Origin of the sequence: Mycolicibacterium neoaurum, from assembly GCF_036946495.1 — a bacterium.
Classification (GTDB): domain Bacteria; phylum Actinomycetota; class Actinomycetes; order Mycobacteriales; family Mycobacteriaceae; genus Mycobacterium; species Mycobacterium neoaurum_B.
In genome coordinates, this window is the sequence record NZ_JAQIIX010000002.1 from 2,294,000 (window position 1) to 2,409,342 (window position 115,343).

Genomic DNA, 115,343 nt, shown 5'->3' on the forward strand with positions numbered 1-115,343 from the left:
GGCTGTCGAACACCCGGTAACTCGACCCCGCGGAGTACGACATCCCCTCACCGAGGGGCTGATGGACCTTGCGATAGGTGCCGTACACCTGGTGGCCATCGAGAACGGCGGCCGTGTTGTATCGGGTCTCACCGTCGTCGGCCAGTTCGCAGAACCCGATGGCGATGGTGAGATCGCCGACGATCTGCTGGACTCGGGCGATCTCCGGCCCATCGATCCTAATGGCAGGTGGCAGATCCCGTTTCGTGGTCCGCACGGTATCGCCGTGGTTTCCCAGGGAGGACAGGTATCCGCCGATCGCGGCCTCGGGCAGCACCATGAGGTCCACGCCGGCCGCCCGGGCCTGGTCGGTGAGCGAGGAGATGAGCGCGTAGTTCTGTTCGAGATCGCGGGTGAAGTTCGCCGAAACGGCCGCCAGGGTGGTCACCGTCATCTCTAGACCATGTAGGTGGAGTTGATGATGGAGCCCTTGCGGGCATAGTGGATCAGGGCGTCCTGGACGTCGAGTGGGTGGGCCGGGATGACGCCGTCGATCAGATCTTCCTCGCGCCCACCGTGCAGGCCGAGCCCGAAGCGGCAGCAGAAGACTGTGCCGCCCTCCTTGATGAAGGTCGTCAGCGCGTCATTGATGTTCTGCTCGCCAGGGAATCCTGAATCACCGGTGTTCGGAAAGCCCCGGGTGGCAAGGCAGTTGATGGCGCCGGGGCCGTAGAAGTAGAGCGCCGACTCGAACCCCTTGCGCAGGGCCCGGGTGGCCTGTAGGACCGCCACGAAGGACACCGACGATTCGTGGGCGATGCCATGGACGAGGGTGAAGTAGCTTTCGCCTTCTTCGGCCTGGTAGTCCGGGAAGATCTTGGTCCCGCCGTAGATGGAGGTGCCCTTCGGGAGGGCGGGATGCGGAATCTCGGCCAGCGAGGTGGCGATGTTCGCGGTGATGGATTCGTCAAAGGACATAGTGTGCTCCGGGTTTCGTATCGCGGTTCGTCGGCGGTGTCGCCGGGCGGCGGCCGGTGATCGGCTGGCTCCATTAGATGCGCCGACCATTTCCGCGTGGTTAGGCCCGGAATACGGATACGTTGCCATCGGCTCACTGCGGAAACGTCCGTGAAACATGAATTACGTTGTGCCGCAACGTTAAATGGCCCGAGCGGAAATCCGCCGGGCCTGTAATATAGATAGTACACCATGAATTAGTGGGCTATCAATCTGAACGAGGCCGCGGTGGTATCGCCTTCGTTTAGCCTTGACGGGTGAAACTGGACGGCCAGCAGTTGGCGGCCTTCGCCGCCGTACTCGACCTGGGCAGTTTCGATGCTGCCGCCGAGCGGCTACACATCACCCCGTCGGCGGTGAGCCAACGGGTCAAAGCCCTTGAGCAACGGGTGGGGCAGGTTTTGGTGGTCCGCGAGAAGCCCTGCCGGGCGACACCCGCCGGAGTGCCGATCCTGCGACTGGCCGCCCAGATCGCCACGCTGGAATCGGAGGCACTGGCCGAAACCTCTGGGGGCTCCGCCGAACGCACCCGCATCGCGGTCGCTGTGAACGCCGACTCGATGGCCACCTGGTTCACCGCGGTATTCGGGCTGCTGCCCGAGGTACTGTTCGACGTCCGCATCGAAGACCAGGATCACTCGGCCCGGTTGCTTCGGGAGGGTGCGGTGATGGGCGCTGTCACCACCGAACGCGCCGCGGTCCCAGGGTGCCGGGTCCAGTCGCTGGGTGTCATGCGCTATGTCCCCGTCGCGTCGGAGGATTACGTGGCGCGGTATCTACCGGAGGGATTCACGGCCGCCGCTGCCGCACAGATGCCCTCGCTGGCGTGGAACCGCGATGACGCGTTACAGGACAAGCTGATTCGGAAAGCCTTCCGACGCGACGTGCAGCGTCCCGTGCACTATGTGCCGACGGCAGAGGGGTTCGGCGCGGCCGTGCGCGCCGGCCTGGGCTGGGGCATGTATCCCGAGCAACTGGTGACCGCGGACTTTGTGCACCTATCACCGATACATCTTGACGTGCCATTGTTCTGGCAGTCTTGGAAACTTGACAGCGCGCTGGTCGACTCGATCGGTCGCGCCGTATCGACTGCGGCCGGCATTCTCCGCTGAACCGCAGCTGAAAAGCAGGTGACCTACGGCCCGTCGGGGTCCGTAGGTCACCTGATGACTCGCACGGGTGTCAGCTGATGCCGACAATCTCCTGGGCGATGGCGCTGAGCCGCGCATGGGCGGCCGAGACGACACGCTGCCGGTTCTTGTGGAACTCCTCGTAGGCGATGACCACCCGAATATCGGCGGCATCGGAGAGATCCTTGACCGCGGCGATGGCGTCGTTGACATTGAGGTTGTCATAGCCGGCGATGGGCAACTCGTCGGCCTCCAGCACACCGGCCTCGCCACGGATCGTGTGCAGGACATCGGCGACATCTGCGGCGCCCTCTCGCCGACTGACCTTCTCGGCGGCGGACAGTGCGGCATCCCGTGATGCAGAGAGAGTCTTGACGGCGATCTCACCGGCCTGGCTGCCGCGGCTGAGTGCATCATCGAGGGTCGGGCGAGTCGCCCGAGCGGTGGCGTACACCCGCTCGAAGGCCCGCGTGGCCACGATGCCTGGCAGATTGGCCAACTTCACCGCAGCACCGGCCACAGCCTGAATCGGTGTGCGGCGCAATGCCGCTGGGCCGCCGAGGGCCTCCTCGGCCAGTACCGTGGTCAACCAGATCACGGTCGCGCTGTGGGCCTCGATCAGTGAGTCGGCGAGATCTTGCACCTGTCGATTGCCCGCGGCGACCGACAGTGACTTCAGGTAGCGGGCGCGGTCCACGAGCTGATGCTCGAGGGCTAGGTCGCCCAGCAGTGCCTCGGCGAAGGGCTCGGCCTGCTCGGTGAGCGCCTTCACGGCGGCGGCTGCGCGGCCGAGCAACGGTCCGAGAATATCGGGCGATCCGCCCAGCTCGCGGATGGCGGCCTCGATCAGCGCGGCACGGGTCCGCGCGTTCTCGGCGTTGGCCGACAGTTCTTCGCGCACCGCTTCGGTGCGCGCTTGGGCGGTCCGCACCTCGGCGATCTGGATCTCGGTGCTGGTCAATTCCAGGATGGTGCGCAAATTCGTGATGAGCGCGGTCTTGTCAGTCATGCGTATCCCCCTGCACGTAACTCGAAATGGATGGATCCGATCGGTCGATCGGACGGTGCGGATGGGCACCCTCGGCTATCGGCTACCCGGCGACGACGGAGTTGACACGAGACACGCCCGGATGTGGCCCAGATCTCGAAAAGTCTCTATGACGATCGTAATATGGCATGGTCGCGTCGGTTTATGACGAAAGTTATAGGAGTAACAGTGGGTGGCGATGCGCTCAACTCGCGGGACCGCCTGGTCGCCGGGGCAGCTGATCTGCTTGCGCGCCACGGTTTGGGGACGATGTCAGTGCGCGAACTGGCCCGGCATGCCGACGCCCCGCTCGGGTCGACGTATCACTACTTTCCTGGCGGAAAACCGGAACTGGCCGCAGAGGCGGTGCGCTGGGCCGACCACGAGACCGGAGCGGTGTTGCGGCAAGGGCTGGCCGACGGCCCCGTCGCCGGGCTGCGGGAGTTCGTACAGATGTGGCGCCGCACCTTGATCGAAAGCGATTTCGGGCGGGGATGCGCGGTGCTGGCGGTTGCGGTGCATGAGAGCCCCGGCGATGCAGCGCGCGATGCCGCGGTCTTCGCGTTCAGTGCGTGGACGGCCGAGCTCTCGGCCGCGCTGCGTCGATGCGGTGTAAGCCAGCGCGCTGCGGCCGATCTGGCCACCTTGGTGATCGCGGCGATCGAGGGCGCTGTGGCGATGTGTCGTGCCGAGCGCAGCCTGCAGCCGCTGGAAGCCGTGGCCGACCGGTTGGAGGCCCTGCTCAGATCCTGACGTGCAGCACCTCGCCGAGCGGACGCCGCGGTGTGGGCGGCGGCACTTCGTCGAGTTCGGAGGCCAACCCGATCCTGACCACGATCTGCGGATGGGCACGGTTGACCAACGTGCCGATGATGTCGCGGCTGGCCGGATGTTCGGTGAGGTGGCTGAGCGTGCACGAGGACAGACCTGCCATGGTCGCGTCCAGCAGTAAAGCCGAGAGCCTTTCCCCACATCGCAACATGTCCAGTCGGGTGTCCTCGGGGGCGGAGATGACCACCAGGTGTGCCTGGTCCTCGGTGATGTTCCTGCGCCGCTCTGCGTGCTGTGTCACCGGGAAGTTACGGCCGACATCGACCCGGTCGGCTTCGGCAGCCGAGACGAGCGCGCTGTGCGGAATGCCATCGGTGACTTCAAAAGGTGATGTCCACCAGTCAATTTCGTGATGGTATGCGCTGTCGTAGAGGCGCAGGGCCTCGGTGAGCTGGGCGGCATCGGCGACGGCGGGGCGATCGACCGGATCGATGACATCCACGGTTGCCGCGTCGGGGTCGTGCGCCGCGTTCAGCAGTAGGTCATACGTCGTGGAGTCGGCGGGCGCGGCCAAGGGCAGGCGGTCGGTTCGGCGGGCGAGGATGGCGTCCGCGTGGCGGCGCTGGTAGGCGGTAACGGTATCCGCCGGTGTCAGTGTGATGGTCGCCAAGTGCAGATGGTCGCCAGGGTCGGGGTAGCGGTGAACGGTGGCCTGCAGGCCGGCCGCTGCCGCGGCAACACGGAAGTGGTCGAGGGCTGCGCCGCAACTGATCACAGCCTGACGGCCGCTGGTGTCGGTGGCGACCAACCGGTCGGTGTCGACGAAAAGCTGTACCCCGTCTGTGGTCATCACCCACCGCCACGGCTGGCTGTTGTGATAGGAGGGTGCGCGGCACGCCAGGTGCACGACTTCTTCCACGATTCGTGCATCGGCCGCTGTCTGTGATGTTGCTGCCATGCTGTTCAGTGTGGCGGCGGGGTCAACGACGTCGGTAGGGCCGGAAGTCCCTAGCCTGCTGCGGCGATGGGGTCACATGCGAATCGGCCCCCGCCACACTGGTGGCGGGGGCCGATTCGTTGTCGGGATGGGCCCTAGTGGGCCGGCTTGCGATGCCGACCGATCAGGGCGGTCAACCAGCGTACGTCGAGCAACATGTCGTTCCGCCTTTCTATGCGGTCTTGCGAAGGAGGGGGAGCAGGCGACGCCGGGCCAGGGTGCCTTCGGCGAAATGATGCAGCGCCTCCGGTACGGAGACCGTGATGGGAAATGCGTCATCGATCGTGTGCAGTACGTCGAGGACGGGGGCGCCGGCAACCAACGCCCACTCGACACCTGCCATATCGCATTCGTCATCGAGTGCGTAGAGCAGTGCAACACCGCGTGCGGACAGGAAGGTCGCGTCGGTGAGGTCGAGGACGAAGGGCTTCTCGGCCAGAACCAGTCGACGCACCTGCTCGGTGAGGCTCTCGACGTTGTTGTCGTCGATCATGCCGGACACCGTCACCACCAAGGCCAGATGGCGGCACTGCGCCCGCAGTTCCGCGGCGCCGCACTGGACGGCGGGATTGCCATACCGAAATGCGATTGTCATGGACTGCCTCCCTTCGTGGATCTCAACTGCCATCGAAGTTATCGGGCGACTCTAAGGTACTTGGGAGTAGTGATTGAGACTTTGCTAAGAAGATTGTCTGAGAGTGGGGTAAGGTTTCGCTGAGCAAAATGTAAGCCGTTGTGTAACAACGCTTTTCGATGCAGCGTTTCGAGAGCGCGAACCGTGGGTACTGTCTATCGGCTAGTAGCCGACTGGCGCTTCAGCGCCGCCACTGCGACCCGTGGTACCCGTCCCACGGCGAATAATCGGCAATGAGTTCTTCTTGGGCCGGTCGCCGCGACTCCGGGATGTGCTGCAGATTGACCCGGACGCGGTACCAGATCGAGCTCGGTCCGCGCATCCCGTCGATCAGTACGTCGACGGGCTCGAGGAGTTCTGCCGCCTCGGGATGACGCTTCCTCCACACATCCAAGGCCGTCATCGCCTCATCGCGGGTCTTGGTCCTGGCCACCTCGATGAGCGGCATCGTCGAGGTCCGCCGACCGGTGCCCTTGGGCGGCTTCTCAGCCGGACCCAGCCGCTGCGCCAACTCCAGTAAGTCGTCCAGTGTGCCGGGGTGTTCGTCCATCGCCTTCCACGGATCGCCCATCTCGGCGAAGCGTGCCGGCACCGTCGCCACCGTGAACGCTTCCGGGCGGCATCCGGGCACCTCGTCCCAGTGCAACGGTGCCGATACCCGCGCATCTGGGGTGGCGCGCACCGAGTAGGCCGAGGCCACGGTGCGGTCCTTGGCGTTCTGATTGAAGTCAACGAAGACGCGCGCGCCCCGTTCCTCCTTCCACCAGCGCGCCGTGGCCAGGTCGGGCCTGCGGTTCTCGACTTCGCGGGCCAGCGCCTCGGCGGCCAGCCGGACCTGCTTGAACGGCCACTGGCGGTGGATACGCGCATAGATGTGGAAGCCGCGCGACCCCGATGTCTTCGGCCATGCCGTCAGGCCATGGTCTTCGAGCACCGATCGCGCGACAGCGGCGACCTCGAGGATCTGCGGCCACTCCACACCGGGCATCGGGTCGAGATCCACCCGCAGCTCGTCGGGATGCTCAAGGTCGTCGGCACGCACGGGGTGCGGATTGAGGTCCACGCAACCCAGGTTCACCGCCCAGATCAGACCCGCGGGTTCAGTGAACACCGCCTCCTTCGCCGACGTCCCGGAGGCGTACTTCAGTTCGGCGACATCGATGAAATCCGGCCGCTTCTCCGGGGCCCGCTTCTGGAAGACCGCCTCCACCGCGATGCCCTTGACGAATCGTTTGAGGATCATCGGTCGGTCGCGCACGCCGCGCAGTGCGCCGTCGGCGACCGCAGCGTAGTAATCAAAAAGGTCGGCCTTGGTCAGACCGAGATCGTCGAAGATCACCCTGTCCGGGTTGGTGACGGGCACCTGCCTACCCGCAATCTCCACCTGCGCGCGAGCGGCCATCTCCTCATCGTAGGTTCGACCCCGCGTAGCGACCGGCGTCACATAAGGTTGACAGATGTCGAAGCTGAGCCCGCTGTCAAAGATCCAGGAATCGGTAGGCAAGTACATCGATCGGGGCGCCGCGGAGCTGCACTATGCCCGCAAGATGTTCCAAGCGGGCGCGCTCAAGTTGGAGCCTCCGCGCGATATCGCCGCCTTCGTCAACGATATGAAGCAGTGGGGCGAGATCGGGATGATCCCCGCGCTCAACGCCCGTCGCTACCCGAACCGCAACGCGGTGATCGACGACTTCGGGACCATGACATTCAAGGAACTCGACGACGCGGTCAACGCCGTCGCCAACGCCTTGCTGGCCCGCGGGGTCGGTGGTGGCGACGGTGTCGGCATCCTGGCCCGCAACCATCGGTGGTTCCTGGTGTCGGTGTACGCCACGGCCAAGATCGGTGCCCGCATCATCCTGCTCAACAGCGAGTTCTCCGGCCCGCAGATCAAAGAGGTGTCCGAGCGCGAGGGCAGCCGGATCATCATCTACGACGATGAATACACCGCCGCGGTTTCGCAGGCCACGCCCGAGCTCGGCAAGCTGCGCGCCCTAGGCGTCAACCCCGACAAGGACGAGCCGTCGGGCAGCACCGACGAGACGCTGGAAGAACTCGTCACCAAGAACGGTTCGGCGCCGCCGCCTGCGGCCACCAAGAAGTCCTCGATCATCATCCTGACCAGCGGCACGACCGGTACCCCGAAGGGTGCGAATCGCAGTGCCCCACCATCGCTGGCGCCGATCGGCGGCGTGCTGTCCTCGGTGCCGTTCAAGTCGAACGAGGTCACCTCGTTGCCGGCGCCGATGTTCCACGCGCTGGGTTTCCTGCACTCGACGATCGCCATGATGCTGGGTACGACGTTGGTTTTGCGTCGTCGGTTCAAGCCTGCGACGGTGCTCGCCGATATCGAGAAGCACAAGGTCACCGCCATCGTCGTCGTCCCGGTGATGTTGTCCCGCATGCTCGATGAGCTGGAGAAGACCTCGCCCAAGCCGAATCTGTCATCGCTGCGCATAGTGTTCGTCTCGGGTTCGCAGCTCGGTGCCGAGCTAGCCACAAGGGCGATGAAGGACCTCGGCCCAGTCGTCTACAACCTGTACGGTTCCACAGAGGTGGCGTTCGCGACCATCGCTGGGCCGCAGCACCTTTCGAAGAATCCGTCGACCGTCGGCCCGGTGGTCAAGGGCATGAAGGTCCGGATTCTCGACGACAACGGCAACGACGTGCCCAAGGGTGAGGTGGGGCGCATCTTCGTCGGCAACTTCTTCCCGTTCCAGGGCTACACCGGCGGCGGTGGCAAGCAGATCATCGACGGACTGCTGTCCTCCGGTGATGTCGGGTACTTCGACGACGATGATCTGCTCTATGTCAGCGGGCGCGATGACGAGATGATCGTCTCCGGCGGTGAGAACGTGTTCCCGGCCGAGATCGAGGATCTGGTCAGCGGCCACCCCGAGGTGGTCGAGGCGACCGCGCTGGGTGTCGAGGACAAGGAGTGGGGCCACCGGCTGCGCTGCTTCGTCGTGCGGGTCGAGGGCTCTTCGGTAGACGAGGACACCATCAAGGCCTACGTGCGTGACAATCTCGCGCGCTACAAGGTTCCCCGTGAGGTCGTCTTCATCGAGGAGTTGCCGCGCAACCCCACCGGCAAGATCCTCAAGCGCGAATTGCGCGAGATGGAGATCGACTGACCTCACTTTCCCGGCGACCGCGTGTCCTCGCTGGCGAGGAATACCTCGGGGCGCGCGGTGGTAATACCTCTTCGTGAACATCGACCTCTCCGGTAAAACCGCACTCGTCACCGGCTCCACGCAGGGCATCGGCCTGGCCATCGCGCACGGACTGGCCGGCGCCGGGGCGCGCGTCATCGTCAACGGCCGCACCCAGGCCCGCGTCGACGAGGCCGTCGCCGCGGTCGGCGGTGATGCGGTTGGCTACGCCGGTGACGTGGCCGACGCCGACGGGGCCGCAGCGTTGGTGGCGGAGTTCCCCGATGTGGACGTGTTGGTCAACAACCTCGGCATCTTCGAGGCGGTTCCGGCCCGCGAGGTGACCGACGAGCAGTGGCGCACCTACTTCGACGTCAACGTGCTCGCGGCGGTCCGGCTGATCCGCGCCTACCTACCGAACATGATCGAAAAGGGTTGGGGCCGAGCGCTTCAGATCGCCAGCGACTCGGCCGTCGTGACACCGGCGGAGATGATCCACTATGGCGTGTCCAAGACGGCCCTGCTCGCGGTGACCCGTGGTTTCGCCAAGGACGCGGCGGGTACCGGTGTCACGGTGAACTCCGTGATCGCCGGGCCGACCCACACCGCTGGTGTGGAGGACTTCGTCTATCAACTGGTGGACAAGGAGCTGCCCTGGGAGCAGGCGCAGCGCGAGTTCATGCGGCTGCACCGGCCGCAATCGTTGATCCAGCGGCTCATCGAGCCCGAGGAGATCGCCAACATGGTGGTGTATCTGTCCTCGCCGCTGGCCTCGGCGACCACCGGCGGTGCGCTGCGCGTCGACGGCGGCTACGTCGACGCCATCCTGCCCTGACGGACCAGACGCGTGTACCCCCGGAAACGGCATTGTTTCAGGGGTACACGCGCCTGCTCGCGCAGGAAAGGTGACCGTTACGGGTCGCGGGGCAGGCCGAGCAGACGCTCGGCGATGATGTTGAGCTGCACCTCGGTGGTGCCGCCGTAGATCGTGGTCGCCCGGCTGAACAGCAGCCGCTCCGACCACTTGCCCGGCTCCTGCTCCTTGTCGCCGAGTGCTCCGTCGGTGCCGAACGACGAGACGCCGAACTCGGCGTAGCCCTGACCGGTCTTCATCGACAGCAGCTTCGAGATCGCGGCCGCCGGCATCGGATCGCCACCGGCCAGCGTCAGGAGCGTCGAACGCAGGTTGAGCACCTTGGCGGCATACCCCTCGGCGATCAACTTGCCGGCGTGGTTCTGCTCGATCTGGTCGAACTGACCGTCGCGGACGAACTCGACGAACTGGTCCAGGCTGGCCAGGAACGGCGGCTCGGCACTGCCAATCGAGACACGCTCGTTGGTCAGCGTGTTGCGACTGACCTCCCAACCACGGTCGACCTCACCGAGCACCATCGAATCCGGTACGAAGACATCATCGATGAAGACGGTGTTGAACATGGCGTCCCCGGTGAGCTCGCGCAGCGGCTTCACCTCGACCCCCGGCGACTTCATATCGATCAGGAAGTACGTGATGCCGTTGTGTTTCGGAGCATCCGGGTTGGTCCGCGCCAGCAGCGCGCCCCACTGGGAGAACTGCGCTCCGGTGGTCCAGATCTTCTGACCGGTGATGCGCCAGCCGCCGTCGACCTTGGTGGCCTTGGTGGTCAGGCTGGCCAGATCGGATCCGGCGCCGGGCTCGGAAAACAGCTGGCACCAGATCATCTCGCCGCGGAAGGTCGGCGGGAGGAACTGCTGCTGCTGTTCGTCGGTACCGTAGGCGACGATCGACGGGATGATCCAGGCCGCGATTCCCATCTGCGGGCGGGCCACCCGACCGGTCGAGAACTCCTGAGCGATGATGATCTGCTCGATGGGCTGGGCGTTGCGGCCCCACGGCTTGGGAAGATGCGGTTGCACCCAGCCGCCCTCGGCGATCGCGGTGTTGCGCTCCTCGCGCGGAATCTCCTTGAGCGCGGCGACCTCTGCGCGGATCTCCTCGCGCAGCTTTTCGGTGTCGGGATCCAGATCGATGTCCAGCTTGCGCAGACCGACGCCGGTGGCGGTGTCCACGACCTGCTGCGGGTAGTCCGCGGCCCGGCCGAAGCTGGCGGCCAGCACCAGCGCGCGGCGGTAGTAGACGCCTGCGTCGTGCTCCCAGGTGAAGCCGATGCCACCGTGCACCTGGATGCACTCCTGGGTGGTGTGCTGCACGGCGACCGGCGCGAGCGTTCCGGCGACGGCGGCGGCGAATTCGTACTTGGAATCCTCGTTACCGCTGTGGAATTCGTCGATGGCGCGGGCGGCATCCCACACCGCAGCGGTGGCCCGCTCGGTCTCGGCGATCATGCCCGCGCACTTGTGCTTGATGGCCTGGAACTGCCCGATCGGCCGACCGAACTGCTCACGGATCTTGGCGTACTCGGTGGCGGTGTCGGTTGCCCACCGCGCCACGCCGACACATTCGGCCGACAGCAGGGTCGAGATCAGCGCCCGAGCATGTGCACGGGTCAGGTTCGACAGGACCCGGTCGCCGGCAACCTCGACGGCGTTGACCCGGACATGGGCCACCGGACGCAACGGGTCAAGGCTCTTGACCTCTTCGACCTCCAGCGCGGCGGCGTCCAGCACGACCCATTCCTCGCTGCTGTCGATCGAGACGGGCAACACCAGCAGGGAGGCCTGGGCGGCGGCGGGGACGGCCCGCACCTCGCCGCGGATGACCAGCTGCTCACCCTGGCGGGTGGCGGTCAGGCCGGAGTCGATGGCGTAGGCGGCGATGGTGCCGCCGGTAGCCAGGCCGTTCAGCAGGGCGGACTCGGCGTCGTGGGCGGCGATGAGCGTACTGGCGATCGCGGACGGGACGAAGGGGCCGGGGACCGCGCCGTAGCCGAATTCGGCGAGGGTGATCGCCAGTTCGAGGATGCCGAAGCCCTGACCGTCGACCTTCTCGGACAGGTGAACTCCCTGTAAACCCTGCTCGGCGGCGGCCTTCCAGTAGGGCGGCGGGTTGGAGATCGGCGTCTCCAGCGCCTCGTGCAGGACGTCGGACGGGGCCACCTTGGCCACCAGTGACCGGACCGAATCGGCCAGGTCGTTGTGTTCAGAGTTGATCGCGATGGGCACGCTTAACCTCCATGGGGGCAACTTCCCTATTAACCGGTCGGTTGGTAACCGAGGGTACCCGCGGGGTGACGATGGTCACCGCCCGCCCCTAGTTCACCTGGTTCACTACGTTGGCGAGGGGCTGGCCGTCCCGGATCCGTCGGCAGTTGCCGAGGGCAAACTCCAGGTAGCGACGCATGGTGTCGGCGGTGTACCAGGTGACATGCGGGGTCAGCACCACGTTGTCGAGATCCAGCAGCGGGTTGTCGGCTTCGACGGGTTCGACTGCGAACACATCGAGCCCCGCGGCGGCCAAGCGTCCGGCGCGCAGTGCCTCGGCGAGCGCCTGCTCGTCGACGATCGGTCCGCGCGCGGTGTTGATCAGCACTGCCTCGGGTTTCATCAGTGCCAGGGCCTGCCGATCCAGCAGGTGATGGGTGGCGTCGGTTAGCGGCAGGTGCAGCGAGACGATGTCGCTGTCGGCCAGCAGTTCGGGCAGCGGGCGCCAGCCTGGGTGCCCGTCGTCGCGGGTGCTGGTGTGCAGCACCCTGTCCGCGGGTGTGCCCATCGCGATGACGACGCGTTCGACCTGCTTGGCGATGTTGCCGTACCCGACCAGTCCCACGGTGCAGCCACCGACGTCGCGGACCGTCTCACCCAGGCTGGGGTCCGACGGCCACCCCGTTCCGGCTCGGGTGGCACGATCCAGCGCGGGCAACCGGCGCAGCGCGGCCAGCATCAGCAACACGGTGCCCTCGGCCACCGATGGTGCATTCGCCCCGGGCATGTTGGCCACCGCGATACCGCGGGCGGTTGCCGTCTGCACGTCGATGGTGTTCACCCCGGCGCCGAGCTTGTGTACCAGCCTGCAGTTCTTCGCCTGCTCCAGATCTGCACCCGACAGCGGGCGCAGCACATGCCAGATCACCTCGGCGTGCGGGAGCTCGCGATAGAAGGCCTCGTCGTCATCTTCGGCGCACCACCGGATGTCCAGCCAATCATGTTCCGGTGCAACCATATCGAGAACACGTTGACCGGGTGTGAAGTGTGCGAGGACTCTCAACGCCACCGTGTCGCTATCCACCTGGAAATGGTATCGGCCTGTTCGCTGCGTGCACCCGGCGTGGTGAAATAGTGGTCGGTGTCGATCGAGACCATCCCCTTGTCGGTCGAGCCCAGCGCGTCATGAATTCGCTGCGCGTCAGACGGGAAGACGCCGGTGTCCTGGTGAGCGTTGATCACCAGTGCCGGGCAATCGATCAGCGCCAGGTGGGGTTCGGCCCGGGTTTGTGCATGCCGCAGGCTCCACATGCCGATCCAGTTACGCAGCGTGCAGGCCGCGGCGATCCCACGTGCGGATCGGTTGGCCTTTACCGGTGGTCCGGCGTAACAGAGATTGGGCCGCCGGTTGGTCGGTTCCAGTGTCGGGTCGATCATGCGTGGATCGGCCCAGGTGCGCATGACGGTGAACGGCCGGTCCGAGTAGCCGGCTTTCTGCACGCGCTTCAGCTCGGTTTCCGCCCAGTCGGTGATGGCCTCGTTGCGGGCCATTTGTGCGGCACGGTAGCGGGTGACGAAGTCCGGTGAGTAGGGCGGGCCATTTCGGCCGTCGAACAGATTCAGGTCGGGATTACTTGTTACGGCGTCGTTTTCGTCGATGACCGAGGCGTCCATCCATGCGGTCAGCACCTCGGGACGGCCGGGGTGTGCTGCGCTGGCAACGTACCCGTCGGCGGCGGGCAGATCCGTCAGACCGGCGGCCGGACGCATGCCCTCCAGCGGGGTGACATGCTGGTGCCGCGCCTGCGCCTGGTAGGCCGCCATCAACGACCCGCCACCGGAATTGCCCAGCAGCACCACGGTTTCGATGTTCTGGACCTCGCGCAACCAGCGCACGCCGACGCCGATGTCGACCAGTGCGTGATCGAGCAGGAAGCTGCTCTCGAAACCGCGGAAGCGGGTGTTCCACCCCAGGAATCCGATACCGCGCGTGGCCAGGTAATCGGCAAGGTAATGCTCGGAGAAGTCGATCTGATAGTGCGTGGCGATGACGGCTATCTTCGGTTTGCGGCCGACCCCACGGTGATACAAACCCTGGCACGGGTGCCCGCCTGCGCCGGCCCGCCGAGCCGTGGGGGAGTCCATCGCGACGAATTCGCGGATCACTCCAGGTGTCGCGCCCTTGGTTGTCATGGCACGGGTGTCCCCTCGTGATAAATGGTCCGGTGGAAGATCGCGGCAAGGGTGGCGATGCACTTGTCGTCATCCGCGGTCTGTGCGCCCATGCCCGACAGTTGGGTGTAGCAGAACTGGTTGAGCATGGACACCAGCGCTACCGCGATCAGATGGGCGTCGTCACCGACGCAGAATCCGCGTTGCTGCGCCTTCTCGACCATGGCGGTGATCAGCGTGATGGGCAGTTCGCAGATCTCGGACCAGTACTGCGCGAAATCATCACTGACCATCGCGAGCTGGGATACTGCGATGATCTCGGCGAGACGGTGCCGGTAGGTGTGCCAGTGTGCTGCCGCCGCGGCGCGGGCGCGGGCAGCATCATCCAGTCCCGGTTCGGCGGCCGCGCGGGCCCGCTCGCGCGCCTCGTCACGGAAGCGGACGGCCCACTCTCGGACCATGGCCTCCTTGGAGTCGTAGTAGTTGTAGAACGACGCCGTGGACCGGCCGGCCTCTGCAGTGATGTCGGCGATGGTGGTCGCCAGAATTCCCTTGCGTGCCACAACTGTTCGCGCGGCGGCATCGATTGCTGCTTGTGTCTGGCGGCCACGCACGGTGGGCAGCTCGACCCGAGCGGTCACGTCCTGACCTTCCTTGTTCGTTGATCAGATATGAATCTGATGTTAGATTCAGATCTGGATCTGCGCCAGACCTGGAGGTCGTGATGATCAAGCCGAACAACCCGAATTCCGAGTTCACCCTGGGTGGCATCAACCATGTCGCCCTTGTCTGTTCGGACATGCAGCGCACCGTGGACTTCTACTCCGGTGTCCTCGGCATGCCGCTGATCAAGTCGCTGGACCTGCCTGGCGGGATGGGGCAGCACTTCTTCTTCGACGCGGGCAACGGTGACTGTGTGGCGTTCTTCTGGTTCACCGATGCCCCCGACGGCGTTCCGGGCGTGTCCGCTCCCATCGCGCTCCCGGGACTCGGCGAGATCACCAGCGCGGTGTCCACCATGAACCACCTGGCATTTCACGTGCCTGCGGAAAAGTTCGACGAGTACCGGGAGAAGCTCAAGGCCAAAGGCGTCCGGGTTGGACCGGTGCTCAATCACGACGACAGTGAGTGGCAAGCCTCGAGAACCGTGCACCCGGGCGTCTACGTCCGATCATTCTATTTCCAGGATCCCGACGGCATTACCCTGGAGTTCGCTTGCTGGGTGAAGGAATTCACCGATGCCGATGCGACGACGGTGCCCAAGACCGCAGCGGACCGCCGACCGCGAGCGGTCGTATAGAACACCGACCGCGAGCGGTCGTATAGAACACCGACCGCGAGCGGTCGTATAGAACCGGTCTACTCCTGGCGCGGATCGGGGAAGCTGTTCAACATCCCGGTGAGCAGATCGATCAGTTCGGCGCGCGTGAGGTCGACGGCCCCGCTGAGCCAGCCGCTGATCGTCTGGCTGACGCCGCCGACGACGAAGTGCGCTATCGCATCGAGTTGTGCCGTGCCGGCGTTCGGGAGTACCTCTCCGGCGTGTTGGGCGGCCAGGACGGCGAAGAATCCGCCCAGCTCGGTGCGCTTGCGGATGAGAACCGGGTTTGACGACGAGGCATCGAAGAGCAGTCTGCCGACGCGGGCATCGGCCCCGATGGTCTCGACGAGATTGATGACACCGGCGCGGTTCTGCTCGCTGGGCGGGGCGGCGGCCACCGCAGCCTGTGTGGTTGCCGCGATGGTCGCGACCACGGAGTCGAATACCGCCGCGACGAACTGGTCCTTATCGGTGAAGGCCTCGTAGAAGTGCCGGGTGGTCACCCCGGCTCGGCTGCAGATGGCGCGGACGGTCAGTTCCTCGTCTCCGCTGCTCAGGAGATCGAGGCCGGCGTCGAGGAATCGTTGTCTGCGTTCGGCCAATCGCTGCGGTGCCGCGATGCCGCGGTACGGCCGGACCTGGGGCATTCGTCCATATTGACACCCGTCGAACGCGCGCGGCAAGATGGGCGGCGATATCAGGAAACACTCGTTCTCACTTTTGGGGGCAGTCAATGGCGATCGTCGAACGAGCTATCGGTGACACTTCACGTCAGCCGTCTGCGCCGCGCGGGCCACGCTGGGGTGCCTCGATCGGCGACGGGTTGATGGGTGTGGCCCTGTTGGCCGGCCCGGCCAACGTGATCATGCAACTGGGTCGCCCGGGCGTCGCGTATGGCGTGATGGAGAGCAAGGTGGAGAGCGGACGTATCGATCGCCATCCGATCAAGCGGGCTCGCACCACCTTCACCTACCTGGCGGTGGCCGGCCGCGGGACCGATGAGCAGAAGGCGGCATTTCGCCGGGCCGTCAACAAGGCGCATGCTCAGGTCCGCTCGACCGAGGGCAGCCCTGTCCAGTACAACGCCTTCGACAAGGACCTACAGCTCTGGGTTGCCGCGTGTCTGTACAAGGGATCCGTCGATGTGCGGCGCATCTTCGTCGGCGAGGTCGACGACGAGACAGCCGACCAGCACTACCGCGACGGTATGGCGTTGGGCACCACGCTGCAGGTGACACCCGAGATGTGGCCGCCCGACAGGGCGGCGTTCGACGAGTATTGGGAACAACAGCTCGAGCAGATCCACATCGACGACACCGCGCGTGAGTTCCTGTATCCGATTGCGGTCGCTCGCTTGCGCGGGCTGCGGTTGCCTGGCCCGCTGCAGCGGCATGCCGAGAGCCTGGCAGGGCTGATCACCACAGGATTTCTGCCCCAGCGGTTTCGTGACGAGATGCGGTTGCCATGGGACCCGCAGCGACAGCGCCGGTTCGATCGTCTGATGTCCGCCTTGCGCTTGGTGAACGACATGGCCCCCGGTCCCATCCGGCAATTTCCCTTCAACGTGTTGCTCAAGGACCTCGATTGGCGCATCCGAACGGGTCGACCCCTCGTCTGAGCACACGTCGCCAAAGTTTGCTGACCGGCTGATCGCACCAGTAAATCCGCTGTGCGGCTTCGCTGGCGTGCAGCGCCCATGGTGATGTTCCACACCGGTGGCACCCATGCCGGACGTCTCGACAGTTAGTTAATGCAATGCTAACTTCTGCGGAGTTAGCCTAGGCATACTTAAGGAGACGGCAGAGGGCGGACAGCCACTCTGCGACCACTACATGGATACCGTCAGTAACTCGCTTGCCCCGGTCGCCGGGGGAGCGCGCGTCGACCGCGACGTGGTGAGCAGGTTCGCGACGTGCTGTCGGTCGCTCGGACTGTCGGTCAACGACCGCCGACGACCGGCAGATCTTGCCGCGGCGCGTGCGGGTTTCACTGAGCTGACGCGTATCGCACGCGATCAGTGCGACGCCTGGATCGGGTTGGCCGCCGCCGGAGCGGGCATCGGGTCGGACGCCGGCCGCGCCATCACCGCAATCTGGCGCACTCTGGGCACCTTCGGTGTGCTGAGTCGCGAGGTCGATCTCGGATCGGGCGACCTCGCCTTCGTCTATGACACCGGGCTTTACCTCCGATTCCGCGCCACCGACCGGGACGACATCACCCTCGCCCATGCCACGACGTTGGCAGAGGCAAACGATCTTGCTGGCGCGGACCTACTCGTCGAGGAACTGATCAGCAGGCGTCCGGACTGGCTGCAGGCGCGTTGGGTGCGAGTCGCCCTCTACCACCGCAGCAGGCGCTGGTCGGATGTGGTGCGCATGCTGACGCCCGTGGTGAACAACCCGAACCTCGACGAGCACTATGCCCACGCGGCGCGGGTGACCCTCGGTATCGCGCTGGCCCACCTCGGCATGTACGCGCCTGCGTTGTCGCATCTGGAGAATCCCGCCGGTCCAGTGCCGGTGGCCGCCGTCGACGGCGGCCTGGTCAAGGGCTTGTGTCTGCGTGCCGAGGGTGAGGATGACGAGTCCGAGGATGTGCTCGCCGAGCTGTATGCGGCCAATCCTGAGCACAGTGGTGTTGAAGAAGCGTTGCTGGACAAGTCTTTCGGGCTGAACACCACCACCGCAGCCCGAATAGAGGCGCGCGCCGACCCGTGGGATCCGGACACCGAACCGGGTGAGGCCGACTTCGTCGATCCGGGAGCCAAGGAGCGCAAGGCCCATCTGCTGGTCGAGGCAGAGGCCGAACTCGCCGATTTCATCGGTCTGGAAGAGGTCAAGTATCAAGTGGCCCGGCTGAAAAGCTCGGTGGCCATGTCGATCCGTCGCCAGGAGCGCGGACTGGCCGTCGCCCAGCGCGCCAACCACCTGGTCTTCGCCGGCCCGCCAGGAACCGGCAAGACCACGATCGCGCGGGTGGTCGCCAAGATCTACTGTGGACTCGGCCTTTTGAAGAAGGAAACCGTGCGAGAGGTGCACCGGGCCGACCTCATCGGTCAGCACATCGGTGAGACCGAGGCGAAGACCAACGCCATCATCGACAGCGCGCTCGACGGTGTGCTGTTCCTCGACGAGGCCTATGCGTTGGTGTCCACCGGCGCCAAGAACGATTTCGGTCTGGTCGCCATCGACACCTTGCTGGCCCGGATGGAGAACGACCGCGACCGATTGGTCGTGATCGTCGCCGGCTACCGCGCCGACCTGGACCGCTTTTTGGATACCAACGAGGGTCTGCGGTCGCGTTTCACCCGGAGTATCGACTTCCCGTCCTACAACGCAGCCGAACTCGTCGAGATGGCAACACGGATGGCCGAGAAGCGCGACAGCATCTTCGAGCCTGCGGCCCACGACGAGATGGAGGCGCTATTCGCCCACCTCGCTGCCAGTTCCAACCCGGACGCCACCGGTACCGCCAGGCGAAGCCTGGACATCGCCGGTAACGGTCGATTCGTCCGAAACCTTGTCGAGCGCTCCGAAGAGGAACGCGAGTACCGATTGGATCACTCTGATTCCGATGACTTCACCGATGAAGAACTGATGGTCATCACCGCCGAAGACGTCAGCCGGTCCGCCGGGCCTCTGCTGCGTGGCCTGGGCCTCGCCTTGCCGCAGGCTGCCGGATGAGCGAGCAGGAGCGCCGCGAATTCGCCTCTCGCACACCGGTCAACGAAAACCCCGAGCGCGTCGCGTACCGCCGCGGCTTCGTCACCCGCCACCAGGTATCCGGCTGGCGATTCATGATGCGCCGTATCGCGTCTGGTGTGGCGCTACACGACACCCGGATGCTGGTGGACCCGCTGCGCACGCAGAACCGCGCGGTGCTCGTCGGAGCGCTGGTCTCGGTGACCGTCGTCGCCGGCTGCTTCGTCTTCTCCCTCATCCGTCCGGGTGGCGACGCCGGCAGCGCGACGATCCTTGCCGATCGGGAGACCTCGGCGCTCTATGTACGTATCGGCGACGTCGTGCATCCTGCGTTGAATCTGACCTCCGCACGGTTGATCGCCGGGCAAGCCGACAATCCGACGACCGTCAAGAGCAGCGAGATCGACCGGTTTGCCCGAGGCAACCTCATCGGCATCCCCGGCGCTCCGGAGCGCATGGTGCAGAACAGCTCTCGCGATGCGAACTGGACGGTCTGCGACTCGGTGTCCGACAGGGCGGCCGGTGTGACCCTGATCGCCGGCGTTCCCGACGAACAGGGTGAAAGGGCCGCGGCGATGCCGAGCGACCATGCGGTTCTGGTGCGCAATGTCGGTGCCGTCAACGCGGGAACCTGGTTGCTGTGGGGCGGCAAGCGCAGCCCCATCGACCTCAGCAACCGTGCGGTGACCGCTGCCCTCGGTCTCGGTGCGACCATCCCGGAGCCACGCAACATCGCCCCCGGATTGTTCAATGCGATCCCGGAATCGGGACCTCTGGTCGCGCCTGCGCTGCCCGGTGCAGGCGCTCCGCCGCAGTTCGACCTGCCCGTCCCTGCGCCGGTCGGCGCGGTGGTCGCGGGATTCGACTCCGACAACACCCTCCGGCACTACGTCGTGCAGATCGACGGCCTGCAGCCCGTGTCGCCTGTGCTGGCCTCCATCATGCGCAACTCCGATTCCTATGGCCTGCAGCAGCCACCGCGACTCGGGGCAGACGAGATCGCCAGACTGCCGGTGGCTGGTGGAATCGACACCGCTGCCTACCCGTCCGACGAACTGACACTGGTCGATGCCGGACCGGCCCCCGTCACCTGTGCCTATTGGTCCAAGCCCGCCGATGCGACCGCAGGAAGGCTGAGTCTGCTCTCCGGAGCCGCATTGCCGTTACCGCAGGGACTTCAGACCGTGGACCTGGTCGGTTCGGGAAGTGCGGCAACGGCCGAGCGGGTCGCGCTCACACCGGGCACTGGATACTTCGTTCAGTCCGTCGGATCCGATGCCGGTGCCCCGCCCGCCGGTTCGGCCTTCTGGGTCAGCGACACCGGTGTTCGCTACGGCGTGGACACCGTTACCGACGCCAAGACCGTCGAGGCACTGGGCCTGAACCCGCCCCCGCTGGCCATCCCGTGGTCGGTGCTCACCCAGTTTGCGCCGGGGCCCACCTTGTCGCGGGCCGACGCGCTGGTCGCACACGATGCCGTGGGAGCCATGGCCGCGGATGGAGAGAACCGATGAGTCGCTTGATCTTCGAGGCGCGCCGTCGCCTACCCGTTCCGGAGGTCCGCAAGGGTGCCATCACCATCGAGGCACCGCCGTCACTGCCACGCCTGGTCCCGCCATCGCTGTTGCGGCGGGTGTTGCCCTATCTCATCGTCATCCTGATCGTCGGCATGATCGTGGCGCTCTTTGCCACCGGTATGCGGATGATCTCACCGACCATGCTGTTCTTCCCGTTCGTGTTGCTGCTGGCGGCGAGCGCGCTGTACCGCGGTTCGGACAACAAGCTGCGCACCGAGGAGGTCGACGCCGAGCGCGCAGACTACCTGCGCTATCTGTCGGTGGTACGGGACAATGTCCGTGCCCAGGCCGCCGAGCAGCGTGCCGCGCTGGAATGGTCGCATCCCGAGCCTGATTCGTTGTCTGCGATTCCAGGGACCCGACGCCAGTGGGAGCGCGACCCGCACGACCCCGATTTCCTGGTGGTGCGTGCAGGTGTGGCCGATGTGCCGCTGAGTACCCCGCTGCGGGTCAAGGACACCGCCGACGAGATCGACCTGGAACCGGTGGCGCACACCACCCTGCGCGGGCTGCTCGATGTACACCGGACGGTGCGCAACGCCCCGGTCGGCATCGACCTGGCGAAGATATCCCGCATCACGGTCCTGGGAACATCGGACGAGGCGCGCGATGCGATGCGCGCCTGGGTCGCGCAGGCGGTCACCTGGCATGATCCGGCGGTGCTGGGTATAGCGCTGGCGACCCCCGATCTGGATGCCGCCGACTGGTCCTGGCTGAAGTGGCTTCCGCACACCGATATTCCCGGTGAGGTCGACGGAGTCGGACCTGCGCGCTACCTTGCGCCCAGTGCTGATGCTTTGCGGGCATTGCTCGCCCCCGCGCTCGATGACCGCGATGCGTTCGGTGGCAACGTGTTTGAGGCGGGAAGGCATCTGCTGGTGCTCATCGACGACGTCGACACCGACGTCGATGCGGTGTTGGGTCGGGCCGGTATCGCGGGTGTGACCGTGATCGTCCGATCGGAGACCGAGCCCCATCGCGAGCAGTACTCAGACCCGGAGCGACCGATCCTCAAGGTGGTCGGCGGGCGCATCGACCGGTGGCAGACCGGCGGCTGGCAGCCTTATATCGATAGTGCGGACGGCTTTTCGGCCGGACAGGCGTCCCACCTTGCCCGTCGGCTGGCGCGTTGGGACACCAACCCGGATCAGTCGCGGACCGCTGCCACCGGTTCATCGACGTTCACCACGCTCTTCGGTATCGACGATGCCTCGGCACTTGATGTCGCAAGTCTGTGGGCACCGCGACACCGTGACGAGGAACTGCGTGTACCCATCGGCGTGACGGCCACCGGCGAACCCCTGATCTTCGACCTGAAGGACGAGGCCGAGGGCGGAATGGGGCCGCACGGTCTGATGATCGGTATGACCGGGTCCGGTAAATCACAGACTCTGATGTCGATCCTGTTGTCACTGCTGACCACTCATTCGGCAGACCGGTTGATCGTCATCTATGCCGACTTCAAGGGTGAGGCGGGAGCCGACATCTTCCGCAACTTCCCCCAGGTCGTTGCCGTCATCTCCAATATGGCCGAGAAGCGCTCGCTGGCTGACCGTTTCGCGGACACCCTGCGTGGCGAGGTGGCTCGCCGGGAGCAGTTGCTCAAAGATGCCGGCCGCCGGGTCCAGAACAGTGCATTCAACTCGGTCACCGAATACGAGGGTGCGATCGCGGCCGGACACGATCTTCCGCCCATCCCGACGTTGTTCGTGGTGGCCGACGAGTTCACCCTGATGCTCGCCGATCATCCCGAGTACGCCGAACTCTTCGACTATGTGGCGCGCAAGGGGCGCTCTTTCCGCATCCATATCCTCTTCGCATCGCAGACCCTGGACGTCGGTCGGATCAAGGACATCGACAAGAACACCTCCTACCGAATCGGTTTGAAGGTCGCGAGCCCGTCGATCAGCCGACAGATCATCGGATCCGAAGATGCCTACCGGATCGAATCCGGCCGCGAACACAAGGGTGAGGGCTTCCTGGTGCCTGCACCGGGGGCCAACCCCATCAAGTTCCGCAGCACCTATGTCGACGGAATCTACGATCCGCCGCGCAGCAGCCACGCCGTGGTGGTGCACTCGGTGCCCGAACCGCAGTTGTTCACGGCGGGCTGGGTGGAGCCGGCGCCCGATACAGTCATCGTCAACGCCGAGGTCGACGATGTCCCGCCGCCGCGCAAGCTGATCGCCACGATCGGCGACCAGTTGGCCAACTACGGCCCCAAGGCGCCGCAGCTATGGTTGCCGCCCTTGGAAGAGGCCATTCCGCTGGCCGGTCTGCTGGCCCGCGCCGAGATCGCCGAAGGGCAGTGGCGGTGGCCGCTGGGCGAGATCGACAAGCCGTTCGAGATGCGCCGCGATCCGCTGGTCTTCGACGCGGCGGGCTCGGCGGGCAACCTGCTGATCCATGGTGGCCCGCGGTCGGGTAAATCGACGGCATTGCAGACATTCATGTTGTCTGCGGCAGCTCTGCACGCACCGGGTGACATCAGCTTCTACTGTCTGGACTACGGCGGCGGCCAACTCGCCCCGATGGCCGATCTGGCACATGTCGGTGCTGTCGCGACGGCGTTGCAGCCCGAGTTGATCCGGCGCACCTTCGCCGAGCTCGAGCAGCTGCTGCGGGTGCGCCAGGAACGCGGCGCCGCGACCGGCGCCGCGGGCCGGTACAGCGACGGCTATGGCGAAGTCTTCCTGGTGATCGACAATCTGTACGCGTTCAGCAGGGACAACACCGACACGTTCAACACCCGCAACCCCTTGCTGGCGCGGGTGACCGAACTGGCCAATGCGGGCCTTGCCTACGGGATCCACGTCGTGATCACCACACCCAACTGGCTTGAGGTTCCGCTGGCCATGCGTGACGGCCTGGGGATGCGGCTTGAGCTCAAGCTCAGCGATGCGCACGACAGCAATGTCCGGGTCGCCGGTGCCTTGCGCCGGCCCGCCGAGAGCGTGCCGGCCGATCAGCCCGGTCGCGGTCTGACGATGGCCGCCGAACACTTCCTTTTTGCCGCACCGGAATTGGGCGATATTGCGGCAGTCAACGCGCGGTACACCGGGCTACATGCCCCGACGGTCCGGTTACTGCCGACTCAGCTGACCCCGTCGGCGCTGGGCGCGGTGTATGTCGGTCCCGAGCAGGTCGTCATCGGTCAACGCGAAGAAGATCTGCGCCCCGTCGCGATCGACTTCGCCAGGCATCCACTGATGATGGTGTTCGGCGACTCCCGCTCGGGCAAGACGACGCTGCTACGCCACCTCATCCGCACCATCCGCGACAATTCCACCGAGCAGGACGTCGCCTTCACCGTCATCGACCGCCGGCTGCACCTGGTGGACGAACCGTTGTTCCCGGACAACGAGTACACCCCGAATATCGACCGCGTCACCCCGGCCATGCTCGGCCTGTCTGCACTGATCGAAAAGCGACGTCCGCCGGCCGGATTGAGCGCACAGGAGCTACGCAACTGGTCCTACCGCGCCAACGGCGGCGGACAGATCCACTACTTGATCATCGACGATGTCGACCAGATACCGGATGGTCCTGCAGTCAGCGGTCCCTATGCCGGACAGCGTCCCTGGAGCCCGCTATTGGGTCTGCTGGCGGAGGCAGGTGATCTGGGGTTGCGCGTCATCGTCACCGCCAGGGCGAGCGGATCCGCGCACGCGGTGATGACGGCACCTCTTTTGCGCAGGCTCAACGACCTCCAGGCGACAACCGTCATGTTGTCCGGAAGTCCCGCCGACGGTGGCAAGCTGCGCGGTATCCGATTCAGCAAGCTGCCGGCCGGGCGGGCGATGCTGCTCGGCGACAGTGAGATGGCGACCTATGTGCAACTGGTGAATCCGCTTGTACCCGAGCGGATCGCACCTGCCGGATCGAACGGAAAGGAATACATCTGATGACGCTTCGTGTGGTTCCCGAAGGACTGACGGCCGCCGGTTCGGCGGTGGAATCGCTGACCGCGCGACTGGCGGCCGCCCACGGCGCGGCCGCCCCACTGGTCAACACGGTGATCCCGCCTGCCGCCGACCCGGTGTCATTGCAGACCGCCGCCGGCTTGAGCGCACATGGCAACGCCCACAGCACAGTCGCTGCGCTGGCCCTCGAGGAGCTGGGCCGCGCCGGCTTGGGTGTCGCGCAGTCCGGTGCGAGCTATGCCGGTGGTGACGCTCAGGCGGCAGCGAGCTATCTGATAGCCCGCGGCGGCTGACATGACTGCTCCCATCTGGATGGCCCTGCCACCCGAGGTACATTCGGCGCTGCTCAGCAGCGGCCCGGGGCCCGGGTCGCTGCTGGCTGCTGCGGGAGCCTGGCAGTCGTTGAGCGCCGAATATGCCGCAGCGGCAGCTGAACTGACCACCACACTCGGCGCGGTGGCAGCCGGGGCCTGGGAAGGTCCGAGTTCGGAGCAGTACATCGCGGCTCACCAGCCCTACCTCGCGTGGCTGGCGCGGGCCAGCGTCACCAGCGCCGTCGCCGGCGCGCAGCACCAGACGGCCGCGGCGGCCTACACCACTGCGCTGGCCACCATGCCGACGCTGGCCGAACTGGCCGCCAACCACGCCATGCGCGGCGTTCTGATCGCTACGAACTTCTTCGGTATCAACACGATTCCGATCGCCGTCAACGAAGCCGACTACGCGCGGATGTGGATCCAGGCTGCCACCGTCATGAGCACCTACCAGGCGGTGTCCGCGGCGACCGTGGCAGCCACACCGGCACTGGAACCCGCTCCGCCGCTGGTGGTCCCAGGTATCGGCGAGGCCGGTGCCCTCACCGCGAGCGGAACCCAGCTGGCCGCGCAAGCGGATGCGGCCAACGCGGCTTCGGCGTTGAACAATTCGAATTTCATCGTCCAGTTCCTCGAGCAGTACATCAAATCGCTGCCCGGTGGCGACCTGATCTTGGAGTTCTTCTCCGACCCGGTCGGCATCCTGCGCCAGATGTTCATCGACTTTCTCACCAACCCGTCGGCGGCACTGGTCACCTGGGGGCCGATGCTGTTCGCGCTGGTCTATCAGGCCATCTTCCAGCCGGTCGGCTGGGGCACCTGGATCGGGGTGGCGTTGGCGCCGTTCTTGTTGCCGCTACTGTCCCTCGGCCTGGTCGCGCTCGCCTTCCTCGCGTTGATTCCCAAGTTCACCGACCTGCCACCATTGGTACTCAGTGATCCGGCCGCACCTGGGCCGCAAAGAGAATCGCCGCTGCCGTTGGCCAGCATCGCACCGGCAGGCACGCCCGCGGGCGCGGCGCCCGCACCGGCCAGCCCGGCCGCAGCACCGGCTGCTGCGCCGGCGGCGGCCCCCGCGGCAGCTGCTCCCGCGTTGGCCTACGCCGTTTACGGCGGACACCCAGGCGGTGGCTTCAGTCCCACGGTCCGGGACGGCACCCAGGCGAAGACACCCGCATCAGGGTCGTCTGCAGCCGTGGCCTCGGCCGCCGCGCTGTCGGCCGCCGAGCGTCGAAAGCGGCGGCGCAAGAAGGGCGGGGAGATCAAGGACCGTGCCTACGCCGACGAGTTCATGGACTACGAGGCTACCGAAGAGGACCCGCGACCGCCGCACTCCCGGCCCGAACCGACAGTCCGGGCTTCTGAGCGTGGAGCGGGCCCGATGGGCTTTACCGGCGCGGTCAGCGTCGAGCGGCCCACTGCCGCAGGACTCGCCGAACTGACCGAGGATTCCTTCGGCGGTGCGCCGACCAACCCGATGCTGCCGGGCTCGTGGAGTCCCGATGAGCCACCCACATCGGAAGGGGGAAGACCGCACTGAGAACTCGGCGGGTGAACCCCGATCACCGCTCCATCTGATCCCGAATACCCCTGTCAGAAAGGAATATCCATGAGCATGCTTGATGCGCATATCCCGCAGCTGGTGGCCTCCGAGTCGGCGTTCGCCGCCAAGGCGGCCCTGATGCGTAGCACCATCACCCAGGCCGAGGGCGCAGCCCAGGCTTCCCAGGCCTTCCACATGGGTGAGTCGGCGGCGGCATTCCAGGCCGCCCATGCCCGGTTCATCGAGGTGTCGGCGCGGGTGAACGCGCTGCTCGACATCGCCCAGGCCAACCTCGCCGACGCCGCAGGCACCTACGTCGCGCAGGACGCGGCCGCCGCCAGCACCTACACCGGCATCTGACAGCGGCCGACAAAGGAGAAATCACATGTCCCAGATCATGTACAACTACCCGGCCATGCTGGGTCTGTCCGCCGAGATGAACGGCTACGCAGGAGCACTCAACACCGTCGGCGCAGATATCGCCGCCGAGCAGGCCGCTCTCGCGGGTGCCTGGCAGGGTGACACCGGAATGACGTACCAGGCCTGGCAGGCGCAGTGGAACACGAGCCTGGCCGAGTTGGTCCGGGCCTACCAGGCAATGGCCAGCACGCATGAAACAAACACAATCGCGATGAATGCCCGGGACCGGGCAGAGGGCGCCAAATGGGGCTAGATGGCAGCTAATGCCGTCGAGCTGACCGTCGAGCAGGCCTGGTACATCGCGGACGCGACGGGCTGTGGGTCGTTTCCATGGGTGCTGGCGATCACGCCGCCCTACAGTGAACCGTCTGCCGCGGAGCAGTTCGCGGCAGACCGGAACGCCGAGCTGACCGAGCTGGCCGTGATGTCCGGCAGCGGGGTCGTCAATCCTGCTGTCGCACGGTGGATAAGGCAGACCTGCCAGGCCCGGCAGTGGTTGGAGATGCGCGTCGTGGCCCCGGACGGTGACATGCTGCGTGGCCTCATCGGCAGGTCCGGGGACGCCACGGTGGTGGCATTGCGCAGCGGCGGCCTGGTGACGTTCACCGCCATGGACATCCATGCCGCTCGCGATCTGGTGCCGGTCGTGGTTTCCGGACTCACTGGTCGGCCGCCGGCGAAGTTCGATGACTTCACCGTGCCGGTTCGGGCCGGTGCCCGCGCCGACGAGTTGCTGAGAGCCGGCGCCGATCTGACCGAGATCCTCGCTTACCTGGGGATCTCGTCCTCGGCTCGTCCTGTCGTCGAGTCGGTGTTCACCGGACGGCGTAGCTATGTCGAGATCGTGGCCGGGGAGTACCGCGACGGCCACCGGGTCAGCACCGAGGTCGGTATCAGTGTGCTCGACTGCCCGGCCGGTCGCATCCTGGCCAGCCCGGAAAAAGCCTACGACGGAGAGTGGGTGTCCACCTTCACGCCGGGCGCAGACACCGCCATCGCCGCCGCGATCGACAGCCTCATTGCCTCCCTGCCCGGCGGCCCGTGGTTCGCCCCAGCCACGCATAACCGAGATTTCGACCAGAGAACGGAAAACCGATGCCCGACAACACTGTGATGCCGATCGTGCGGGTGGCTGTGCTGGCCGCCACGGTCGGTGGTCCCGATTCGGCGGGGCGCCTGACCGAGCTGGCACTGCCGGCCGGCCTGCCGCTACGCGAGATCATCCCGGCAGTTCAACGCACAGTGCTGCCCGCTGACGACGACACGGCAGACATCCCGCCGACGCAACTGAGCCTGGCGCCCATCGGGGGTGCGCCGTTCAGTTTGGACGCCACATTGGACACGGTGGGTGTCGTCGACGGCGACCTACTCGCCCTCCAGGAGATCCCGGCCGGACCGTCCGCGCCGCGCATCGTCGAGGACATCGCCGACGCGGCCGTGATCTTCTCCGCCGCGCGCGAATTGCCTTGGGGCCAACAACATATCCAACGCGCTGCCGGGGGCGCCGTCATTGCGCTGATCCTGCTCGGCGCGGCGCTGGCAACTTCGGTGCGGCTGAGCACCGGTAACTCCGCCGGATTGTTCGCCGTCGCTGGTCTTGCGGCCGCGACGGTGGTCGCCTCGTTCGGCGCGCGGGTGCGGCACCCGATGCTGGGCACCGCGCTGGCGTTGACCGCGTTGGTTCCGGTCGCCGCGGCATTCGGTCTGGCCGTGCCTGGTGAACTCGGCGCGTCCCAGGTCCTGTTGGCCGCTGCCGGTGTCGCCGCTTGGTCGGTGATCAGCATCGTGGTGTTCGAACGCGCGATCGCCGCCTTCACCACGGCGGCCGTCCTTGGTGTGGGCGTGATGATCTTTGCTGCCCTGGCAACCATCTGGGATATGACTGCTGTGCGGATCGGCACCGGGCTGATCGTCTTCGCCCTGGTGGTCACCGTGCAGGCCGCCCGGCTGTCGGCGCTGTGGGCCCGGCTGCCGGTGCCGGTCATCCCCGCTCCGGGTGACCCGACGCCGTCGGCTCAACCGCTGCGCGTGCTGGAGGACCTCCCGCGGCGTGTTCGGGTGACCGACGCGCATCAGACCGGCTTTCTGGCCGGCGGCGTGCTGCTCTCGGTGATGGGCTCGTTGATCTTGGTCGGTGGTCAGTCGTCCGTGTCGCCGTGGGCCTGGGCGTTGGTGGTCGTCGCGGCACTGGGCACCACGCTGCGCGCCAGGGTGTGGGACTCCGCGTCATGCAAGGCGTGGTTGTTGAGCCAGTCATTCCTGCTGCCCGCAGGTCTGTTGGTGGTGTTCGTCTCGACCGATCGGTACGCGGCGGCGTGGTGGGCATTGGGCGCATTGATAGTGGTGGCGGGCTGCTGGCTCGTTGCCGCGCTGAACCCGCGGGTGGCAGCACCGGAGACCTATTCATTGCCCGCGCGCCGGTTGTTCGGTTTCGCCGCCGCGGCCTTGGATGCGTCGGTGATCCCGGTGGCCGCGTACCTGCTGGGGTTGTTCGAGTGGGTGCTGAACCGATGACTCGCAGGGCGACCGCCATGCTGACGGCGGTGCTCACCGTCAGCGTGATCGGCTGCCCGGCGGCCGGCGCTGTCACGCCACCGGAAGTGGACGCTGCGGTGGCGCCCCCACCGGGTACCGCGGGACCTCTTCGCACCATGACCCAGCGCAGCGCGTGCTCGGTGACCGGGTCGATCCCTGGTACCGATCCGGCGGCGGTGAGCCCCAACCAGCTGTCGCTGGATCTCGATGACGCATGGCGATACAGCCGCGGGGCCGGTCAGACCGTCGCCGTGATCGACACGGGTGTCCAGGCCGGGCCTCGGTTGACCAATGTCGAGGCCGGTGGCGATTTCGTCGGCGCCACAGACGGACTGACCGACTGCGACGGACATGGCACCATGGTCGCCGGGCTGATCGCCGGCCAACCCGGTGATGACGGCTTCTCGGGGGTTGCGCCGAGTGCCCGGCTGCTGTCCATCCGACAGACCTCCGGTAAGTACGCACCGAACCAGCCCGGTGAGGATCCGGTGATCGCCGAGGCGAGCAACGACATCGCGACGCTGGCGCGCGCGGTCGTGCGTGCGGCCGATCTGGGCGCCCAGGTCATCAACATCTCATCAGTGGCCTGCGTACCGACTACCACCACCATCGACCAACGCGAGCTCGGTGCCGCATTACGTTACGCCGCAGTGGAAAAGGATGTCGTCATCATCGCCGCCGCCGGTAACACCGGAGGGGGGATCGCCGGCGGAACGGCGTGCGCGGCTAACCCGCTGACCGACCCGAACCGCCCCGACGACCCGCGCAACTGGGCAGGCGTCACCTCGATCTCGACGCCGTCGTGGTGGCAGCCCTATGTGTTGTCTGTCGGTGCGCTCGGATCGGCGGGCGCACCCGCGGCGTTCACCATGTCCGGTCCGTGGGTGGGCCTGGCCGCGCCGGGGGAGAACATCACCTCGGTGAGCAATAGTCCCGAGGGTGGGTTGGCCAACGGCCAGCCCAATGAGAAGGGAGAGCTGGTTCCGGTGGCAGGCACCAGCTATGCGGCGGCTTACGTTTCCGGCGTGGCAGCCTTGGTACGCAGTAGATTTCCCGAACTCTCGGCGAGCCAGGTGGTACGCCGGTTGACCGTGACCGCCCGCGGTGCCGATCGCTCACCGTCATCTCTGGTGGGCGCGGGTACCATCGACCCGGTTGCCGCCCTGACCTGGGATGTGCCTGGTCCCGGTAGCCCGCCGCAGACCACCAGAGATGTTGCGGCACCGGCTGATCCGGTGATACCGGACCACACCGGACGCAATATCGCCTATATCGGTGCGGGCCTGCTGGCATTGATCGCCGCTGTCACCGCTGTGACAGCAACTCGACGACGGAAGGACACCGCCGCATGACGGTCCGACTCGCGCTGGCGCTGCTGTTCATCGTGGCCGCAGTGTTGGCCTACCCCTACCGGAACGCCACCGAGCAGTGGGTTCTGGGTGTCTCCGTGGTCGTGGTGATCGCTCTCTTCGCCTGGTGGCGTGGGCAATTCGCAACGACCAAGCTCGCCCGCCGGTGGGCGATCTGGCGAGGTAACCGCGGCGGTGTCCGCCGACCGGCTCGTGCGACCGCCGCGACCGTGGTGCTGCGCATCGAGGACCCGCTGGATGACGAACTGCCGGTGGGACTCATCGCCGGTTATGCCGACCGGTACGGATTGCGGCTGGACAAGGTGCGCATCACCAGCCGGGAGACCAGTGGGCACGTCCAGCACTGGATCAGCCTGACTTTGGACGCGGAGCAGAACCTGTCTGCACTGCAGGCACGTTCGGCGCAGATCCCGCTCGCACAAACTACCGAGACCGCTGCCCGCCGCCTCGCCGACCATCTGCGGGAGGGCGGCTGGACGGTCACCGCGGTGCACCAGGCACCCCGACCGGTGTCGGATTCGGCCAAGGAAACCTGGCGGGCATTGACCGACGAGTCGGGTTTCCTGACTGCCTACCGGATCCCGGTCGATGCATTGGCGGCCACGTTGGATGAGGTGCGGGCGTACCCGTGCGAGGAGCGCTGGACGGCAGTCGAATTCGGTCCCGAGTCGATGACAGCGGTGGCCGCGCTGCGCTCGGCGGAACGGCCGGCTGGAGCACCACCGGTCGCGGCGCTTGTCGGTCTCGGCGGACGTCAGCGGTCGACTCTCGACGCACTGAATCCCTTTTCGGTCGACCGGCTGCCCGGACACCAGCCCGCCGGAACGCTCGCCGAACAGGTGCGCTGGCCGTCGGCCGTCTGACGCGGAGGGATCAGAACATGTACGGCCGCAGGAATCGGGTCATCCGACGCAGATAATCCGGCTGGCTGACGTGCAGCACGTGATTGCCGGGAAACCAGTGGAATTTGCAGCGGTCCCAGTGTCGCCAGAGCAGCTCGGCTTGCTGCGGTGGTGCCAGCTTGTCACCGAGTCCGGCGATGATCAGCCTGCGCTCCTTGGGCACCAGCGGCGCGTAGTTCAGCGGTGAGTGGAACATCGTCGCCGCATCCGATCGCGACTTGTCGACGTGGCTGAGTCGATTGCCCAGACGGACGAGCATATTCGCTGGGAACCAGTCATCGAACGCGGCTTCCGGCGTGACGACCGGGACGTTCGGGATGACCGCCTGGATACGGTCGTCGACCGAGGCGATCAATGCCGAGGTGTACCCGCCCAGTGACATACCGGTCAGCGCGATCCGGTCGACACCGGTGTACTCCAGATAGTCGATCACCGAACGGAAGTCGTGCACAGCCTGGGCCATCGCCTCGGCGAAACCGGGCATGCCGTCGGCGAAATAGCCGTATCCGCTGTAGGGCGAATTGGCTTCGGCACGCATCCCGTGGAAGGGCAGCGTGTAGAGCAGCACGTCGTAGCCGGAGCGGTAGAACCACGGCAACGAGAAGAACAGACCGTTGAACAGGTACGCCGACCCCATGAAACCGTGGATCAGGCACAGCGTGGGGCGGGGACCGTCGCCGTGCACCCAGTGTTGGGCGTGCACGACGTTGTTGCGCGCATATCCGGCGCGCTGGTCGCGCAGTGCAGGATTGATCGCCCGAAAGCTGCTGTTGAACCGGATGTTGTAGACCGAGCCGTGGGCGATCGACGATGCCAGCAGGTTCGCCGGTCGCGACGACACCCGGGGTGGCTCTGTCGGTGCGGGGAACGAGAGTGTCGGATCGTGTTCGGCGGCCAGGTCGATGTAGAACTGCAGTGCGGCATCCTCGTCGCGCACCGAGCCGGGACGCAACGCCGCGCCCGCCAACTTCGGCAGCATCGCCGCCCCGACGATCGAGGCCACCGTGGTCCGCAACGCCAGATCGGCGACCGCGGAGGCATCCACCACCAGCCGCTGCTGACGGGTCAGATCCATCCGCCGGGGCAGTCCGCGGGCAGTCGCGTCGGCGCCGGGGACATCGGGGACGGGGATCGGCGGATCGAGCGGTTGCGCTTGGGTCACGGCTGCCTCTCTCGGGCGTTCGCGGGCCAACTGATGGTAGCCCGGTAGAACCGACGGTATCGGTCAGTCCGGTTCTGGTGCGCCGAAGACCGCCGCGGCATTGCGATAGAACACCCCGCGCAGCCACCCGTCGTCGACGCCGGGCAGATCACGCACGGCGCGCATCGCCTCGGCATACGTGTACGGGATGTTCGGAAAATCGCTTCCCCAGAGAATCCGGTGGCCGAGATCGCGTAACCGGGGATACTCGGTCGCCGGGAACGGCATGGTCCGCTCCATGAACGGCGTGAACGCCATGGTGGTGTCCAGGTACACCCCGTCGTGTGCTGCCGCGATGTCCAGGAAATCGCTGTACTCCGGGGCACCCATGTGCGCCACGATGAGGCGGAGCCGTGGATGCCGGGCCAGCACCGCGCGGATCGGGCCCGGTCCGGTGTGGGCGCCGGGAGTCGGTCCCGAACCGCAGTGGGTGACCACGGGAGTACCGCTGTCGGCGAGCACACCCCAAACATCATCGAGCAAGGCATCGGTGGGGTCGTAGCCACCGACCTGGACGTGCGCCTTGAACACCCGGGCACCGCGGTCGAGCGCAGCCGCCGCATACCGAGCGGCACCTGGCTCGGGAAAGAACGTCGCGGTGGACAGGCAATCGGGGGTGTCGGCGGCAAAACGGGCCGCCCACTGGTTCAGCCACTCGGCCATGTCCGGCTTGTGTGGATAGACCAGCGAGGTGAAGGCCTGCACACCGAACGATCGCAAGGTGGACAGACGATCCTGCTCATCGGCGCGGTAGGTGATCGGCCAGGACCGTCCGGTCAGCGGGCCGGCACTGTCGAAGTACTGCCAGACCTTGTCCATGACATTCTTCGGCATGAAGTGGGTGTGCACGTCGATGATGCCGGGCAGACCCAGTCCCTCGACGATCCGGCGCACATCGGCTGTATCGTCCATCGCCAATCATCCTGTCAAACGCGCCGACCGGGCAGACTCGGGGTATGTGGAATCCCGATACCTATCTGGCGTTCGCCGATCACCGCGGCCGCCCGTTCTTCGATCTGGTCAACCGCGTGGCCGCCGACACGCCGCGTAAAGTCGTCGACCTCGGGTGCGGGCCGGGAAACCTGACCGAGACGCTGAGCCGACGCTGGCCGGGAGCCGCGGTGTCGGGTGTGGACTCGTCACCGGAAATGGTGGCCGCCGCCGGTGAACGGGGACTCGATGTCCGGTTGGGCAGCATCGCCGACTGGTCGCCGGATCCCGACACCGATGTCGTCATCTCCAACGCCGCCCTGCAGTGGGTGCCCGAGCATCGGGAACTGCTGGCGAGCTGGGTGCAGCAGTTGGCGCCTGGGTCCTGGATCGCCTTCCAGGTTCCCGGTAACTTCGCCGCGCCGTCGCACGAGGCAGTACGCGAGGTGGCACGCCGTGCCGAGTTCGCCGAGGCATTGGGCGACATGCCATTCCGCGATGCCGATGTGGTGGGCACCCCGGCCGAGTACGCCGGCCTGCTGACCGACGCCGGGTGCGCGGTGGATGCCTGGGAGACCACCTACCTGCACGAGTTACGCGGGCAGACACCGGTGCTGGACTGGATCACCGGCACCGCGCTGACACAGGTGCGCGAGCGGCTGTCGCCGGAGGACTGGCTTCACTACCGCGAAGCCATCATTCCGCTGCTGGCACAGGCGTATCCGGCCCGCGCGGACGGTGTTACGTACTTTCCGTTCCGCCGGGTCTTCGTCGTGGCCCAGCTTCGGTGATTTGTGGAGTCTCACCCGCAATGAGCACGGCTGAAACTCCACAAACCGCGATCAGTCGAGTAGTGCGATGACCCTGGCGACCAGGTCGTCGATATCGGCACCGGTGGTGTCCACCACGAGATCCGGGTTCTCCGGTGGTTCATAGGGTGCGTCGATCCCGGTGAGACCCTTCAGTTCGCCCGCTCGGGCCCTGGCGTAGAGACCCTTCGGGTCGCGACGCTCGCACTCGGCGACCGGGGTCGCGACGTGCACCTCCAGGAAGGGTAGCTTGGCCGCATCGTTGAGGGTGCGCGCGAGATCGCGGTCGGACTTCAGCGGCGAGACCAGCGATGCCAGCGCCACCACACCGGCGTCGGCCAGCAACCGCGTCAGATGCCCGACCCGGCGGATGTTCTCAGCTCGGTCACCGGCCGAGAAGCCCAGGTCATCGGACAGCCCGTGGCGCAGATTGTCACCGTCGAGCAGGTAGGCGACCCGGCCCGATTCGACCAGAGCGCGCTCCACGGCGACCGCCAGCGTCGATTTGCCGGAGGCAGGCAAACCGGTGAACCAGATGGTGGCCCCGCGCTGACCTGTTTTGCCCCAGCGATATTCGCGATCCAGCGACGACGGGTGCCACTTGATATCGGATCGGTTGTGTCCGCTGGGCTTGACCTCGCGGGGCTCTCCGATGATGCCTGCGCCGACGGTGTCGTTGGACACCTCGTCGATCAGGATGAAGGCACCACTGTCCCTGTTGTCGGCATAGGCATCGGCCACCACCACCGAGCTGGTGCGCAGCGTGATCGCGCCGATGTCGTTGAGGGCCAGCTCCGCCGGCCCGTCGACCTCGTCGAGGGTTTCTGGGTCGAGCTTGGTGTGCAGTTCCTGCACGGTCGCCCGCACGGTGCGGGTGCCCTGCTTGAGCGCCAGCCGGTCGCTGGCGCGCAGCGGCTCGTCGAGGAACCAGCACACCGTGGCATCCAGTTCACGTGCCAACACCGGCAGTGACGCATTCTCGGCGGCGCTGACGAACACGTCACCGCGGCCGACGTCGATATCGTCGGCCAGTTCGATCGAGACCGAGAGCGGCGCAACGGCCGTCGTACGATCGTCGTCGAGGGTGTCCAGCACCGTGACCGTCGAGCGGGTGCCTGCAGGCAGGCTCACGACCGGATCGCCGACCTTGAGGGTGCCGGCCGACAACCGTCCGGTGTACCGGCGGCGCTGTTGCGCGGTGGGTCGCGACACCCACTGCACCGGTAGCCGCAGGCTGGCCGGATCGGGCTGCGGCGCAGCCAATTCCACCGACTCCAGGTACTCGAGCAGGGTGGGCCCGGTGAACCACGGTGTGTTGGCCGAACGGTGCACGACGTTGTCGCCGAGCTTGGCCGCGATGGGGATGACCGACAGATCGGCACCACCGAGCCGGTCGGCGACCTGCTGTAGTTCGCGCTCAACCTCGGTGAATCGGCTCTCGTCGAAGTCGACCAGGTCGATCTTGTTGACCGCGGCGACAAAATGCTTGATGCCCAACAGTTTCGCAATACGGGCGTGCCTACGGGTCTGCCGAAGCACACCGGCGCGGGCGTCGACCAGCAGGATGGCCACGTGTGCATTCGAGGCGCCGGTGAACATGTTGCGGGTGTAGCGCTCGTGGCCTGGAGTATCGGCCAGGATGTAGCTGCGGGTATCGGTCGAGAAGAACCGGTAGGCGACATCGATGGTGATGCCCTGCTCGCGTTCGGCGCGCAGACCGTCGGACAGCGCGGCCAGATCGGCCACGCCCTCGGCGTCGGTCACGGCCTCGAGGTGATCGAGTGGCAGGCTGTCGGTGTCATGGAGCAGCCTGCCGATCAAGGTGCTCTTACCGTCATCGACCGATCCGGCGGTGGTGATGCGCAATAACTGACGGGTCGTCATGTCAACTTCGACTTTCGTTCTTCTTCGCTTCGCTCATCAGAAGTACCCTTCCCGCTTACGGTCTTCCATTGCCGCAACCGAAGTCCGGTCGTCGGCGCGGGTCTCACCCCGCTCGGATACGGTGGCCGCCGAGATCTCGGCGATCACCCGGTCGATGGTGGTGGCCTGCGACCGGACCGCGCCGGTGATGGTCAGGTCACCGACGGTGCGGTAGCGCACCCACTCCACCGCCGAGGACTCCCCGTCACCAGGTGTGGCGTATTCCGAGACGGCAAGCAGGATGCCGTCGCGCTCGAACACCTCGCGTTCGTGGGCGAAGTAGATCGACGGCAGCTCAAGGTTTTCCAGCTCGATATAGCGCCAGATGTCGATCTCGGTCCAGTTCGACAGTGGGAACACCCGCACCTGCTCGCCCTTGCGGATGCGCCCGTTGTACAGCGACCACGGCTCGGGCCGTTGCGCTCGCGGATCCCACTGCCCGAACTCGTCGCGGAAGCTCAGGATGCGTTCCTTGGCGCGGGCCCGCTCCTCGTCGCGGCGTGCGCCACCGAACGCGGCATCGAATCCGCCGGCTTCCAGGGCATCGAGCAGCGTGCGGGTCTGCTGCCGGTTGCGCGAGGCGCCGGGCCCCGGATCGGCGACGCGGCCGCTGTCTATGGTCTCCTGCACCGACGCCACGATCAGCTTGTGCCCGGCTCCGGTCGTGCGCCGGTCACGGAACTCGATGACCTCCTCGAAGTTGTGTCCGGTGTCCACATGCAGCACCGGGAAAGGCAAGGGCAGCGGACGGAAAGCCTTCTCCGCCAATCGCAAGAGCACGATCGAGTCCTTGCCCGCGGAGAACAGCAGCACCGGGCGCTGCAACTCGGCGGCGACCTCGCGGATGATGTGCACGGCCTCGGCCTCCAACAACCGCAGCTCGTCGACGCGCTCGATGGCGCCCTCGGCAGAAGTCATGTCGGCAACCCTTCCCGGTGTGCGTCGGCGCGATATCGGTCCACCCACTCATCCGATCGTTGGTCGGCCTGACGTTCCAGCACCGGCTCGGGGGCCAGTCGCGGATCGAGTCCCAGCCGTTGCAGGACATCGCCGACGACGGTGGTGAGATTGCGCCAGAGGTAGGGGTAGGACACGTCGAGGGGTTCGATGCCCTCCTCGGCGAACCAGTTTCGCCACCCCTCCTCCTGCGCGCGCAGCATGGTGATCACATGCGCGATGGCCCCGGCGTGATACTCGGCGCGGGCGTCGCGTACCGGATCGGGGCGTCCGCGCCAGACCCGGGTCTGCACCGCCCGCCAGAACGAAACCGCCTGGGACACCACATCCGGGCGGTAGACGTGCACCAGGACCGGATCACTGCCGACCACATCGCGGATGGCCGACAGCAGGCCGGTACCGGATCGATCGGGCAGTCCGGCCGCGCGGTCGAGCAGCAACGGCGTCTGATTCCACATCAGCTTGCCACCCCAGATCCCGTTCGGTGTCCGGCCGACGGTCTGGATGTAGTCACGCCAGATCGCCGGCGGCGCAAGGTCGGGCTTGCCTTCGTCGAGGGGATCGAGCAGGCGCAGGATCGACTCGTCCTCGACCCCGGCGAACCACTGCCGCGGCTGCGGTGATTGGCTGGTGGTCGGCAGATATTGGAAGAACTCCTGCGGTTCACCGGCGACGCCCGTCGCGCGCAGCGATTCGACGAGCAGAGTGCTTCCGCTGCGCTGCGACGCGAGGACGAGATACGCCTTCGAGTGGGCCATGGGCGAGACTCTAATGGCAATTGTTGCGCCTCGTAGACCGGGTATTCAGGTCACCGCGAGTTTAACTATTGCGTCGATTTGGAGGTGTCTTCGATACCTCGTTCGGTCGCTTTTGCCGACCGGCTCAATGCCGGCCATTCCAGAATGGTCTTGTAGGTCTGGGTGTAGCGCTCCGAGATCCGCGTGCCGGCGAACTCGGACGGGATGACGTCGTTGGTCTGCTCTCGCCAATCGTTGAGCAACAGCGCCATATCCCGAGCCACGGACTCCATTTCCGCTGAAAGAGGGCCATCGAAGAGGTTGTGTGATTCGCCGGGGTCAACCCGCAGGTCGTACAGCTCCCGCGCCGGCCGGGGGCCGCGCACATGCGGTCCGACGGCGGCGCCGGGTGCGCTGTCGGCGATATCCCACGGCAGATCCAAAAGTGGTCGAGAGGCGTAATTCTCGATATAGGAGAATTCCTTGGTCCGAATTGCGCGGATCGGATCGAAAGAATCGTGATAAGTCTTTGTCGAATACACCTCATTGCGTGGTGATTCCGCGGTGCCGACGAATGCCTTGGCATGCGAGACGCCGTCCACCTCGGCAGGCACCTCGATGCCCAGCAGGTCCAGCAGGGTGGGCACCAGATCGACTCCGCTGAACAGTTCGTCGTACAGCTGGGCAGGCACCGTGGACCCGGTCGGTGGCCGCACGATCATCGCAATGCCGGTGCCTGCCTCGTACAGCGTCGACTTGGCGCGGGGGAGGGCCGGACCATGATCGGTCATGAAAACCACCCAGGTGTTGTGGTCAAGACCGGTGTCGGCCAACGTGTCCAACAGGTCGCCGACGGCGGCGTCGGCGACGGTGATGGACCCGTAGAAATCCGCGAGATCCTCGCGGACGGCCGGGGTGTCGGGCAGGTAGCCGGGCACGTCGACGTCCGCAGGGTCGGCCGGTGTGTAGCGGTCATGTGGGTAGGGCCGGTGCGTCTCGAAGAAGCCGGCGGTCAGCAGGAAGGGTTCGGCAGGCGGACGCCGCAGCCATCCGGTGGCCTGCTCGACGACGTATTCGCAGTAGGAATTGGAGACGTCGAACTCGTCGAAACCCAGCCGCGAGGGATACGACGTTTCGTGCTGCATACCGAACAATGCGGTGTGCCAACCGGACCGGGACAGGATGGCGGGCAGGGTTTGGACGCCGGCGCGGTACTCCCAGCCGTGGTGGGCCAGGCCGACCAGTCCGTTGGTCTGCGGATAGCGCCCGGTGAACAGGGATCCGCGCGACGGCGAGCACAGCGGCGCGGTGGCGTGTGCGCGGGTGAGCAGGATGGACTCGGCGGCGAGTCGGTCCATACGCGGGCTGTGCACATCGGGGTGGCCGTACACCCCGAGATAACGGCCCAGATCATGCCAGTGCACGATCAACACGTTCTCGCGTTGCGCCTCGGTCACGCGCTCCACCTCCCGTTCGTCCCTACGCAATATTCCACAGTGCCCGTCGAGTGTGCCGAGTGGTTTGCGTGCAGCCCGATCGCCGCACTGTCAGTGAGGGCTCGAATGTGCTAGGCGCGCCGCTATTTCCAGGCGAACACCGGTTGCTCGAGTTGGTCGACCGGATCGGCGCGGCCCTCCAGACCCAACCATCGCAATTGCAGCAGCACCGCGCCGGTCGGCGCGTGGATCAGGTCGTGGCCCAGCGGAATCTGCACCACCGGACGAGGACTCTCGGGAATGGCGATGAATCGCGGGGAATCGGGGCGTTGGAGTTGATGCAGGCCCACGCGGTAGACGGCGACCACCTCACCGGGGGAGGGGGCGAGATCCAGTCGACCGCCACCCCACAGCACCACCGGGGTGATCACGTATCCGGACCGGGTCGGGTAGTCGTCGAGCAGTCCGAGAACCGCATCGTTGCCGAGCTCGACACCGACTTCCTCGTGCAGTTCGCGCAGCGCCGCATCGATGACCGACTCGCCGGGATCGAGCCGACCGCCGGGCAATGCCCATTGCGCGGCATGCGAATTGAGTCGCGACGCCCGCCGGCACAGCAGGAATGATGCCCCGCCGGAAACGTCGATCATGCGGCCGTCCAGGCTGTCCGGCATCGGCCGGCCGGCGATCCAGTCCTCGACCGGTGCGGGGTCGACGCGGTCCTCGCCGACGCGTGAGTCGACCAGGGTCACGGCAACGGCGGCGTGCCGCTTGGTCGGGTCGGTGACGGTACGACGGGTGTGGGCTGCGAGGTTGGCGCGGATCCGGTCGCGCAGCGCGGTGTCGTAGGGGACGGTCATGTCGTGACCCTACGGGTGGTAGGGCACCCCGACGGCACGGAAGACGAATTCCGGCGGCACGTCGTAGGCCAGCGACCGGCGCGGCAGCCGCGCCAGCAGGTCCTCGGGCAGCGGTTCCTTGTAGTGCAGCGACAGTGTCCCCCAACAGCGCGGGTCGACCGCGGCGATGTCGACATCGAGCACCAGTCCGGCCACCGAGAGATCGGCGGTGACAGTGCCGGATTGCACGGCGTCCCAGCGCTGGTCGATGGTGCGGCCTGCCAGCTTCGGCATGGTGGACAGGGTGGCGAGCACCCGCTGTTCGGTGATCACCAGGGAACCGGTGAAGCTGGAGACGCTGCCTGCGGATCGTTTGCCGGGAACCTGGCCCGAGAACCGGCGGGTCACCGCTACGTACTCGGCGAGGTGGAGAATTCCTTCCGCCTCCACCTCGGCGCGCAGCTCACCGGGAAGTTTGCCGATCCTCAGCCACTTACGCAGAAGTACCGCCATGCAGCGAACCCTACGCCAACCGCCGAGATCGGGTCGTCGGTCACTTAGTCTCGATGAGGTGACCACTTCTCAGCACCGCATGGCGGCCACTTCTCGACACCGCATGGCGGCCATGGCCGCGGCGATCGTGTTCCTGGTGTCGCTCGGCGGTGTCCTGGGCCACTGGACCTGGATGACGGACGCGGACTGGACGGTGCTGGACCCGCTCTACCGGTATGGATCGGCTCATCCTGCGTGGGTGGACGGCTGGAATGTGCTCTGCAATGTGCTGCATCCGGCCGTGTTCCGAGTGCTCGCGCTGGTCTGGATCGGGTATGCGCTGCTGCGCGGCCAGTACCACGTCGCCCTCTTCCTCACCCTCACCGTCGAGGCATCCGCTCTGCTGGTACTGGTCCTGAAGTTGGTGATCGACAGGCCGCGCCCCGACACCGCGCTCGTCGCCGAGATGTCCTCGTCGTTCCCGTCCGGGCACGCACTGGGTGTCGCTGCCGCGGTGACCGCGCTGCTCATGGCCGGCTGGCATCAGCTGCGGCGTTGGCGCACAACGGTTGTGGTGATCGGTGTGTTGAGCGTGGTCGCAGTCGGTGTCGGCCGGGTGGTGCTCAACGTGCACCACCCCTCCGATGTGTTGGCGGGCTGGGCGTTGGGATACCTGTGGGCGTTGGCGTGGCTGCCGCTGCTCAGACGTTCCGAGGTAGCGGACGAAACACTGGCAGCGAGCGATAGCGATTCTTGAAGGTCGCCTCCTGGCAGACGATCTCGACCTCGCCGTCGTGGGCGATCCGGGTGGGCCCGTCGACTGCGGTGAAGCTGAACTCGGGCACGCGCAGTTCATGATAGAGCGGGCTGTGCACCAGGCGGCCGGTCGCCAGCGCGGCGAGGATGCGCGGGGTGGCGAATCTGGGACCGGTCTCCAGGATGCGGACATCGATCAGTCCGTCGTCCATCCGGACCCGCCGCGAGGGGGCGAAGCCGGAGGGGGAGTACAGCGAATTGCCAAGGAAGAACAATGATGTCTGCACGGTCTTGTCGTCGTAGCGGATGCGCACGCTGGCATCACTGCGCAGGGTGCGGAACAGGGCGTACACGCCGGCCACGGGCTTACCGACCCGCTTCTCCAGTTTTTCGCGGATTCGGACGAATTTCGGGTAGGCGCCGATGCTGGCGGTGTTGACGACCGTGTCGGTGTCGTTGAAGGCGATGGTGTCGACGTAGGCGGCCGACCCGGTGCGCAGCGCCTCGACGGTGGCGGCGACGGTATCGCACCCGATGTCCTTGGCGAAGTGGTTGAACGTGCCGCCCGGGAAGACCGCCAGTGGCACCCCGGCCTGCAGTGCGATCCCGGCCGCGCAGGACACCGTGCCGTCACCGCCACCGACGGCGAGGACCTCTGCCCGATCAGCGGCTTCGCGCAGCTTCTCGGCGATATCCTCGTCGTCGCCCACCTCGACGATCTCGGCCTTGGGCAGCGACCGTCGGACCTCCTCGAGAATGCGCGCTCCGGTGCCGCTTCCCGAGTTCGGGTTCACGACAAGGATGACGCCCTCACCGTCGGGCCGGGCCTCGGTCTGGTAGCGGCGGGGATGCCCCGCGGTGATCGGCGGTTCGACGATCGTCGGCACGACGGCCGCACCGGCCAGCGCCACGGCGGTGCCGATACCGAAACCGGCAAGGACGTCACCGGGGTAATGCGCACCGGTGGCGACCCGGGACAGTCCGACCAGGCCGGCCAGCACGCCCAGGCCGACACCGAGTGACCGGTTCTCCAGTCCGACCCCGACGGCGAACGCCGCCGCGCTGGCGGAATGCCCGGAGGGCAACGAGTTGGAGGTCGGCATCCGGCGCGAGCGGCGGAGCAGCGGCACCATCGAGTGGTCGGGCCTGGGCCGTTTCCAGATGCGTTTGGCGCCCTGATTGGTGAGCAGACTGGTGACCGCGAGCGTCAACACCCCCCGCGCGGCGCCGCGACGCATCGACGGTGATCCCGTCGCCGTCAGCGCTGCGGCGATGGCGAACCAGAGCTTGGAGTGATCGGCCGCCGAGGTCAGCCGCGGCATGACCTTGTCCAGGAAGGGACTGTCGGACTCGGCGACGGCGTCGAAGATGCGGCGGTCGAGCGTTCCGAGTCCCATGGCCTTCAACCTATCCAACCGGATCGTGTCTGAAACTTGACTTGACCCGCCTGCGTGAGGCGCCGACGATTGACCGATGCGCCGACTGCTCGCCATGGCGTGTGCGCTCTGGCTGGCGTGCGCCGTCGCACCCGTAGCTCGTGCCGCCGAGACGCCCTGGTTCGTTGACTCGGTCGGCTCGGCCACCCAGGTGATTTCTGTGGTGGGGGTGGGTCCCACCACCGCCAAGATGGATGTCTGGGAGCGGACCGCGGCGGGCTGGGAACCGATCGGCGTCGGCATCCCCGCCGATATCGGGTCGGCCGGCATGGCCGAGGACATCAGCGAGGGCTCGATGAAGACGCCGATGGGCATCTTCTCGCTCGACTTCACCTTCGGTACCGAGCCCAACCCCGGCGGTGGGCTGCCGCATGTGCAGGTCGGCCCCGATCACTGGTGGGATGGCGATGAAGAGAGCCCCACCTACAACACCATGCAGGTGTGCAAGCGCGACGAATGCCCGTTCGGTATCGAGGGCACCGCTACCGAGAATCTGCAGATACCTCAGTACGCCCATGCCGTGGTGATGGGCGTCAACAAGGCCAGAGTGCCCGGCGCGGGCAGCGCCTTCTTCCTGCACACCACCGGGGGAGGGCCGACCGCGGGCTGCATCGCCATCGACGACGACATGATGGTGAAGATCATGCGCTGGCTGCGGCCCGGTGCGCTGATCGCCGTGTCTAAGTAGCCAGTGCCGGACCGGGTTTCAGGTGGAAGCCCAGGTTCTCGGTGGACATCGTCGCCTCATAGGTACGGTCGTAGCCGGTGGCGCAGATCTTCCAGCCGTTGGCGGTGCGGCGGTAGCGGTCACGGTAGAACGCGGCACCGATCAACATGAAGCCGAAGTCCGCCGCGATCACTCGATCCTGCAGGTACCACCGGCCGGTCGCCTCGTCGGGCCCGTCCAGGGCGATCTCCGGGTGGTCGACGCGGTGCTCAGTGATGATCGCCGGGCCCAGCGAGGTGCGCATGTACTCGACCAGGGTGTCGCGGTCGGTGAAGCGCAGTGTGCCGGTGCCGTCGGGATTCGAACCGTAGTCGCCGTCGATGTCCTCCGTCAGCGTCGCCGCGAAATCGTCCCAGTGCTTGGTATCCAGGGCGCGCAGGTAGCGGTACTTGACCTGCTTGATGTCGTGCATGTCGCGTGCGATGTCTGCCATGCCCGACATCACAGCACAGCCTCCGGCCGGTGTCTGGGAGTCCGGCCAGACCGGCGGTGTCCGGCCTGCCACCGACAGGGCCGCCGGTTAGGGTGGGCCCAATGAGCGACCCGTTGGGGTTGTCGATCGGCACGACCAATCTGGTTGCTGCCCGGGTCGGCGACCAACCAGTGACACGGCGCGCGGTGCTGACCCTTCCCACCGACGGCGCGCCGGAGATCGGCGTGCCGTCCGGGCGTCCCGGCCAGGTGCTCTCCGGTTTCGTTGAACGGGTGGGTGATCCGGTGCCACTGGTGGCTGCCGACGGATCGTCCTACCTCGCCGACGATCTCCTGGTGGAGGCCCTGGAAGCGCTGATCGGGCCGACCGGGTCCGGGCAGACGGTGATTGCGGTACCCGCGCACTGGACTCCGGCCACCATGCGGGTCCTGCGTGCGGCACTGCGCGCCAATCCGGTGCTCTCCCCTGGGGGAGCGCCGCCGCGGCTGGTATCCGATGCCGTCACCTCGTTGACCGCACTGAACGCCAACCCGGGTCTGAACGCACGCGGGGCGGTCGTCCTGATCGACCTCGGCGGTGGTGGCACCAGCATCACGCTGGCCGACGCCGACGCCGGATTCGAGCCGATCGATGAAACGGTGCGGGTGGCCGACTTCTCCGGTGACCTGATCGACCAGGCGTTGTTGGGCCGTGTGCTCACCGACGTCAACGACGCGGACCCGGCCGCGACGGCCGCGGTTGGGCAGCTCGGGGTGCTGCGTGAGCAGTGCAGGCAGGCCAAGGAACGGTTGTCGGGGGCGACCGCCACCGAGGTGCCCGTGGACCTTCCTGGTGTCCGCTCGGTGGTGCGGGTGACCAGGGCCGAATTGGAGTCGCTACTGGTCGCGCCCTTCGACCTGGTGCTTTCCGAACTGGACAACCTGTTGCAGCGCAACAGAATCGGGTGGTCGGATATCTCGGTGATCGCCACCGTCGGCGGCGGGGCGAGCATTCCGTTGGTCACCCAGAAACTGTCCGAACACACCAGGACACCGGTGGTCAACACGCCGCAACCCGCCCTCGATGCTGCACTCGGGGCGGTGCTGCGGGCTGCCTACGGCACCGATACCGGCGCGCAGACCGGGATGGCTCCGGCGGTGGGGGCCGATGCGCCGACCAGTCTGGCGCCGGCCTCGGCGATCACCCATGACCCGTCCGGATCGTCGACATTCCGGGCGCTGGCCTGGTCCGAGGACGGCGATGCCGGTAACGAACCGGTGCCCTACACCGGCCCCGAGGACTATCCGAGCGTCAATCCCTACCTCGCCGACGAGGCCACCCACGTGGTGTCGCAGCAGGATCCGTATGTGTACGCCGACGAGCCGCGGGGCCTGCCGCGAGTGCCCATGGCCGTGTTCGCCGCGGTGGGTCTCATTTCCCTGGTCGCGCTCGGTGGGGTGGCGATCGCCTTGACCGGAACATCCGAGAGCCCGGCGCCCACCCCGTCCACGGCTCCGGTGACCGGAGTGTTGACGCCGCCGCCGGCCGAACCCGCCGCGCCGGCCGAGCCGCCGCCCGTCACCATCACCCAGGCGCCCGCGCCGCCACCGGAGTCGGTGGCGCCGCGTCCCGAACCGGTCGCGCCGGTGGTCCCCACGACGACCGTCACCACGACGCCGCCGACCACGACGACGACCACTCCGACGACCACGACAACAACGACAACCACGACGACCACGACGACCACGACGACGACAACCACGACGCCGTCGACCACCACCACGACGGTGACCACGACGACTGCTCCGGTGACGACGACGACTGTTCCGCCGGTCACCACGACGCCTGCGGTGACGACCACTCAACCGGCGATGACCACCACATATCTTGAGATTCCTTTGCTGCCGCCGATACCGATCCAGGTGCCCAATCAGGGGGTTCCGGCCGGGCCGTAGCAGCCCAGGTGCGCTCTCACCTGCGCCAATAGTTTTCGCGAAGAGTTGAGCCGCCGCGACACGCCGGGTTATAGTCCCGGAGTCAAAGTCACGAATATGTAACGGGAAGCAAACGCCAAGGTCTCGGTGGTTGCTGAATCAGTTCGTTAGGTGCGGTGTATGGCGCGATATGGAACGGCGAACGGCCGCTATCGGTCGTCGGCTGCCCTTGCCGCGATCTTGGCGCCGGCCGCCATCCTGTTCTCGGTCGGCTCCGAGGTGCCCCCACAGGCGCATCAGGAGCCCGCGACGATCGCCGGTCCCGCCGCCGCGCCCGTCGTGCCCGGTGTGGAGATCGTCGCCGCACCCGCCGACTTCGCCTGGAATTCGTCCCCGGTCTCCGCCGCGGCCCCCGCGCCGCCGACCGCCCAGCTGGTGGCCGCGTCGCGCTGGCGTCCCGACAATCGCCCGTTGCTGCTGCCTCCCGGGGTGGCCCCTGAACACGGACTGCAGGTCAAGACCATCCTGACGGCACGTGCCATCAGCGTTGTCTTCCCTGAGATCCGCAGCATCGGCGGCGTCCGCCCCGACGCACTGCGCTGGCACCCGAACGGTTTGGCCCTGGATGTGATGATCCCGAATCCAGGCAGCGCGGAGGGGATCGCACTCGGCAATCAGATCGTGGCCTACGTGATGAAGAACGCCGCGCGCTTCGGCATGCAGGACGCCATCTGGCGCGGCACCTACTACACCCCGACCGGGCCGTCCGGGTCGGGCGGTTACGGCCATTACGACCACGTGCACGTCACCACGACCGGCGGCGGTTACCCGACCGGCGACGAGGTCTACTACCGCTAGTCCGATCCGCGGGCGGTCAGTTGGCAGGCGGGTAGGGCAGATTGCTGCTGGTCTGCGGATCCACCTGGACCGGTCGCCCCACATAGGGAAATGCCCGCTGCGGGCACGCCGCCCGGTCACAGATCCGGCAGCCGGCGCCGATCGGCACCGTGGCCTCGGCGTCGGCGAGATCGATACCCACCGAATAGACCAGCTTGTCGGCGTGGGCCAGATCGCATCCCAACCCGATCGCGAAACTCTTCGGGGTTCCCAGATACCGACTGGGTGGGGACACCGATGTCTTCGCCAGCCAGAAGTAGCTGCGGCCGTCGGGCATCTGCGCCACCTGGGTGAGGAACTCCCCGGGCCTGGAGAAGGCATGGTGAACCACCCACAGTGGGCAGTTGCCGCCGACCCGGGAGAAGTGGAACGCGGTGGCGGACTGACGTTTGGAGATGTTGCCCGCACTATCGGTGCGGACGAAGATGAACGGGACGCCACGGGCGTCGGGACGCTGCAGAGTCGACAACCGGTGGCAGATGGTCTCGAAACCGACGTCGAAATTGCGTGCGAGCTGGTCGATGTCATAGCGCAACGACTCGGCAGCGGACAAGAAGATCCGGTAGGGCAGCAGCAGGGCGCCTGCGAAATAGTTCGCCAACCCGATGCGCGCGACATCGCGCGCCTCGGTGCTGAGCCGGTCATCGGTGGCCACGATCGACGAGATCAGATCCGAGTGCAGTAGCAGCGCCAGCTGGGTGGCCAACTGGAAGGCGCGCTGTCCGGGGAGCAGCCAACGTGCCAGTAGAAGTGTCCGGGTGTCCGGCTCGTAGCGTCGTTTGACGTTGGCACCGAGGCGATCTCCGTTGTCGACGACGACCGAGATGGCGAACTCGTCGGACAACAGTTCGGCCAGTTGACCATCCAAGCCGCCGATGCGCAGACCGTGCCGGGTGAACAGTTCCTCGGCCGCACGGTCCAGCGCGTCGACGTAATTGCGTCGGTCGTAGAAGAAGTCGCGGACCTCCTCGAAAGGCATCGGCTGCTGGTTGCCCGTCACGGCGTCGAGATTGGCTCGGCCGTGCACCGATTCCAGTTCGGCGGTGGCATCGTGCAGTCGCCGGTGCAGGTTGACCACGGTCTGCCCGACCTCGGGCATGCGTGCGACCAACTCCTCGATCTGTGCCGTCGTCGAGGGCCCATCGGCCAGGATTTCACGAAGGTCGGACACCAGCCGCGCATCGGAGTCGGGTGCGAAGTAATGCGTCGGGAGATCGAAGCGATCGGTGAGCGCGAGCAATACGGGGACGGTGATGGGGCGCTGGTCGTTCTCCAGCTGATTCACATAACTCGTCGACAACCCCAGGGCGCGCGCCAGCGCGACCTGAGTCAGGCCCTTCTCGTCCCTGAGCCGCCGTAGCCGGGCTCCCGCGAATGTCTTCGCCACCGGGGCAAACCCTAGCGCACCTGTCTTACACAACATTCGCAAAGTGGGCGGACAGAGGACACAAAATTACGCATTTACAGGTACTTTCGCACGTTCGCAGCGTCTGCGTAGCGTGCGGATCATGCAGAACCATGAGGTACGTACCCGTCGCAGCGCCGAAGACTTTCCCCGCACCGAGCACCTCGCTTGGAAGATCGCCGAGGTCGCCGCCGACCCGGTGGAGATCGATCCGGCCACCGAGGAGATGGTGATCAACCGCATCATCGACAACGCGTCGGTGTCCGCGGCCTCGGTGATCCGCCGGCCCGTCACCGTCGCCCGCGCCCAGGCGCTGGCTCATCCGACCCGTCAGGGCGCTGCCGTCTTCGGTGTCGAAGGCACCTACTCGGCGGAATGGGCCGCCTACGCCAACGGTGTGGCCGTCCGTGAACTCGACTTCCACGACACCTTCCTGGCCGCCGAGTACTCCCACCCCGGTGACAACATCCCGGCGCTGGTGGCTGTCGGGCAACAGCTGGGCATCCGCGGTTCCGATCTGATCCGTGGCCTGGCCACCGCCTACGAGGTTCAGGTGGACCTGGTGAAGGGCATCTGCCTACACGAGAACAAGATCGACCACGTCGCCCACCTCGGGCCGTCCGCTGCCGCCGGCCTGGGCACCATGTTGCGGCTGGACACTGAGACCATCTACAACGCCATCGGCCAGGCCCTGCACCTGACCACCGCCACCCGGCAGTCCCGCAAGGGCCTCATCTCCAGCTGGAAGGCGTACGCCCCGGCCTGGGCCGGCAAGGTCGCCATCGAGGCCGTGGACCGCGCGATGCGCGGCGAGGGATCCCCAGCCCCCATCTGGGAGGGTGAGGATGGAGTCATCGCTTGGATGCTGGGCGGTCCGGAGCGCACCTACACCGTGCCGCTGCCGGAGCCGGGTGAGCCCAAGCGCGCGATCCTGGACACCTACACCAAGGAACATTCGGCCGAGTACCAAAGCCAGGCGCCCATCGACCTGGCCCGCCGGATGCGTGAGCGCATCGGTGACCTGGAGCAGATCGCCTCGATCGTGCTGCACACCAGCAACCACACCCACGTGGTGATCGGCACCGGATCGAACGACCCACAGAAGTTCGACCCGGGCGCCTCGCGCGAGACCCTGGACCACTCGGTGATGTACATCTTCGCCGTCGCGCTGCAGGACGGCACCTGGCATCACGAGCATTCCTACGCCCCGGAGCGCGCGCACCGCCCCGACACCATCGAGCTGTGGAGCAAGATCTCGACCGTCGAGGACCCGGAATGGACGCGTCGTTACCACAGCACCGACCCGGCCGAAAAGGCGTTCGGCGCCAGGGCTGTCATCACCCTCAAGAGCGGCGAGACCATCGTCGACGAGCTCGCCGTCGCCGATGCGCACCCGCTGGGCGCCCGGCCCTTCGCTCGCGAGCAGTACGTGCACAAGTTCGGTGTGCTGGCCGAGGGCGTGGTGGAAGCCGAAGAGCAGCAACGCTTCCTGAACGTCGCCGATGCTGTCGCGAGCATCAAGCCCGGCGGCCTGGGCGCGCTCAACATCAAGGTCGACCCGCGGGTCATCGAGAAGGCGCCGACGATTCCGTCTGGAATTTTCGGATGAGCGGCCTGTTAGGCGCGACGGTTTCCGCCGTGGAGAAGCGCGCCAGGTTCCGGACCGCGCTGAATTCGGGTCGACTGCAACGCTATCCTGGCGCCTTCTCACCGCTGGTGGCCAAGCTGGTCGCCGAGATCGGCTTCGACGGGGTGTATGTCTCCGGTGCAGTGCTGTCGGCGGACCTGGGCCTGCCCGATATCGGGCTCACCACCCTGACCGAGGTGACCGGTCGCGGCGCCCAGATCGCGGCGGCGACGGATCTGCCGACGCTGATCGACGCCGACACCGGTTTCGGCGAGCCGATGAGCGCGGCGCGCACGGTCACCCTGATGGAGGACGCCGGCCTGGCCGGTCTGCACCTCGAGGATCAAGTGAATCCGAAACGCTGCGGTCATCTGGACGGCAAGGCCGTCGTGGAAACCTCGGAGATGGTGAAACGCCTGCGTGCCGCGGTGGCGGCGCGACGTGACCCGAACTTCATCATCTGTGCCCGCACCGACGCCGCGGGCATCGAGGGGATCGGGGCGGCCATCGACCGGGCCAAGGCCTACGCCGACGCCGGAGCCGACCTCATCTTCACCGAGGCCCTGTACACCCCAGCTGATTTCGAGCACTTCCGCGACGCGGTCGACACTCCGCTGCTGGCCAACATGACCGAGTTCGGCAAATCCGAGCTGCTGACCGCCAGTCAGCTGTCGGACATCGGCTACAACGTTGTCATCTACCCGGTCACCACGCTGCGGCTGGCCATGCACGCGGTCGAGCTCGGCCTACGTGAGATCGCCTCGGCAGGAACACAATCCGGTCTGCTGGACCAGATGCAACACCGCAGCCGGCTCTATGAGCTGCTGCGCTACGCCCAGTACAACGAATTCGACTCCGATATCTACAATTTCGCACTGCAGGGGGTGGCACCATGAGCGCTGTTGGAAACAGCCCGCGCATCTACAAGGGTCTGGCCGGCGTCGTCGTCGACACGACCGCGGTCTCGAAGGTGGTCCCCGAGACCAACTCATTGACCTACCGAGGTTACGCGGTGCAGGATCTGGCCACCAAGTGCTCCTTCGAGGAAGTCGCCTACCTGTTGTGGCACGGCGAGCTGCCGAACGACCAGGAGCTGGCGCTGTTCACGCAGCGTGAGCGGGCCGCCCGCCGGATGGATCGGGGCATGCAGTCACTGCTGTCCAAGCTGCCCGACACCTGCCATCCGATGGATGTGGTGCGCACCCTGATCAGCTACATGGGCGCGCAGGACGCGCAAGAGGACGACAGCAGCCCGAAGTCGAACTACGAGAAGTCACTTCGGATGCTCGCCGTGCTGCCGACGATCGTCGCCGCCGATATGCGCCGGCGCCGCGGTCTCGATCCGATCGCGCCGCACAGCCATATGAGCTACTCGCAGAACTTCCTGCACATGTGCTTCGGCGACGTGCCGGAGAAGGCCATCGTCGACGCGTTCGAGGCGTCGATGGTGCTCTACGCCGAACACAGCTTCAATGCCTCCACCTTCGCCGCTCGGGTCGTCACCTCGACCCAGTCCGATATCTACAGCGCCGTCACCGCCGGAATCGGCGCGCTCAAGGGCCCGTTGCATGGCGGAGCCAACGAGGCCGTCATGCACGACATGCTGGAGATCGGTAGCGCCGACAAGGCATCGGCGTGGTTGCACGACAAGCTGTCCCGCAAGGACAAGGTGATGGGTTTCGGGCACCGTGTCTACAAGAACGGTGACTCCCGCGTGCCGACCATGAAGGAAGCCCTGATCCGCGTCGCCGAGGTCCGCGACGGCAAGAAGTGGTTGGACATCTACAAAGCCCTGGAGACCGATATGGCGGCGACCACGGGTATCAAACCGAACCTGGACTTCCCGACGGGACCGGCCTATTACCTGATGGGCTTCGACATCGAATGCTTCACGCCGATCTTCGTGATGAGCCGGATCGCCGGCTGGGCCGCCCACATCATGGAACAGACCGCTTCCAACGCGTTGATCCGCCCGCTCAGTGAGTATGTGGGCCCGGCTCAGCGACCGCTCGAACGGTGATCTCCAAGGTACTGGTCGCCAACCGCGGTGAGATCGCGATCCGCGCCTTCCGCGCGGCGTTCGAACTCGGCGCGACGACGGTCGCGGTGTACCCGTTCGAGGATCGCAACTCGTTGCACCGGTTGAAGGCCGACGAGTCGTATCAGATCGGTGATGAGGGACATCCGGTCCGGGCGTATCTGTCGGTGGACGAGGTCATCCGGGTGGCCAAGCATGCCGGCGCGGATGCGGTGTATCCCGGCTATGGATTCATGTCGGAGAACCCGGAGTTGGCGCGGGCGTGCGTGGAGGCGGGGATCACCTTCGTGGGTCCCTCGGCCGAGGTGCTGGAGCTGACCGGCAACAAGGCGCGGGCGATCGCGGCGGCACGCGAGGCCGGACTTCCGGTGTTGGCGTCCTCGGAGCCCTCGGATTCGGTCGAGGACCTGCTGGCCGCGGCGGAGTCGATGGAGTTCCCGCTGTTCGTCAAGGCGGTCTCCGGTGGTGGCGGTCGCGGGATGCGCCGGGTCGCCGAGGCGTCGGCGCTGCGTGAGGCGGTCGAGGCGGCCTCCCGGGAGGCGGAGTCGGCGTTCGGGGACGGCCGGGTGTATTTGGAACAGGCGGTGATCAACCCGCGTCACATCGAGGTCCAGATCCTGGCCGACGGTGCCGGCAATGTGATTCATCTGTTCGAGCGGGATTGCAGTTTGCAGCGTCGCCATCAGAAGGTCATCGAGTTGGCGCCGGCGCCGAATCTGGATCCGGCGGTGCGGGAGAAGATCTGCGCCGACGCGGTGGCCTTCGCCAAACACATCGGGTACAGCTGCGCCGGTACCGTGGAGTTCCTGCTCGATGAGCGCGGACGGCATGTGTTCATCGAGATGAACCCGCGGATCCAGGTGGAACACACGGTGACCGAGGAGATCACCGATGTCGACCTGGTGCAGAGCCAACTCCGGATCGCGGCCGGTGAGACGTTGGCCGACCTCGGGCTCTCGCAGGACAATCTGGTCATTCGGGGAGCGGCGATGCAGTGCCGCATCACCACCGAGGATCCGGCCAATGGCTTCCGGCCCGACACCGGGCGGATCACCGCCTACCGCTCTCCGGGGGGTGCGGGCATCCGCCTGGACGGTGGTACGCATACCGGTGCGGAGATCAGCGCGCATTTCGACTCGATGTTGGTGAAATTGACTTGTCGCGGCCGGGATTTCACGATGGCCGCTGCGCGTGCGCGTCGTGCGTTGGCGGAGTTCCGGATCCGTGGCGTGACGACCAACATCCCGTTCCTGCTCGCGGTGATCGATGATCCGGATTTCCGGGCGGGTCGGGTGACGACGTCGTTCATCGATGAGCGGCCGCAGTTGTTGACCTCGCACACTCCGGCCGACCGGGGGTACCAAGATCTTGAACTATCTGGCCGATGTCACGGTCAACAAGCCCAACGGGGTGCGCCCGTCGACGGTGTATGCCGCCGACAAGTTGCCCGAATGTGACCTGTCGGTGCCCCCGCCGGCGGGGTCCAAGCAGAAGTTGGTCGACCTGGGCCCGGAGGGTTTTGCGAAGTGGCTCAGGGAGTCTGCGGCGTTGGGGGTGACCGATACGACGTTCCGGGATGCGCATCAGTCGTTGTTGGCGACCCGGGTGCGCTCGAATGGGTTGTTGTTGGTGGCGCCGTATGTGGCGCGGTTGACTCCGCAGTTGTTGTCGGTGGAGTGTTGGGGTGGGGCGACTTATGATGTGGCGCTGCGCTTTTTGAAGGAAGATCCGTGGGAGCGGCTGGCGGCGTTGCGCGAGGCGATGCCCAATATCTGTTTGCAGATGCTGCTGCGTGGCCGTAACACGGTGGGCTACACCCCGTATCCGGAGCTGGTCACGAGTGCCTTTGTCGATGAGGCGACCGCCACGGGTGTCGATATTTTCCGGATTTTCGATGCGTTGAACAATGTGGACTCGATGCGGCCGGCCATCGATGCGGTGCGCGCCACCGGGACCGCGGTGGCCGAGGTCGCGATGTCCTATACCGGGGATCTGAGTGATCCGGCCGAGGATTTGTACACCCTGGATTACTATCTGCGCCTTGCCGAGCAGATCGTGGCGGCCGGTGCGCATGTGTTGGCGATCAAGGACATGGCCGGGTTGTTGCGTCCGCAGGCCGCCTCCTTGCTGGTGGGTGCGTTGGTGGAGCGGTTTGATCTGCCGGTGCATGTGCACACCCATGACACCCCGGGTGGGCAGTTGGCGACCTATTTGGCGGCGTGGACCGCCGGTGCCAGCGCAGTCGATGGGGCGTCGGCGCCGTTGGCGGGCACGACGAGTCAGCCGGCGCTCTCGGCGATCGTGGCCGCGACTGCGCACACCGATCGTGATACCGGTTTGGATCTCAAAGCGGTGTGTGATCTGGAGCCGTACTGGGAGGCGTTGCGCAAGGTGTATGCGCCCTTTGAAGGTGGTCTGCCGGCGCCGACGGGGCGGGTGTACACCCATGAGATCCCGGGTGGGCAGCTTTCCAATCTGCGCACCCAGGCCGTCGCGTTGGGGTTGGGGGATCGGTTCGAGGAGATCGAGAATGCCTATGCCGGGGCGGATCGGGTGTTGGGCCGGTTGGTGAAGGTGACCCCGTCGTCGAAGGTGGTCGGGGATCTGGCGTTGGCGTTGGTGGGTGCCGGTGCTGATGCCGATGAGTTCGCCGCCGACCCGGACCGCTACGACATTCCCGACAGTGTGATCGGCTTCCTGCGGGGTGAGTTGGGCGATCCGGCCGGTGGCTGGCCGGAACCGTTGCGCAGCAAGGCATTGCAGGGCCGCGCCGACGCCAAACCGGAAACCCCGCTCTCGAATGAGGAGGAGGCCTCGTTGGCCTCGCCTGGGCCGAAGCGCCAAGCCACCCTCAATCGGCTGTTGTTCCCCGGTCCGACGAAGGAATTCGAAACCCATCGGGACATCTACGGCGACACGTCACGCCTGAGCGCGAACCAGTTCTTCTACGGTTTGCGCCAGGGCGAGGAACACCGTGTCGAGCTTGAGCGGGGTGTCGAACTGCTGATCGGTCTGGAGGCGGTGTCCGAGGCCGACGAACGCGGCATGCGGACCGTGCTGTGCATCCTCAACGGGCAACTGCGCCCGGTGCTGGTCCGCGACCGCAACATCGCCAGCGATGTCGCCGCCGCGGAGAGGGCCGACAAGGCCAACCCCGACCACATCGCCGCCCCCTTCGCCGGCGCGGTGACCGTCGGGGTGGCAGTCGGCGACAAGGTCGAGGCCGGTCAGACCATCGCGACCATCGAGGCCATGAAGATGGAAGCGGCGATCACCACGCCCAAGGCCGGCACCGTGGCGCGCATCGCGGTCACCGGCACCGCCCAGGTCGAGGGCAGCGATCTGCTGGTCGTGATCTCCTGACCACCAGTGGGTACGCTTATCCCCGCGACTGGTCTGCTGTGGCGTAACACCACAGCATCGAGTTCCACATCCGATGTGGAACGAGAGGGAACCCGGTGGGAATCCGGGACTGTCCCGCAGCGGTATGCAGGAACGACCGCCGTCATCGGCACTGGTGCGTAGCACCGGGAAGCGACGGCCATTAGGTGCATCGATGTGATGCGTGCCTGCGAGTCCGAAGACCTGCCAGCCGTGCCGGGTGCGCCGCGCCCGGCGGAGCATCGCCTCGTGGAAAAGGCGGATGTCCGATGAGCGGTCAATGCCGCGCGCTGATCGACGTCCGCCGGTGATGAGCTACCCGTCGTAGTGAAGGACGTCCGCTGTGCCGCTGAATACCATCGCTTTGGAGTTGGTGCCGCCCAATCTGGACCGTGGACCCGACCACGTCCGTGACGAGGCGCGCAAGATCGTCGAACTGTCTTTGAGGTCGGGCCTCTCCGGGCGTATCGGGCATGTGATGCTCCCCGGCATGATCGAGGAGGACGGCGACCGGCCCGTCGAGATGCTGCCCAAGATGGACGTTCTCGACTACTGGACGGCACTGCGTCCCGATCTGCCCGGTGTGCAGGCGTTGTGCACACAGGTGACCTCATTTCACGGCGAGACAGCGTTGCGCGGGCGGCTCACCGAACTCGACAACGCTGGGTTCGACGGCATCATCTTCGTCGGTGTGCCCCGCACCATGAACGACGGTGACGGGCACGGTGTGGCTCCGGCGGATGCGCTGTCGAAGTTTGACGAGTTGGTCGCCAACCGAGGCGTCATCCTCATTCCCACCCGCGAGGATGAGCAGGGCAGATTCGACTTCAAATGTGCCAAAGGCGCCACCTTCGGCATGACCCAACTGCTCTATTCGGATGCGATCGTGGACTTCCTGCGTGACTTCGCCCAGGCCAGTGCATCTCGGCCGGAGATCCTGCTGTCCTTCGGATTCGTACCGAAGATGGAGGCACAGGTGGGTCTCATCGATTGGTTGATCCGGGATCCTGGTAACGCAGCCGTGGCAGTGGAGCAGAATTTCGTGAAGCGGCTCGCCGCAGGCGATCCGGCCACCAAACGTGTTCTGCTGCTTGATCTGTACAAGAAGGTCATCGACGGTCTGGTGGACCTCGGGTTCCCGCTGAGTCTGCATTTCGAGGCACCCTACGGTGTGAGCGCGCCCGCATTCGACACTCTCGCCGAGATGCTCGCCTACTGGTCGCCGAGATGATGGCGCGAACCCGTGACATGCCGATGCGGGTCATGGGCATTCTGAACTCGACACCGGACTCATTCTGGGCGGAAAGCAGATTCGGCACCGTAGGGCGCGCAGTGCAGGCGGGTCGCGCGATGTTCGGTGACGGTGCGTGGGCGATCGACGTAGGAGGCGAATCTACCCGGCCGGGTGCGGTTCCGGTGTCGGTCGGCGAAGAGCTCGATCGCGTCATACCGATCATCACCGACCTCGCGGAGTGCGGAGTCGTATCCGTCGATACCCGTAATCGCGAGGTCGCCGAGGAAGCGGTGCGCGCCGGGGCGCAGATCATCAACGATGTCTCCGGCAAGCTCTACGATCTGGCAGGGCGGCTCCGGGTCGGGTACGTGAGCATGCACGCGCACACTGTGCCGGTGTCGGCCGACGGCTACCCGCAATACGCCGATGTGACCGCGGAAGTCAAGGCGTTCGTGGAGGGTACTGCCGGAGCCGCCTTCGCAGCCGGTGCCCGCCCGGTATGGGTTGATCCAGGAATAGGTTTCGGGAAATCGCCTGCCGACAACCTGGAACTGCTGCGCCGGCTGCCCGAGCTGTGCGGTGGACCGTTTCCGGTTCTGCTCGGAGTGAGTCGCAAATCGTTTCTCGGAGACGTCACCGGCCGGGGCGTCGACGGTCGGTTGGCGGCTTCCCTTGCCGTGCTGGGACCCGCGTGGTCGGCTGGTGTGGATACCGTTCGGGTGCACGATGTCCCAGAAACCGTCGACACCATCAAGGTGATCGAAGCGCTCGCGGTGTGACGAACGATTGCGCCCCGGAATCGTGATGATTCCGGGGCGCAACCGCGGTCATTGCTCGGAGCGTACTGCCTTCGCAGCTTCCACCATGTGCCGCAGGGACTCGATGACCTCGTCGTTCTTGCGGGTCTTGAGTCCGCAGTCCGGGTTGACCCAAAGCCGCTCTGCCGGAACGGCAGCCAGCGCCTCGCGGAGTGCCATGATCATCTCGTCGGTCGCGGGGACGCGGGGGGAATGGATGTCGTATACGCCCGGCCCCACCCCATTGCCGAAGCCGACGGCATTCAGGTCATCGAGCACCTCCATGTGCGAACGCGCCGCCTCGATGGAGGTCACATCGGCGTCGAGGTCGGCGATCGCCTTGATTACCTCACCGAACTCGGAATAGCATAGGTGCGTGTGGATCTGGGTGTCATCACGCACGCCCGCGGTCGATAGCTTGAATGCCTCCACCGACCACTTCAGATATTCCTGCTTCTCCTTGGAACGCAGCGGAAGCAGTTCACGCAGTGCGGGCTCGTCCACTTGGATGATGGCGATACCCGCCTGCTCCAGATCCACCGTCTCGTCCCGAATGGCCAGTGCGACCTGTGCTGCCGTATCGGCCAGCGGCTGGTCGTCGCGCACAAACGACCATGCCAGAATGGTCACCGGTCCGGTGAGCATGCCCTTGACGGGTTTGGTGGTCAGCGACTGGGCGTAGGTGGCCCACTCCACCGTCATCGGTTTGGGGCGGAATACATCTCCGAACAACACGGGCGGCCGCACGCAGCGGGAGCCGTAGGATTGCACCCAGCCGTTCTGGGTGGCGAAGAATCCCTCCAGCTGCTCGGCGAAGTACTGCACCATGTCGTTGCGTTCCGGCTCGCCGTGCACCAGCACGTCGATGTCGAGCTCCTCCTGCAGCTTGATGACGGCGGCGACCTCATCACGCATTATCTGCTCATACTGAGTCGCGTCGATCCTGCCGGCACGGAGATCCGCACGCGCAACCCGGATCTCGGTGGTCTGCGGGTAGGACCCGATGGTCGTGGTCGGCAGCGGTGGCAAGTTGAGCCGTGCCTGCTGAGCGGCGTGCCGGTCGGCGGCCGGGCCTCGGTTGGAGGCGCCGGTGGACTGGATTTCGGCGATGCGCGACCGGACACCTGCGTTGTTGAGGCGCGGGTCGGCCTTGCGTGAGGCCACCGCGGCGTTGGACGCCTCGACCTCGGCGGCGATCGCTTCGCGGCCCTGCGACAGACCCTTGGACAGGGCCACCACTTCGGCCACCTTCTCGGCGCCGAAGGCCAGCCAGCTACGCAGCGCGTCGTCGAGTTCGGTCTCCGCCTCCAGCGAGTAGGGCACGTGCAGGGTCGAGCACGACGTCGAGACAACGACCTTGCCGGCCAATCCGAGCAGGGGAGCCAGCTTGGCCAGCGCTACCTCCAGGTCGGTCCGCCAGATGTTGCGGCCGTCGACGACCCCGGCGACGACGGTCTTCTGTGCAAGCTCGGGCACCGCGGCCAGTGCGTCCACGCCGCCGTAGACGAGGTCGACACCGATGGCCTCGATCGGTGTGCGGGCCAGCGCCGGCAGGGCATCGGTCAGTTCACCGAAGTAGGTGGCGACGAAGATTGCCGGCCGCTTGGTCAGACCGCCGAGTCGGGAGTACACGTTTTCGGCGAGCGCCCCGGCATTGTCGACGTTGTCGGTGACCAGCACCGGCTCGTCGATCTGGACCCATCCGACGCCCTTGTCGGCGAGCAGCTCCAGCAAGTCGGCGTAGATACCGACGAGTTCGTCCAGCCGTCCGATGGGTGCGCCGGCACCGTCGACGGCCTTGCTCAGCGCCAGATACGTGATGGGACCGACGATCACCGGACGCGTCGCGATACCCATCGATGTCGCCTCGTCCAGCTCGGCGAGAATCTTGGCGGGGTTCAGCGTGAAGGTGGTGTCCGGGCCGATCTCGGGGACGATGTAGTGGTAGTTGGTGTCGAACCACTTCGTCATCTCCAGGGGGGCGATATCGACACCGTCATAGGTGCCGCCACGGGCCGCGGCGAAGAAGCGGTCCAGGTCGTCGGCTACACCGGCCACCCGCGGCGGCAGGGTGCCCAGCAGAACCGACTGATCGAGCATGTGGTCGTAGTAGGAGAAGGTATTGACCGGAATGGAATCCAGTCCGGCGTCGGCAAGTTGCCGCAATGTGTTGCCGCGCAGGGTGGCGGCGACCGCGTCGAGTTCGGCTCGACCGATCTTGTCCGACCAATATTTCTCGACCGCACGCTTGAGTTCGCGGTTCGGCCCGATGCGCGGTGAGCCCAGCACGGTGGCGGTGAACAAAGGGGCAGATTGTGTTGTCACGCAGAGTCCTTCAACAACGATGGAGAGCCCACCGCCCACAGGAACGTGCAACCGAGGCCACCGCGGGTATGCCGAGGCAGCTGTCGGCCATACGCCCAGTCCACGAGGCGATGCGCCGCCGAGCGCGGCGCGCTCGACACAGCTGGCAGGTCTTCGGACTCACAGGCGCACACCCAATGGGTGTTCCTAGTGGCCGTCGCTTCCCGGTGCTGCGCACCAGTGCCATTGACGGCGGTCGTTCCTGCATACCGCTGCGGGACAGTCCCGGATTCCCACCGGGTTCCCTCTCACCACGGGTCGATGCCGACCGCGTGACTCGATGCCGACAGCGCAGAACTCACGCCGTCAGCAGACCAGTTGCAGGTGGAACTGTACCGGTATGAGGTCCGGCCATCGACCGCTCCGAGTCGCCCAAACCCGATGTGCCGACTGGTCGCCCCACCTGATGTTTCGATGCGGCAACCGTGTCCGGTGAGAACGCCGCACGTCACGGCCTCTTTCGGGGCTGAGAGCGCACTCAGCGAGCCATGAGGTTGGCGCGGCTTTGCGCGAAATCCGCCGCGGCTGGTTATGGTCGGCTGTGCCTGAATTCGATCGACGCAGTGCGATGTTGATGCTCGGACTCGGTGCGGCGGCCGCCGCGCTCCCCGCCGCGACCGCCCACGGCGAGCCATTACCCGGTGATCTGGGCCCCGGGCCGGGGGCTCCCACACCCGAAGCGGCGGCGCCGCCCATCCTGTGGCAGGACGAATTCAACGGTCCGGCCGGGTCACCGCCGGACCCCGCGTCGTGGTTCATCGTCCCGCAGCGTGAAACCATCCGGAACCCGGTCGAGTGGGACAAGCCTTTCAACATGGGCCGCTATGTCACCGACCAGGAACACGTGTTCCAGGACGGCAACGGCAACCTGGTCATCCGCGCCACCGAGGGGCCGGGTGCCAATATCCAGGAGAAGTTCGCCAGCGCCAAGATCATCGGTAACTGGCGGGGCGGAGTGGGGACGACCTGGGAGGCGCGCGTCAAACTGAACTGCCTGACCAACGGCGCGTGGCCGGCCTTCTGGTTGATCAACGACAATCCGGTGCGCGGCGGCGAGGTCGACCTGTTCGAGTGGTACGGCAATCAGGATTGGCCGTCGGGCACCACCGTTCACGCGCGGCTGGACGGCACCCAGTTCCAGACGTTCAAACACCCCATCGACAGCAATTGGCACACCTGGCGGATGACGTGGAAGCCCGAGGGCATGTACTTCTGGCGCGATTACGAACCGGGCATGGAACCGTTCTGGACGGTTCGCGCGAATTCGTTGGGAGAATGGCCGTTCAACGATCCGGGCTTCACGATGGCTCCGGTGTTCAACATCGCCATCGGTGGTTCCGGTGGCCGTGAGCCAGCTGGCGGCAACTATCCCGCCGAGATGCTGATCGACTGGATCCGGGTCTTCTGACCACTGGATTACCAAGTCTGGCACGGCGAACGAAACCGGCCGTGGCGGCGAGTGCGCCGCCCCGGCCGGTATCGCCGTGCCTACTCGGTCGAACCGGCGTCCGAGCCCGTGGACCCGTTGTCGCTGGATCCGGACGAATCCGTGGTGGAATTCGCTGTTGTTGAGCTTGAGTCGGTATCAGTCGACCCCGTTCCCGAACCCGACGAACGGGTGGTCGAGTCGTTCGTCACCGCGTCTTGCCCGCCGGTGCTGTCGGCCGTGTTCGCGGTGTCGGTGTCGGCCGTGTCGGCCGTGTCCGACTCAGCGGTCGTCGTCCGTGAGGTGGCGGTCCGAGGGGTGGTGCTCTCGGGCTCGGCCTGAGTGGCCTCGATGACCGCCGCCCGCGACGAATCGGTGCTCTCCAACGCGGGATCGGTTGCGCTGGTGGGTGTGTCGACCTCATTGTCGATCGTTGCGGTCGTGGTACGCCACGTCGTGGCGGGTTCGGTCGTTCCCGCGACGGGTTGTGTCGTGGTGGTGGCGGTATCGGCCGGCTGGCCCCAGGCCGCCGCCCAGTTGGCCGCCGCTTCGGCCAGGGCTGCCTGCCAATTCGCCACTGCCTCGGCCACCGGATCGGCCGGCGTCGGCTCCTCGACCACGGGAGCCTCCGGCAGCACCGGAGCGTCCGGCAACTCCTCCAGCGTCGGCAGTTCCTCCACCGGGATGCCACCTTCCGGGACGTGGCCATTCTCGGCGATCCAAGCCTGGACCACAGTGGCGGCCTGTTTGGGGGTGTAGTTGTCGCGGAACAGGCCCCAGGTGTCCTCGACCTCGTTCGAACCAGAATCCCGGTCGACCAACGAGTAGATGAATTGTGGCCCCACGCCGTCGAGTTCGGACCAGGTCGTCATGAAGTCGTCGATGAACTCGGCCTGCTGGGCCTCGGAGACATAGGACGTGGGCAGGCCGTACTCGCTTGTCCACACGGTCTTGTCGCCGTCACCGTACTGCGCCATGAGGTCCTGCATGGCCTGCAACTGTCCGACCGCCGATATCTCATTGCCGAAGCCGTCGCCGAACTTCCAATCGTAGTTGTACGGGTGGTAGGACAGCGCGTCGAAATATCCCGCTGCGCCGCTTTCGTACATCGTCTCGACGAAGTCGACGGGATTGATGTTCACCCCACCCCAGCTGAGTCCGGCGGTGACCACACCACCGACGACGGTGCCAGTGGGGTCGACCTCCTTGACCGCCGTGTACCCGGCCTTCAACAACTCGGTGTAGGCGGCCGGATCCGGACGCGGACTCCAGAACACGAAACTCTGTGGCTCATTCCAGATTTCGTATGCGGAGATACGGGCGGTTTCCGGGTCACCCGCACCGGCGCCGTACCGTTCGGCCAACGCGCCCATGAAGTTGCCGAAATCCTCGGGGTCGCGCGGCGCACCGTAGGCCGAGTCCTGGACATCCGATGCCCAGGTCGGGGTGCTCGTGACAGCGCCCATCACGGCGATCCCGCGTTCATAGGCGGCATCGACCACCTTGTCCACCTCACTCCAGTTGTAGACCCCGGGTGCAGGCTCCACGGCTCGCCACGGCACGAAGATCCGAACCTGCGTGACGCCGAGGGATTGCATGGTGTCCAATGCGACCTCCACCTCGGCCGGCGTCATGAAGTACAGCTCGGATTCGGCGATGCCGACGGCGTTGGGAGAGGTATCAATGGCCGCGGCGAGCGCCACCTGGGCTGATACCTGTCGGACATCCTGCGTCGGTGGAGGCGCAGTGCCGGTCGGGATCGCCGCTGCGACCAGGGTCACTGCAAACAATGGCGCTGCTACTGAGCAAAGTGGCTTTGCTGATCGCTGCCAGGGCCCCCACATGATGCCTTCTCCCAACTTCCGAGATCTCGGATAATCGTGATGTGATACGGATCACTCCGCTGAACACTCGAGAAGTACCCGGCCATTTTTGTCGTTAATCCAAGAAGTTCAGAAAACTCTCTATAAAGGCGTATCAACTGCTTGCATATTTGCGTAGTCACAGTTGAAAGTCGTAATGAGCACGTTGGAGACCAGGTAGGGGCCAGATCTCCGCGAAAGCCGCATAGCGAAAAATATTGGCCGAAGGGCGGGTCCAAATTGCGCAGCACAGTACCGATAGTGAAATTATCAAGATTGAAAATTGCACTGGGTGAACAATTGTTCTGCACGCTTGGTGCCGCGCTCGGCAATTTGCCACGATTGCAACCGTGGTGGAAAGTGCCCAGTCGGGAGCCCGCGTCAGGGGCCGTGGGTCTTGGCGAACTGGCGGATTGGGACAGTTGGGGCTATAGGCCCAGTTGAGCGCGTACCGCGGGGATGCCCACGAGTTCGATGTCGTCGCGCCGTTGCGCAGTCCACTGCGCCCGGTCCATGGCGAAGGACAGCATCGTGTCGGGTTTGTCGCGGCGCAGCGCCAAGTCTGCGCCGGTGTAGGTGTATGGCAGCGAGCGGGTCACGCCAAGTGACGCGAGATTGTCATGCCATGCCCGGGTCGTCGCACGTTCGCCGCCGAGGCCGGCGAACAGCAGGTGCAGCGCAGCGTGCCGCATCTCCAAGCCCAGTCCGCGGCCCTGGAATTCGAGGCCCAACCAGGACCCCGTGCCGGCGACACGCATGGTGGGGAAATTGGTGGCGGTCAACGTGCACATCCCCACCAGTCGATGCTCTCGATCCAATGCGGCCAGCACCATGTCCCAGTTGTCGGCACAGATGTTCGCTCTGCAGCGCCAGTAGTACTGCATCGCATTGCGCTGCAACAGATTGGTCGGTGCATCTGTCCACGGCTCGGAGAACGGCATGGTGCTCGGATCGTGAATGCCGCGGGCGGCCAACTCGGCAAGGCGAAATCCGAGATCGTCGGTGACGTAGGCCAGGGTCAGCCGCGGTGTGCGCACGCGAAGGTCGAACAGCGGCCAGATCGCACTCATGAGTCCATGTCATCTCGTGGTGGGGGTGCAGCGCAACCGGATAACCAGGCGGATGGCGCGCGTCGATGTTGATCCCTGCGACGAAATGGGTATCCGCCCGGCGAGGCGCTGAAGAAAGCGGCGTTTGACCTGGGACGGCAGCGGGCATTGCAGCCCGGCAGTGCTGACCCGTTGACCCGCGAGAGGCAAAGATGACTACCGCTTACCCGTTTGACGGCGAATCCCGACTGGTGACCATGGTGACCGACGGCGTATACGCGCCGCAGGAGGATTCTCGGTTGCTGGTGGAAACCATGGACAAGAGCGGACTAGCCCTGGGAAGCAAGGTGGCCGACCTGTGTACCGGCAGTGGCGTGGCGGCGATCAATGCTGCGGCGCAGGGTGCGTCGAGCGTCTCGGCATTCGATATCTGTCCACGGGCGGTGCGCTGCGCTCGTGCCAACGCCGAGATCGCCGGTGCGTCGGTGGACGTGCATTTGGGCTCCTGGGCGCGCGCAACAGAATTCGGCCCATACGACTTGGTGGTCTGCAATCCCCCCTACGTTCCCCACGACCCGGCGCTGGACGTGCTACCCGCATCAGTCGGCCCGGCGCGCGCGTGGGATGCCGGTGGTGACGGCCGGATGGTGCTGGATCCGCTGTGCGCTGCCGTCCCCGACCTCTTGGCCGACGGTGGCAGCGTCCTGATCGTGCAGTCGGAGTTCGCGGATCCGCGAAGGACATTGGAGGCGTTATCGGCCGCGGGCCTCGACGCCGATGTGGTGGCATGGGAATGGATTCCGTTCGGGCCGGTCCTGACCACCCGGGCCCAGTGGCTGGAAGATACGGGCCGGCTGCAGCCGGGGCGGCGCGAAGAGGAGCTGCTGGTGATCAGGGCCGACAAGCCGTGAGCGAACAGGACTTTCGCACCGTGAGAGCGGTGCGCGGCGGGCCGGTACTGGTGCAGGGGCCGGTGTCGGTCGAACTCGCCGACGGCTCGACAATCGAGTCGGACCGGTTCATGGTCGCGATATGCGCCTGCGGACGCAGCAAGGACTATCCGCTGTGTGATACCAGCCACCGGCGACGCTGCCGGACGTCGGGAGCCAAGAAGGCGGCATCAGCGGACCCGTCGGCCAGCAACGCTGAGCACTGAACTCGGCTGACCACCATGACGAAGCGGGCCGGATAGCAACTCCGGCCCGCTTCGTCATGTCAGTGACTGCTCAGTCGAGCGGACGCCGCAACGAACTCTGGTTCTGTTCCCAGGACCGCAACATGTGGTCGGCCAGTTTGTCCTCGACGAACGCATGCGCGCGGATTCCGAACACGACATCCCGATCGAGATGCGGTTCGCGGGACAGTAGGTCACCCACCACGTCCGTGCGGACCACCTGTTCGTGCACGGCATCTGCCTCGACATGCTCGGCGTAGAAAGCAACGCATTCCTGCGGTGCGCCCAACCTCTGAAGTGCATCGACCAGGCGGCGGGAACCCGGAGGTGAAGTGATCTCGGTGGAGGCGAAGTGCCCCACCGCCGCTGCGCGGTGGCGACGGTGCAGACCGAACAGTGACATGAGATTCACGGCAGCGAGTGCCTCGGCCGGAACGATGTCGATATAGCCCAAATAGTCGGAATCCAGCTCTGCGGCGTCCATCAGGTCGGCGAACAGGCGCTGATGCAGGCGGGTACCGTTCCCGGCTCCGAACTCGTCGAACTCGACGGCGACGAACGCTGCCTTGGCCTGCCCGATGAGCCGCGGGATCGCCCAGGCGTGCGGGTCGCCCTCCTTCAAGTGGTAGAGCGAGCGGTGCACGAAGTACTCGCGCATCTGATCCCAGGTGCCCTTGTCGCACAGATGGTACGAAAGTCCGTCCCCGTCAACGGGTTCGACCGAGAGAGCATCCATTTCTGCCAGCGCCGACTCCTCGGGCCCGATCGGGCCGACCGCGCGCTGCACCTCGGCCAGAAACAAGCTCTCCAATCGACCGCGCAAGTGCAGCAGGCCGGCATCCCACTCCCAGCCGGGATCGACGCCGTCGAATCCCCGGTAGTGCAACTCGTAGCACACGTACAGCGCCAGGTGCAGGTCTAGACCGTACGGATCGGCGTCTCCCAGCGATGCTTCGACTCGCGACAGGTGGTTGACCGGCGCACGCTCGTTGAGCAGCTCGATGACCGCCAACGACAGCGGTCCCCGAGGCAGAGGAAGAAGAGGTTCGATGCGGGGAGTTGCGAGGGTCACGCGAGGTGGATACCCCCTGCGCCGTCGCACTCAATCGTCCAGTTGGCGAATATCGCCGTCGACCAGGAAACTTTCCAGCACGCCGGCGGCGTCGGCGATGGCACCGTTCGCCATCACCTCATAGCCGTGCGTGCTGAGCGTCGGTAGACACAGCAGCGCCGCCCGCGGGCACATCCCGGAGGCCTTGCTGTGCGACGCGTCCGACTCGAACGCCCCAAGAACAGCGGGTTGCGGCGTAAGGCCCGAACGCGCAGCGGCATCCACCAAACGATCTGCAGTAGGTTTGTCGTACACCGTCAAGGCATCGCTGTAAGCGATGATGGGCCCGCCGTGCACCGAGGTCCCATACTCCTGCTCGGTGGGACCCACCTCGACGGCGATCGTCACGCCTTCGGGCAGCGTGCGAGCCGCGTACATCCCCCCGTTCGCGCCGATCTCCTCACCTGTGGTGAAGACCAGATAGACATCGGCGGGTAGGTCGACATCGCGGACGCGAGGTCGCTGCGCCGTCGCCAACAGAACAGCGATGGCAGCACGGTCGTCCAGGAAGTAGCTGCCTACGTACCCACCCAAATGCACCAGTTCGCGCTTGCTGCGATGCACGCAGACACGGGTGCCGGCGGTGACCCCGGCGCCGGCGAGTTCGTCGGTGCTCCGGCCGGTGAACGCATACACGTGCAACCAGTCGAGCGCTTTGTCCCCCTGATCGGGCTTGGTCTCCCAGATACGGTGACTCTCCTTGGTGGTGTGCTCGGAGCCGAGCGTCAATACCGCTGTCAGCTCCTCGTGTCTTCCCAGCACGGCGACCGGGCCCAGCCCGAAGTTCCCGGGATACATGGTGCCCAGCGGAGACAGCCGCAGGGTTCCGTCCGGTTCCACCCGTTTGACGATCATCGACAACTCGTCCATGTGCGCCATCAATCGGATCGCCGGAGCATCGTGATCACCGCTTCTGAGCAAGGCAATCACGTTTCCCGCGCCATCCACCCACACGTCGTCGGCAAAAGGGGCTACCTCGCGGCGACAGATTTCGCGCACAGCGTCTTCCTGGCCCACCGGACCGTAGGCCTCCAGAAGTTCCTGCAACAGATCAGTCATGGCCTACACACCGGTGACGCATCGGGGCCACCATCAGCCACCCGGCCACTCGCCGGTCCACCGCTCGAACACGCGGGCACCTTGGCGATCGATGATCGTCTTGACCACGGAGAAGATCGCGCCCTGCAGCGCCGCCGCCGCAATGATCTCGCGAAGTGGGTAACTGCGTTCCAGCGGTGCCGGCGGATCGTCATGTGCACCAGGGGAGGCGTGCTTCCACACCTGTTTGAAGATGGCGCCGGCGACCAGCCCGCCGATGAGTGAACTGGCTATTCCCACCGGGCGGTACATCATGCGCGCGGTCACGGACGGCTTGTTGTCCGGCATGGGATCTCCTCGGCTCAGCGGCGGCGACGCCAGATGACGACGCCCAACAGCACAATGGTGGTAGCGACGATGGTGGCGGCGATCGGGATGACGGTCTTGACCGAACCGTCGGGTTCGGTGACGGCATCGATGACCCGCTCCTTGACATCGAGCTTCGCCCCCAGCGCCGCGACGGTGTCCGCAACCTGCTCTCTGGTCCGCTCGATGTCGTGTTCGATGGCCTCGATACCGGCCTCTGCGCCGGGTTCCGGGGTGTGGTCGGGTCGACTCATGTCAGCGCCCCCGTACCGCATCGACGTCAGCGCTGACGCTGCTGACCACCTCGTCGGCCGCTGCCGGGGCCTGGGCCAGTTGCTTCTTGCCGATCATCGCGGCGACCGCGGCAGCGACGAACAACACCGCGGCCACGATCATGGCTGCCGCCCATACCGGTAGCATCAGCGCCAACGCCGCGACGGCCCCGGCGATGAGGGCAAGCCAACCGCTGACAGCCAGGAGGCCGGCCGTACTGAACAGGCCAGCGCCGATACCGGCCTTGGTGGCACCGCGGCGGAACTCCCATTGCGCCAATCGGAGCTCGTCTCGCACCAGCCGAGACAACTGCTCGGACAATTGGGTGACGAGTTCCGGAACGGATGCCTGGTGGCCCGGCGGGGTGTCGACGTTCGTCATCACAGGTCCGATCTCTCAAGGGAAGCGTGGACGCCGCAGGCATTACCTGGTCGGCGGGACATTAAACAACGCGTCTGGTTTCGCCGGGCGGCGGCCGGGTATCCGCCCCCGCCCTCCTCAAGAAATTCGGGACGGTGGCCGTAGTGGCCTGCCCGGTAACCGATGTGTCAGGAGTGTGATGATCAAAGTCGCGTCCGTGCCCGCGTCGCACGTGTACGTGCGCCACCTTTCTCAGCCAGGGGGGTTGGATACCGTTGCGCGCCTGAAGGATCCGATCCCCGATGATCGGCGCAAGATCCCAGGTGGGTGGTGGCCGCCGGTGATGCTGCAACCTGGTTGGATCGAAGCCAATCACGACCGCTTCGACGTGTTTCACGTGCACTTCGGCTTCGATACGATCCCCGCTCGCGAACTCGCCGAGGTCGTCGAACAGCTGCGTAAACATCGCAAGCCGCTGGTATACACGGTGCACGATCTGCGCAACCCGCATCACAGCGGGCTCTCCCCGCATCGGGAGCAACAGGACGTTCTGGCGACGGCGGCAGATTGGCTGCTCACCCTGACTTCCGGTGCCGCCGACACGGTGGAGCGCAGGTGGGGTAGACCCGCGCAGGTTCTCCCTCATCCACATGTGTTGTCCAGCAATCGTATCCAGCGACCGCGGTCGCAGCACCCGGAATTCAGGGTCGGTATACACGTGAAGAGCCTGCGCGCCAACATGGACCCCCTCGCGATTCTGGACACTCTGGTGGAGACGGTCGCCGAGCTACCCGGCGGGGTCATCCAGATCAATGCCCACGACGAGATCTTCGATCCCGACAGTTACTGGTACGCACCCGAGGCCGGGCGGGCGCTGTTGGATTACCGCCGATATGGCCACGTGCGGGTGGTGGTGCATCCCTACTACAGCGACGCCGAGTTGTGGGACTATCTGGAATCTCTCGACGTATCGGTGCTGCCATACCGTTTCGGTACCCACTCGGGATGGCTGGAAGCGTGTCATGACCTGGGAACGCAGGTGGTGGCCCCCAGCTGTGGGTTCTACGGACAACAGCGTGCCTGTCAGGTCTTCGACTTCTCCGATGATCTGTTCGATGCAGACTCACTGCACCAGGCGATGACGCGGTCCTATCTGGACTGGGTGAGCGATCCCGGTCGCCGTCGGGTCACGTGGGCCGAGCGCCGCCGTGAACGCGTCGACATCGCCGAGGCACACGCGCGGGTGTATCAGGAGGTGCTGGCGTGACAGCACCGCGCCGTATCGCATTGATCGCGTCGAATCGCCACCCCATTCGGCAGCCGTTTGCCGGTGGACTGGAGACCCACGTGTGGCATCTGGCGCGTGCTCTGGTGCAGCGCGGCCATCACGTATCACTTTTCGCCGGCAGCGGTTCCGACACCGGCCTGGCCTGTGAATCGCTGCGGGTGCACGAGATAACCCTCTCCACCGCCGCTCAAGCCGATGTGTCCATGCCGGCAGCGTCGTTCATGGCCGATCATCATGCCTACCTCGCACTCATGCTCGATCTCGCCCACGGCGATTCCGAGCACTACGACATCGTGCACAACCACAGCCTGCATCACCTTCCGGTGGCGATGGCACCGATGCTGTCCATCCCGATGTTGACCACCGTGCACACGCCACCCACCCCGTGGCTGGAATCTGCACTGGCCGCGGGCAGGGGCGACGGAACCCGCATCGCCGCGGTGAGTCGGCACACCGCAGCCGCATGGCGACACGTCTGCGGGGAGATCCGCGTCGTCCCGAACGGCGTTGACACCACAGCGTGGCGACTGGGGTCCGGAGGGCACGAGCTTGTCTGGTTCGGCAGGATCACTCCCGAGAAGGGCACCCATCTCGCGATCGCGGCAGCGCGGAAAGCCGCGCTGCCATTGCTGATCGCCGGCCCCATCTCGGATCCGGCCTACTATGAACGTGCCGTCGAGCCCGAGCTCGACGGCCGGATCCGGTACGTCGGGCATCTGGCCCACGCCGAGCTCGTGGCACTGGTCGGGGCCGCTGCCGCGGTGCTCGTGACGCCGATGTGGGATGAGCCCTACGGACTGGTGGTGGCCGAGTCGATGTCCTGTGGCACACCGGTCGTCGCGTTCGACCGTGGTGGTATCGGTGAAATGCTTGATCCGCGAGCAGGCCGACTGGTGCCGTCCGGGGACGTCACCGCGATGGCATCGGCCATCCCGGAAGCGGTCGAACTGCCACGCGCACAGGTGCGGTCACATGCCGTGCGGTGCTGTTCGGAAGATGCGATGGTGCGGACCTACCTGTCGCTGTACACAGACATGCTCACCACGGCGGGAGATGCGGACGATGATCGGCTATTACGTGCACCATCACGGCTACGGACACCTGGCGCGGGCGATGAGCATCACCGAGCGGATGACTCGATCGGTCACGGTGCTCACCAGCCGAGAGGTGCCACGGGACAACCCGTTCACGAATGTGATCGCGCTTCCGCGTGATGACGTCTCCGACACGGTGCACGAGCCCACCGCGCATGGTGCGTTGCATTGGTCGCCGCACTTCGACACCGGCTACACCGCCAGGATGACGGCCATCGCCGACTGGGTACGCGATGCCCGGCCGGAAGCCCTCGTCGTCGACGTCTCGGTGGAGGTGGCGACCTTCGCGCGCCTGCTGGGGATCCCGGTGGTGGTGATCGCGTTACCCGGTAACCGCACCGACGCCCCACATGTTCTGGTGCACACCCTCGCTGACCGCATAATCGCCGCGTGGCCTCGAGAGCTCCGAGTTCCCGAATGGCTTCGGCCCCACGACCACAAGACCGTCTATGTCGGCGGTATCAGCCGATTCGACGGTCGCCGGGCTCCAGACCGCACCGCTACCGGAAACGTCGTGGTGCTTTCGGGCGCCGGCGGCGCCGACGCAGTGCAGACCACCGGAGCCGAATTCGCCGACTGGACGTGGCTGGGCGGGCAGCACGGGCAGTGGATATCCGATCCGTGGCCGCACCTGGCCGGGGCGGATGTCATCATCACCCATGCGGGGCAGAACAGCATCGCAGATACGGCCATCGCCGGGCGCCCGGCGGTCGTCATCCCCCAACGGCGCCCGTTCGACGAACAGCTCACGACGGCAACGGTATTGGATAGGCATGGACTGGCGACCGTGGCGTACGAGTGGCCGGAGCCCGATGGCTGGGCCGAGCTGATCCGGCGTGCGCGCGGGACCGGCGGTGAGCAGTGGCGCCGCTGGCATGTGCAGGGGGCAGCCGACCGCGCAGCCGCCGTGATCGAGGAGACGGCGCGGGCATGCCGGGGCGTGGTGTCGGCATGAGAACCGCGGTCATCACCACCGTCCACGGGCGCGGCGCGCACCTGCAACGCCAACGCGCCGGGTTGGCGGCCGGTTCGGTACGGCCCGACCTGCAGGTCGTGGTCGCGATGGATGATCCCGAAGTGCATTCCCGGCTAGCGGGCGCGGCGCTCCCCACCGCCGTGGTCGAGTGCGCCGCAGGAATGGACGGTCTCCCGCTGGCCCAGGCCCGAAATGCCGGTGCAACAGCGGCTTTGGCCGACGGTGCGCAACTGCTCATCTTCCTCGATGTCGACTGCATACCCGCCACCACGATGGTGCAGCGCTACCGTGACGTGGGCGGAACACCGTCACACCGCGACGCGCTGCTGTGCGGTCCGGTCGCCTATCTTCCGCCCCCGGGGCCGGCCGGCTACCCGGCGACCGGCCTGGACCGATTGGCCGACCCGCATCCTGCGCGGCCCGCACCGCAACCGGACACCGTGCTACCCGGCAGCGATCACCGGTTGTTCTGGTCGCTGTCCTTTGCCGTCACCGCACCCACCTGGCACGTCATAGGCGGATTCTGTGAGGAGTACTTTGGCTACGGCGGCGAAGACACCGATTTCGCCCAGACCGCTGCCGCGCTCGACGTGCCGTTACGGTGGGTCGGGGGCGCCGATGCATTCCATCAGCACCATCACGTCAGCGACCCGCCCGTGGAACATGTGCGCGATATTGTCCGCAATGCCCGAATCTTCCAGCGGCGCTGGGGCTGGCTACCAATGGCCGGCTGGTTGGACCAGTTCGAGGCGCGAGGTCTCATCACCAGGGACGTTGCCGGCTCCCCCCAGCTCACCGGCGACGAGTCATGTTTGGTGCGGTCGACGGAGGGCACCCCGGCGATATGAAGGCTTCAGAGCTGACGACCGTGCCGTTCCGCGCGGGCGCCGCGTTGCGAGACGCCCGGTTGTTTCATCCGAGCGGTGCGCTGGTCCACGGACGGATCACCAGGACCGCCGAACCCGGGAAAGGCCTGCCCATCGGCGACGGCGAGGTGATCGGTCGGATGTCCAAGGGCATCGGGACACCGGCCGGATTCCCGGATTTCGCGGGTCTGGCTTTCCGGTCGCAATCCGACGGGCAGCCATGGGATGTGCTGATGGTGTCATCGGCGGCGAGGGTGGTGCTGACACCGGCGACATCGTGGTCGACGGCGACCTTTTCCACGCTGATGCCCTTCGGATATCGCAACAAAATCCATTGGCTGCGTGCCGAACTGGTGTCGCCGAACGACTTTGCCGGCTTGGATGTCGCAGAGATCCGCCGCCGACTGCCCGAGCAGCCGCTGGTGGTCAGCATCGAACAGGCCGAGGGCTCGGGAAAATTCGGTCCGCTGGCGGTACTGGAGTTTGATCGCGACCTGGAGGATGCCTGGCCCGAGGACATCGCCTTCGATCCCACCCTCAATCACGCGAACGGCGTGTCGCTACTTCCCGGGTGGCTGACGGCGTTGCGCCGCCGCGCCTATCGTGGCAGTCGTCAGGGGCGCGACGCCGAATAGTGCGCCTGGTCGTCCGCGGTTTGCCGGACCGGCTCCAGTCGTACCGCCACACCGTTGAGCACCGACATGCCCGCCAGCGCTTCCAGATCCTCGGGGCGGTTGGAGGTCAGCTCGTTGACGTTCACACCGGGATTGGCATTCGCCAGCCGCCAGCCGCCGCCCTTGTGTCCCCAACCCTGCGGGATGGCGATGGTGCCAGGTCCGACCTCATCGGTGATCGACACGTCCAGTTCGATGGCACCGTTCGCCGAGACGACTCGTACCCGACCGCCGTCGGCAAGACCGGCTGACGCCGCATCGGACGGATTGACCCGGGCACGTTGAGTGCGGTTGCCCTTCATCAGGATCGGGCTGTTGTGCATCCAACTGTTCTGGGAACGCAGTTCCCGGATCCCGATAGCCGACAATGGGAAGTCCACCGTCGTGCCGGGCGCCTTCCCCAGTCGAGCCACCTCGGTGACGATCTCGTGAGGCGCCAGATCGACCTTGCCGCCGTGGTGGGTGACCACGTCGGCCAGCACGCCGTGCGGTGCGTGCTCGGCCAATACGACGCCGTGCGGACGCTCGCGCAGCCGAGCAGGGTTGAGTCCGCCGCGGCGCAGCCCGAACCGGTCACCGTAAGGGCCGACGCGTAGCAACGTGTGCATCATGCGTTGCGGGGTGACGCGCACACCGTGTCGTCGCAGCCACCGCAGGACCGGGTTCAGCGGAGCGAGGGCGCCGGTGGCAAAGAGCGACAGCCCCATCCGCTCGGCTAGATCCTCGAAGACCTCCCATTCGGGACGCGCCTGCCCGTATGCGGGCACTACCGGTTCAGCGGACTGTAGGAACACCGTCGGACTGCACGCCGCGTATGCCATCGGCAGGTCGTCGCGCTCGAGGAAGGTGGTGGCGGGCAGGATGTAGTCGGCGTGCCGGTTGGTTTCGTTGACGTACAGATCGAGGGACACCAGCAGATCCAATTTTCCCAGCGCGGACTCAAGGGCAGCGCTGTTGGGGACCGACAGCACGGGATTGCCCGCGAGCACGAACAGGGCCCGCAGTTGTCCTGCTCCGCTGGTGGTGATCTCTTCGGCCATCAGTGCTGCCGGGAACGAGCCGAAGACATCCGGGAACCCGCCGATGCGCGACGTTTTGGTGTTATAGCTGAACGCACCGGACTTCTCCCCGAACTCCTCGACCGGGATCACCTGATGCGACATCAGGGCGCCGCCGGGACGGTCCAGATTCCCCGTCACGGTGTTGAGCGCGTCGATCAGGAAACTGACCAGGGTGCCGTGATGGCCCAGGCATGCACCGGTCCGCCCGTAGGCCACCGCGGTGCGGGCGGTGGCGAAGTCGCGGGCCAGTGCGCGGACCGTCCCCGCCGAGATTCCGGTGCGGATTTCGGTGGCCTCGGGTGGGAAGTCCGCGCAGAGCGCGCGCAGGGTTTCCGCGCCGACGGTGTGTGCCGTCAATGCCGCGTTGTCCTGCAGATTTTCGGCAAACACCACGTTCAACAGCGAGAGCATCAACCAGGCATCCGAATCGGGGCGGACCGCGACATGTTCGTAGGCGGCGGCTGTTTCGGTGCGGCGCGGATCGACGACGATCACGCGCCCGCCGCGCTTGACGATGCCGGCGAGGTCGTCTTTGATCCGCGGTGCGCGTAATGCGCTGCCGTGGGAGACAAGCGGATTGGCGCCCAGCATGAACAGGAAATCGGTGCGCGGCAGGTCGGGGAAGGGGATCTGGGTGGCGGCACCGTAGAGCAGCTTGCTGGCGACGTAGCGGCTGTTGATGTCCTGTGATCCCGCCGAGTACAGATGACCGGCCCCGATCCGCTTCATGAACAGTCCCGACCACAGGCTGGCCGCGTACCCGAATGCGGAGGGGTTTCCGAGGTACTCGCCGACGGCATCGCCACCGTGCTCGGCAAGCACGCTGTTCAAGCGAGTGGCGATGTCCGCGAGTGCCTCATCCCAGCTGACGGTGGCAAAGCTACCGTCGGGCCGGCGCCGAAGGGGGTGCAATACCCGGTCAGGATCGTTCTGGACGTCGCTGAACGCGATCCCTTTCGGGCAGGCGCGACCCCGGGAGAGCGGGTGGTCCTTGTCGGGGCGAAGTGAGAGCAGACGGCCATCTTCGACGGTGGCGATCAGACCGCACAGCGGTTCGCAGATGCGGCAGTAGGTGATCTTCTTCTCGACGGTCACGCTGTCCTCCTCGGTCGCGGACTTCCGCGAGGTGTGCTGGCCGTCACAGTAAGCGGCCGGTGAGGAGGCGAGCAAGCCTCAACGTCGAGTCAGAGCACTGTGCCGCTGATTCGCCAATCGCCGTCTTCCTTCTTGAAGACAATTTCGCCGGCAACGCGGAGGTTCTGTCCGCGCTCGGATGGATGTCGCGGATCGGCGAATGAGGCGATCAGGTGGCCGACAGCGGTCATCTCGCCGACCGCTTCGACGATGAACCTCTCGATTGCTGCGGGACCGTGCATTTCGACAGCGGAGCGTAGGACGGCTGTCAGTGGCGGAGACGTTGAGTCGGCACCGCGGTAGCCGATGCCGTCTAATGGATGCGGGTTGCCATTGCCGATTGTCGAGAACTCAGGAACTCTTTGGTCGTCGTTGAGCTCGCTCACGAGTTCCTCGACCAACCGCAGCAATGCACCGTGCTCCTTGCGTTCAACACGTTCGGTCACGATGTCCGCGTAGAGCCAGTATGTGCACGCTCCGACAAGCACGGAGATCAGGGCTATCGCCACCAAGTGCACAGTGCCCTCCCGTGTTTCGGATCGTGTTGGCTGCTCATCGTCGGGCCGACAGACCACCTCCTTGTTCAACCAGGTGATCTGCCTCGGATTGTGAGAATTTTCGGTAGTCGCGGGAGACGTGGACGGCCAAATGTCGTGTTCTTGACAGCGTGACTGAAGCCCGGGTTCTCAGCGATGAGCACCGTGATAACGCTCGGGCCCGATGTCGGGAACTCGGCCGGTGGATGATCGAAATAGATTGTTTCGATGGTGGTTTCGGTGAAGACACTGACGTGAAGTGTGGCTGGCTCGCCGAACAGCAGCTGGCGATCCGGGCTCCGCGCGTCACCGATCGCCAGCACGCCACTTCCTACTGTGAGCGGTCCACGGAACACAAGCCTGCCGAGTCCCCGTGTGTCAGAACCGACCAGCACTCGGGCGCGAACTCCTGTGCTCAGGAGCTCTGCCTCATGAACGCTCAGTGTGCGCACCCACAAGGCATGCACGGACCCGACCCTGTCGACAGTGGACGCGGTGCCGTCCACATAGGCGCTCGCACGTCCGTGAGCTCCGACATCTTCGATCACCACAACCGATCCATCGGGTGTCACCCGCGCGTCACAGAGCAACGTATTCATGGTCATGGCCCCCTGACCTCACCGTTCCCCACGCCTGGCTGCCAATGCTGCAAGTCATAGCCAGCCCACTCACATTTACATGATTAACGTGTCACTCGCAATATGAAGACGATCTCGCCACTTCCGCTTGACACGTCAGTCAGTTATATGTGAGCTTGACGTCGCACACGTTCTGATCAGGGCTGCGGGGGTACCTGGCCGTGTGTAGCAAACGGGGGATTTGTGGCGTGTTGGCGATGGTTGGTGCCGGTGGTCGGTGCTGTCGCGGCGTGTGGGCGGGTGCGGTGATCGCCGGTGTGGCGTTGTGGGGTGCGCCGCCGGCGGGTGCGGCGCCCCAGGTGATGCCCGATCGGTGGACGCAGTTTGTCACCGATGACGGGTGGGTGGTGGATGTGAACTCCACCCATGAGGTGATCGATCACATCGACAACCTGGCGGGGGCCTCGAACTCGTGGCAGGCGCGGGTGAGTCTGCGTGCCGAGGCCCGTATCAGCGGGACCGGGGGCACCCCGATTCAGGATGCGCAGTTGGAGGCCGGGTACTTCGTGGGGTGCCGCACCGATTCCTCGGCGGGGGTGGAGGTCGGCGGGGATCTGGGCCTGGATCTCAATCAGCAGGTCGGAGCCGGGGTGTATGGCGGCGGTTTCGGTGAGGGCCAAGGCGGTGCCGGTGGCGGCGGTGGCGGCGGTGGCGGTTTCGCCGGTGCGCAGGCCAACGCGTCTGTCGGGGCGACCGAACATATCGGCGGCTATATCCGGGTTCTGCTCAAACCCGGTAGGCATGTGCAGGTTCCGTTGGATCGGATCAGTCTGCGCAACATGAGCGCGGTGTCGAATCTACGTGAGCAGAACATTGTCGCCGATGGGTGCGGTGGCCAGGTCAAGATTCAGTCCTACACCACCATCAGGGTGCGCACCGATAACGGTAATGACACCCAAACCCTCTACGGCGAGCCGAAGGACCTGTGATGAGCGGTGGGACACGCGCACTGTCGGTCGCGGTGAGCAGGGTGTCGGCCGCGTTGGTCGTGATGGCTGGTGTGTGTGTCGAGCCGGCCGTGCCGGTGGCGGTGGCCGACCCGCCGCCGCCGGTGCAACCGGCAATACCGCGGCCGATGCCTGCCGATCCGGGGCGGGTCAATCCGATTGGTGGGGCGCGGGTTTCTTCTACGACGCCGCAGGGGGAGACCGCGGGGTTGGAGCCGGCGTTGGCCGCCCAGGCCGAGCGTGGTGAGGCGACCGTGCCGATGTGGGCCAAGGACGGCATTTTCGTTCCGACGCTGCACCCCAACCGGCATCTGGTGCTGCATCTGCCCGGTGAGCTGGGGTTGGGGCCGGCGGCGTGGACCGGTGACGGTGGCGGGATCTATGGCAGCAATGACCTTGAGTACCTCGTGCGCCCGGTCACCGGCGGCGGTGTCGATGTCACCATCACCCGTAAGTCGGCGTTCGCGTCCTCGACGATTGCTTTCGGTGTGAAACTGCCGTCGGGAACGCATCTGCGCCAAGGCGACAACGTTGTGCTCGTCGAGACCGATGCCAGCCCGGGACGGCCTGCCGCGGTGATCGGAACCTTCAGCGTGCCGGCGGCCCACGACCGTGATCAGAGACCGTTGCCCGTGACGCCGGGTCTGGGGCCGGGATTTGCGCTCGGGCAATCCGATCTGACCATCGATGTGGGACAGGCCAACATCTTTGCCTTCCCGGTCCAGATCATGCTGTCCTACCGGGCGTCCGATCTCGCCACCACCGGAGCACCGACACCGAACTGGGCCGGCATCCCCGCGGCCGCGGCAGATGTGGTGACGACGGGCGTGCCAGACACCGCCCCCGATGTGCTGCCACCGGCCGCATCGGGGGTGGCCTGCCCGGCCGGGATCAACGACTACCGCAGCCCCGACGGCAGGGTCGCCGACTTCGCCGCCGCGTGCGCGGCGTTGCAGCAATGCGCGGCCACCGCACCGGAGCAGACCTCGCTGACCGCCTGCCAAAACCGGCTTCTGGGGCACATGTCGATCGCGTGCGTCAGCACCTTCGGCCAAACCGGACCCGACTACCAAGCCTGCACCCACACCGCCGAAACTGCCGTCACCGCAGCCAAAGCCACCATGACCACCCCCACCGGAACAGGGGAGTAGAGGATATGGGTAAGCGCAGAACATCTGTGCGCCGACGCCTATCGGGGTATCGGCGCGCGGCTGCCGTCGTCGCTGTAGTCGCGGTGGTCCTTGCCGGGGCGACCGTCACCACGGTAGACCAACCCTTGCCCGGACTGTCCGCGCTACCGGGGGCCACCGCAGAGCCAGTTCCGACCGGACCTACCGGCCCCGGCGGTCCGGGCAGCCCAGGATCTGGAACCGGCGGAGGAAGTCAGTTCCAACCCCCCGGCCTCCCTGAAGGAGGACCCGGCTACAGCGGCGGCAACTACCCAGCCCCGCCGCAAGGCAACGGCATTGACATCAACAACCCCTCCGCCGCACCCGAATACAGCCAAGCACCCCAAAACCCACAACAGTCCTATCCACAGCGGCAACCACCCGTGCACGGCACCCAACCACCCGACTACGACCTGCCCCCGCAACAACAGCCAGAGCCGACGCAACAAGGACCTCAACAGGCGCCACAGGAGTCGAGCCAACAGGAACCTGCCCAGCCATCCACTGAGTCGGAGAACTCCCAGGATCAGGCACTGCGTGATCTGCAGAAGCACTGCGAAGACATCGCCCGACAACTCGGCATCGCCGATCCGGTCATGGTGATGCCGGCGAGCCTGCCCTCCGGGGGCGTGCTCAGCGGACCGGGCCGCGACGTCATTGGCGGCATCGGCGCCTGCAGCATCTGCCCACCTCAGCAAGCCCCACAACCATTTCCAGAGAAGCCGGGCCCTCGACCACGTCCGACGATCCGGCCGCGCCCCATCGACGACCCGACTATCGACAAGGCACCCGATGGCGAACAAAAGTCGCCATTTGACGATGACTACTGCTCGATGGACCGCAACGGCGGAACGAGCTCCTGCAGGGGGCCGGTCGGTGTGTGCTTCAAACAAGGCACGACCGACCCCAGCGCCGCAGTGAGAGAGGAACTCGCCGACTACGTCTGGTATGCGAACGAATTGCGGAAGGCCAATGGGGGAATACTAGAACGAAGAGCTGTTCCCCCAGGGTCCGATCTCGAAAAGCGCAAAAATAGGGAAGCGGCCAACGAACGTCGCGATAATCCGACACCATACAAGGACGGGACTAAGGTCGCCGGTCACATGCCAGATACGCTCTGGGGTGCGAAAGAAGATATCGATCTACAGCGAACGTTACGGCCTATGGATAAGGTGCTGAATGCCGCAATTGGCTGGCAAGGAAACCAGTTCCCCATTGGTTACGAGGCGACGGGATTCTACGAAGGAGTATGGACGTACGGGGCGACCGGCGCAGGTCAATGCACCGCCATTGTCAACTAGTGCATCATATTTCCAAGAATTGGAGGAGCCCGTGCGTCTTGTAGTAATAGTGCTGATCGCTTTTTTCGTCGGTGGTTGCGTGCACTGGCTGTACCGTGACTTCATGACAGGACGTGCCGAACGTGAAGAGCGTGATCGCCTGCTGCAGCTGGTCGAGGACTATGTGCGCGCGGTCAGTGCCAACGACGAAGTCGCACTTGAGAATTTAACCATCGGCCAAGCGAACCTGGACCTCTCATACGACATAAGCCATCCCCGGCCGGATTTCTCCTATCCGCCGTTGGTGGCAACACTACGATCTGCCGTCGCTACATACGGTCCCGCAGAGGTTGAAAGGTTTGTCGTTGAAGCGATCGGCGACACGACAGCCGTCGGCCATCTGATCACGTCTTTCGCGGACCCGCGGCATCCATCTGAGCGAAGGCACATCACCAATACCGGCGGCGAAGTTCTATTCAAGATGCAAGACGGAAAATGGCGCATTAGCGGCACGGTTCTGTGAAAAAAGGAAGAACCATTCGGCCGGACAACGGCACTGACGCAACGCGTCCAGCGCGCGGATCGACCGCGAACACAACTGTGGACGCGACGGTACGCTTCGCGCCATAACCTGAGCCAGGTAATTCGCTAGGTAACGAAACGGTGGTCCCCAAAAGTGAACGGGAAGTGTATTCAATGAGTCTGACAGCTCGTGCTGTGATGGCAATGGTTCTGACGGTCCTCGTTACTGGATGTGGATCAGACGATCTTCACCCCAACAGCACGCCGTTCGCGACATCCGAAAGCGCTGAGCCAGCGCGAGATCTCGTCGACATTCCGGGGCAGTTTCCCCAACCCGCAACTATGACGGAATCCGGAGGCGCGGATGCTCCCGTCGGCGGCTGCGTGAACGTGTCAGGCACCCCCGCACGCGCGGTCCTGGATGTGGCTGACTGCATGACGCCGTTGGCGACGTATCGGGTGATCCAGCGGGTGCTCACTCCCGATCAGTGTGTGGCCGATGCTGACCGCCCGTTCTACTTTCGTGACGCCTACGCGCAGTGGACTGCGTGCCTGGATTTGAACTGGGACAGCACGTACTGCATCGACGTGGGCGCCGTTACCACCAAAGTCGCGTGCGAAGACCCTGCCGCAACGCGGAAACTCAAGCCGGCGAGCGTCCTACTCGACACCACCACCACGGACGATTGTTCGGAGGGTGGGTACCCACACCCCCTGCGGCGCTTCACTATCTGCACCGAAGCGCGTTCGTAAACATCAGACTCGGAGTCGGTGAAGGGCTGCGGGAGCCGCGAGATGGAGGCGTCGACCAACAAACTCGAGGCCCCCGGTGCCCTCGATGAGTTGTTGGCCAAGATCGATGCCGGACAGGTTAGCGCGGGGGCCACGATGGGCGCGCACTGATGCAACGTCGCGCACGCGGTGCGAAGTCGGCCACTCGTTCGTCGGGGCTGCGGGCGTCGTTGATCCCGGCCGGGCAGGCTACCCCCGATGCGGCGGGTGGCAGCACATCGTACGCGGTGTGTGGCACGCCCGTTCTAACAGAATCTGTGGCGGCCGGGGGGCCTAAGGGGGCGGCCGGATGGGCTTTCGGAGCTTACTGGCGGGCGGCATTGCGTGGCGGTGGTCGGTCGCAGCGTGGCGGCGTGTCGTGACCACGTTGATGATCGAGGCGAATTCGTTCGGGGCGAGAGGGGGATGTCGTTATGGGGTGGTGGTTGGTTGTCGCGCCGACGCGCGTGAGGATCTTGTTCAACGCAGGGTGGGCGTTGCTGTGGTCGTTTGGATATGGCGCGGCAACACTGGTGCCACTCGGCGCGCACGGTGTGGGTTGGTGGCTGTCGATAGTCGTGGTCTCGGTGCTTGTCGCCGTTGCTGTCGCACTGATGACTGCATGGTCCTCGCGTCGGTTCGGCGCGAGGACCGAGGCGGTGCTCAGTGGGTTGACTGCCGATCAGCGCCGCCAGGTTGCCCGGGTGTGGAAACGAGGTCCGGTGCCGGCCGATCCGGTGGTGCTCACCGCCGCGCTGCGCCTGTACGACATCGTTGAGTCGTCCCGACCAGCATCCCGGCGGCCGCGGATCGTCGCTTGGTCTCTGGTAGGCGCAGGGGTGGCATTGGTTCTTGTGGGGGCGGCGCTGACCAAGTTCCGAGCCCTCTCTGGGCCGGTACTCGTGGCGCTCGTGGTGATCGTGGTTATGGTTGGCGCGAGCGCTGTTGGCGCGCGACGGCGGCGACCGCGGTTGGCGCAGTTGCGCGCAGCAGCGCAGTCCGATCCTGAGGTGGCCGCTGCTGTTGGGCAGGCCGACCCGTCTGCGGTGACCAAGGCGCAGCGTCTGCGCTGGGCTATCGTGGTCTTTGTCACCGGCGGAGTGTGGTCAGGTGTGCTTCAAATCGGTGTCTGGATGAGTCCGCACCGCGCGGGTTGCCGCGCAGTCGATGCAGTGGTCGGCGAGGTCTACGACAACCGCGACGTCCTGTTGGGAGCCGACGCGCTCAAACCTGACGGTCCGGCTTTGTCTCGATTCCAAGATGTGTCAGATTCCCTGCGCCACAGTGCAGATAGTGACTACGACGCCGACATCGCGTTACGCCTGGACCGGATCGCTGTTCTGGCCGCTCAAGCCGTGGGCGTCGTCGAGCGGGCACGTCAGCCCGACCAGGCGAATTCGCCGGACGCCCTCGCGGACAATCAGCACGCGTACAACGTCCTGCTCAATGCTCTCGTGGACGAAGAACTAGACGCACAGCAGCAGTGCCGACCCTGACAACGATGCAGGCCCCGTCGTAGGGGCAGCGGTAGTGGTGTCCGGAATGCCGGTCCTCTTCACGGTTCGGTTGGTCAGATTCGCTGTTGGTCAAATCCGTTTTGCTGCAGCGCCGTCAGTCATTGATGGAGCGGCGCCGCGACCTAGTTCGCTCAATGCAAGGTCAGGATTGGCAAGGCGTAGCTCGGCGGCTATGAGGTGCTCGGGTGCGCCGTCGCCGATGATCGGCATCGCCCTCCGTACCCGTGCTCTGGACTCGTCGCCCGCCTGGTGCTCGCCGACTCCGATGCTTGCGACCCGCTACAGCGCACAACAGCACGCAGACATCGTGATTCCGCTTGCAGGTCAGATTGAGCGCTCCGCCGAAGAATCAGACGACCTTCTTGCCAGGAGGTTACGGCCCTGGCCAAGTCAGCTCGGTGCGCGACGCCATTGCTCACGCGGTGCCTCCTTTCAAGTGAGGATACGGTTTGACGCCAGTAAAGAGCGTCTCCGTGCAGCACGCCGGCGAAACGTCAACTTCCCAAGGCATTTCGCCGACCACTGCCCTCGGTCTGGTCTCAACCCGTAAGTACGCAACCATGGCGCTCGTCCATGTCGACCCTACAGACCCCGGTGTGTGAGCAGCCGATGGCGGCATGCTCAAGGACCGGTCAGTTCGATTCCCGTCAACATGGGAATGCTCGATGATCGGCTTCGCACACATCCCTGGACATGGAAGTCACGTGATCGGGCCCGACCCACGAGCGTGTAGCGGCGTGGCGACTGCCCGGGTCTCGGGGCAAGAACGATCAGCGGGAACGGAGCGCCACCCGCGTCTGCGTCTGTTCTGCTCCGCATTCCTTCTTGAGCCGACGTAGCAGCAAGTCCAGAGCGCCGGTGTCCGGGACGTACGCCCGCAGCAGGTAGTCGTAGGGGCCGGTCATGTGGATGGCGTCGACCACCTGGCGAACCTGCGCGATCCGCGTGGTGAACATGTCGTTGTCGGTCTCGGCGTCGAGGCGTACGTCGACGAAAACTTCCAGGCCGCCCCGTGGACCTGGCACATTCTGGCCGGCGAGGATGGTGTAGCCGAGGATGACGCCCTCGGTTTCCAGCCGTCGCACTCTGGCTGCCGCCGCGTTTGTGCTGAGCCCGATCAGGCGGCCAAGCTCACTGAACGAGCAACGGGCATTCTCTCGCAGGATCCCGAGAATTTGCTCGTCCAACTGGTCCACGCATGCAATATTAGCTGTCCAGCAGCAATTTTGTCGGTATGTGCTTGAGGGGATCGCGCACACTCACCGGGTGCTGACTGACATCGTGGCACCGGCCGTTGCCGGGGTGGTGGCTGGACTCGGCGTGGCGATGCCGCTGGGCGCAGTCGCCGCGCTCTTGTTGCGAGAGGGACTGGTCAACGGATTTCGCACGGCGGCCGCCGGGGCCGCGGGTGTGGCGACGGTGGACCTGTTCTACTGCCTCGTCGCGGCGTTGACCGGGGCGACCTTCGCGCCTGCGGTCGATGATCACCGCGGCGTCTTCCTACTCGCATCGGGAGTACTGATCGTCGCGATCGGCGTGAGACAGCTGTGGCAGGGCGTGAGACAGCCTCCACCACACGCTCTCGACGTTGAACGAGCCTCGGCGCCTGCGACGTTCGGTCGGTTCGTCGGGCTCACCGCGATCAACCCGGTCACTCTGGTCTACTTCATCGCGCTCTCCGGTGCAGTGACCCATTCCGGTATCTCGTGGATCGGCTCGGTGATCTTCGTGGCCGCGGTTGGCGGTTCCTCGTTTGCCTGGCAGCTCCTCCTGGCCTGGGTGGGCTCGGCCCTCGGCGGGGCGTTGAGCCGCAACGCTACTCGCGCCATCGGCGTCATCGCGTCGCTGCTCATCGTCACCCTGGGCGCGATCGTGGTAGCCAATGGCGTTGCCGCACTGTGCTAACCGCCGTCCGGATTGTCAGCCCACACGGGCGAGCAGAGCCCGATGATCGGCGCCCGGGATTTCGTGTGCGGTAACCTCCGCGGCACCGAGGCCGCGTAGCAGAATGTGGTCGATGCCGACCACCGGTGGATAGGTCTTGTCCGTCGGGTAAGTGGGTAGCCACCCGGCGCCCGCGAGTTCCCCAGCGTCACGGTAGCCACCGGTGAGCAGGCTTCGGAAGCGCACGTGGTCATAGGTGGCGTTGTAATCACCGAGCGCGATGACGGGTCGACCTTGGGGCACTCCCTGCAAGACAGCTCTGATGCGGCCCAACTCGGAGTTCCAGGTCTCAACGTCCAACGGCGGCATGGGGTGCAGCGCGAAGAGTTGCACATCCCCGCGGCCGGGAACCTCGGCGACAGCGGTCAGCGCCGTCATGACAAAGCCGGGCACGACGCCGGTGTTCTTGAGCGGGTGGCGGCTGTAGAGGGCGGTGCCGTTGGCCAATGCTGCCGGACGTACCAATGCGTGCGGCAGGTCGATGGCGACGGTCGACGCGGAAATCCGTTGTGCCGCTTCATTGGTGACCTCGAGAACCACGAGGACGTCGACATGGTTGTCACGCACCAGCTTCGCGAGTGCTTCGGCGTCGCCCGCACCGACCTGAATGTTGGCGGTCAGCACCGTCAGAGCCGGCCCTGCGGGTGCGGGCTCGCCTCGCCACAACGGCGACTGCACCCAGATCCCGGCCGCCGCCAGCGCGGCCGCGAGCAGCAGGCGCCGCGGGGCGCGAACGTACAGAAGGCACACCACCGCGGTCACAGTGCAGGCCAGCCAGAGCACGGGGGAGACCGCGGCGGCGGCCACGGACGCCCGGTCGCTGCCAGGCCAGAAGTGCAGCACGAGCGCGAGGAGCGCACCTGGCAGCGCCGTGGTCCCGATGATGCTTGCTGCCGTCCGCAAGAACCTCATGTCGACATCCCCCAAGCGCCGCTGGATTCCCATCACTCCGTGTCGGGTAGCTCCGCGCCGGTGGCGAGCCGGGCGTAATCGCGCATGAGCCGCAATGCAAGCGGCCGGTTGAACTGGGGATCCCGTGCGACGATCCGGTAACCGAAGTAGTCCTCCATAGACATCAGCGTCATACCGATATCGCGGGCGGGGGAGCTCAACACGAAAGCCCCGGCCTGCGCGCCTGCGGTCAGCAGGTCGGCATAGAGCCCGACCTGGCGGTGGTAGATGGCCTGGACATCGCTGCGCTGATCCAGCTCGAACCCCGCGGCCAGCACCGCCCGCCAGATGGCCCGCCACTCGGCGTCCTCGGGGCCGGTGGGCAAGCCTGCGGCGATGGTGAGTGCCAGTTGGGTGCGCGGATCCTGGGTGTGGTTTCCGATCTGCAACCGCTGCTCATAGAAGCGGACATCGGAGCGCAGGGCGAGTTCGGACAGCAGGTCCGGCATGTCCTTGAAGTAGTAGCGCAGGGCATTGGTGGTCAGGCCCAGCTCAGCGGCCACATCGGCCAGTCGCAGCGAGGCCAGGTCGTGGCGCTCGATGACGGCGATCGCCGCGTCCAGGATCTCGGTGCGCCGCTCCTGCTGGCGGTTGGGTCGTGCCATCGACGCGCTGCTCCCCTCGAAAGTCGTCCGGACCCTATTTTGCCGTTCCTGTTGCGCAGCGCACACGACGGGCGCATAGTTCTTTTCCAACATGGAAAAGAACTCGTGAACGAGGCGGGAAGAATGCGTGCCAGAGATCTCGGCGTGATCATCGGGGGACACCCCACCGGAACACACAACGCGATCACGGACGTCCCCGGCGTGCGTGTCGGCCAGACCACGCTGCAGGGCGATGGGATCAACACCGGGGTCACCGTCGTCATCCCGCACGACGACATCTGGACCGAGCCGGTATTCGCCGGCTCTCATGTCCTCAACGGCAGCGGCGAGCTGACCGGCCTGGAGTGGATTCGCGAATCCGGGGAACTGACCACCGCGATCGGCCTGACCAACACCCACAGCGTCGGGGTGGTCCGCGATGCGCTCGTGGCCGAGCAGGTCCGCGTCCGCGGTGACGGTGCGTACTGGTCGCTACCCGTTGTCGGTGAGACCTACGACGGATTCCTCAACGACATCAACGGGTTCCATGTCCGGCCCGAACATGTGCGGGCCGCCCTGGAGTCCGCATCCGGTGGACCGGTCGCCGAGGGCAACACCGGCGGCGGCACGGGCATGATCTGCCACCAATTCAAGGGCGGCACCGGCACCGCATCACGGGTGCACGAATACACCGTCGGGGTACTGGTACAGGCCAATCACGGCCGGCGCGAACGCCTTCGGATCAACGGCGTGCCGATCAACCAACCCGATGTGCCGCTGCCGGCCATTCCGCCGGGCTACGCTCCCGGATCCGGATCGATCATCGTCATCGTGGCCACCGACGCACCGCTGCTGCCCCACCAGTGCCAGCGCTTGGCGCAACGCGCGGCACTGGCGGTCGGCCGACTCGGCGGCACCGGCGAGCAGTACAGCGGCGACCTCATGCTCGCGTTCTCGACCGGCAACCGCGGTATCCCGCCCTACGGTGCCGTCGAGGGCGCCCCCGCGGTGGCCCGCGAGATCCCATTGCGAATGGTCGGGCCCCAACTGATGGACCTGCTTTTCGACCTCACCGTCGAGGCCACCGAGGAGGCCATCGTCAACGCCATGGTGGCCGCTGAGACGGTGACCGGATATCGCGGCTACACCGTGCATGCCATCGACCACGACCAGCTCACCTCAGCCCTGCGGGAGAACTCATGACCACTGCCCAGAACGCGCAAACCCAGCGGCTGTCCGGACGTCTCGGGCCCGTCGGCATCGTCTTCATGGTCGTCGCGGCCGCCGCACCGCTGACCGTGATCGGCGGCAACATGCCCCTGGCGATGGGACTCGGCAACGGTGCCGGTGCGCCCGTCGGCTTCTTGATCGCCTCCCTGGTGCTGTTGGTCTTCAGCGTCGGCTTCGTGACCATGACCCCCCACGTACCGGAAGCGGGCGCGTTCTTCTCCTATGTGACAGTCGGTCTCGGTGAGCGGATGGGCAAGGGCATCGCCGTGGTCGCGCTGATCGCCTACACCGCGATCCAGGTGGGGATCTACGGGTACATCGGTTGGGCCATCGGTGACACCGTCGCGTTCTACAACGGCCCGACCATTCCCTGGCCGGTATATTCCTTTGTGATCCTGGCGATCGTCGCGGTGTTGGGCTACCGGCACATCGAGCTTAGCGCCAAGGTGCTCGGCGTGGCACTGGCTTTGGAGATCGGTATCGTCGTCATCCTGGACCTCGCCATCGTGGCCGATCCGGGTCCGGCCGGCATCACCTTCGCCTCGTTCACGCCCGAAGTGTTCACCCAGGGCGTCATCGGTATCGCAATCCTGTTCGCGCTCACCGGCTTCATCGGCTTCGAGGCCACCGCGGTGTTCCGTGACGAGGCGCGTGATCCGGAGCGCACCATTCCACGCGCCACCTATGCCGCGGTGATCCTGATCGGCGCCTTCTACACCCTGACGGTGTGGGCCTTCGTTGTTGCGATCGGGCCGGATCAGGTGGCGGCCACCGCACAGCAGACCTTGGACGGCGAGGCCAACATGCTGCTGGACACCACCGATGGTGCGCTCGGCCGCATCGGCCGCGATATCGTCAACATCCTCCTGCTCACCAGTCTTTTCGCCTGCGTGCTGTCATTCCACAACGTCATCGCCCGCTATCAGTTCGTGCTGTCGCGCAAGGGCCTGCTGCCGGCCCGGCTCGGTACGGTGCACGGCAACCATGAGTCGCCCGCCTTCTCCTCCGTGGTCCAGACCGTGACTGCGGCGGTGATCGTGGCTGTGCTGGCTGTTCTCGGAATCGACCCGCTGGTAGGCGTTTTCGGGTCGATGGCCGGCGTGGCCACAGTAGGGATGGTGCTGCTGATGCTGACCACCTCGGTGGCGGTACTGGTGTTCTTCCTGCGGCATCGTGACCTGGGCGGGGGGAAGCTGTGGCAGACGCGACTCGCGCCGGTGCTGGCCGTCCTGGGCTTACTGGGCAGTCTGTGGCTGGTGCTGTCCAACTTCACACTGGTGACCGGAGGCAGCGTCACCCTCAGTACGATCCTGGCCGCGGTACCGTTCGCCGGTTTGCTCCTGGGCGCCCTGCTGTGGCGGCCGGTACGCAACGGTGTTTAGCGGGCACCCTTGGGTGGGCAATAAACGAGGGTGCCCCGCCCAGACCTGAGCCCACACATCTTCGTGGTGTTCGGCGCCACCGGCGACCTGGCCGCCAGAATGCTGTTCCCCGGGTTCTATCAGCTGGCGGCGTCGGGCCGGTTGCCCGACGACTACGCGATCATCGGATCGGGGCGCCACGCACCGGAGGACTTCCGCGACACGGTGGACACCGCCTTGCGCGACGCGAGCGATGATGTCGATGGCAACGTTCTGGCGAATCTGCTCGGGCGCTTGAGCTTCGTGGTCTCGGATGCCGACGACGGAGCCGATCTGGCGGACGCGGTACGCAGGCGCCGAGAAGAGATCGGGCCTGACGCGCGCGTGTTGATCTACCTTTCGGTGCCGCCGGAGGCGATGGAACCGATGATCGACATGCTCGGTCGCGAAGGACTTGTCGAGGGTGCACGGGTGGTGGTGGAAAAGCCGTTCGGGACCGACCTGGAATCGTCACGCCAGCTTGATTCAGCCCTCAAAGAAGTCTTCGACGAGACCCAGATCTACCGGGTCGATCACTTCCTCGGCAAGGAGGCGGTGCAGAACATCCTGGCGCTGCGCTTCGCCAACGGATTTCTCGACCCGGCCTGGCAGGCGGGAACGCTGGAGTCCGTCCAGATCGATGTGCCCGAGACACTGACCATCGAGGGACGTGGCGACTTCTACGAGTCGACGGGATGCTTCCGCGATATGGTCACCACCCATCTATGCCAACTGCTCGGGGTCATCGCGATGGAACCGCCCGCGCGACTCGACGAGGCGGGCCTGCGCGACGCGAAGGCCGCCGTCTTCGAAGCCATGCGCCCGATGGACCCGCAGCGGGTGGTGTTCGGCCAGTACGACGGTTACCTCGACGAGGATGGCGTGGCAGACGACTCGCATGTCGAAACGTTCGTCGCCGCCGAGGTATTCGTCGACAGCGAGCGGTGGCGCGATATACCATTCTATCTCCGCACTGGAAAAGCCTTGGGGGACAACAGACGTACCGTCACTCTCACCTTTTCCGCGTCGACCGATCTGTTCGGACCCCAACGCAACCGCCTCGTGCTCGAACTGACCGACGAACCGACCATCGGTCTGCACCTGGCCGCCAAACGGCCAGGTCCCGGTCTGGACGTGATGGCGGTCGATGGAGGCTTCGGTATGGGCGAGTCCATCGGCGCGGATATGCCGATGGAGGCCTACGAGCGGTTGTTGTTCGACGTGATGCGTGGCGATCAGATGCTGTTCACCCGCGCCGACGAGGTGGACCGACTCTGGCAGATATGCCAGCCGGTGCTGGACAACCCGCCGGAAGTCCGGTCCTATCCCGCGGGTTCTTGGGGACCCGACGCGGCGACGGCACTGACCGATTGGCACCTGCCGGATGACTGAGGCTCTCGCGATCTCCCAGCACGGATTGATCGGTGACCTGCGGACCTGCGCGCTGGTCGGCGCCGACGGCACCATCGACTGGTTCTGTGCACCGCGTTTCGACTCCGCCAGCGTGTTCGCCGCCATCCTCGACCAGGACAAGGGCGGCAGCTGGCAGCTCACCCCATGCACCGAGGTGTCCCGCACCCAGCAGTTCTACTACCCGGACACCGCGGTGCTCATCACGCGTTTCCTCACCGATGACGGTGTGGTCGAAGTCCACGACTTCATGCCGGTGCTGGCTCCCGACGAAAAGGATCATCGGCAGCGGCTGGTCCGCCGGATCAGCGGTGTCCGCGGCACCATGCGCCTGCAGATGCGCCTGGATGCCCGCCCCGACTACGCCCGTCAGTCCTGCACGGCCGAATACACCGGAGATGGGGTGTTGATCACCGGCGACGGGGTGCGGCTCGGCCTGATCGCCTCGACCGATCTCGATATCGACGACGGCCCCGAGAACAGCATCGTGACAGCCGATTTCGAACTTTCATCCGGTCAAACCGCGCTGTTCGTGCTGGAGATGCTGGAGGACGGCGGTGATGTCACCGCCGACACGATGAGCCGGACCGATGCACTGTTCGACGCCACCATCGCGTTCTGGCGCGATTGGATCTCCACCTCCAGTTACACCGGGCGGTGGCGGGAGATGGTGCACCGCTCGGCCATCACACTGAAGCTGCTGACCCATGAACCCACGGGTGCGATCGTGGCCGCTCCCACCATGAGCCTGCCCGCGCCGGTCGGCGGCAGCCGCAACTGGGACTACCGGTACGTGTGGATCCGCGACGCCGGGTTCAGCTTGTATGCGCTGCTGCGACTCGGATACGTGAACGAGGCAAGCGATTTCATCCGTTGGCTGTCCGAGCGGATGGGTCAGCGCGACGGTGATGACGACCGTCGGTTGGGTCCGTTGCGGGTACTTTATGACATCGACGGAAAGCTGCCGGAGGAGCACGAGCTCGACCATCTGGCCGGGCACCGCGATTCGAAGCCGGTGCGAGTCGGCAATGCCGCCGCCCGCCAGCTCCAGCTGGACATCTACGGCGAGATCATCGACTCGGTGTATCTGTTCAACAAGCACGGTCCGGGTATCAGCCACGATGCCTGGCATGACGTGATCGCGATCGTGGACTGGGTCGCCGAGAACTGGGATCGCACCGACGCGGGGATGTGGGAGATCCGCGACGAACCTCAGGCCTACACGACCTCACGGCTGATGTGCTGGGTGGCGATCGAAAGAGCGATCAGGATCGCCCGGGCGCGGGGACTTCCCGGCGATCTGGTGGCCTGGTCCAAGGCTCGCGACGATATCTACGACCGCATCATGACGAAATCATGGAATCCCGATCTGCAGTCGTTCACCCGGGTCGAGGGCGGTGACGATCTGGATGCCGGTCTGTTGCTGATGCCGATGGTGAAGTTCTTGTCACCGGCGGACCCGCGTTTCCTGTCCACGCTCGCGGCGATCGAAGAACATCTCGTCACGGATAGTCTGGTCTTTCGCTACGAGCCGGGCACCGATGGGTTGGACGGCGAGGAAGGCACCTTCTCGATCTGCTCGTTCTGGTACGTTGAAGCGCTCACCCGGGCCGGACGGCTGGCCGATGCCCAGTTGGCGCTGGAGAAGATGTTCACCTACGCCAATCACGTCGGACTGTACGCCGAGCAGGTGAGCGCCACCGGTGACCAGGTCGGCAACTTCCCGCAGGCATTCACCCATCTGGCGCTCATCAGCGCGGCGATCAATCTGGATCGCGCCCTACCCTGACCGTCCGCGACGGCCCTGGGCGAACCGGCGGCTTTGCCAAAACGGCGTCCAGCGTGCGCTTTGTGGCTACTGTCCCATGACATTGCATGTTGTCAGCGTCGGGCTGGAGCGCAGGGGGGTCGTCGATGGAGGCTGTCGAGCGGTTGGAGGCGCCGAGGACGCGGCGGTCGTGGCGATACGGCGTAGCCGCGGTCACGCTGAGCGCTGGCCTCGTCGCCGCACCGATCCACGGTGTCGCGTGGGCGGAGGGATCCGAATCGACCGGCGGGACGGGATCGAACTCCGCTCCCGCCGACCCGACGTCTACCCGGCCCGACACCAAAAGCGAGGACACAAAGAACCCAGTCGAGAACCCAGTCGATCGCGGGGGCGAGAAGGGGCCCGAGCCGGCCCGGTCGGATCTGACCGATGATCGGCAAGCTGACGACAACGATTCGGCCGACCTCAAGGACCACCAACCGGAGGCAATCGAGCCGGGCGATGACAGCATCGTCGATCCCGCACCGACTCCCGACGTTGACGTCCCGACACCGGATGCCGGGCAGGTCATCACCCCCGATGACGAGGAGCCCCGGGAGCCGACCCAGCCCGACCTCGACACCGACCACCAGCCCGAACCCGCCCGCGATCCGAATCCAACCCTGACCGAATCGACGCCGCAAACCCTCGCGTCGTCCGGCTCACGGGCCGAGCGCTCCCACGACGAGCGGTCCGACGCCCGGCCCGCCCCGACATCGACCCGTGCCGAGACCGCCGGATCCGTCGGCCTGCTCGCCGCCCCGATATCGCAACCCGAACTCGGGACCGAAGCGGCGGCGGCGCTGGTCGAGGTGACCACACCCGCCCCGCCACAACCGCTGTCGCCGATCGCGGCGCTGATCGAACTGCCCGGCCGCATCGTCAACGCGATCCTGCAGTTCCTCGATTTCACCGTGGCCGCGACCGGGCCGCGCAGTCCGTTCCACATCGCGCCGATCAACGATCTGTTGTTCGCCGCATTCCGGGAACTGGAACGGTGGGCGGGTCTGCATCAGACCCCGGCGGTACAGCCGACGCTTCCCACCATGGTCTACACCGGCCCCACCGACCGCCCGACGCCGACAGTCGCGCAGTTCCTCAATGCCTCGACGGCCGCGTACGGCCTGGGCACCACACCCGGTGGCCTGGTCCCGTTGACCGTCAACGGGTTTCAACTGCAGTCCACCAACATCTTCTCCGGGATGTCCGGCAAGGCGTGGGTGACACCGCAGGGCCAGGTCATCATCGCCTACCAGGGCACCACCGGTGGCACCAACCTACTGTTCAACCCGCTCATCACGATCGCCCAGATTGTCGCCGATCTACAGGTCGTCCTTACCGATACGACGCCGTGGGCCTTCTACGATGCGTTGGATTTCGCACGCAGGGTCCAAGAGGAAGCTGCCCTACAGGGATATGCCCCCGACGACGTGTTCGTCACCGGGCACTCACTGGGCGGGTGGGAGGCGCAGTTCGTCGCGCAGCAGACCGGCCTGTCCGGTATCGGTTTCGAGGCCCCCGGAATGAACACGAGGGTTGACGGCAACGGTGCCACGTCGAACTTCGTCAACATCGCTCAGTACGGCAGTCCGGTGGCGTTTATGTCGACCGATCTGCCTGGGCTACAACCGTTCCTTCCGCCGTTTGTGGCCGGCGGCGGACTCAAACCGCACTACGGCCCGATCGTGATGATCGGTGACCGGGCAGCGATGAACCCGATCGTGAACTCCGCGGCCATGTGGGGCACCGGCCTCGTCGGCAGCGTCATCTTCGCCATCGATTTCTTCGCCAACTTCTTTCAGTACCACCTGATGGGTGTGCAGGCCTATCACCTCGATGTCGATCCCGACCCCGGCGTGGTCCCATGGTTGGGCACGCGCCAGGGAACCGTGCACACCGGCTACGGCGAGCTGACCATCCAGGAGCTGCTGAAAGCCGCTTCCGATGACGGCATCCTGATCGCCCCCTGACCCGGATCGACTCAGTCGGCGGTGTCGGTACCGGAATCGCCGGCGTCCTCAACCGGTGTCCGGTCGACCGTATCTTCCTTCTGGTCACTCGAATTGACGGTGACGACTCCGGTGTTGACCTGTGCGGGCTCTTCGGTGATGGACGGCTTCTCCGGATCGGGAGCCGTGAGCTCCCGGCGGATGTCCACCTCGTCGGTCGGGTCGATCGCCTGGCCGTCATCACCCTCGCCCGGGGTGAGGTCGACGTCGACCACGGGCTCGGAAGGCTGTGTGGGTGGGGTGGGTTCGGTGTTCTGCATGATCGTGTCCGGTGCGGAATGCGTCGTGATCGAGTCGCCGCCAGCGTCGTCATCGCCGTCCACGTCGGCATCGTCTCCGTTGTCGACCTGCCGGCACAGCATGCGTGCCGACTCGCTGTTCGGGGCCGCGGTGTCGAGGTCCGGCGGTGGGTCGGTGGTGACGGCAGCCCCGGCGCGATTGACGCCGAGGATCGATCCCACGAAGCCGACGACCGCCTGGACGACCTGGGTGATCAGGTTGGGGATGAAGGCCAGTGCCTGACTGACCGCACGCACGATCTGCTCGATGAAGGCCTGCAGGGGGTTGACCACCGGGCCGGTCGGCGGGTTGAACTCGGCGATGAGGTTCTTGAGTACATCGGCGGCGAGTTTGCGGTCCCACGTGTAGGTCCACAGCCCGAGGTTGTCCTCCGGGACGGTGCTGTCGGGCTGGGTGTCGCGAGTCTGATAGATGAACACCGGACCGGCGCCCTGCACGTTCTGCCAGGTGCGCAGCAGATCCTCGATGAACGCGGCCTGCTGCTGTTCGGTCAGTTGAGAGTTCTGGTAGCTCACGTTCGTCGGCTGGCCGTACTCGGTGATCCACACCTTCAGGTTGCCGTCGCCGTTCTGGACCATCAGCGCCCGCATCGCACCGAGCTGTTCGATGGGGTAATCGAACTGGTCGATCTGGGTGGCGCCGTTGGAGAACGGCAATGAGTACAGGTAAGGGTGATAGGAGATGGCGTCGAAGTATCCGTGCGCGCCGGCGTCGTACATACCTTGCAGGAATTCGACGGGACTCATGGCAGAGCCGTCCTGATAGGTGGGTCCGGCGACCACCGAACCGGCCACCACGGTCGCCGACGGGTCGGCGGTCTTGATGGATTGGTAGGCCGCCTTGAGGATCGCGGTGTATGCCGCGGGATCGACCGGATCGAAGAAGATCCTCGCGGTCGGCTCGTTCCAGATCTCGTAGGTCGAGATGCGTCCCGCGTACTTATCGGCGAGAACGCCGACGAAGTCGCCGAACTTCTCCGGATCGGGGTGGCCGACCAATCCGGGCGATTCCGGCTCGGCAGAGGCCCACTCCGGTGTGTACAGGACGGTGCCGAGAATGCCCATATTGCGTTCGGTGGCCTTGGCGACCAACATGTCGAGTTTGTCCCAGTCGTAGACGCCCTCTTCGGGTTCGATGGCAGCCCAGAAGACACCGAGACGGATGCTCTTGACGCCCAGGCTCTCCATGGCGTCCAGCGTCCGATCGATCTGCGCCTCGTCCATGGCGTAGAAGTCGTAGCCTTCGGCGATCCCGATGGAACTGGGCAACTCGGCGATGGCAGCGATGGGCTGCACGGCGTAGCTCGCAGCCCGCGCCGTGAACACGGTCGCCGGACCACCGATCCCGCTGACCAGGGACAGGGTCACACCGGTGCTTGCCGCCACGATGGCCAGGCGTTTCAGTGGGTTACGGGTGGATCGTCCCATGGCATTTTCCCTTACGCCGTCGTGTCGCACAGGAAAATCACAGTAGCTCAACGGTGACGGCCCGGCCTGGTTTTCGGTGGGTCAGATCCCGTTCCTGGCAAACATATCGGGAGGTGTGCGGATGCAAAGTTTGCGTCCGCGAAGGCCGCTCGGGTGCCGGGGCTCCGGTCACACGTCGAAGTCGACCGCCACGGTGGCACTGGTGGGCCGGGACTGGCAGGCGAGGATTCGTCCTGCCCGCACCTGCTCATTGCTCAGCGCGAAATTCTGGTCCATGGTGACCGTGCCGGAGGTGAGCACTGCCGTGCACGTCCCGCACGCACCGCCCATGCAGGCATAGGGTGCGGGGATCCGGTTGCGCAGAGCGGCCTCCAAGAGCGTCTCACCGGCAGTGAGCGACACCGTACGGGTGGAACCGTTCAGTCCGATGGTCAGTTCCGCGGCGATCGGGTCCGACGGTGCGCTCGGCGCGGCGAGAGCGTGGAACAGTTCGAGATGGATCCGATCATCCGGCACTTCACCGTCGATCAGGTTGTCGCGCAGGTGTATCACCAGTTCCTGTGGTCCGCACAGGAACCAGCGGTCTACTGCGTGAACATCACTGCCGATCACGTCACACACCAACGGATAGTCGATGCGACCGGGCAGCACCCCGGACGTCGGTTCGGCGGATCGCACGTGTTGCACGCGAAGCCGATCGCCGAAGCGGGACTGCAGATCCTCGAGCTCGACGAGGAACATCGTCGATTCCGCGGTACGGTTTCCATAGATGAGCGTGCAACGGCTCTCGCGTTCGATCTCCAAGATGCTCGTCACGGCAGACAGCACGGGGGTGATCCCGCTGCCCGCCGCGATGGCCACATAGTTGCCGCGGGTATCCAGGTCCGCCGGCGGACAGAAATCCCCTGTGGGAGGCGCCAGCTCGAGTGTCTCGCCGGCGCGCAGGTGTTCGGTGGCGAACGTCGAGAACAGGCCGTCGGGAATCCGGCGTATCGCGATGGCGAGTTCACCGGAACCTGGGGAGGTGCATATCGAGTACGTGCGCCGAATGTCCTGCCCGTCAAGTCGGTGATGAATGGTGAGGTGTTGGCCTGCGCGGAAACGGAATTGCTCGCGTAGGTCGTCGGGAATGTCGAAGCGGATCCGGACGCTGTCGGGCGTCAGCGGTTCGATGCTGCGCACAACCAGGGTGTAGGTCTCGCCGGTCTTGCGTGGGGCATGCACGGGAAGAAGGCGAGAAAGGCTGCCGTTCAACTCTTTCCAGGTCCGGTACTGCTCGGCATCGAGTTGCTGCCCGAAGGCCGTGAGCAACGCTGGGTTGTGCTCCAGATAGGCAGCCTCATTGCGTCGCCACGCGGCGACGTAACGGTGGAACGGGATCGACGGGTGCAGATGGTGGACCAGGTGGTAGTTCTGAGACAGCAGCAGGGGAGTCAGAATCCACTCGGCACCGACCCGGTTGCGCGTGGCCCGATAGCGATTCTGCCGGTGGGTGTCGGTCAGATCGTGGTGGGGCAGCCAGTCGAACCACCAGGCCAGTACGAACATCGCGACCCGCTCGGGGATGAGATAGACCAGTGCCAGTAGCCACAGGTGCCCAGAGAACCCGGCAACGGCTACCGCGGCGAGCGAGAACGTCATCAGGGCGGCTGTTTCCAAGATCTCCGAACGCGGGCGAGTATCCATGTTGCGCAACAGAAATCGCAGATACGGCACGTCCATCAACGGGAAGCGCAGCGGGAGTTGCCAGCGTGGGGCCGCGCTGACGAAATGGTCGGGATCGTTGTCACCGTCGTTGGTGTTCAGGTGATGTTCGATGTGGATGAAGGCAAAAGACTTGAACGAGATCAGTGGCGAGACGAACAGCATCGCCACGCGGCCGAACGCCACATTGACCCAGCGGTGGCGACTGATCGAATAGTGCGAGGCGTCGTGCAACACCGTGAACAGGACGAAGATGGCCGCGGCGCTCAGGGTGATGGTCACGACGGCGGGCAGCCGCGATGTCAACGCCGCCCAGGTCGAGATGCCGAATACGCTGATCGCGGCCACGAAGATGGCGACCGTCGGCCAGGACAGCGTCGGGATCTGCTCCCCGGTGTCGGGCACCGGTTCCGGCGTGGTGGCGGGGGCACCCGGGTGCGGGCCGGGCTGCTGGATGGTGATGGACACGGCGTACGTCCTCTTCCGCGACGAGTGAGTGTCTCGAAAGTAGGTCTGCCGGAGCCTGCGGGACAATGACCCCGCCGCACCTGCGCATGTGCTAGCCGCACATCGGTGGACCAGCGAAGTGTGGTCAATCGGTTATGTCGGCCGGAGTGCCGATGCGCCGAGCACGTCACAGATGTGCAGCGCGGCGTACACCTGGGCACGCCGCGCGGCCACCGGCCCACCGATCCGCTCCTCCGCACGGCGCACCCGTTGCAGCACCGTGTTGCGATGGACGCCGAGCATGTCCGCGGCGGTCTTGAGGCTGCCCTGGCCGGTCAGGAAGGCCAGCAGCGCGCTGCGCTCGGCCTGGCTCTTGGCATCGTCACGGGCCAGATCGCCGAGTTCGCCGTGCACGAAGTCGCGCGCACCGTCGAGGTCCTGGGTCATCAAATCCACCAGGGCGATATCGCCGAAGTAGGTGACCCGTGCCGTCCGCTCGGCGAGCTCGGCGACCCGACGTGCGCGCAGTGCCTGCCGATGAGAGGTCCGAAAGCCGGGTGGACCCGGATGGACCGCGCCCACGGCGATGTGGACGTCGGGGTCGACCGATGACGGCGGTACCCGCAGGTCGGTCGACGTGTCGCGCGATGCGGCGACCCAACCCCACAAGCAGCGGGGCCCGGCCGGGATGACCAACGGGTGGTCGGCACCCAGCGCCTTGGCGAAGCGCCGCACCGCCGCGGGCAGATCGACGCTATTGTCCGCGGTCCAGCAGACGAATCCGAGCTGGCCGCCGGTGAGTCGATGCCCCAGTACAGCTTCGGCGTTCCGCAGGTCGACCCGTTCATCGGCCAGCAGGGCGCGCACCACGTCGCTGCGTTCGGCCCGGTCCCGGCTTTGACGCCGGTCGAGTTCGGCGACGTACTCCGAGGACACCGAGGTCGAGATGCGATCGATGTACTGGAAACCAAACCTCTCGACCTCGAGGAACAGCCGCAACGATTCGGCGGGATCCGGCACATGGGTGGTGAGCGCTTCGGCGAACCTACCCGTGAAGTATTGATGCCCCAGGCGGTAGAAGCGCAGCATCACGTCCAGACTGTGCCCCCGTGATGCCATCGCGCGAGCGTGCTCCAGCGCGGTCACCGGCGCTTCGGCCGCGGTCGCATCGATGCCGTGCCGGACCATCGAGAGCACCGCCTCGAGGTTCGACGAGCACGACCCGAGAGTCAGCCCGCGCAGCTCCGGATCGGCGGCGATCTCGGGAATGTGGTGCGCGAGATGTTCGAGCATGTCATCGGCCAGCGCGGAGACGTCGCCGAGTAGCGCAGCGGCCACGGCCTGGACCGTCGGCGAACCGTCGGCGGCAGGTCGCGGGTCCACGTACCGGACCTTAGTGGTTGCGCACGCGCACCAAGGTCCGTCCTCGGTTACCGCCGCCACGGATTCGCTCCAATGCCGCCGGTACCTCGTCGAGACCGACCTCGCCGGCCACCAGCTCATCGAGCAGCGGTGGACGCAGGTCACGTCCGAGTCTGGCCCACACGTCACGCCGGCGAGCTATCGGGCATTGCACCGAATCGACTCCCAGGAGCGCGATTCCGCGCAAGATGAAGGGGAAAACGGTGGTGGGCAACGCCATTCCGCCGGTATTGCCCGACGCGGCGACGGCGGCGCCGTAGCGCAACGAGGCCAGCACGGCGGCCAGCGTCTCGCCGCCGACGCAGTCGACGGCGGCGGTCCATCGCTCCTTCTGCAAGGGCCGTGCCGGATCGCCGAGAGCCGCGCGGTCCACGACCTCGGCCGCACCCAGTGTGCGCAGCCAGTCGCCGGCATCGGGTTTGCCGGTCACGGCGGTGACCGAGAAGCCGCGCGCGGCAAGGATGGACACCGCGATACTGCCCACGCCGCCAGTGGCGCCGGTGACCAGCACCGGTCCGTCATCGGTGGTGGTCAAACCGCGTTCTTCCAGGGCGATCACGCTGAGTGCGGCGGTGAATCCTGCGGTGCCCACGATCATGGCCTCCCGCATGCTCAGGCCGTCGGGCAGTGGCACCACCCAGTCGGCGGGGACCCGGGCGTACTCGCTGAATCCACCGTGATGGGCGACGCCGAGGTCGTAGCCGTGCACGAGCACCTCGGTGCCGGCGTCCAGTCCTGAGTTTCCCGGGTCGACGACGGTGCCCGCCAGATCGATCCCTGGGATGAGCGGGTCGATGCGGGCGACCTTGCCGTCCTTGCTGGCCGCCAGCGCATCCTTGAAGTTGACGCTCGACCACGACACCTCGATCAGCACATCGCCCTCGCCCAGGTCCGCTATCGGGATCGGTTGGACCTGCAGCACGGTCTCGGGTCCGGTCGAATCGGCGACGAGGGCCTGCGCCTGGTCGGTCATGTGCTGCTCCTTCTGCACTGGCGTTGGCGCCGGTGTCGTGATCGCTGCGGGGTGGATTGCCGTTCTTCTCCGTCGTACACGCACATCGCGACGTGCTGGTCACGGGCCCACGTTTCAGGAATGTTTCCTGTCAAATGTGTTCACGGCGAGAATATTTACGCCGTTCGCCGTGCGGGTTCTCAGATTTGGGTCCAAGATGGCTACCCGGGTCGCTCGAGAAGCGTAAACGTGGACGGATTCACCCGTGCCGCTGAACCTAGGGAGCCAGATGAGCAAGCTGCGCAATGCGCTGCGCAAGATGACGGTGTTGTCCTGCACGTCGGCGGTGGCCGTATTCGGCGTCGCCGCGTGCGGAAGCGAGGGGTCCGACGGATCGGGCGGGGGCGAGATCAACATCTCGATGACGTCGTTCCCGGACTACATCGACCCGCAACTGTCCTACACCTTGGAGGGTTGGGAGGTGCTCTACAACACCTACACCCCGCTGCTGACCTACAAGCACGCGAAAGGCGAGGACGGCACCAAGATCGTCCCTGGTCTTGCCGCCGAGATGCCCGACGTCTCCGATGATGGCAAGACCTACAAGCTGAAGCTGCGGTCGGGGATGAAGTACTCCGACGGCACCGATATCAAGGCATCGGATTTCACCTATGCCATCCAGCGGTTGTTCAAGGCCGACAGCGGTGGTTCTGTGTTCTACAGCGGGATCGTCGGCGCTCCGCAGTACGCCGAGGGCACGGCCGACACCATCAGCGGCATCGTCACCGACGACGCGACCGGCGACATCACCATCACCCTCGACGCCGCCAACGGCACCTTCGAGAACGTGCTCGGCCTGCCGTTCGCCGCACCGGTGCCACCGAGCACCCCGCTGGCGGATGACGCCACGAACAGCCCGCCGCCGTCCAGTGGCCCGTTCATGATCACCAAGGTCGAGGCGCCCCAGACGCTGACCATGGAGCGCAATCCGAATTTCTCGACCGTGCGCGACGCAGGGGCCAGCGAGGTCGCCGATGCCCAGGTCGACAAGATCGTCGTGACCCAGAACAAGAGCAACACCGCGCAGGTCACCGGCGTCGAGCAGAACACCATCGACTTCATGGTCGACCCACCCGATGCCGACCGCCTGCAGGAGGTGAAAACCCGCTTCGGCGAACGGTTCCGGCTGGAAGAGTCGATCAACACCTACTACTTCTGGATGAACAACCAGACCGCGCCGTTCAACGATGTGCGCGTGCGCCAGGCGGTCAACTACGCCATCGACCCCGAGGCGCTCAACCGCGTCTTCGGTGGGCGCCTGCACCCGACGCAGCAGATCCTGCCGCCGGGTATGCCGGGTTATGAGGAGTACAAGCTGTATCCCGGGCCCGATATGGACAAGGCCAGAGCGCTTCTGGCCGAGGCGAATCCCACCGATCGCGATATCACGGTGTGGACAAATGACGAGCCCGACCGCAAACGGATCGGCGAGTACTACCACGACGTGCTCAACCAGCTCGGCTTCAACGCGACGCTGAAGGTGATCGCCGGCGATGTCTACTTCACCACGATCGGTAACCAGTCCACTCCCGATCTGGACACCGGTTTCGGTAACTGGTTCCAGGATTTCCCGCACCCGGACGACTTCTTCCGGCCGTTGCTCAACAGTGCGGCGATCCTGCCGACCAATGGCAACAACTTCTCCCGGGCGTCCTATCCCGAGCTGGACGCGAAGATGGACGAACTGCTGACCAAGCAGCTCACCGAGGGGGACACCGAGGCGCAGTATGCGGCGCTGGACAAGGCCTATATGGAGCAGGCGGCCTGGGCACCTTACGGTAACGAGCAGTTCACCACGTTCGTCTCCGACCGCATCGACTTCGACAAGGCCTACCACCATCTCCTGTTCAATCAGGACTGGTCGGCTCTGGCGCTGAAGTAGGTATGACCACCCCGTCCGACTCGGTGGAGGCACCGGGGGAACCCGTTCTTCCCCCCGGTGTTCCCGCCGAGCAGATCCGTGGGCGTAGTCCGTGGTATCTGGCCTGGCTCCGCTTGCGGCGCAACAGGATCAGTCTCGCCTTCGGAGCGTTGTTCGTACTGATCGTGCTGTTCTGTGTGGCGGCCCCGCTGTGGGCCGATCATGTCGCCCACACCGGGCCGAACGAGAATCACATCACCGATACGGTGCAGATCGGCGGCCGCGATGTCGATGTGGTGTCCCCGGACGGCACGCCGGTCGGCCCTGGCCTGCACGGCAGGTACCTGCTGGGCGCCGACCAGAACGGCCGCGATGTGATGGTGCGCCTGATGTACGGCGGGCGAACGTCGATCTTCATCGGTGTCGCGGCGGCGGCCATCACCACCGTGCTGGCCGTGCTGGTCGGGTTGCTGTGCGGTTACTACCGCGGATGGATCGACGCGACGCTGTCGCGGGTGATGGATGTGGTGTGGGCGTTTCCGGTGCTGCTGCTGGGCATCGCCCTGGGCACCGCGCTGGCCCTGGGCGGCTTGAAGATCGGCGCTTTCCAGATTGCCGGGGACTCGCTGTGGATCCCGATCATGATCATCGGGCTGGTGTACGTGCCCTATATGGCCCGTCCGATCCGCGGTGAGATCCTGGCGCTGCGGGAGAAGGAGTTCGTGGAGGCGGCGGTCGCGCAGGGTAAGGGCCCGGTGCGCATCATGGTCAGTGAGCTGCTGCCCAATGTCGTGTCGACCATCATCGTGTTCTTCACGCTCAACATCGCCAACAACATGTTGTTGGAGTCGGCGTTGTCGTTCCTGGGCGCGGGTGTGCGAGCGCCCAACGCCTCGTGGGGCACGATGATCGCCGACGGGTACCAGACGATCTACACCGCCCCGCATCTGACCATCGTGCCCGGTCTGATGATCGTGTTGACGGTGTTGTCGCTCAACGTGTTCGGCGACGGGCTACGCGATGCCCTCGATCCGCGCGCCAAGATTCGGTTGGAGCACTGAGATGCTGCGTTTCGTGGTGCGGCGGCTCGTCGGCATGGTCGGGGTGCTGTTCGCGATATCGGTGTTGGTGTTCCTGATCTTCAACGTGATTCCGAATTCGGATCCGGCGGCGCGTATCGCGGGGAAGAACGCCGATCCGGAACTGATCGCCAGGGTCAGTGCGGATCTGGGACTCGATCAGCCGCTCTATGTGCAGTACCTGACGATGATGAAGCAGATCTTCACCGGTCAGCTGACCTCCTATGCCAGTTCGCAGAATGTGGTCGAGCAGATATGGAAGGGACTGCCCGCGACGCTGTCGCTGTGCATCGGCGCGGCGGTGCTGTGGATGGCGCTGGCGATCTGGTTCGGCTATCTCAGCGCCGTGCACGCCGGCAAGTTCACCGACCGCGCGCTGACCGTGCTGTCGCTGGTCGGGATATCGATGCCGGTGTTCTGGCTGGCCGCAATCCTGTTGTACTACTTGAGCTTCAAGGCCGAGCTGTTCCCGACCAGTAGTTACGTCCCACTGACCAAGGACCCACTGGATTGGGCGTATCACCTGATCTTGCCGTGGCTGACGCTGGCCGTGCTGTACGTCGGTTTCTACAGTCGGGTGCTGCGGTCCAACATGCTCGACGTGATGAACGAAGACCATGTGCGCACGGCGCGTGCGAAGGGCATCAGCGAACGGCAGATCCGCATCAAGCATGTGCTGCGCAACTCGATGATCCCCATCGTCACGCTGTTCGGGCTGGACTTCGGTGTCGTCGTCGGGGGCGGGGCCATCCTGACCGAGACGGTGTTCAACCTCAACGGTGTCGGTCTGTATGCCGGACAAGCGATCGGCACGCTGGACCTGCCGCCGCTGATCGGGGTGACGATGTTCGGCGCGTTCTTCATCGTGCTGTTCAACACCCTGGTCGACGTGGCCTACGCATTCCTCGATCCACGGATCCGGCTCGGAGAGGCGGCACCGGTATGAGTCCGATACTCGAAGTCGAGGACCTGCGGGTCAGCTTCGCCACCCAGGACGGTGTGGTGGGCGCGGTCGACGGGGTGTCCTTCGCCCTGGAAGCCGGTGAGGTGCTGGCCATCGTCGGGGAGTCCGGCTCCGGTAAGAGTGTCACGGCGCAGACCGTGATCGGACTGACCCGTGCGCCGAACGCCACCATCGGTGGAGCGGTCCGGTTCGGCGGGCGCGACCTGACCCAACTGGACGACCGTGAATTACAGGGCGTGCGAGGCGAACACATCGCCATGGTGTTCCAGGACCCGATGACATCGCTGAATCCGGTGTACCGGGTGGGGGACCAGATCATCGAGATGATCCGGGCGCACCGAACGGTCTCCCGTGCCGAAGCACGCGACCGGGCGATCGAACTGCTGCGCACCGTCGGCATCCCCAATCCCGAACGCCGGGTGAAGGATTACCCGCACGAGTTCTCCGGGGGCATGCGGCAGCGCGTCATGATCGCCATGGCGCTGTCGCTGGAGCCGGAGGTGTTGATCGCCGACGAACCGACGACGGCGCTCGACGTCACGATCCAGGCCCAGATACTGCGACTGCTGGCTCAGCTGAACGCCGAACGTGGGCTGGCGGTGGTGCTGATCACCCATGATCTCGGCGTGGTGGCCGAGGTCGCGGACCGGGTGCTGGTGATGTACGCCGGGCAGGTGGTCGAGGATGCCGGGGTCGACGACATCTTCTACGATCCGCGACATCCCTACACCTGGGGGCTTTTCGGTTCACTCACACCGCTTGATGCGCCGCAGCATTCGCGGTTGCCGCATATCGGCGGCGCCCCGCCGTCATTGTTGTCACCACCGTCGGGGTGCCGGTTCGCACCGCGCTGCCCGCACGTCTTTGATGCCTGTGCACAGCTGCCCGCACTGACTCTCGATGACAGCGCGGCCGGGCACCGGGACCGGTGTTGGCTGGAACCGGAACAGAAGACCGCCCTGCGGCTTGTCGACGGGCGCATCGGATTAGGTAAGCCGGTGGCACTGTGAGTCGGGGCGAGCCGCTGCTGGAGGTCACCGATCTGGTCAAGCATTTCCCGATCAAGGCCGGCGCGATCATCGAGCGTGAGGTGGCGCGGGTGCGGGCCGTCGACGGGGTGAGCTTGACCCTGCGCGAAGGCGAGACCTTAGGCCTGGTCGGCGAGTCCGGTTGTGGGAAGTCGACGCTGTGCCGGCTGATCCTGCAGCTGACGGCGCCCACCTCGGGATCGGTGCGCTTCCGAGGTCAGGAACTGGTCGGCCGGTCCCGCCGGGATCTGCGGCCGATCCGCCGGGATATCCAGATGGTGTTCCAGGACCCGTATGCCTCGCTCAACCCGCGTAAGCGGATCGGTCAGATCATCGGGGATCCGATCGAGTTGCACGGGCTGGCCAGCGGCGGCGAGGTGAAGCGCCAGGTGCAGGACCTGCTGGACCGCGTGGGTTTGGCGCCCGAGCATTACAACCGGTTCCCGCATGAGTTCTCCGGCGGTCAGCGGCAACGCATCGGGATCGCCCGCGCGCTGGCCCTGCGGCCCAAGCTGATCATCGCCGATGAGCCGGTCTCCGCGCTCGATGTGTCGGTGCAGGCCCAGATCATCAACCTTTTCGAGGATCTGCAGGACGAGTTCGGTTTGTCGTATCTGTTCGTGGCGCATGATCTCGGCGTCGTGCGGCACGTATCGGACCGGGTGGCGGTGATGTACCTGGGCAAGATCGTCGAAACAGGTCCGGCCAGCGAGCTTTACGACCATCCGTTCCATCCGTACTCGGGGGCGCTGCTGTCTGCGGTCCCGATCCCCGACCCTCGCCGCAACGCCGCGCGCGAGCGCCTGATCCTCGACGGTGATGTGCCCAGCCCGATCGATCCGCCGTCGGGATGCCGCTTCCGCACCCGGTGCAGGTGGGCGACCGATATCTGTGCCGACGAGGAACCGGCGTTGCTCGAGCGGGAGCCGGCGCACGCGGCGGCCTGTCACCATCCGCGCAATATCGAGGCTGCCGTCGGGTCCGCGCCGGCTCAATAGACTGAACGACATGTTCGATCGGCGGATCTTCAGCGACCCTCCGGTGCCACTGAGCGCGGCCCAGGAGCGCACGGCCAAGCATGCGGCGATGCGGGCGGCGCGGGAGGCGCGCCGCTCGTTGCGGACCGCGCGGGGGCAGTACCGGCGCTATCGGGCGGTTGCCGGGGACTGTTATCTGGATTGGCCGCGCTGGCATGCGGAGTACCTGCAGGAGTACCGCGGCGGGCCGATGGTGGACGAGGGCGGGACCAGCGTCAGCACACCGTTGTACGGGGGAGGACTGGGCGCACCCTGACGATCTGCGTGTCCACTAAAGCAACAACTCGTTGCTATAGTGGATTGTCTGCTGGTCAAAGGGGTTGACGATGCGCATCTTGGTGAGCGGGGCTGGTGTAGCCGGTCTGAGTGCGGGGATAGATCTGGCGCGGGCTGGACACGATGTGGAGGTGATCGAGCGAGCCGATCATCTGCGGGTCAACGGCTCGCCGATCGACGTTCGGGGTACTGCTCTCGACACGGCTCGCAGCATGGGCATTCTCGACGCCATACATGCACACCGCATCACGATGACCGAGCAGACGGCGTTCGTCGATTGGTCCGGTGCGGCCGTCGCCACCCTGGTGCGCGACGAGATCGACGAGTCACCCGAGGACGTCGAGATCCCTCGCGAGGATCTGATGAACATCCTGCGCGCGGCCCTGCCTGCGACGGTGGACCTGCGATTCCGGGAATCCGTCACGCGCCTGTACGACGACGGCGACCACGTGTCGGTCGGCTTCGCTTCCGGTCGCGACGACGTCTACGACCTGGTGGTCGGCGCCGACGGCGTGCACTCGGCGGTGCGCCGACTGGTATTCGGACCGGAGGAGGAGTTCACCGAGCACCTCGGCATGTACGTCGCGATTGCCGAGGCGCCCGAGCAATCGACGCCGGGCAACCGGACCTCCGAGGTGTTGAACCTGCCCGGCCTGATGGCCGGCGTGGCCCGCTACCGAGACAAAGCACTGGCGCTGTTCGAATTTCGATCCGAGCCGCTCTACTACGACTATCACGACCTCGACGCGCAGAAGCGCATTCTGGCCGACGCCTTCGCCGGTGTCGACGACTGGAAGGTGCGGGAGCTGATCGACGCGGCGAAACGCGATCCCGAGCTCTACTTCGACGCGCTCGCCCAGATAAAGATGCCGTCCTGGCATCGCGGCCGGGTCGTCCTCATCGGTGATGCCGCGCATTGCGCGACGCCGATGGCCGGGCGGGGCACCTCGCTGGCCCTGCGCGGGGCATGGACGCTGACCGAAGAGCTGCGCCGCAGCGCTGATCTCGGCGAGGTGTTCAGCAGCTACGAGCAGCGGATGCGTCCGGAAGTGGCCGCGGCCCAGGAATTCGCCTCCGTCGGAGCCGATATCGTGCTCCCCGCCACGTGGCAGGCCATCGAGGCGCGCAACGCCCGGCTGCGCGCGGCCCAACCGCTCTAGGGTGGCGAAGGTGGAAGACAATGCCGGACCTGGCCGGCGTCCGGGCGGGCGCTCGGCCAGGGTTCGCCGGCAGATCATCGAGGTTGTCTTCGAACTCATCGCGCGAGACGGCATCGGGGGCTTGAGTTACGAACAGATCGCCGAGCGCGCCGGGGTCAACAAGACGACCGTGTACCGCAATTGGCCGGATCGAGCGACGCTGATCGCCGATGCGCTTGTCAGCTTCGGCGAAGATGTGGCGCCCCTGCATGATTCGGGTGATCTCGCCGCGGATATCACCGATTTCCTCGACGACCTCGCCGTAGCAACCGAAAGTCCGCGCGGGCGGGCCGTGCTGAACATCGTGACCGCAGCGCGGGACAACCCCGAGCTGCGGGCCGTCGTGGACGAGGTGTTCGACCGTCGTGTGGAGATGGTGAAGGACCGGTTGCAGGCGTCGGTGGATCGCGGTGAACTACCCGCGGCCGACCTCGCGCTGCTCGCCGCGATGCTTGCGGGCCCGGTGCAATTGTTCGCCAGCCGTGGCGTCCGCACCTTCACCAGGGACGACGCCCGCCGGGTGACGGCGATCGTTCTTGCCGGCGTGCGTGCCACAGCTAAAACGCTATGAGCGAGAGGGGTACAGCCGCCGAGATCGTCGGCGAACTCATCGACATCGTCGGGCGCGCGCACGTCCTCACCGATCCCGAGACGATCGCCGGTTATCGGACCGATTGGACGGGGAGATTCCAGGGTCACACCGATGTCGTGGTGCGGCCGGCCGACACCGCGGAAGTGGCTGCCGTCCTTGCCATCTGTGAGGAGCGCGGCGTACCGGTGGTACCCCAGGGCGGTAACACCGGTCTGGTCGGTGGGTCGGTACCGATGCACGGCGAACTCGTGTTGAGCACGCGACGTCTCAGCGAGATCGAGCATGTCGATCCCGTCGGTCGCACGCTGGCGGCGGGCGCCGGGGTGACCGTCGCGCGGGCCCAACAAGCGGCCCGAGAGCACGGACTCGATCTCGGTGTGGACCTCGCCTCCCGCGATTCGGCCACCCTCGGCGGCATCGTAAGCACGCCGGTGGGGTGCGCGTCATCAAGAACGGCGGCACACGTGCCCAGTTGCTCGGTGTCGAGGCGGTCCGCTCCGACGGGTCCGTCGTGACCCGATGGAAGGAGCTGACCAAGGACAACGTCGGCTATGACCTGCCCGGTCTGCTGGCCGGATCGGAGGGAACCCTCGCCGTCATCACCCGGGTGCTGATGCGGCTGGTGGTGCCCGCACCGCAGACGGTGGTGGCGCTGGTGGCCGTGCGGTCGGTGGACGCGGCGCTGGTGTTGTTGGACCGGGTGCAGCGCCACGGCCTTCGGCTGGAGGCCGCGGAGTTCATGACCGCGGCGGGAGTCGACCTGGTGTGCAGCCACACCGGACTCCGTTCGCCGTTCGATGACGATGCGCCGATCTATCTGCTGTTGGAGGTGCCGGGGGCGGGTGAGGCGGAGAACGCGTTGTCGACGCTGTTCGCCGAGGACACCGACGCGGTCCTGGACGCCACCTTGGAGACGGGTCCCGCGCGCACGTTGTGGCAGTACCGCGAGCGGCACACCGAGTCGATCTCGGCGGAATCACGCACGCCGGCAGTCAAATTGGATGTGTCGGTGCCGCTGCGAGTACTCGCGGACTTTTACGACACGCTGTGTTCCCGGTTGGGGGCCGAGCATCCCGACGTTCGCGCGATCTGCTTCGGGCATATCGCCGATGGCAATGTCCACGTCAACGTGCTCGACGTGCCGATCGAAAAGCAGTACGCCATCACCGATCTCGTGCTGCGGCTGGTGGCCGACTACCAGGGCAGTATCAGCGCCGAACACGGTATCGGGCACGCGAAGGCGGCGTGGATGGCGCTGGGGCGCAGCGCGACCGATATCGACACCATGAAGCGGATCCGAGCGGCCTTCGATCCGGCTGGGATATTGAACCCGCACGTGCTGCCGCGGTGATCGGCTTCCCGGCGTCCGGGAATTGGCAGACCTTGAACATGGAGTAGCCCGGAACGCGCAATGCTTGAAATTGCATGCATAAGCCTCGACGTCGAACCGGGTAGCGCCGCGCAACGCCTTAAGCATGGAATCGCAAGCCTAAGGAGTGCGGCAATGCGTGGTCTCCAGGACCGTCGACGCCGTTGTCGACGCCGCGGAGCCTTGGCGGGCGCGATGTGAGCAGATCGGTTTCGGTGATCGATGAACGGGGCTTCTTGCCAAGATGCTTACGAGACTCGACCGCCAGAAGTGGTTGCTCGCGCTTCCGTTGAGCGTCTGTGGAGCCGATGACGGGAATCGAACCCGCGTATTCAGCTTGGAGGTGTTGCGTTTGTAGAAGTCTCTCAAAGTGTCCAGACATGTTGTGTATCAGTCTGATCCGTGAGTTCATGATGCACTCAGGTCCGCGGTAGTATGCCTTGATTTGTGAACGTTTCTACGGGGAAAATACGGAGCGGCTGCAATCTGTATGACGCGACAAGTAGCGTCAAAGTATGCCGATCAGAACGTTCAGCCTTGATGAATATGCCGACGCCTTGCTCGGCGGACACAGTCCACATGAAGTGCAGTGGCTGATCAAACGCCTCCGCGGAGAGAGAGAACCAACCCTCCCTGGGTACAAGGCGGGGCGCCGGTGGCGCGCGACAGCGGCCGATATCGAGAAGGCCATCGAGCTGTTGCGGCCGCCGCACCAACGGCTCCCCGAGCTGCCGCGCGCATCCTCGATGACCCCCACCTCGCGTCGGCGGCTTCTTAGACAGCCATCGTCTGGACCATCGGAGTAAGCACACCGCATCGCCGACATCTAGGACATCTAGTTTGCTGGAGCTTCGGAACCGATACAAAACACCAGCTCAGCGCCGACATTTGCTGTGCAGGCCGGAAAGTGTGTAACCCGTACAGATCCAAATCATCAGAGCGTTGCGGTACGGGGCAGACACCGCCGGGGGAACTCCCACCCCTCCCCTATGGGGTGTCTGTTGAGTGGACATCCTTGGTTCATGTACGCCGACGGTCGGTGGTGCGGCCCTTGTGTTCGTTGCAGGCTCGGCAGGCGGCGCGGAGGTTCTTCGGGTCGAGTGCGAGGTCTGGTCGCTGGACAGCGGGGATGATCTTGTCGACGGTGGTGGCGTGGCCGGTGCAGATGTCGGTGTATTGGATTTGGCATTGGTGGCCGTCTCGGTCGAGGATCTTGGGTGCGAGTTTCTTCCAGTCGGTCGTGACGGTGATGCGGCTTGATGCGGTGCGTTCGCCTCTCCAGTGCACGGTGTGCGTTGGGCAGTACTTGCCGGTGGTGATGAGCTCGTCGCAGGTGCCGTTGGCGCCGGGACAGCGGCGTGGTGCTCGGGGCATCAGAATCTCCTCATCTTCGGAGCCAGCGCATTGCGCCATGACACCTAAACCATCACACGACGTGCCCGTAGATAGGAGCCGGTTTTTACCGTGGTTGGCGTGGCGTCCGATGCTCCCTGTGCCCACCGCAGATTGAGAGTCCCTGCCGTGGTGATGGTGACCATTCCCTCGATCGTCACCGCGCCGATGGTTCCCGCACCGAGTGCGCCGACCGTGAGGGACTGGTTGAACTGCGCGGCGATCGGGACGAAGCTTGACGCTGACGTGGATGCGTTCGACGCCGCGGGGCCCAGCGCGCGCCAGTAGCCTGTGGGGCTCGCCGGGGTGGCCAATCTGACCGTGATGTCGCCGGACTGCGCGCCGTCAACAAATAGCATTCCGGCGATCTCCCACACCTCGCCGACGGCGACCGGGAACTGCAGGTCCGTGTCATCGACCAGGGTGACTGACGAAGTGACGGACTGGTCAGAGGTTTTGTAGCGGTTGAAGAATCCGAGTTCGACTTTAGTTCCGGGGCCCAGGTGTAGCGTTCCTTGGCCGTTCTGGTCGGCGCGGCGGCAGGAGTTGTCGGAGAACAGGATGTCGACGTTGGCTGTGCCGTTCTCGTAGTAGCAGTAGGACTGTCGGTTGAGGCTGGCGTTGAAAAAGTTGTTGCCCTTGATGACAACCGACGTGCACGTGTCTACGGCGATACCGGCGCCGTTGAGGCCTGCTCCGCCGTTGTAGTTGTTCGTCCGGATGATGTTGTCGGACACTGTGCAGTTGGCGGCGGAGAACATGTAGATGCCTTGGTTGCCGTTGTCCCAGATGTCGTTTCCGAGGAAAAGGTGCCCTCGGTTGGTTCCGGACTTGCAGCGTATTCCTGCGCCGTTATGCTGGGTTTCGATGTAGCAGTTGACGACTCGGCAACCGGCGGCGGACTGAAATGTGATTCCGTCGCGGTCTCCAGATCCGGCTGTCCCATTGCCCCAGATGTGACAGCCCATGATGGAAACGTCACCGGCAGAGCACATGATGCCCGACAGGCCGTTCTGGTCGATGTAGGAGTTGGCCAGCATCGAATCGGTCGCACTGCCGTAAAACCGCATTCCGTAACCGGTGTTGGCGCGGGATTCGCAGTGGACGATGGTGGAGGATACTGTCGGGCCGGAGCATTCGAAAGCGTATCCGTCGCCGTTGAAGGACTCGACCCAGACGTTGTCCAGGAGAAAGTAGTTCACCGGCGCGGCCGAGCTGGTGACGAGACCACGGGAGGGGCCAGACTGGCCGGCCTTATTGCCTGACAGGGTCAGATCACGCACGGTGATCTGAGTGTTGGCAAGGGTCAACATGTCGGCATTCGAACCGTTGCGCAGGTAGAGCTGAGCTGGCGAGTTGTACGGCTGTGCGCGGCCGGAGCATCCGAAGATCGTCACGGACGGGGTGTCGACGACGTGCCCGCCGTTGGTCATGTATCGGCCGACGGGGAAGTAGAGGGTTTCTCCAGGTATGAGTGCGGCGAGTGCTGCGTTGATTGCGACGGTGTCGTTGGTAACTCCGTCGCCTTTGGCGCCGTAGTCCCTGACGTTTCGTAGGAGTTCACCGCGACCAATTGCGGCAAGATAGTCCCGCGCGTCTTCGGCGTTCTTGGCGGTGAATACCTGGCCGCCGATAGTGGACCCACCGAGGGCTGTTGCGCCCGACTCTGACACCTCGGCGCGCGTGATCTCGTAGTCGAGATCGTTGTAATGGTGCAGCCCATCACCGACCTTCTCGCGGCCGGTGTCAGTCTCGCGAATCCGCTCCCCCTGCAACGGAATAGCATTCTCCAGCGCGAGAGCGGCGGCGGTGCGTTGGTACGGCATGATCCGGTACCGGCGAATAGGAGTCACGGTCTCTTCTGCTTTCTCATGCGTAGTGCTTCGCCAGGGTCGCTTGGGTGGTCATCTTGTCGTTGAGCTCGATGCGGTCCATCAGCCGGTTGATATCGGAGATGCCGTTGAAGTTGTTCGTCGTCTGGCTGCCACCGGTGACCGCTGCCTGCGGGTCTGGGGCGATGACCCGGCCGTAGGGGCTGGCGCCGGTCTCGCCGCCGAACGATCCGGGGACGCTGCCGACCAGTGCAGAGGAGACGACATTGACGATGCCTTCAACGATCTTGCCTCCCTGCTGGATGCCGCCGGCCACGAACGGGCCCGCGGCGCCGATCGCGCCCATGCCGGGGATGCCGGCGCCGCCCATCGACGCGATGCTCATCGCGGTCGAGGCGAGCTGGCCGAGGTTGGATGCGCTGGACTGGATCAGGGTGTTCATCCAGTCGACGTTGTGGTTGATGCCGCCGGCGCCCTGGTTCTTGGCGATGATCGATGACGACGGCATCCCAGAGGCGGCGACGGGCCGCTGCTGTTGCTGTGCGGCAGCGGTCGGAGGAGCCGCTGGCGGGGCGGCGGGGGCGCCTGTGGACGGTGCCGGCGCGGCGGGTCGTGCCTGCGCTGGCGCGCTCGGCTGGGCCGGGCGCGGGTTCAAGGTCCGGGCCGGGGTCACCGGCGGCCGTGGTGGTGTTGGCCGGATAGCCGCCGCGGCGAGCGGCCGGATCGCGCCACCAGCCGCATACCCCCGCAACCCCAGCTCGGACGGATCGACGACACCCTGATTGAGCTTGTGCAGGAACGAATCCGACACCGCGGCGCGACCCCGCGCACTGATCATGAACTCTTTCGGGTGCACGACCGCGAGGTGACCGCCCTTCGAGTCGACCGGACCCATGTAGTCAGGTGTCGGGCCGCCCTTCTCCATCCCCGGCGCATCCGGATAGCCACCGCCGGTGGTGTTCACGTGCAGGTGGTTGTAGTGGTCCTTCTCCTGCCACATCACGTAGTCGACGCCCAACGCTTCCTTGTTCGCCATGATGAAGTCGTAGATCTGGTTGCCCAGCGCCAGCCCTTCTGGCGTGGTGGGGTCGTTGTTTCCGCCCTGGCCGGGGATCATCACGTCGATCGCCAGACCATTCGGATGCCACTTCAACGCGTCCTTGCGAACCCCGCCGAATTCGGTGATCTGCGGGAACGCCGCGGCGATCGCGCGCTTGGCCTTGAGCGTGTTGATCTGCAACCCGGCATCCGAACCGCCACCGCGCGGCCCACCGTTCAGCAGTGCCTGCAGCTTGGCCTCGTCGAGCGCACCGCCACCGCCGCCGAACAGCGTGGCCAGCGTCGCGTCATCGAGCCCGTACTGGCCGCCCAGCGCCGCGGCGTTCAGCGTGCCGCCGCCCGACCCGCCGGATCCCATGCCGAGCAACTTGCCCAGCGGACCCTGCTGGTCCATGTAGAACTGGCCCGTCTGCGCGATCGCCTGGTTGTACGGGTTGCTCGGCGACAGGATGCTGTTCTCCAACCCGAAGAACCCGAGCGCACCCTGCCACAACGTCGACCCCACCGACGACAGAGTGTTCATCCCCCAGTCAGCCACCCAGTTCGCCGTCTGGCTGCCCCAGTTCATCAACGCGCCCTGCGGATCCGGAGAAGCCAGCGACCCGAACAGCCCAGCGAAGCCCGGGATTCCGGCCATGCGGCTGGCGAAGTCACCACCACCGGCGAGAGCGCCGAGACCAGACCCCAGACCACCACCGGGCGCGGCTCCTGCGCCGGCGCCATGGACCGTGGTGTTCGGATCCACACCACCACCACCACCGGCCGGCGCCGGCGCCGCGATGCTGCCCAGCTGCTGACCGAGCGCGAGCGCGTTACCGATCGGCCCCTGCATCCCCGAGACCACCTGCGACAGAATGTTCCCGACCCCGCCAGTGCCCGGCGCGGTCGGATTCGGCGCGATCGCCGCCGTCGCCGGCCCCGACACCATCCCGCCCGGGCCCGGCGCAGCACCAGGGGTGACCGGATTGCCGAACTCGT

General features: G+C 65.7%; 98 protein-coding genes, 2 pseudogenes and 2 riboswitches (2 of these 102 running past the window's edge). Of the genes and pseudogenes, 57 read left to right on the forward strand and 43 right to left on the reverse strand.

Translation table 11 applies throughout. From position 1 onward, the window contains the following. Together PGN27_RS16350 and PGN27_RS16355 are read right to left on the reverse strand one after the other, a co-directional pair. A protein-coding gene (locus PGN27_RS16350; RefSeq protein ID WP_335328751.1) for a carbon-nitrogen hydrolase family protein crosses the window boundary here: on the reverse strand, positions 1-427 show its 5' portion. Its footprint begins 473 nt before the window's first position; the window shows 427 of its 900 coding nt (coding positions 1-427); its start codon is at positions 425-427; the stop codon falls past the left edge of the window. A gap of 8 nt (positions 428-435) precedes the next feature. Next, complete coding sequence (locus tag PGN27_RS16355) at positions 436-957, reverse strand: MSMEG_0572/Sll0783 family nitrogen starvation response protein (RefSeq protein WP_335327059.1); 522 nt, start codon at positions 955-957, stop codon at positions 436-438. 296 nt (positions 958-1,253) lie between these two features. On the opposite strand from PGN27_RS16355, the gene PGN27_RS16360 reads away from it, so the two are divergent. Continuing rightward, positions 1,254-2,108, forward strand: coding sequence for a LysR family transcriptional regulator ArgP (locus tag PGN27_RS16360; protein WP_335327060.1), 855 nt, complete (start codon positions 1,254-1,256; stop codon positions 2,106-2,108). Positions 2,109-2,178: 70 nt separating this feature from the next. Here PGN27_RS16360 and PGN27_RS16365 read toward each other — a convergent pair whose 3' ends face one another. Then, positions 2,179-3,135, reverse strand: coding sequence for a ferritin-like domain-containing protein (locus PGN27_RS16365; RefSeq protein ID WP_335327061.1), 957 nt, complete (start codon positions 3,133-3,135; stop codon positions 2,179-2,181). Between the two features lie 207 nt (positions 3,136-3,342). On the opposite strand from PGN27_RS16365, the gene PGN27_RS16370 reads away from it, so the two are divergent. After that, positions 3,343-3,906, forward strand: a complete 564-nt coding sequence (locus PGN27_RS16370) for a TetR/AcrR family transcriptional regulator (RefSeq protein ID WP_335327062.1) — start codon at positions 3,343-3,345, stop codon at positions 3,904-3,906. On the opposite strand, the gene PGN27_RS16375 is transcribed toward PGN27_RS16370, so the two are convergent. The 3 genes from PGN27_RS16375 to PGN27_RS16385 all read right to left on the reverse strand — a co-directional run bounded on the left by PGN27_RS16375 (position 3,896) and on the right by PGN27_RS16385 (position 6,957). Beyond that, a complete protein-coding gene (locus tag PGN27_RS16375; RefSeq protein WP_335327063.1) occupies positions 3,896-4,882 on the reverse strand; it encodes an Acg family FMN-binding oxidoreductase in 987 nt (328 codons plus the stop codon). The genes PGN27_RS16370 and PGN27_RS16375 overlap by 11 nt on opposite strands. A gap of 211 nt (positions 4,883-5,093) precedes the next feature. Continuing rightward, entirely contained in the window at positions 5,094-5,516 is a 423-nt protein-coding gene (locus PGN27_RS16380) for an STAS domain-containing protein (protein WP_335327064.1), read from the reverse strand. A gap of 220 nt (positions 5,517-5,736) precedes the next feature. Then, positions 5,737-6,957, reverse strand: coding sequence for a DNA polymerase domain-containing protein (locus PGN27_RS16385; protein ID WP_335327065.1), 1,221 nt, complete (start codon positions 6,955-6,957; stop codon positions 5,737-5,739). 55 nt (positions 6,958-7,012) lie between these two features. On the opposite strand from PGN27_RS16385, the gene fadD2 reads away from it, so the two are divergent. Both fadD2 and PGN27_RS16395 read left to right on the forward strand, forming a co-directional pair. Beyond that, on the forward strand, positions 7,013-8,689 hold the full coding sequence (fadD2, locus tag PGN27_RS16390; protein ID WP_335327066.1) for a long-chain-fatty-acid--CoA ligase FadD2: 1,677 nt from the start codon (positions 7,013-7,015) through the stop codon (positions 8,687-8,689). A 73-nt stretch (positions 8,690-8,762) separates the two neighbouring features. Then, positions 8,763-9,542 (forward strand): SDR family NAD(P)-dependent oxidoreductase, encoded by a 780-nt coding sequence (locus PGN27_RS16395; protein WP_335327067.1) that lies wholly within the window; start codon positions 8,763-8,765, stop codon positions 9,540-9,542. 77 nt (positions 9,543-9,619) lie between these two features. Here PGN27_RS16395 and PGN27_RS16400 read toward each other — a convergent pair whose 3' ends face one another. From PGN27_RS16400 to PGN27_RS16415, 4 genes are all read right to left on the reverse strand, one after another. Further along, the gene (locus PGN27_RS16400) at positions 9,620-11,809 is read right to left on the reverse strand and encodes an acyl-CoA dehydrogenase family protein (protein ID WP_335327068.1); all 2,190 of its coding nucleotides are present in this window, start codon (positions 11,807-11,809) and stop codon (positions 9,620-9,622) included. 88 nt (positions 11,810-11,897) lie between these two features. Continuing rightward, complete coding sequence (locus tag PGN27_RS16405) at positions 11,898-12,806, reverse strand: NAD(P)-dependent oxidoreductase (protein ID WP_335327069.1); 909 nt, start codon at positions 12,804-12,806, stop codon at positions 11,898-11,900. Positions 12,807-12,847: 41 nt separating this feature from the next. Then, positions 12,848-13,981, reverse strand: coding sequence for an alpha/beta hydrolase (locus PGN27_RS16410; protein ID WP_335327070.1), 1,134 nt, complete (start codon positions 13,979-13,981; stop codon positions 12,848-12,850). Beyond that, positions 13,978-14,601: a TetR/AcrR family transcriptional regulator gene (locus tag PGN27_RS16415; RefSeq protein WP_335327071.1), complete on the reverse strand. Its 624-nt coding sequence runs from the start codon at positions 14,599-14,601 to the stop codon at positions 13,978-13,980. The genes PGN27_RS16410 and PGN27_RS16415 overlap by 4 nt, the downstream gene beginning before the upstream one ends. Positions 14,602-14,684: 83 nt before the next feature. Between PGN27_RS16415 and PGN27_RS16420 the strand changes: the two genes are divergently transcribed. Continuing rightward, positions 14,685-15,260 (forward strand): VOC family protein, encoded by a 576-nt coding sequence (locus PGN27_RS16420; RefSeq protein ID WP_335327072.1) that lies wholly within the window; start codon positions 14,685-14,687, stop codon positions 15,258-15,260. A gap of 59 nt (positions 15,261-15,319) precedes the next feature. Here PGN27_RS16420 and PGN27_RS16425 read toward each other — a convergent pair whose 3' ends face one another. Then, positions 15,320-15,928 (reverse strand): TetR/AcrR family transcriptional regulator, encoded by a 609-nt coding sequence (locus PGN27_RS16425; protein WP_335327073.1) that lies wholly within the window; start codon positions 15,926-15,928, stop codon positions 15,320-15,322. Positions 15,929-16,014: 86 nt separating this feature from the next. On the opposite strand from PGN27_RS16425, the gene PGN27_RS16430 reads away from it, so the two are divergent. The 12 genes from PGN27_RS16430 to eccE all read left to right on the forward strand — a co-directional run bounded on the left by PGN27_RS16430 (position 16,015) and on the right by eccE (position 31,527). Continuing rightward, on the forward strand, positions 16,015-16,899 hold the full coding sequence (locus PGN27_RS16430) for an oxygenase MpaB family protein (RefSeq protein WP_335327074.1): 885 nt from the start codon (positions 16,015-16,017) through the stop codon (positions 16,897-16,899). A 214-nt stretch (positions 16,900-17,113) separates the two neighbouring features. Next, positions 17,114-18,964 (forward strand): type VII secretion AAA-ATPase EccA, encoded by a 1,851-nt coding sequence (gene eccA / locus PGN27_RS16435; protein WP_335327075.1) that lies wholly within the window; start codon positions 17,114-17,116, stop codon positions 18,962-18,964. Next, positions 18,961-20,496: a type VII secretion protein EccB gene (eccB, locus tag PGN27_RS16440; protein ID WP_335327076.1), complete on the forward strand. Its 1,536-nt coding sequence runs from the start codon at positions 18,961-18,963 to the stop codon at positions 20,494-20,496. The genes eccA and eccB overlap by 4 nt, the downstream gene beginning before the upstream one ends. After that, entirely contained in the window at positions 20,493-24,464 is a 3,972-nt protein-coding gene (eccCa, locus tag PGN27_RS16445; RefSeq protein WP_335327077.1) for a type VII secretion protein EccCa, read from the forward strand. Before eccB ends, eccCa begins: the two co-directional genes overlap by 4 nt. Further along, positions 24,464-24,775: a PE family protein gene (locus tag PGN27_RS16450; RefSeq protein WP_335327078.1), complete on the forward strand. Its 312-nt coding sequence runs from the start codon at positions 24,464-24,466 to the stop codon at positions 24,773-24,775. The genes eccCa and PGN27_RS16450 overlap by 1 nt, the downstream gene beginning before the upstream one ends. 1 nt (position 24,776) lies before the next feature. Beyond that, the gene (locus PGN27_RS16455) at positions 24,777-26,336 is read left to right on the forward strand and encodes a PPE family protein (protein ID WP_335327079.1); all 1,560 of its coding nucleotides are present in this window, start codon (positions 24,777-24,779) and stop codon (positions 26,334-26,336) included. Positions 26,337-26,405: 69 nt separating this feature from the next. Beyond that, entirely contained in the window at positions 26,406-26,699 is a 294-nt protein-coding gene (locus PGN27_RS16460; protein WP_019511451.1) for a hypothetical protein, read from the forward strand. Positions 26,700-26,724: 25 nt separating this feature from the next. Further along, positions 26,725-27,012 (forward strand): WXG100 family type VII secretion target, encoded by a 288-nt coding sequence (locus PGN27_RS16465; protein ID WP_036464128.1) that lies wholly within the window; start codon positions 26,725-26,727, stop codon positions 27,010-27,012. Beyond that, positions 27,013-27,873 carry an ESX secretion-associated protein EspG gene (locus PGN27_RS16470; protein ID WP_335327080.1) on the forward strand — a complete coding sequence of 287 codons (861 nt, stop codon included), beginning with the start codon at positions 27,013-27,015 and terminating at the stop codon, positions 27,871-27,873. Further along, entirely contained in the window at positions 27,855-29,273 is a 1,419-nt protein-coding gene (eccD, locus tag PGN27_RS16475; RefSeq protein WP_335327081.1) for a type VII secretion integral membrane protein EccD, read from the forward strand. Before PGN27_RS16470 ends, eccD begins: the two co-directional genes overlap by 19 nt. Next, positions 29,270-30,646: a type VII secretion-associated serine protease mycosin gene (gene mycP, locus PGN27_RS16480; RefSeq protein ID WP_335327082.1), complete on the forward strand. Its 1,377-nt coding sequence runs from the start codon at positions 29,270-29,272 to the stop codon at positions 30,644-30,646. Before eccD ends, mycP begins: the two co-directional genes overlap by 4 nt. Further along, entirely contained in the window at positions 30,643-31,527 is an 885-nt protein-coding gene (gene eccE, locus PGN27_RS16485; protein ID WP_335327083.1) for a type VII secretion protein EccE, read from the forward strand. Before mycP ends, eccE begins: the two co-directional genes overlap by 4 nt. 10 nt (positions 31,528-31,537) lie before the next feature. Here eccE and PGN27_RS16490 read toward each other — a convergent pair whose 3' ends face one another. Both PGN27_RS16490 and PGN27_RS16495 read right to left on the reverse strand, forming a co-directional pair. Next, complete coding sequence (locus PGN27_RS16490; RefSeq protein ID WP_335327084.1) at positions 31,538-32,728, reverse strand: alpha/beta hydrolase family protein; 1,191 nt, start codon at positions 32,726-32,728, stop codon at positions 31,538-31,540. Between the two features lie 63 nt (positions 32,729-32,791). Then, the gene (locus PGN27_RS16495) at positions 32,792-33,679 is read right to left on the reverse strand and encodes an amidohydrolase family protein (protein WP_335327085.1); all 888 of its coding nucleotides are present in this window, start codon (positions 33,677-33,679) and stop codon (positions 32,792-32,794) included. A 44-nt stretch (positions 33,680-33,723) separates the two neighbouring features. On the opposite strand from PGN27_RS16495, the gene PGN27_RS16500 reads away from it, so the two are divergent. Beyond that, on the forward strand, positions 33,724-34,488 hold the full coding sequence (locus tag PGN27_RS16500) for a trans-aconitate 2-methyltransferase (RefSeq protein WP_335327086.1): 765 nt from the start codon (positions 33,724-33,726) through the stop codon (positions 34,486-34,488). A gap of 51 nt (positions 34,489-34,539) precedes the next feature. On the opposite strand, the gene cysC is transcribed toward PGN27_RS16500, so the two are convergent. The 6 genes from cysC to PGN27_RS16530 all read right to left on the reverse strand — a co-directional run bounded on the left by cysC (position 34,540) and on the right by PGN27_RS16530 (position 40,911). Beyond that, positions 34,540-36,390 carry a sulfate adenylyltransferase subunit CysN gene (gene cysC / locus PGN27_RS16505; RefSeq protein WP_335327087.1) on the reverse strand — a complete coding sequence of 617 codons (1,851 nt, stop codon included), beginning with the start codon at positions 36,388-36,390 and terminating at the stop codon, positions 34,540-34,542. Positions 36,391-36,426: 36 nt separating this feature from the next. Next, positions 36,427-37,347, reverse strand: a complete 921-nt coding sequence (gene cysD / locus PGN27_RS16510; protein ID WP_030137405.1) for a sulfate adenylyltransferase subunit CysD — start codon at positions 37,345-37,347, stop codon at positions 36,427-36,429. Then, positions 37,344-38,144: a trehalose 2-sulfotransferase gene (gene stf0, locus PGN27_RS16515; protein WP_030137406.1), complete on the reverse strand. Its 801-nt coding sequence runs from the start codon at positions 38,142-38,144 to the stop codon at positions 37,344-37,346. Before stf0 ends, cysD begins: the two co-directional genes overlap by 4 nt. A gap of 65 nt (positions 38,145-38,209) precedes the next feature. After that, complete coding sequence (locus PGN27_RS16520; protein ID WP_335327088.1) at positions 38,210-39,580, reverse strand: sulfatase family protein; 1,371 nt, start codon at positions 39,578-39,580, stop codon at positions 38,210-38,212. A gap of 122 nt (positions 39,581-39,702) precedes the next feature. Next, a complete protein-coding gene (locus tag PGN27_RS16525) occupies positions 39,703-40,419 on the reverse strand; it encodes an NUDIX hydrolase (RefSeq protein ID WP_335327089.1) in 717 nt (238 codons plus the stop codon). A 9-nt stretch (positions 40,420-40,428) separates the two neighbouring features. Beyond that, on the reverse strand, positions 40,429-40,911 hold the full coding sequence (locus tag PGN27_RS16530) for a hypothetical protein (protein ID WP_335327090.1): 483 nt from the start codon (positions 40,909-40,911) through the stop codon (positions 40,429-40,431). A 58-nt stretch (positions 40,912-40,969) separates the two neighbouring features. Between PGN27_RS16530 and PGN27_RS16535 the strand changes: the two genes are divergently transcribed. Further along, positions 40,970-41,647, forward strand: coding sequence for a phosphatase PAP2 family protein (locus tag PGN27_RS16535; RefSeq protein WP_335327091.1), 678 nt, complete (start codon positions 40,970-40,972; stop codon positions 41,645-41,647). On the opposite strand, the gene PGN27_RS16540 is transcribed toward PGN27_RS16535, so the two are convergent. Then, positions 41,592-43,043: a bifunctional phosphatase PAP2/diacylglycerol kinase family protein gene (locus PGN27_RS16540; RefSeq protein WP_335327092.1), complete on the reverse strand. Its 1,452-nt coding sequence runs from the start codon at positions 43,041-43,043 to the stop codon at positions 41,592-41,594. The genes PGN27_RS16535 and PGN27_RS16540 overlap by 56 nt on opposite strands. Positions 43,044-43,119: 76 nt before the next feature. Here PGN27_RS16540 and PGN27_RS16545 point away from each other — a divergent pair, with 76 nt between their 5' ends. After that, entirely contained in the window at positions 43,120-43,770 is a 651-nt protein-coding gene (locus PGN27_RS16545) for a L,D-transpeptidase family protein (RefSeq protein ID WP_335327093.1), read from the forward strand. Here the strand turns inward: PGN27_RS16545 and PGN27_RS16550 are convergent. After that, positions 43,763-44,251 carry a nuclear transport factor 2 family protein gene (locus PGN27_RS16550; RefSeq protein ID WP_335327094.1) on the reverse strand — a complete coding sequence of 163 codons (489 nt, stop codon included), beginning with the start codon at positions 44,249-44,251 and terminating at the stop codon, positions 43,763-43,765. The two genes, PGN27_RS16545 and PGN27_RS16550, sit on opposite strands and share 8 nt — an antisense overlap. Before the next feature lie 92 nt (positions 44,252-44,343). On the opposite strand from PGN27_RS16550, the gene PGN27_RS16555 reads away from it, so the two are divergent. Both PGN27_RS16555 and PGN27_RS16560 read left to right on the forward strand, forming a co-directional pair. Then, on the forward strand, positions 44,344-46,176 hold the full coding sequence (locus tag PGN27_RS16555; protein WP_335327095.1) for an Hsp70 family protein: 1,833 nt from the start codon (positions 44,344-44,346) through the stop codon (positions 46,174-46,176). 159 nt (positions 46,177-46,335) lie between these two features. Beyond that, positions 46,336-47,013, forward strand: a complete 678-nt coding sequence (locus tag PGN27_RS16560; RefSeq protein WP_335327096.1) for a VldE C-terminal domain-containing protein — start codon at positions 46,336-46,338, stop codon at positions 47,011-47,013. Between the two features lie 16 nt (positions 47,014-47,029). Here PGN27_RS16560 and PGN27_RS16565 read toward each other — a convergent pair whose 3' ends face one another. Further along, positions 47,030-48,475 carry a short-chain fatty acyl-CoA regulator family protein gene (locus tag PGN27_RS16565; protein ID WP_418888607.1) on the reverse strand — a complete coding sequence of 482 codons (1,446 nt, stop codon included), beginning with the start codon at positions 48,473-48,475 and terminating at the stop codon, positions 47,030-47,032. Positions 48,476-48,560: 85 nt separating this feature from the next. On the opposite strand from PGN27_RS16565, the gene prpD reads away from it, so the two are divergent. From prpD to folP, 6 genes and pseudogenes are all read left to right on the forward strand, one after another. Then, positions 48,561-50,066, forward strand: coding sequence for a 2-methylcitrate dehydratase PrpD (gene prpD, locus PGN27_RS16570; protein WP_335327098.1), 1,506 nt, complete (start codon positions 48,561-48,563; stop codon positions 50,064-50,066). Beyond that, complete coding sequence (gene prpB / locus PGN27_RS16575; protein WP_335327099.1) at positions 50,063-50,980, forward strand: methylisocitrate lyase; 918 nt, start codon at positions 50,063-50,065, stop codon at positions 50,978-50,980. Before prpD ends, prpB begins: the two co-directional genes overlap by 4 nt. After that, positions 50,977-52,104, forward strand: coding sequence for a bifunctional 2-methylcitrate synthase/citrate synthase (locus PGN27_RS16580; protein WP_335327100.1), 1,128 nt, complete (start codon positions 50,977-50,979; stop codon positions 52,102-52,104). Before prpB ends, PGN27_RS16580 begins: the two co-directional genes overlap by 4 nt. Beyond that, a pseudogene (locus PGN27_RS16585) lies at positions 52,101-55,485 on the forward strand (pyruvate carboxylase). The gene PGN27_RS16580 and the pseudogene PGN27_RS16585 overlap by 4 nt, the downstream one beginning before the upstream one ends. A 42-nt stretch (positions 55,486-55,527) precedes the next feature. Next, positions 55,528-55,729: riboswitch (cobalamin riboswitch) on the forward strand. 117 nt (positions 55,730-55,846) lie between these two features. Further along, positions 55,847-56,734, forward strand: a complete 888-nt coding sequence (locus PGN27_RS16590) for a mycobacterial-type methylenetetrahydrofolate reductase (protein WP_335327101.1) — start codon at positions 55,847-55,849, stop codon at positions 56,732-56,734. Beyond that, positions 56,731-57,516, forward strand: coding sequence for a dihydropteroate synthase (gene folP, locus PGN27_RS16595; protein WP_335327102.1), 786 nt, complete (start codon positions 56,731-56,733; stop codon positions 57,514-57,516). The genes PGN27_RS16590 and folP overlap by 4 nt, the downstream gene beginning before the upstream one ends. Before the next feature lie 48 nt (positions 57,517-57,564). Here folP and metE read toward each other — a convergent pair whose 3' ends face one another. Continuing rightward, positions 57,565-59,859 (reverse strand): 5-methyltetrahydropteroyltriglutamate--homocysteine S-methyltransferase, encoded by a 2,295-nt coding sequence (gene metE / locus PGN27_RS16600; protein WP_335327103.1) that lies wholly within the window; start codon positions 59,857-59,859, stop codon positions 57,565-57,567. A gap of 127 nt (positions 59,860-59,986) precedes the next feature. Then, positions 59,987-60,182, reverse strand: a riboswitch (cobalamin riboswitch). Between the two features lie 284 nt (positions 60,183-60,466). Here metE and PGN27_RS16605 point away from each other — a divergent pair. Further along, on the forward strand, positions 60,467-61,306 hold the full coding sequence (locus tag PGN27_RS16605) for a glycoside hydrolase family 16 protein (RefSeq protein WP_335328752.1): 840 nt from the start codon (positions 60,467-60,469) through the stop codon (positions 61,304-61,306). An 80-nt stretch (positions 61,307-61,386) separates the two neighbouring features. On the opposite strand, the gene PGN27_RS16610 is transcribed toward PGN27_RS16605, so the two are convergent. Then, positions 61,387-63,105, reverse strand: coding sequence for a cellulase family glycosylhydrolase (locus PGN27_RS16610; protein ID WP_335327104.1), 1,719 nt, complete (start codon positions 63,103-63,105; stop codon positions 61,387-61,389). A gap of 509 nt (positions 63,106-63,614) precedes the next feature. Next, positions 63,615-64,256 carry a GNAT family N-acetyltransferase gene (locus PGN27_RS16615; protein WP_335327105.1) on the reverse strand — a complete coding sequence of 214 codons (642 nt, stop codon included), beginning with the start codon at positions 64,254-64,256 and terminating at the stop codon, positions 63,615-63,617. A gap of 191 nt (positions 64,257-64,447) precedes the next feature. On the opposite strand from PGN27_RS16615, the gene PGN27_RS16620 reads away from it, so the two are divergent. Both PGN27_RS16620 and PGN27_RS16625 read left to right on the forward strand, forming a co-directional pair. Next, a complete protein-coding gene (locus PGN27_RS16620) occupies positions 64,448-65,146 on the forward strand; it encodes a HemK2/MTQ2 family protein methyltransferase (protein WP_335327106.1) in 699 nt (232 codons plus the stop codon). After that, positions 65,143-65,391 carry a CDGSH iron-sulfur domain-containing protein gene (locus PGN27_RS16625; protein ID WP_335327107.1) on the forward strand — a complete coding sequence of 83 codons (249 nt, stop codon included), beginning with the start codon at positions 65,143-65,145 and terminating at the stop codon, positions 65,389-65,391. Before PGN27_RS16620 ends, PGN27_RS16625 begins: the two co-directional genes overlap by 4 nt. A 70-nt stretch (positions 65,392-65,461) precedes the next feature. On the opposite strand, the gene PGN27_RS16630 is transcribed toward PGN27_RS16625, so the two are convergent. From PGN27_RS16630 to PGN27_RS16650, 5 genes are read right to left on the reverse strand one after another with little or no spacing between them, the layout of a single operon-like run. Continuing rightward, the gene (locus tag PGN27_RS16630; RefSeq protein ID WP_335327108.1) at positions 65,462-66,481 is read right to left on the reverse strand and encodes an iron-containing redox enzyme family protein; all 1,020 of its coding nucleotides are present in this window, start codon (positions 66,479-66,481) and stop codon (positions 65,462-65,464) included. A 30-nt stretch (positions 66,482-66,511) separates the two neighbouring features. Next, on the reverse strand, positions 66,512-67,579 hold the full coding sequence (locus tag PGN27_RS16635) for a M42 family metallopeptidase (RefSeq protein ID WP_335327109.1): 1,068 nt from the start codon (positions 67,577-67,579) through the stop codon (positions 66,512-66,514). A gap of 33 nt (positions 67,580-67,612) precedes the next feature. Beyond that, positions 67,613-67,906, reverse strand: a complete 294-nt coding sequence (locus tag PGN27_RS16640; protein WP_335327110.1) for a DUF4235 domain-containing protein — start codon at positions 67,904-67,906, stop codon at positions 67,613-67,615. A 14-nt stretch (positions 67,907-67,920) separates the two neighbouring features. After that, the gene (locus PGN27_RS16645; protein WP_335327111.1) at positions 67,921-68,178 is read right to left on the reverse strand and encodes a DUF3618 domain-containing protein; all 258 of its coding nucleotides are present in this window, start codon (positions 68,176-68,178) and stop codon (positions 67,921-67,923) included. A 1-nt stretch (position 68,179) separates the two neighbouring features. Beyond that, the gene (locus PGN27_RS16650; protein WP_335327112.1) at positions 68,180-68,578 is read right to left on the reverse strand and encodes a phage holin family protein; all 399 of its coding nucleotides are present in this window, start codon (positions 68,576-68,578) and stop codon (positions 68,180-68,182) included. A gap of 178 nt (positions 68,579-68,756) precedes the next feature. Here PGN27_RS16650 and PGN27_RS16655 point away from each other — a divergent pair, with 178 nt between their 5' ends. Genes PGN27_RS16655 through PGN27_RS16675 form a run of 5 tightly spaced genes read left to right on the forward strand, consistent with a single transcriptional unit; the run spans position 68,757 to position 73,416 of the window. Then, positions 68,757-69,824: a glycosyltransferase family protein gene (locus tag PGN27_RS16655; RefSeq protein ID WP_335327113.1), complete on the forward strand. Its 1,068-nt coding sequence runs from the start codon at positions 68,757-68,759 to the stop codon at positions 69,822-69,824. Continuing rightward, the gene (locus tag PGN27_RS16660; protein WP_335327114.1) at positions 69,821-71,059 is read left to right on the forward strand and encodes a glycosyltransferase; all 1,239 of its coding nucleotides are present in this window, start codon (positions 69,821-69,823) and stop codon (positions 71,057-71,059) included. The genes PGN27_RS16655 and PGN27_RS16660 overlap by 4 nt, the downstream gene beginning before the upstream one ends. Beyond that, positions 70,959-71,894 (forward strand): glycosyltransferase, encoded by a 936-nt coding sequence (locus PGN27_RS16665; protein ID WP_335327115.1) that lies wholly within the window; start codon positions 70,959-70,961, stop codon positions 71,892-71,894. The genes PGN27_RS16660 and PGN27_RS16665 overlap by 101 nt, the downstream gene beginning before the upstream one ends. Then, positions 71,891-72,763, forward strand: coding sequence for a glycosyltransferase family 2 protein (locus PGN27_RS16670; RefSeq protein WP_335327116.1), 873 nt, complete (start codon positions 71,891-71,893; stop codon positions 72,761-72,763). The genes PGN27_RS16665 and PGN27_RS16670 overlap by 4 nt, the downstream gene beginning before the upstream one ends. Continuing rightward, positions 72,760-73,416, forward strand: a complete 657-nt coding sequence (locus tag PGN27_RS16675; protein ID WP_335327117.1) for a phosphodiesterase — start codon at positions 72,760-72,762, stop codon at positions 73,414-73,416. The genes PGN27_RS16670 and PGN27_RS16675 overlap by 4 nt, the downstream gene beginning before the upstream one ends. On the opposite strand, the gene PGN27_RS16680 is transcribed toward PGN27_RS16675, so the two are convergent. The 3 genes from PGN27_RS16680 to PGN27_RS16690 all read right to left on the reverse strand — a co-directional run bounded on the left by PGN27_RS16680 (position 73,395) and on the right by PGN27_RS16690 (position 76,791). Beyond that, positions 73,395-75,611 carry a molybdopterin-dependent oxidoreductase gene (locus tag PGN27_RS16680; protein WP_335327118.1) on the reverse strand — a complete coding sequence of 739 codons (2,217 nt, stop codon included), beginning with the start codon at positions 75,609-75,611 and terminating at the stop codon, positions 73,395-73,397. The genes PGN27_RS16675 and PGN27_RS16680 overlap by 22 nt on opposite strands. 89 nt (positions 75,612-75,700) lie before the next feature. After that, entirely contained in the window at positions 75,701-76,159 is a 459-nt protein-coding gene (locus PGN27_RS16685; protein ID WP_335327119.1) for a hypothetical protein, read from the reverse strand. 74 nt (positions 76,160-76,233) lie between these two features. Further along, positions 76,234-76,791 (reverse strand): hypothetical protein, encoded by a 558-nt coding sequence (locus PGN27_RS16690; protein WP_335327120.1) that lies wholly within the window; start codon positions 76,789-76,791, stop codon positions 76,234-76,236. A gap of 335 nt (positions 76,792-77,126) precedes the next feature. Between PGN27_RS16690 and PGN27_RS16695 the strand changes: the two genes are divergently transcribed. The 6 genes from PGN27_RS16695 to PGN27_RS16720 all read left to right on the forward strand — a co-directional run bounded on the left by PGN27_RS16695 (position 77,127) and on the right by PGN27_RS16720 (position 83,009). Continuing rightward, positions 77,127-77,753 (forward strand): MspA family porin, encoded by a 627-nt coding sequence (locus PGN27_RS16695; RefSeq protein ID WP_335328753.1) that lies wholly within the window; start codon positions 77,127-77,129, stop codon positions 77,751-77,753. Then, a complete protein-coding gene (locus PGN27_RS16700; RefSeq protein ID WP_335327121.1) occupies positions 77,753-78,922 on the forward strand; it encodes a hypothetical protein in 1,170 nt (389 codons plus the stop codon). Before PGN27_RS16695 ends, PGN27_RS16700 begins: the two co-directional genes overlap by 1 nt. A gap of 401 nt (positions 78,923-79,323) precedes the next feature. After that, complete coding sequence (locus PGN27_RS16705) at positions 79,324-80,241, forward strand: hypothetical protein (protein ID WP_335327122.1); 918 nt, start codon at positions 79,324-79,326, stop codon at positions 80,239-80,241. Positions 80,242-80,272: 31 nt separating this feature from the next. Then, positions 80,273-80,743 carry a hypothetical protein gene (locus PGN27_RS16710; RefSeq protein ID WP_335327123.1) on the forward strand — a complete coding sequence of 157 codons (471 nt, stop codon included), beginning with the start codon at positions 80,273-80,275 and terminating at the stop codon, positions 80,741-80,743. 173 nt (positions 80,744-80,916) lie between these two features. After that, positions 80,917-81,495, forward strand: a complete 579-nt coding sequence (locus PGN27_RS16715) for an LppU/SCO3897 family protein (RefSeq protein ID WP_335327124.1) — start codon at positions 80,917-80,919, stop codon at positions 81,493-81,495. Between the two features lie 740 nt (positions 81,496-82,235). Continuing rightward, positions 82,236-83,009, forward strand: coding sequence for a hypothetical protein (locus tag PGN27_RS16720; protein ID WP_335327125.1), 774 nt, complete (start codon positions 82,236-82,238; stop codon positions 83,007-83,009). Between the two features lie 791 nt (positions 83,010-83,800). Here PGN27_RS16720 and PGN27_RS16725 read toward each other — a convergent pair. Next, the gene (locus PGN27_RS16725; RefSeq protein WP_335327126.1) at positions 83,801-84,226 is read right to left on the reverse strand and encodes an Lrp/AsnC family transcriptional regulator; all 426 of its coding nucleotides are present in this window, start codon (positions 84,224-84,226) and stop codon (positions 83,801-83,803) included. A 70-nt stretch (positions 84,227-84,296) separates the two neighbouring features. Here PGN27_RS16725 and PGN27_RS16730 point away from each other — a divergent pair, with 70 nt between their 5' ends. Continuing rightward, positions 84,297-84,935: a LysE family transporter gene (locus PGN27_RS16730; RefSeq protein WP_335327127.1), complete on the forward strand. Its 639-nt coding sequence runs from the start codon at positions 84,297-84,299 to the stop codon at positions 84,933-84,935. 15 nt (positions 84,936-84,950) lie between these two features. Here the strand turns inward: PGN27_RS16730 and PGN27_RS16735 are convergent, their stop codons facing one another. Together PGN27_RS16735 and PGN27_RS16740 are read right to left on the reverse strand one after the other, a co-directional pair. Then, positions 84,951-85,886: an endonuclease/exonuclease/phosphatase family protein gene (locus tag PGN27_RS16735; RefSeq protein WP_335327128.1), complete on the reverse strand. Its 936-nt coding sequence runs from the start codon at positions 85,884-85,886 to the stop codon at positions 84,951-84,953. A gap of 32 nt (positions 85,887-85,918) precedes the next feature. Beyond that, on the reverse strand, positions 85,919-86,530 hold the full coding sequence (locus PGN27_RS16740; protein WP_335327129.1) for a TetR/AcrR family transcriptional regulator: 612 nt from the start codon (positions 86,528-86,530) through the stop codon (positions 85,919-85,921). A gap of 123 nt (positions 86,531-86,653) precedes the next feature. On the opposite strand from PGN27_RS16740, the gene PGN27_RS16745 reads away from it, so the two are divergent. From PGN27_RS16745 to PGN27_RS16765, 5 genes are all read left to right on the forward strand, one after another. After that, entirely contained in the window at positions 86,654-87,712 is a 1,059-nt protein-coding gene (locus tag PGN27_RS16745; protein ID WP_335327130.1) for a DmpA family aminopeptidase, read from the forward strand. Beyond that, entirely contained in the window at positions 87,709-89,121 is a 1,413-nt protein-coding gene (locus tag PGN27_RS16750) for an APC family permease (protein ID WP_335327131.1), read from the forward strand. Before PGN27_RS16745 ends, PGN27_RS16750 begins: the two co-directional genes overlap by 4 nt. Before the next feature lie 30 nt (positions 89,122-89,151). Beyond that, positions 89,152-90,531, forward strand: coding sequence for a glucose-6-phosphate dehydrogenase (gene zwf / locus PGN27_RS16755; RefSeq protein ID WP_335327132.1), 1,380 nt, complete (start codon positions 89,152-89,154; stop codon positions 90,529-90,531). After that, positions 90,524-92,338, forward strand: a complete 1,815-nt coding sequence (locus PGN27_RS16760; RefSeq protein WP_335327133.1) for a glycoside hydrolase family 15 protein — start codon at positions 90,524-90,526, stop codon at positions 92,336-92,338. Before zwf ends, PGN27_RS16760 begins: the two co-directional genes overlap by 8 nt. A gap of 125 nt (positions 92,339-92,463) precedes the next feature. Then, positions 92,464-94,326, forward strand: coding sequence for a hypothetical protein (locus tag PGN27_RS16765; protein ID WP_335327134.1), 1,863 nt, complete (start codon positions 92,464-92,466; stop codon positions 94,324-94,326). Positions 94,327-94,337: 11 nt separating this feature from the next. On the opposite strand, the gene PGN27_RS16770 is transcribed toward PGN27_RS16765, so the two are convergent. From PGN27_RS16770 to PGN27_RS16785, 4 genes are all read right to left on the reverse strand, one after another. Next, positions 94,338-96,092: a beta-galactosidase gene (locus PGN27_RS16770; RefSeq protein WP_335327135.1), complete on the reverse strand. Its 1,755-nt coding sequence runs from the start codon at positions 96,090-96,092 to the stop codon at positions 94,338-94,340. Positions 96,093-96,260: 168 nt separating this feature from the next. Further along, entirely contained in the window at positions 96,261-98,264 is a 2,004-nt protein-coding gene (locus PGN27_RS16775) for a fatty acid desaturase (protein WP_418888608.1), read from the reverse strand. A 132-nt stretch (positions 98,265-98,396) separates the two neighbouring features. After that, the gene (locus PGN27_RS16780; protein WP_335327136.1) at positions 98,397-99,626 is read right to left on the reverse strand and encodes a PucR family transcriptional regulator; all 1,230 of its coding nucleotides are present in this window, start codon (positions 99,624-99,626) and stop codon (positions 98,397-98,399) included. A 10-nt stretch (positions 99,627-99,636) separates the two neighbouring features. Next, positions 99,637-100,638, reverse strand: coding sequence for an acrylyl-CoA reductase family protein (locus PGN27_RS16785; protein ID WP_335327137.1), 1,002 nt, complete (start codon positions 100,636-100,638; stop codon positions 99,637-99,639). A 268-nt stretch (positions 100,639-100,906) separates the two neighbouring features. On the opposite strand from PGN27_RS16785, the gene PGN27_RS16790 reads away from it, so the two are divergent. The 9 genes and pseudogenes from PGN27_RS16790 (at position 100,907) to PGN27_RS16830 (ending at position 110,064) form a co-directional block, all read left to right on the forward strand. Then, positions 100,907-102,559: an ABC transporter substrate-binding protein gene (locus PGN27_RS16790; RefSeq protein WP_335327138.1), complete on the forward strand. Its 1,653-nt coding sequence runs from the start codon at positions 100,907-100,909 to the stop codon at positions 102,557-102,559. Between the two features lie 2 nt (positions 102,560-102,561). After that, on the forward strand, positions 102,562-103,599 hold the full coding sequence (locus PGN27_RS16795) for an ABC transporter permease (protein ID WP_335327139.1): 1,038 nt from the start codon (positions 102,562-102,564) through the stop codon (positions 103,597-103,599). Position 103,600: 1 nt separating this feature from the next. Beyond that, entirely contained in the window at positions 103,601-104,563 is a 963-nt protein-coding gene (locus PGN27_RS16800; protein WP_019513413.1) for an ABC transporter permease, read from the forward strand. Next, the gene (locus PGN27_RS16805; protein WP_036459204.1) at positions 104,560-105,591 is read left to right on the forward strand and encodes an ABC transporter ATP-binding protein; all 1,032 of its coding nucleotides are present in this window, start codon (positions 104,560-104,562) and stop codon (positions 105,589-105,591) included. The genes PGN27_RS16800 and PGN27_RS16805 overlap by 4 nt, the downstream gene beginning before the upstream one ends. After that, a complete protein-coding gene (locus PGN27_RS16810) occupies positions 105,588-106,607 on the forward strand; it encodes an ABC transporter ATP-binding protein (RefSeq protein ID WP_036459206.1) in 1,020 nt (339 codons plus the stop codon). Before PGN27_RS16805 ends, PGN27_RS16810 begins: the two co-directional genes overlap by 4 nt. A 10-nt stretch (positions 106,608-106,617) precedes the next feature. Continuing rightward, a complete protein-coding gene (locus PGN27_RS16815) occupies positions 106,618-106,902 on the forward strand; it encodes a hypothetical protein (RefSeq protein WP_030136993.1) in 285 nt (94 codons plus the stop codon). Positions 106,903-106,972: 70 nt separating this feature from the next. Further along, on the forward strand, positions 106,973-108,082 hold the full coding sequence (locus PGN27_RS16820) for an FAD-dependent monooxygenase (RefSeq protein WP_335327140.1): 1,110 nt from the start codon (positions 106,973-106,975) through the stop codon (positions 108,080-108,082). Positions 108,083-108,092: 10 nt separating this feature from the next. Then, positions 108,093-108,692: a TetR/AcrR family transcriptional regulator gene (locus tag PGN27_RS16825; RefSeq protein ID WP_335327141.1), complete on the forward strand. Its 600-nt coding sequence runs from the start codon at positions 108,093-108,095 to the stop codon at positions 108,690-108,692. Next, a pseudogene (locus tag PGN27_RS16830) lies at positions 108,689-110,064 on the forward strand (FAD-binding oxidoreductase). Before PGN27_RS16825 ends, PGN27_RS16830 begins: the two are co-directional and overlap by 4 nt. A 1,038-nt stretch (positions 110,065-111,102) precedes the next feature. Here the strand turns inward: PGN27_RS16830 and PGN27_RS16835 are convergent. The 3 genes in view from PGN27_RS16835 to PGN27_RS16845 are tightly spaced (at most 44 nt apart) and all read right to left on the reverse strand, a layout consistent with a single transcriptional unit that may run on beyond the window. Beyond that, a complete protein-coding gene (locus tag PGN27_RS16835; RefSeq protein ID WP_335327142.1) occupies positions 111,103-111,456 on the reverse strand; it encodes an HNH endonuclease in 354 nt (117 codons plus the stop codon). Between the two features lie 44 nt (positions 111,457-111,500). Next, positions 111,501-113,327 carry a right-handed parallel beta-helix repeat-containing protein gene (locus PGN27_RS16840; protein ID WP_335327143.1) on the reverse strand — a complete coding sequence of 609 codons (1,827 nt, stop codon included), beginning with the start codon at positions 113,325-113,327 and terminating at the stop codon, positions 111,501-111,503. A gap of 16 nt (positions 113,328-113,343) precedes the next feature. Continuing rightward, positions 113,344-115,343, reverse strand: the end of a protein-coding gene (locus PGN27_RS16845; RefSeq protein ID WP_335327144.1) for a VldE C-terminal domain-containing protein. 2,653 nt of this gene lie beyond the right edge of the window; the window shows 2,000 of its 4,653 coding nt (coding positions 2,654-4,653); the start codon falls outside the window, past its right edge; the stop codon is at positions 113,344-113,346.

What these genes read in the sequence shown, in the direction of transcription:
- PGN27_RS16355 (WP_335327059.1), bottom strand. Translation starts at nt 957, where the DNA reads ATGTCCTTTGACGAATCCATCACCGCGAACATCGCCACCTCGCTGGCC.
- PGN27_RS16365 (WP_335327061.1), bottom strand. Translation starts at nt 3,135, where the DNA reads ATGACTGACAAGACCGCGCTCATCACGAATTTGCGCACCATCCTGGAA.
- PGN27_RS16375 (WP_335327063.1), bottom strand. Translation starts at nt 4,882, where the DNA reads ATGGCAGCAACATCACAGACAGCGGCCGATGCACGAATCGTGGAAGAA.
- PGN27_RS16380 (WP_335327064.1), bottom strand. Translation starts at nt 5,516, where the DNA reads ATGACAATCGCATTTCGGTATGGCAATCCCGCCGTCCAGTGCGGCGCC.
- PGN27_RS16385 (WP_335327065.1), bottom strand. Translation starts at nt 6,957, where the DNA reads ATGGCCGCTCGCGCGCAGGTGGAGATTGCGGGTAGGCAGGTGCCCGTC.
- fadD2 (WP_335327066.1), top strand. Translation starts at nt 7,013, where the DNA reads ATGTCGAAGCTGAGCCCGCTGTCAAAGATCCAGGAATCGGTAGGCAAG.
- PGN27_RS16405 (WP_335327069.1), bottom strand. Translation starts at nt 12,806, where the DNA reads ATGGTTGCACCGGAACATGATTGGCTGGACATCCGGTGGTGCGCCGAA.
- PGN27_RS16410 (WP_335327070.1), bottom strand. Translation starts at nt 13,981, where the DNA reads ATGACAACCAAGGGCGCGACACCTGGAGTGATCCGCGAATTCGTCGCG.
- PGN27_RS16420 (WP_335327072.1), top strand. Translation starts at nt 14,685, where the DNA reads ATGATCAAGCCGAACAACCCGAATTCCGAGTTCACCCTGGGTGGCATC.
- PGN27_RS16425 (WP_335327073.1), bottom strand. Translation starts at nt 15,928, where the DNA reads ATGCCCCAGGTCCGGCCGTACCGCGGCATCGCGGCACCGCAGCGATTG.
- PGN27_RS16430 (WP_335327074.1), top strand. Translation starts at nt 16,015, where the DNA reads ATGGCGATCGTCGAACGAGCTATCGGTGACACTTCACGTCAGCCGTCT.
- eccA (WP_335327075.1), top strand. Translation starts at nt 17,114, where the DNA reads ATGGATACCGTCAGTAACTCGCTTGCCCCGGTCGCCGGGGGAGCGCGC.
- eccB (WP_335327076.1), top strand. Translation starts at nt 18,961, where the DNA reads ATGAGCGAGCAGGAGCGCCGCGAATTCGCCTCTCGCACACCGGTCAAC.
- eccCa (WP_335327077.1), top strand. Translation starts at nt 20,493, where the DNA reads ATGAGTCGCTTGATCTTCGAGGCGCGCCGTCGCCTACCCGTTCCGGAG.
- PGN27_RS16450 (WP_335327078.1), top strand. Translation starts at nt 24,464, where the DNA reads ATGACGCTTCGTGTGGTTCCCGAAGGACTGACGGCCGCCGGTTCGGCG.
- PGN27_RS16455 (WP_335327079.1), top strand. Translation starts at nt 24,777, where the DNA reads ATGACTGCTCCCATCTGGATGGCCCTGCCACCCGAGGTACATTCGGCG.
- PGN27_RS16460 (WP_019511451.1), top strand. Translation starts at nt 26,406, where the DNA reads ATGAGCATGCTTGATGCGCATATCCCGCAGCTGGTGGCCTCCGAGTCG.
- PGN27_RS16465 (WP_036464128.1), top strand. Translation starts at nt 26,725, where the DNA reads ATGTCCCAGATCATGTACAACTACCCGGCCATGCTGGGTCTGTCCGCC.
- PGN27_RS16470 (WP_335327080.1), top strand. Translation starts at nt 27,013, where the DNA reads ATGGCAGCTAATGCCGTCGAGCTGACCGTCGAGCAGGCCTGGTACATC.
- eccD (WP_335327081.1), top strand. Translation starts at nt 27,855, where the DNA reads ATGCCCGACAACACTGTGATGCCGATCGTGCGGGTGGCTGTGCTGGCC.
- mycP (WP_335327082.1), top strand. Translation starts at nt 29,270, where the DNA reads ATGACTCGCAGGGCGACCGCCATGCTGACGGCGGTGCTCACCGTCAGC.
- eccE (WP_335327083.1), top strand. Translation starts at nt 30,643, where the DNA reads ATGACGGTCCGACTCGCGCTGGCGCTGCTGTTCATCGTGGCCGCAGTG.
- PGN27_RS16495 (WP_335327085.1), bottom strand. Translation starts at nt 33,679, where the DNA reads ATGGACGATACAGCCGATGTGCGCCGGATCGTCGAGGGACTGGGTCTG.
- PGN27_RS16500 (WP_335327086.1), top strand. Translation starts at nt 33,724, where the DNA reads ATGTGGAATCCCGATACCTATCTGGCGTTCGCCGATCACCGCGGCCGC.
- cysC (WP_335327087.1), bottom strand. Translation starts at nt 36,390, where the DNA reads ATGACGACCCGTCAGTTATTGCGCATCACCACCGCCGGATCGGTCGAT.
- cysD (WP_030137405.1), bottom strand. Translation starts at nt 37,347, where the DNA reads ATGACTTCTGCCGAGGGCGCCATCGAGCGCGTCGACGAGCTGCGGTTG.
- stf0 (WP_030137406.1), bottom strand. Translation starts at nt 38,144, where the DNA reads ATGGCCCACTCGAAGGCGTATCTCGTCCTCGCGTCGCAGCGCAGCGGA.
- PGN27_RS16525 (WP_335327089.1), bottom strand. Translation starts at nt 40,419, where the DNA reads ATGACCGTCCCCTACGACACCGCGCTGCGCGACCGGATCCGCGCCAAC.
- PGN27_RS16530 (WP_335327090.1), bottom strand. Translation starts at nt 40,911, where the DNA reads ATGGCGGTACTTCTGCGTAAGTGGCTGAGGATCGGCAAACTTCCCGGT.
- PGN27_RS16540 (WP_335327092.1), bottom strand. Translation starts at nt 43,043, where the DNA reads ATGGGACTCGGAACGCTCGACCGCCGCATCTTCGACGCCGTCGCCGAG.
- PGN27_RS16545 (WP_335327093.1), top strand. Translation starts at nt 43,120, where the DNA reads ATGCGCCGACTGCTCGCCATGGCGTGTGCGCTCTGGCTGGCGTGCGCC.
- PGN27_RS16550 (WP_335327094.1), bottom strand. Translation starts at nt 44,251, where the DNA reads ATGTCGGGCATGGCAGACATCGCACGCGACATGCACGACATCAAGCAG.
- PGN27_RS16555 (WP_335327095.1), top strand. Translation starts at nt 44,344, where the DNA reads ATGAGCGACCCGTTGGGGTTGTCGATCGGCACGACCAATCTGGTTGCT.
- PGN27_RS16560 (WP_335327096.1), top strand. Translation starts at nt 46,336, where the DNA reads ATGGCGCGATATGGAACGGCGAACGGCCGCTATCGGTCGTCGGCTGCC.
- PGN27_RS16565 (WP_418888607.1), bottom strand. Translation starts at nt 48,475, where the DNA reads ATGTTGTGTAAGACAGGTGCGCTAGGGTTTGCCCCGGTGGCGAAGACA.
- prpD (WP_335327098.1), top strand. Translation starts at nt 48,561, where the DNA reads ATGCAGAACCATGAGGTACGTACCCGTCGCAGCGCCGAAGACTTTCCC.
- prpB (WP_335327099.1), top strand. Translation starts at nt 50,063, where the DNA reads ATGAGCGGCCTGTTAGGCGCGACGGTTTCCGCCGTGGAGAAGCGCGCC.
- PGN27_RS16580 (WP_335327100.1), top strand. Translation starts at nt 50,977, where the DNA reads ATGAGCGCTGTTGGAAACAGCCCGCGCATCTACAAGGGTCTGGCCGGC.
- folP (WP_335327102.1), top strand. Translation starts at nt 56,731, where the DNA reads ATGATGGCGCGAACCCGTGACATGCCGATGCGGGTCATGGGCATTCTG.
- PGN27_RS16605 (WP_335328752.1), top strand. Translation starts at nt 60,467, where the DNA reads ATGTTGATGCTCGGACTCGGTGCGGCGGCCGCCGCGCTCCCCGCCGCG.
- PGN27_RS16615 (WP_335327105.1), bottom strand. Translation starts at nt 64,256, where the DNA reads ATGAGTGCGATCTGGCCGCTGTTCGACCTTCGCGTGCGCACACCGCGG.
- PGN27_RS16620 (WP_335327106.1), top strand. Translation starts at nt 64,448, where the DNA reads ATGACTACCGCTTACCCGTTTGACGGCGAATCCCGACTGGTGACCATG.
- PGN27_RS16635 (WP_335327109.1), bottom strand. Translation starts at nt 67,579, where the DNA reads ATGACTGATCTGTTGCAGGAACTTCTGGAGGCCTACGGTCCGGTGGGC.
- PGN27_RS16640 (WP_335327110.1), bottom strand. Translation starts at nt 67,906, where the DNA reads ATGCCGGACAACAAGCCGTCCGTGACCGCGCGCATGATGTACCGCCCG.
- PGN27_RS16645 (WP_335327111.1), bottom strand. Translation starts at nt 68,178, where the DNA reads ATGAGTCGACCCGACCACACCCCGGAACCCGGCGCAGAGGCCGGTATC.
- PGN27_RS16650 (WP_335327112.1), bottom strand. Translation starts at nt 68,578, where the DNA reads ATGACGAACGTCGACACCCCGCCGGGCCACCAGGCATCCGTTCCGGAA.
- PGN27_RS16655 (WP_335327113.1), top strand. Translation starts at nt 68,757, where the DNA reads ATGATCAAAGTCGCGTCCGTGCCCGCGTCGCACGTGTACGTGCGCCAC.
- PGN27_RS16665 (WP_335327115.1), top strand. Translation starts at nt 70,959, where the DNA reads ATGAGCATCACCGAGCGGATGACTCGATCGGTCACGGTGCTCACCAGC.
- PGN27_RS16670 (WP_335327116.1), top strand. Translation starts at nt 71,891, where the DNA reads ATGAGAACCGCGGTCATCACCACCGTCCACGGGCGCGGCGCGCACCTG.
- PGN27_RS16675 (WP_335327117.1), top strand. Translation starts at nt 72,760, where the DNA reads ATGAAGGCTTCAGAGCTGACGACCGTGCCGTTCCGCGCGGGCGCCGCG.
- PGN27_RS16690 (WP_335327120.1), bottom strand. Translation starts at nt 76,791, where the DNA reads ATGACCATGAATACGTTGCTCTGTGACGCGCGGGTGACACCCGATGGA.
- PGN27_RS16695 (WP_335328753.1), top strand. Translation starts at nt 77,127, where the DNA reads ATGCCCGATCGGTGGACGCAGTTTGTCACCGATGACGGGTGGGTGGTG.
- PGN27_RS16700 (WP_335327121.1), top strand. Translation starts at nt 77,753, where the DNA reads ATGAGCGGTGGGACACGCGCACTGTCGGTCGCGGTGAGCAGGGTGTCG.
- PGN27_RS16715 (WP_335327124.1), top strand. Translation starts at nt 80,917, where the DNA reads ATGAGTCTGACAGCTCGTGCTGTGATGGCAATGGTTCTGACGGTCCTC.
- PGN27_RS16735 (WP_335327128.1), bottom strand. Translation starts at nt 85,886, where the DNA reads ATGAGGTTCTTGCGGACGGCAGCAAGCATCATCGGGACCACGGCGCTG.
- PGN27_RS16740 (WP_335327129.1), bottom strand. Translation starts at nt 86,530, where the DNA reads ATGGCACGACCCAACCGCCAGCAGGAGCGGCGCACCGAGATCCTGGAC.
- PGN27_RS16745 (WP_335327130.1), top strand. Translation starts at nt 86,654, where the DNA reads ATGCGTGCCAGAGATCTCGGCGTGATCATCGGGGGACACCCCACCGGA.
- PGN27_RS16750 (WP_335327131.1), top strand. Translation starts at nt 87,709, where the DNA reads ATGACCACTGCCCAGAACGCGCAAACCCAGCGGCTGTCCGGACGTCTC.
- PGN27_RS16760 (WP_335327133.1), top strand. Translation starts at nt 90,524, where the DNA reads ATGACTGAGGCTCTCGCGATCTCCCAGCACGGATTGATCGGTGACCTG.
- PGN27_RS16765 (WP_335327134.1), top strand. Translation starts at nt 92,464, where the DNA reads ATGGAGGCTGTCGAGCGGTTGGAGGCGCCGAGGACGCGGCGGTCGTGG.
- PGN27_RS16770 (WP_335327135.1), bottom strand. Translation starts at nt 96,092, where the DNA reads ATGGGACGATCCACCCGTAACCCACTGAAACGCCTGGCCATCGTGGCG.
- PGN27_RS16785 (WP_335327137.1), bottom strand. Translation starts at nt 100,638, where the DNA reads ATGACCGACCAGGCGCAGGCCCTCGTCGCCGATTCGACCGGACCCGAG.
- PGN27_RS16790 (WP_335327138.1), top strand. Translation starts at nt 100,907, where the DNA reads ATGAGCAAGCTGCGCAATGCGCTGCGCAAGATGACGGTGTTGTCCTGC.
- PGN27_RS16795 (WP_335327139.1), top strand. Translation starts at nt 102,562, where the DNA reads ATGACCACCCCGTCCGACTCGGTGGAGGCACCGGGGGAACCCGTTCTT.
- PGN27_RS16800 (WP_019513413.1), top strand. Translation starts at nt 103,601, where the DNA reads ATGCTGCGTTTCGTGGTGCGGCGGCTCGTCGGCATGGTCGGGGTGCTG.
- PGN27_RS16805 (WP_036459204.1), top strand. Translation starts at nt 104,560, where the DNA reads ATGAGTCCGATACTCGAAGTCGAGGACCTGCGGGTCAGCTTCGCCACC.
- PGN27_RS16815 (WP_030136993.1), top strand. Translation starts at nt 106,618, where the DNA reads ATGTTCGATCGGCGGATCTTCAGCGACCCTCCGGTGCCACTGAGCGCG.
- PGN27_RS16820 (WP_335327140.1), top strand. Translation starts at nt 106,973, where the DNA reads ATGCGCATCTTGGTGAGCGGGGCTGGTGTAGCCGGTCTGAGTGCGGGG.
- PGN27_RS16835 (WP_335327142.1), bottom strand. Translation starts at nt 111,456, where the DNA reads ATGCCCCGAGCACCACGCCGCTGTCCCGGCGCCAACGGCACCTGCGAC.